Annotated in this window: 108 protein-coding genes (2 of these 108 running past the window's edge); 62 read left to right on the top strand and 46 right to left on the bottom strand. The window is 52.6% G+C overall.

Going from position 1 to position 115,343, the window contains the following annotated elements:
• On the top strand, positions 1–823 hold the 3' portion of the coding sequence (gene flgL, locus IP582_RS15675; protein ID WP_110296055.1) for a flagellar hook-associated protein FlgL. Its footprint begins 128 nt before the window's first position; the window shows 823 of its 951 coding nt (coding positions 129–951); its start codon lies beyond the left edge, outside the window; it ends in the stop codon at positions 821–823.
• A gap of 76 nt (positions 824–899) precedes the next feature.
• Here flgL and IP582_RS15670 read toward each other — a convergent pair whose 3' ends face one another.
• On the bottom strand, positions 900–2,114 hold the full coding sequence (locus IP582_RS15670; RefSeq protein WP_041851735.1) for an MFS transporter: 1,215 nt from the start codon (positions 2,112–2,114) through the stop codon (positions 900–902).
• A gap of 118 nt (positions 2,115–2,232) precedes the next feature.
• Here IP582_RS15670 and IP582_RS15665 point away from each other — a divergent pair, with 118 nt between their 5' ends.
• The gene (locus tag IP582_RS15665; protein WP_193793747.1) at positions 2,233–3,171 is read left to right on the top strand and encodes a LysR family transcriptional regulator; all 939 of its coding nucleotides are present in this window, start codon (positions 2,233–2,235) and stop codon (positions 3,169–3,171) included.
• A gap of 40 nt (positions 3,172–3,211) precedes the next feature.
• On the opposite strand, the gene rne is transcribed toward IP582_RS15665, so the two are convergent.
• Positions 3,212–6,418, bottom strand: coding sequence for a ribonuclease E (gene rne, locus IP582_RS15660; RefSeq protein ID WP_193793746.1), 3,207 nt, complete (start codon positions 6,416–6,418; stop codon positions 3,212–3,214).
• Positions 6,419–6,990: 572 nt separating this feature from the next.
• On the opposite strand from rne, the gene rluC reads away from it, so the two are divergent.
• Positions 6,991–7,947, top strand: a complete 957-nt coding sequence (rluC, locus tag IP582_RS15655) for a 23S rRNA pseudouridine(955/2504/2580) synthase RluC (protein ID WP_193793745.1) — start codon at positions 6,991–6,993, stop codon at positions 7,945–7,947.
• 36 nt (positions 7,948–7,983) lie between these two features.
• Here rluC and IP582_RS15650 read toward each other — a convergent pair whose 3' ends face one another.
• Complete coding sequence (locus IP582_RS15650) at positions 7,984–9,231, bottom strand: MFS transporter (protein ID WP_228007904.1); 1,248 nt, start codon at positions 9,229–9,231, stop codon at positions 7,984–7,986.
• Between the two features lie 40 nt (positions 9,232–9,271).
• On the bottom strand, positions 9,272–9,856 hold the full coding sequence (locus IP582_RS15645; protein ID WP_041851731.1) for a nucleoside triphosphate pyrophosphatase: 585 nt from the start codon (positions 9,854–9,856) through the stop codon (positions 9,272–9,274).
• 141 nt (positions 9,857–9,997) lie between these two features.
• Here IP582_RS15645 and yceD point away from each other — a divergent pair, with 141 nt between their 5' ends.
• The 14 genes from yceD (at position 9,998) to ptsG (ending at position 22,350) form a co-directional block, all read left to right on the top strand.
• A complete protein-coding gene (gene yceD / locus IP582_RS15640) occupies positions 9,998–10,519 on the top strand; it encodes a 23S rRNA accumulation protein YceD (protein ID WP_041851730.1) in 522 nt (173 codons plus the stop codon).
• A 51-nt stretch (positions 10,520–10,570) separates the two neighbouring features.
• Positions 10,571–10,744: a 50S ribosomal protein L32 gene (gene rpmF / locus IP582_RS15635; protein WP_020457446.1), complete on the top strand. Its 174-nt coding sequence runs from the start codon at positions 10,571–10,573 to the stop codon at positions 10,742–10,744.
• Between the two features lie 64 nt (positions 10,745–10,808).
• Positions 10,809–11,843: a phosphate acyltransferase PlsX gene (gene plsX / locus IP582_RS15630; RefSeq protein ID WP_072039780.1), complete on the top strand. Its 1,035-nt coding sequence runs from the start codon at positions 10,809–10,811 to the stop codon at positions 11,841–11,843.
• A gap of 6 nt (positions 11,844–11,849) precedes the next feature.
• Entirely contained in the window at positions 11,850–12,803 is a 954-nt protein-coding gene (locus IP582_RS15625) for a beta-ketoacyl-ACP synthase III (protein WP_193793744.1), read from the top strand.
• Between the two features lie 16 nt (positions 12,804–12,819).
• Positions 12,820–13,749 carry an ACP S-malonyltransferase gene (gene fabD / locus IP582_RS15620; protein ID WP_193793743.1) on the top strand — a complete coding sequence of 310 codons (930 nt, stop codon included), beginning with the start codon at positions 12,820–12,822 and terminating at the stop codon, positions 13,747–13,749.
• A gap of 12 nt (positions 13,750–13,761) precedes the next feature.
• Positions 13,762–14,496 carry a 3-oxoacyl-ACP reductase FabG gene (fabG, locus tag IP582_RS15615; RefSeq protein ID WP_041851726.1) on the top strand — a complete coding sequence of 245 codons (735 nt, stop codon included), beginning with the start codon at positions 13,762–13,764 and terminating at the stop codon, positions 14,494–14,496.
• A 154-nt stretch (positions 14,497–14,650) separates the two neighbouring features.
• Entirely contained in the window at positions 14,651–14,887 is a 237-nt protein-coding gene (gene acpP / locus IP582_RS15610; protein WP_000103754.1) for an acyl carrier protein, read from the top strand.
• An 89-nt stretch (positions 14,888–14,976) separates the two neighbouring features.
• Entirely contained in the window at positions 14,977–16,218 is a 1,242-nt protein-coding gene (gene fabF, locus IP582_RS15605) for a beta-ketoacyl-ACP synthase II (protein WP_041851725.1), read from the top strand.
• A gap of 127 nt (positions 16,219–16,345) precedes the next feature.
• Positions 16,346–17,161, top strand: coding sequence for an aminodeoxychorismate lyase (pabC, locus tag IP582_RS15600; protein ID WP_193793742.1), 816 nt, complete (start codon positions 16,346–16,348; stop codon positions 17,159–17,161).
• On the top strand, positions 17,158–18,180 hold the full coding sequence (yceG, locus tag IP582_RS15595; RefSeq protein WP_193793741.1) for a cell division protein YceG: 1,023 nt from the start codon (positions 17,158–17,160) through the stop codon (positions 18,178–18,180). The genes pabC and yceG overlap by 4 nt, the downstream gene beginning before the upstream one ends.
• Entirely contained in the window at positions 18,170–18,811 is a 642-nt protein-coding gene (gene tmk / locus IP582_RS15590) for a dTMP kinase (RefSeq protein ID WP_193793740.1), read from the top strand. Before yceG ends, tmk begins: the two co-directional genes overlap by 11 nt.
• Positions 18,808–19,812, top strand: a complete 1,005-nt coding sequence (gene holB / locus IP582_RS15585) for a DNA polymerase III subunit delta' (RefSeq protein WP_193793739.1) — start codon at positions 18,808–18,810, stop codon at positions 19,810–19,812. The genes tmk and holB overlap by 4 nt, the downstream gene beginning before the upstream one ends.
• A 10-nt stretch (positions 19,813–19,822) precedes the next feature.
• Complete coding sequence (locus tag IP582_RS15580; protein ID WP_193793738.1) at positions 19,823–20,617, top strand: metal-dependent hydrolase; 795 nt, start codon at positions 19,823–19,825, stop codon at positions 20,615–20,617.
• A gap of 299 nt (positions 20,618–20,916) precedes the next feature.
• Positions 20,917–22,350, top strand: a complete 1,434-nt coding sequence (gene ptsG / locus IP582_RS15575; protein WP_041851719.1) for a PTS glucose transporter subunit IIBC — start codon at positions 20,917–20,919, stop codon at positions 22,348–22,350.
• Between the two features lie 180 nt (positions 22,351–22,530).
• On the opposite strand, the gene fhuE is transcribed toward ptsG, so the two are convergent.
• Complete coding sequence (gene fhuE / locus IP582_RS15570) at positions 22,531–24,711, bottom strand: ferric-rhodotorulic acid/ferric-coprogen receptor FhuE (RefSeq protein WP_193793737.1); 2,181 nt, start codon at positions 24,709–24,711, stop codon at positions 22,531–22,533.
• 335 nt (positions 24,712–25,046) lie between these two features.
• Between fhuE and hinT the strand changes: the two genes are divergently transcribed.
• The 8 genes from hinT (at position 25,047) to IP582_RS15530 (ending at position 31,181) form a co-directional block, all read left to right on the top strand.
• Positions 25,047–25,406, top strand: coding sequence for a purine nucleoside phosphoramidase (hinT, locus tag IP582_RS15565; RefSeq protein ID WP_090087896.1), 360 nt, complete (start codon positions 25,047–25,049; stop codon positions 25,404–25,406).
• 1 nt (position 25,407) lies between these two features.
• Entirely contained in the window at positions 25,408–25,782 is a 375-nt protein-coding gene (locus IP582_RS15560) for a YcfL family protein (protein ID WP_193793736.1), read from the top strand.
• Between the two features lie 10 nt (positions 25,783–25,792).
• The gene (gene lpoB, locus IP582_RS15555; protein WP_041851715.1) at positions 25,793–26,455 is read left to right on the top strand and encodes a penicillin-binding protein activator LpoB; all 663 of its coding nucleotides are present in this window, start codon (positions 25,793–25,795) and stop codon (positions 26,453–26,455) included.
• Between the two features lie 4 nt (positions 26,456–26,459).
• A complete protein-coding gene (thiK, locus tag IP582_RS15550) occupies positions 26,460–27,260 on the top strand; it encodes a thiamine kinase (RefSeq protein WP_370551773.1) in 801 nt (266 codons plus the stop codon).
• Positions 27,261–27,262: 2 nt separating this feature from the next.
• The gene (gene nagZ / locus IP582_RS15545) at positions 27,263–28,288 is read left to right on the top strand and encodes a beta-N-acetylhexosaminidase (RefSeq protein WP_193796289.1); all 1,026 of its coding nucleotides are present in this window, start codon (positions 27,263–27,265) and stop codon (positions 28,286–28,288) included.
• Positions 28,289–28,327: 39 nt separating this feature from the next.
• Entirely contained in the window at positions 28,328–28,870 is a 543-nt protein-coding gene (ycfP, locus tag IP582_RS15540) for an alpha/beta hydrolase YcfP (protein WP_041851713.1), read from the top strand.
• A gap of 271 nt (positions 28,871–29,141) precedes the next feature.
• Positions 29,142–30,446 (top strand): NAD(P)/FAD-dependent oxidoreductase, encoded by a 1,305-nt coding sequence (locus IP582_RS15535; protein WP_041851712.1) that lies wholly within the window; start codon positions 29,142–29,144, stop codon positions 30,444–30,446.
• A 195-nt stretch (positions 30,447–30,641) separates the two neighbouring features.
• Positions 30,642–31,181, top strand: coding sequence for a glycine zipper 2TM domain-containing protein (locus IP582_RS15530; RefSeq protein WP_041851711.1), 540 nt, complete (start codon positions 30,642–30,644; stop codon positions 31,179–31,181).
• 466 nt (positions 31,182–31,647) lie between these two features.
• Here the strand turns inward: IP582_RS15530 and IP582_RS15525 are convergent, their stop codons facing one another.
• Complete coding sequence (locus IP582_RS15525; protein ID WP_193793734.1) at positions 31,648–32,280, bottom strand: TetR/AcrR family transcriptional regulator; 633 nt, start codon at positions 32,278–32,280, stop codon at positions 31,648–31,650.
• 244 nt (positions 32,281–32,524) lie between these two features.
• Here IP582_RS15525 and bhsA point away from each other — a divergent pair, with 244 nt between their 5' ends.
• Positions 32,525–32,782, top strand: a complete 258-nt coding sequence (gene bhsA, locus IP582_RS15520; protein WP_041851709.1) for a multiple stress resistance protein BhsA — start codon at positions 32,525–32,527, stop codon at positions 32,780–32,782.
• A 69-nt stretch (positions 32,783–32,851) separates the two neighbouring features.
• Here bhsA and IP582_RS15515 read toward each other — a convergent pair whose 3' ends face one another.
• The 3 genes from IP582_RS15515 to IP582_RS15505 all read right to left on the bottom strand — a co-directional run bounded on the left by IP582_RS15515 (position 32,852) and on the right by IP582_RS15505 (position 38,590).
• On the bottom strand, positions 32,852–33,805 hold the full coding sequence (locus IP582_RS15515) for a L,D-transpeptidase family protein (protein WP_041851708.1): 954 nt from the start codon (positions 33,803–33,805) through the stop codon (positions 32,852–32,854).
• Between the two features lie 150 nt (positions 33,806–33,955).
• Positions 33,956–37,402 (bottom strand): transcription-repair coupling factor, encoded by a 3,447-nt coding sequence (gene mfd, locus IP582_RS15510; protein ID WP_193793733.1) that lies wholly within the window; start codon positions 37,400–37,402, stop codon positions 33,956–33,958.
• Between the two features lie 114 nt (positions 37,403–37,516).
• On the bottom strand, positions 37,517–38,590 hold the full coding sequence (locus tag IP582_RS15505) for an acyltransferase family protein (RefSeq protein ID WP_193793732.1): 1,074 nt from the start codon (positions 38,588–38,590) through the stop codon (positions 37,517–37,519).
• 289 nt (positions 38,591–38,879) lie between these two features.
• Between IP582_RS15505 and lolC the strand changes: the two genes are divergently transcribed.
• The 5 genes from lolC to cobB are packed head-to-tail and all read left to right on the top strand — an operon-like array spanning position 38,880 to position 43,788.
• Positions 38,880–40,079 carry a lipoprotein-releasing ABC transporter permease subunit LolC gene (gene lolC / locus IP582_RS15500; protein ID WP_193793731.1) on the top strand — a complete coding sequence of 400 codons (1,200 nt, stop codon included), beginning with the start codon at positions 38,880–38,882 and terminating at the stop codon, positions 40,077–40,079.
• Positions 40,072–40,773: a lipoprotein-releasing ABC transporter ATP-binding protein LolD gene (gene lolD, locus IP582_RS15495; protein WP_193793730.1), complete on the top strand. Its 702-nt coding sequence runs from the start codon at positions 40,072–40,074 to the stop codon at positions 40,771–40,773. Before lolC ends, lolD begins: the two co-directional genes overlap by 8 nt.
• Positions 40,773–42,017 (top strand): lipoprotein-releasing ABC transporter permease subunit LolE, encoded by a 1,245-nt coding sequence (lolE, locus tag IP582_RS15490; protein ID WP_193793729.1) that lies wholly within the window; start codon positions 40,773–40,775, stop codon positions 42,015–42,017. The genes lolD and lolE overlap by 1 nt, the downstream gene beginning before the upstream one ends.
• Before the next feature lie 22 nt (positions 42,018–42,039).
• On the top strand, positions 42,040–42,951 hold the full coding sequence (nagK, locus tag IP582_RS15485) for an N-acetylglucosamine kinase (RefSeq protein WP_071195431.1): 912 nt from the start codon (positions 42,040–42,042) through the stop codon (positions 42,949–42,951).
• A gap of 15 nt (positions 42,952–42,966) precedes the next feature.
• A complete protein-coding gene (cobB, locus tag IP582_RS15480) occupies positions 42,967–43,788 on the top strand; it encodes a Sir2 family NAD+-dependent deacetylase (RefSeq protein WP_193793728.1) in 822 nt (273 codons plus the stop codon).
• Positions 43,789–43,874: 86 nt separating this feature from the next.
• Here cobB and potD read toward each other — a convergent pair whose 3' ends face one another.
• Genes potD through potA form a run of 4 tightly spaced genes read right to left on the bottom strand, consistent with a single transcriptional unit; the run spans position 43,875 to position 47,718 of the window.
• Entirely contained in the window at positions 43,875–44,921 is a 1,047-nt protein-coding gene (gene potD / locus IP582_RS15475) for a spermidine/putrescine ABC transporter substrate-binding protein PotD (protein WP_110296042.1), read from the bottom strand.
• Between the two features lie 16 nt (positions 44,922–44,937).
• Positions 44,938–45,729 (bottom strand): spermidine/putrescine ABC transporter permease PotC, encoded by a 792-nt coding sequence (gene potC, locus IP582_RS15470; protein ID WP_193793727.1) that lies wholly within the window; start codon positions 45,727–45,729, stop codon positions 44,938–44,940.
• A complete protein-coding gene (gene potB / locus IP582_RS15465) occupies positions 45,726–46,583 on the bottom strand; it encodes a spermidine/putrescine ABC transporter permease PotB (RefSeq protein WP_193793726.1) in 858 nt (285 codons plus the stop codon). Before potB ends, potC begins: the two co-directional genes overlap by 4 nt.
• Entirely contained in the window at positions 46,567–47,718 is a 1,152-nt protein-coding gene (gene potA, locus IP582_RS15460; RefSeq protein ID WP_193796288.1) for a spermidine/putrescine ABC transporter ATP-binding protein PotA, read from the bottom strand. Before potA ends, potB begins: the two co-directional genes overlap by 17 nt.
• Positions 47,719–47,975: 257 nt before the next feature.
• Between potA and pepT the strand changes: the two genes are divergently transcribed.
• Positions 47,976–49,202, top strand: coding sequence for a peptidase T (gene pepT / locus IP582_RS15455; RefSeq protein ID WP_193793725.1), 1,227 nt, complete (start codon positions 47,976–47,978; stop codon positions 49,200–49,202).
• A gap of 67 nt (positions 49,203–49,269) precedes the next feature.
• On the opposite strand, the gene IP582_RS15450 is transcribed toward pepT, so the two are convergent.
• The 10 genes from IP582_RS15450 to rluE form a co-directional block, all read right to left on the bottom strand.
• Complete coding sequence (locus IP582_RS15450; protein WP_041851694.1) at positions 49,270–50,391, bottom strand: cupin domain-containing protein; 1,122 nt, start codon at positions 50,389–50,391, stop codon at positions 49,270–49,272.
• 90 nt (positions 50,392–50,481) lie between these two features.
• A complete protein-coding gene (phoQ, locus tag IP582_RS15445) occupies positions 50,482–51,945 on the bottom strand; it encodes a two-component system sensor histidine kinase PhoQ (protein WP_193793724.1) in 1,464 nt (487 codons plus the stop codon).
• Positions 51,942–52,616 carry a two-component system response regulator PhoP gene (phoP, locus tag IP582_RS15440; protein ID WP_041851692.1) on the bottom strand — a complete coding sequence of 225 codons (675 nt, stop codon included), beginning with the start codon at positions 52,614–52,616 and terminating at the stop codon, positions 51,942–51,944. Before phoP ends, phoQ begins: the two co-directional genes overlap by 4 nt.
• A gap of 137 nt (positions 52,617–52,753) precedes the next feature.
• A complete protein-coding gene (purB, locus tag IP582_RS15435; RefSeq protein ID WP_041851691.1) occupies positions 52,754–54,124 on the bottom strand; it encodes an adenylosuccinate lyase in 1,371 nt (456 codons plus the stop codon).
• Between the two features lie 19 nt (positions 54,125–54,143).
• Complete coding sequence (gene hflD / locus IP582_RS15430; protein WP_041851690.1) at positions 54,144–54,773, bottom strand: high frequency lysogenization protein HflD; 630 nt, start codon at positions 54,771–54,773, stop codon at positions 54,144–54,146.
• 35 nt (positions 54,774–54,808) lie between these two features.
• On the bottom strand, positions 54,809–55,915 hold the full coding sequence (mnmA, locus tag IP582_RS15425; RefSeq protein ID WP_193793723.1) for a tRNA 2-thiouridine(34) synthase MnmA: 1,107 nt from the start codon (positions 55,913–55,915) through the stop codon (positions 54,809–54,811).
• Between the two features lie 224 nt (positions 55,916–56,139).
• Positions 56,140–58,092 (bottom strand): methyl-accepting chemotaxis protein, encoded by a 1,953-nt coding sequence (locus tag IP582_RS15420; RefSeq protein WP_193793722.1) that lies wholly within the window; start codon positions 58,090–58,092, stop codon positions 56,140–56,142.
• 333 nt (positions 58,093–58,425) lie between these two features.
• Positions 58,426–58,875: an NUDIX hydrolase gene (locus IP582_RS15415; protein ID WP_041851688.1), complete on the bottom strand. Its 450-nt coding sequence runs from the start codon at positions 58,873–58,875 to the stop codon at positions 58,426–58,428.
• 23 nt (positions 58,876–58,898) lie between these two features.
• On the bottom strand, positions 58,899–59,825 hold the full coding sequence (locus IP582_RS15410; RefSeq protein WP_193793721.1) for a hypothetical protein: 927 nt from the start codon (positions 59,823–59,825) through the stop codon (positions 58,899–58,901).
• A 71-nt stretch (positions 59,826–59,896) separates the two neighbouring features.
• Complete coding sequence (gene rluE, locus IP582_RS15405; protein ID WP_071195420.1) at positions 59,897–60,547, bottom strand: 23S rRNA pseudouridine(2457) synthase RluE; 651 nt, start codon at positions 60,545–60,547, stop codon at positions 59,897–59,899.
• 116 nt (positions 60,548–60,663) lie between these two features.
• On the opposite strand from rluE, the gene icd reads away from it, so the two are divergent.
• The 3 genes from icd (at position 60,664) to IP582_RS15390 (ending at position 64,113) form a co-directional block, all read left to right on the top strand.
• The gene (gene icd / locus IP582_RS15400; protein ID WP_041851685.1) at positions 60,664–61,914 is read left to right on the top strand and encodes an NADP-dependent isocitrate dehydrogenase; all 1,251 of its coding nucleotides are present in this window, start codon (positions 60,664–60,666) and stop codon (positions 61,912–61,914) included.
• A 930-nt stretch (positions 61,915–62,844) separates the two neighbouring features.
• A complete protein-coding gene (locus IP582_RS15395) occupies positions 62,845–63,096 on the top strand; it encodes a hypothetical protein (RefSeq protein WP_193793720.1) in 252 nt (83 codons plus the stop codon).
• A 756-nt stretch (positions 63,097–63,852) separates the two neighbouring features.
• Entirely contained in the window at positions 63,853–64,113 is a 261-nt protein-coding gene (locus IP582_RS15390; RefSeq protein ID WP_193793719.1) for a hypothetical protein, read from the top strand.
• A gap of 497 nt (positions 64,114–64,610) precedes the next feature.
• Here the strand turns inward: IP582_RS15390 and IP582_RS15385 are convergent, their stop codons facing one another.
• The 3 genes from IP582_RS15385 to IP582_RS15375 form a co-directional block, all read right to left on the bottom strand.
• The gene (locus IP582_RS15385; protein ID WP_193793718.1) at positions 64,611–66,434 is read right to left on the bottom strand and encodes an EAL domain-containing protein; all 1,824 of its coding nucleotides are present in this window, start codon (positions 66,432–66,434) and stop codon (positions 64,611–64,613) included.
• A 103-nt stretch (positions 66,435–66,537) separates the two neighbouring features.
• Positions 66,538–66,591, bottom strand: a complete 54-nt coding sequence (locus IP582_RS25570) for a hypothetical protein (RefSeq protein WP_071845982.1) — start codon at positions 66,589–66,591, stop codon at positions 66,538–66,540.
• A 121-nt stretch (positions 66,592–66,712) separates the two neighbouring features.
• Positions 66,713–67,741: a sensor domain-containing diguanylate cyclase gene (locus IP582_RS15375; protein ID WP_193793717.1), complete on the bottom strand. Its 1,029-nt coding sequence runs from the start codon at positions 67,739–67,741 to the stop codon at positions 66,713–66,715.
• A gap of 319 nt (positions 67,742–68,060) precedes the next feature.
• Here IP582_RS15375 and IP582_RS15370 point away from each other — a divergent pair, with 319 nt between their 5' ends.
• Both IP582_RS15370 and IP582_RS15365 read left to right on the top strand, forming a co-directional pair.
• Positions 68,061–68,303, top strand: coding sequence for a DUF333 domain-containing protein (locus IP582_RS15370; protein ID WP_193793716.1), 243 nt, complete (start codon positions 68,061–68,063; stop codon positions 68,301–68,303).
• 75 nt (positions 68,304–68,378) lie between these two features.
• Positions 68,379–68,684 carry a hypothetical protein gene (locus IP582_RS15365; protein WP_193793715.1) on the top strand — a complete coding sequence of 102 codons (306 nt, stop codon included), beginning with the start codon at positions 68,379–68,381 and terminating at the stop codon, positions 68,682–68,684.
• Position 68,685: 1 nt separating this feature from the next.
• Here the strand turns inward: IP582_RS15365 and IP582_RS15360 are convergent, their stop codons facing one another.
• Both IP582_RS15360 and IP582_RS15355 read right to left on the bottom strand, forming a co-directional pair.
• Positions 68,686–69,030, bottom strand: a complete 345-nt coding sequence (locus IP582_RS15360) for a DUF488 domain-containing protein (protein ID WP_193793714.1) — start codon at positions 69,028–69,030, stop codon at positions 68,686–68,688.
• Positions 69,017–69,526: a DUF523 domain-containing protein gene (locus IP582_RS15355; protein ID WP_193793713.1), complete on the bottom strand. Its 510-nt coding sequence runs from the start codon at positions 69,524–69,526 to the stop codon at positions 69,017–69,019. The genes IP582_RS15360 and IP582_RS15355 overlap by 14 nt, the downstream gene beginning before the upstream one ends.
• A 162-nt stretch (positions 69,527–69,688) precedes the next feature.
• Between IP582_RS15355 and IP582_RS15350 the strand changes: the two genes are divergently transcribed.
• Positions 69,689–70,396, top strand: a complete 708-nt coding sequence (locus tag IP582_RS15350; protein ID WP_041851676.1) for a CTP synthase — start codon at positions 69,689–69,691, stop codon at positions 70,394–70,396.
• Positions 70,397–70,469: 73 nt separating this feature from the next.
• Here IP582_RS15350 and IP582_RS15345 read toward each other — a convergent pair whose 3' ends face one another.
• Positions 70,470–71,654, bottom strand: coding sequence for a CynX/NimT family MFS transporter (locus IP582_RS15345; RefSeq protein ID WP_193793712.1), 1,185 nt, complete (start codon positions 71,652–71,654; stop codon positions 70,470–70,472).
• Between the two features lie 99 nt (positions 71,655–71,753).
• Between IP582_RS15345 and IP582_RS15340 the strand changes: the two genes are divergently transcribed.
• The 5 genes from IP582_RS15340 to IP582_RS15320 all read left to right on the top strand — a co-directional run bounded on the left by IP582_RS15340 (position 71,754) and on the right by IP582_RS15320 (position 75,829).
• Entirely contained in the window at positions 71,754–72,542 is a 789-nt protein-coding gene (locus IP582_RS15340) for a helix-turn-helix domain-containing protein (protein ID WP_071195476.1), read from the top strand.
• Between the two features lie 205 nt (positions 72,543–72,747).
• The gene (locus IP582_RS15335; RefSeq protein WP_041851674.1) at positions 72,748–73,569 is read left to right on the top strand and encodes an ABC transporter substrate-binding protein; all 822 of its coding nucleotides are present in this window, start codon (positions 72,748–72,750) and stop codon (positions 73,567–73,569) included.
• A 1-nt stretch (position 73,570) separates the two neighbouring features.
• On the top strand, positions 73,571–74,392 hold the full coding sequence (locus tag IP582_RS15330) for an amino acid ABC transporter ATP-binding protein (protein WP_193793711.1): 822 nt from the start codon (positions 73,571–73,573) through the stop codon (positions 74,390–74,392).
• Positions 74,392–75,147 carry an amino acid ABC transporter permease gene (locus tag IP582_RS15325; protein WP_193793710.1) on the top strand — a complete coding sequence of 252 codons (756 nt, stop codon included), beginning with the start codon at positions 74,392–74,394 and terminating at the stop codon, positions 75,145–75,147. Before IP582_RS15330 ends, IP582_RS15325 begins: the two co-directional genes overlap by 1 nt.
• Positions 75,137–75,829 (top strand): amino acid ABC transporter permease, encoded by a 693-nt coding sequence (locus IP582_RS15320; protein ID WP_041851671.1) that lies wholly within the window; start codon positions 75,137–75,139, stop codon positions 75,827–75,829. Before IP582_RS15325 ends, IP582_RS15320 begins: the two co-directional genes overlap by 11 nt.
• Here IP582_RS15320 and IP582_RS15315 read toward each other — a convergent pair.
• The 3 genes from IP582_RS15315 to IP582_RS15305 form a co-directional block, all read right to left on the bottom strand.
• On the bottom strand, positions 75,812–76,258 hold the full coding sequence (locus IP582_RS15315) for a DUF441 domain-containing protein (protein ID WP_041851670.1): 447 nt from the start codon (positions 76,256–76,258) through the stop codon (positions 75,812–75,814). The two genes, IP582_RS15320 and IP582_RS15315, sit on opposite strands and share 18 nt — an antisense overlap.
• Positions 76,259–76,373: 115 nt before the next feature.
• A complete protein-coding gene (locus tag IP582_RS15310; protein WP_193793709.1) occupies positions 76,374–78,413 on the bottom strand; it encodes a glycoside hydrolase family 31 protein in 2,040 nt (679 codons plus the stop codon).
• A gap of 16 nt (positions 78,414–78,429) precedes the next feature.
• Positions 78,430–79,764, bottom strand: a complete 1,335-nt coding sequence (locus IP582_RS15305; RefSeq protein WP_193793708.1) for a glycoside-pentoside-hexuronide (GPH):cation symporter — start codon at positions 79,762–79,764, stop codon at positions 78,430–78,432.
• A gap of 312 nt (positions 79,765–80,076) precedes the next feature.
• On the opposite strand from IP582_RS15305, the gene yoaI reads away from it, so the two are divergent.
• Positions 80,077–80,187, top strand: coding sequence for a small membrane protein YoaI (gene yoaI / locus IP582_RS25510; RefSeq protein WP_304489328.1), 111 nt, complete (start codon positions 80,077–80,079; stop codon positions 80,185–80,187).
• Between the two features lie 28 nt (positions 80,188–80,215).
• Here the strand turns inward: yoaI and IP582_RS15300 are convergent, their stop codons facing one another.
• From IP582_RS15300 to yeaG, 3 genes are all read right to left on the bottom strand, one after another.
• Positions 80,216–80,716, bottom strand: a complete 501-nt coding sequence (locus IP582_RS15300; protein ID WP_041851667.1) for a YbaK/prolyl-tRNA synthetase associated domain-containing protein — start codon at positions 80,714–80,716, stop codon at positions 80,216–80,218.
• 299 nt (positions 80,717–81,015) lie between these two features.
• The gene (locus IP582_RS15295; protein WP_041851666.1) at positions 81,016–82,296 is read right to left on the bottom strand and encodes a YeaH/YhbH family protein; all 1,281 of its coding nucleotides are present in this window, start codon (positions 82,294–82,296) and stop codon (positions 81,016–81,018) included.
• A 200-nt stretch (positions 82,297–82,496) separates the two neighbouring features.
• On the bottom strand, positions 82,497–84,431 hold the full coding sequence (yeaG, locus tag IP582_RS15290) for a protein kinase YeaG (RefSeq protein WP_041851665.1): 1,935 nt from the start codon (positions 84,429–84,431) through the stop codon (positions 82,497–82,499).
• A gap of 433 nt (positions 84,432–84,864) precedes the next feature.
• On the opposite strand from yeaG, the gene IP582_RS15285 reads away from it, so the two are divergent.
• Both IP582_RS15285 and IP582_RS15280 read left to right on the top strand, forming a co-directional pair.
• Positions 84,865–85,611 (top strand): MipA/OmpV family protein, encoded by a 747-nt coding sequence (locus tag IP582_RS15285; RefSeq protein ID WP_193793707.1) that lies wholly within the window; start codon positions 84,865–84,867, stop codon positions 85,609–85,611.
• A gap of 91 nt (positions 85,612–85,702) precedes the next feature.
• A complete protein-coding gene (locus tag IP582_RS15280) occupies positions 85,703–86,560 on the top strand; it encodes an aldo/keto reductase (RefSeq protein ID WP_193793706.1) in 858 nt (285 codons plus the stop codon).
• 90 nt (positions 86,561–86,650) lie between these two features.
• Here the strand turns inward: IP582_RS15280 and IP582_RS15275 are convergent, their stop codons facing one another.
• Together IP582_RS15275 and gapA are read right to left on the bottom strand one after the other, a co-directional pair.
• The gene (locus IP582_RS15275) at positions 86,651–87,535 is read right to left on the bottom strand and encodes a D-hexose-6-phosphate mutarotase (RefSeq protein WP_193793705.1); all 885 of its coding nucleotides are present in this window, start codon (positions 87,533–87,535) and stop codon (positions 86,651–86,653) included.
• A 198-nt stretch (positions 87,536–87,733) separates the two neighbouring features.
• Positions 87,734–88,729 (bottom strand): glyceraldehyde-3-phosphate dehydrogenase, encoded by a 996-nt coding sequence (gapA, locus tag IP582_RS15270; protein WP_193793704.1) that lies wholly within the window; start codon positions 88,727–88,729, stop codon positions 87,734–87,736.
• A gap of 342 nt (positions 88,730–89,071) precedes the next feature.
• Between gapA and msrB the strand changes: the two genes are divergently transcribed.
• The 10 genes from msrB to IP582_RS15220 all read left to right on the top strand — a co-directional run bounded on the left by msrB (position 89,072) and on the right by IP582_RS15220 (position 99,002).
• A complete protein-coding gene (gene msrB, locus IP582_RS15265) occupies positions 89,072–89,485 on the top strand; it encodes a peptide-methionine (R)-S-oxide reductase MsrB (RefSeq protein WP_041851660.1) in 414 nt (137 codons plus the stop codon).
• A 40-nt stretch (positions 89,486–89,525) separates the two neighbouring features.
• Positions 89,526–89,804, top strand: a complete 279-nt coding sequence (locus IP582_RS15260) for a YeaC family protein (RefSeq protein WP_193793703.1) — start codon at positions 89,526–89,528, stop codon at positions 89,802–89,804.
• A 308-nt stretch (positions 89,805–90,112) separates the two neighbouring features.
• Positions 90,113–91,186 (top strand): zinc-binding dehydrogenase, encoded by a 1,074-nt coding sequence (locus tag IP582_RS15255; protein WP_193793702.1) that lies wholly within the window; start codon positions 90,113–90,115, stop codon positions 91,184–91,186.
• A 140-nt stretch (positions 91,187–91,326) separates the two neighbouring features.
• Positions 91,327–92,709 (top strand): MFS transporter, encoded by a 1,383-nt coding sequence (locus IP582_RS15250; RefSeq protein ID WP_071195405.1) that lies wholly within the window; start codon positions 91,327–91,329, stop codon positions 92,707–92,709.
• 22 nt (positions 92,710–92,731) lie between these two features.
• Complete coding sequence (locus IP582_RS15245) at positions 92,732–93,775, top strand: NAD(P)-dependent alcohol dehydrogenase (protein WP_193793701.1); 1,044 nt, start codon at positions 92,732–92,734, stop codon at positions 93,773–93,775.
• 21 nt (positions 93,776–93,796) lie between these two features.
• Positions 93,797–94,633 carry a ketose-bisphosphate aldolase gene (locus tag IP582_RS15240; RefSeq protein ID WP_071195403.1) on the top strand — a complete coding sequence of 279 codons (837 nt, stop codon included), beginning with the start codon at positions 93,797–93,799 and terminating at the stop codon, positions 94,631–94,633.
• A gap of 4 nt (positions 94,634–94,637) precedes the next feature.
• Positions 94,638–95,585, top strand: coding sequence for a carbohydrate kinase family protein (locus tag IP582_RS15235; protein ID WP_193793700.1), 948 nt, complete (start codon positions 94,638–94,640; stop codon positions 95,583–95,585).
• Between the two features lie 7 nt (positions 95,586–95,592).
• Complete coding sequence (locus IP582_RS15230; RefSeq protein ID WP_193793699.1) at positions 95,593–96,576, top strand: aldo/keto reductase; 984 nt, start codon at positions 95,593–95,595, stop codon at positions 96,574–96,576.
• A 135-nt stretch (positions 96,577–96,711) separates the two neighbouring features.
• Entirely contained in the window at positions 96,712–97,470 is a 759-nt protein-coding gene (locus IP582_RS15225) for a DeoR/GlpR family DNA-binding transcription regulator (RefSeq protein WP_071195400.1), read from the top strand.
• 176 nt (positions 97,471–97,646) lie between these two features.
• Positions 97,647–99,002, top strand: a complete 1,356-nt coding sequence (locus tag IP582_RS15220; RefSeq protein ID WP_193793698.1) for an MFS transporter — start codon at positions 97,647–97,649, stop codon at positions 99,000–99,002.
• Positions 99,003–99,037: 35 nt separating this feature from the next.
• Here the strand turns inward: IP582_RS15220 and pncA are convergent, their stop codons facing one another.
• From pncA to sppA, 3 genes are all read right to left on the bottom strand, one after another.
• Complete coding sequence (gene pncA / locus IP582_RS15215; protein WP_193793697.1) at positions 99,038–99,679, bottom strand: bifunctional nicotinamidase/pyrazinamidase; 642 nt, start codon at positions 99,677–99,679, stop codon at positions 99,038–99,040.
• Positions 99,680–99,689: 10 nt separating this feature from the next.
• A complete protein-coding gene (gene ansA / locus IP582_RS15210) occupies positions 99,690–100,706 on the bottom strand; it encodes an asparaginase (protein ID WP_193793696.1) in 1,017 nt (338 codons plus the stop codon).
• Positions 100,707–100,835: 129 nt separating this feature from the next.
• Positions 100,836–102,689, bottom strand: coding sequence for a signal peptide peptidase SppA (gene sppA / locus IP582_RS15205; protein WP_193793695.1), 1,854 nt, complete (start codon positions 102,687–102,689; stop codon positions 100,836–100,838).
• A gap of 162 nt (positions 102,690–102,851) precedes the next feature.
• Between sppA and IP582_RS15200 the strand changes: the two genes are divergently transcribed.
• From IP582_RS15200 to IP582_RS15185, 4 genes are all read left to right on the top strand, one after another.
• Complete coding sequence (locus IP582_RS15200) at positions 102,852–103,403, top strand: NAD(P)H nitroreductase (protein WP_107222844.1); 552 nt, start codon at positions 102,852–102,854, stop codon at positions 103,401–103,403.
• A gap of 116 nt (positions 103,404–103,519) precedes the next feature.
• On the top strand, positions 103,520–104,563 hold the full coding sequence (gene selD, locus IP582_RS15195; protein WP_041851654.1) for a selenide, water dikinase SelD: 1,044 nt from the start codon (positions 103,520–103,522) through the stop codon (positions 104,561–104,563).
• A 4-nt stretch (positions 104,564–104,567) separates the two neighbouring features.
• The gene (locus IP582_RS15190) at positions 104,568–106,514 is read left to right on the top strand and encodes a DNA topoisomerase III (protein ID WP_193796287.1); all 1,947 of its coding nucleotides are present in this window, start codon (positions 104,568–104,570) and stop codon (positions 106,512–106,514) included.
• A gap of 193 nt (positions 106,515–106,707) precedes the next feature.
• Positions 106,708–106,878 carry a hypothetical protein gene (locus IP582_RS15185; protein WP_158276515.1) on the top strand — a complete coding sequence of 57 codons (171 nt, stop codon included), beginning with the start codon at positions 106,708–106,710 and terminating at the stop codon, positions 106,876–106,878.
• An 88-nt stretch (positions 106,879–106,966) separates the two neighbouring features.
• Here IP582_RS15185 and gdhA read toward each other — a convergent pair whose 3' ends face one another.
• On the bottom strand, positions 106,967–108,310 hold the full coding sequence (gene gdhA, locus IP582_RS15180; protein ID WP_193793694.1) for an NADP-specific glutamate dehydrogenase: 1,344 nt from the start codon (positions 108,308–108,310) through the stop codon (positions 106,967–106,969).
• 236 nt (positions 108,311–108,546) lie between these two features.
• Here gdhA and IP582_RS15175 point away from each other — a divergent pair, with 236 nt between their 5' ends.
• On the top strand, positions 108,547–108,831 hold the full coding sequence (locus tag IP582_RS15175) for a YnjH family protein (protein WP_041851651.1): 285 nt from the start codon (positions 108,547–108,549) through the stop codon (positions 108,829–108,831).
• Here the strand turns inward: IP582_RS15175 and IP582_RS15170 are convergent.
• From IP582_RS15170 to xthA, 3 genes are read right to left on the bottom strand one after another with little or no spacing between them, the layout of a single operon-like run.
• Complete coding sequence (locus IP582_RS15170) at positions 108,794–109,207, bottom strand: pyrimidine (deoxy)nucleoside triphosphate diphosphatase (protein ID WP_193793693.1); 414 nt, start codon at positions 109,205–109,207, stop codon at positions 108,794–108,796. The two genes, IP582_RS15175 and IP582_RS15170, sit on opposite strands and share 38 nt — an antisense overlap.
• Before the next feature lie 2 nt (positions 109,208–109,209).
• Positions 109,210–110,406, bottom strand: a complete 1,197-nt coding sequence (locus tag IP582_RS15165; protein WP_193793692.1) for a rhodanese-like domain-containing protein — start codon at positions 110,404–110,406, stop codon at positions 109,210–109,212.
• Positions 110,407–110,466: 60 nt separating this feature from the next.
• A complete protein-coding gene (gene xthA / locus IP582_RS15160; protein ID WP_071195391.1) occupies positions 110,467–111,276 on the bottom strand; it encodes an exodeoxyribonuclease III in 810 nt (269 codons plus the stop codon).
• Between the two features lie 1,305 nt (positions 111,277–112,581).
• Here xthA and IP582_RS15155 point away from each other — a divergent pair.
• Complete coding sequence (locus tag IP582_RS15155) at positions 112,582–113,589, top strand: fimbrial protein (protein WP_193793691.1); 1,008 nt, start codon at positions 112,582–112,584, stop codon at positions 113,587–113,589.
• 34 nt (positions 113,590–113,623) lie between these two features.
• On the opposite strand, the gene hutG is transcribed toward IP582_RS15155, so the two are convergent.
• On the bottom strand, positions 113,624–114,445 hold the full coding sequence (gene hutG / locus IP582_RS15150) for an N-formylglutamate deformylase (protein ID WP_193793690.1): 822 nt from the start codon (positions 114,443–114,445) through the stop codon (positions 113,624–113,626).
• Positions 114,442–115,343, bottom strand: partial view of an imidazolonepropionase gene (hutI, locus tag IP582_RS15145; RefSeq protein WP_193793689.1) — the 3' portion only. 361 nt of this gene lie beyond the right edge of the window; the window shows 902 of its 1,263 coding nt (coding positions 362–1,263); its start codon lies beyond the right edge, outside the window — the gene reads right to left on this strand; the stop codon is at positions 114,442–114,444. Before hutI ends, hutG begins: the two co-directional genes overlap by 4 nt.

The following is a 115,343-nucleotide window of genomic DNA, read 5'->3' as shown; positions in this document are numbered from 1 at the left end:
GATTGCCGCCTCCCAGGCTGTAGTGGTTTCTCAGGCTCAACAGCAGAACGAGCAGTATAAAACCGCGCGTACTTTCGCTACTCAGAAAGTATCGTTGGAAGAAAGCGTGCTGTCACAGGTGACCACTGCTGTAACTGCGGCACATACCTCGCTGGTTGCGGCTGCGAACGGTACACTGAGCGACGATGACCGTGCGTCTATGGCGACAGAGCTACAAGGTGTTCGCGATCAATTGCTCAACCTGGCAAACAGCACTGATGGTAATGGTCGCTATATTTTTGGTGGCTATAAAACCGACACTCCACCGTTTAACGCCGCAGGTGCTTACAATGGCGGCAGTGTTGCGATCAGTCAGCAGGTGGATGCGTCCCGTAGCATGGTGATTGCCCACACGGGCGATCAGGTCTTCAATAGCATTACCAGCAATGCGATCCCGGAACCTGGTGGTGGTACTTCGCAAACCAACGTGTTCAGTATGTTAGATGACGCGATTGCGGCGCTGAAAGTCCCGGTTTCCGGTAACGAGGCAGCTCAGGCTGTTTCTCAGGCAGCCCTGGATAAAGCCAACCGTGGCCTGACTAACTCGCTGAATAACGTATCGACCGTTCGCGCGCAGTTGGGTACACAGTTGCAGGAGCTGACCAATCTCGATGAATTGGGTGATGACCGTTCGCTTTCGCTGAAAACACAGATGAGCGATCTCGTCGATGTAGACTGGAACTCAGTAATATCGTCTTACACCATGCAGCAGACGGCATTGCAGGCATCCTATAAAACATTTAGCGACATGCAAGGCATGTCGCTGTTCCAGCTCAATAAGTAATCTTCGCTTTAGAACATGTCTGGAAACTGGAACATGTTCTGTGTGCCTGCACCGGTATCCGGTGCGGGCCTTTTTTTTAGCCGATATTTCGCGATTGTGCAGTAACACGACGGTTATCCACTAAACGGATCACCAGGGCGACTGCGCCCGTCAACGTTGCCAGCGCCACCACGCCAGGCCAGGCGGCGATAGTATAAACTTTACTGCCCAGCGCTGAACCCAGCGCCATCCCAATGAACACCACAGTAAAGAGAAGGGCATTCAGACGGCCACGCGCCTTTGGCTCCAGGCCATACACCAGATTCTGGTGCGCCACGAGACTGGATTGTAAGCCAAGATCAAAACCAACAGCCGACAGGGCTATCAGTGCCAGTTGTCCATGCGGCGGCAATGCCGGCAGTGCGAACATCAGCGCAAAGGATATTGTGACCAGCCCGGCACCCAGTTGAGTCACTTTTTCAGCACCGACTTTATCTGCCAGTCCCCCGGCTAAGGGGGCCGCCAGTGCGCCTGCTGCACCTGCAATACCAAACATGCCTGCGACGGCGCTTCCGAGCTGATAGTTATCCAGCAACATTACTGCAAGGGTTGACCAGAAAGCGCTAAACGCGATGGATAAAAAGCCCTGCGCAAACGCAGCACGGCGTAGGGCAGGGTAACGCTGCCAAAGATGTGCCATCGTTTTCATCAGCGCGGGATAACCGAGCGTTGAATGCGCGGCGAATCGCGGCAACACAAACCACATCAGAACGGCGATAAATGCAATGCTGACAGCAGCAAGCTGGAACATAATGCGCCAGCCAAACGCTGCGCCGACAACGCCGCTCACGGTACGAGAAAGCAAAATACCCAACAGTAACCCCGTCATCACTGTACCGACGGTTTTCCCTTGCTTACCTTCGGGGGCAAGAATGGCGGCGGCGGGAACAATATCCTGCGCCATGGTGGCCGCCATCCCGATCAACAGACTGATAAGTAATAACCCCGGCAAATGTGTCATCAGACTACAGGCCAGCAGCAGTAAAGCCAGCGCCACGCTTTTCGCAAGAATAAGATGACGACGATCGTAACGGTCGCCCAGTGGCAATAAAAAGAGGATGCCCAGCGCGTAGCCTGCCTGCGTCAACGTCGGAACCAGCCCCATTCCGTTAACGGTCAAATGCAGATCGCTGCCCATCAGCGGTAATAAGGGTTGTGCATAATAAATCGCGGCGACGCTAAAACCCGCCCCCAGCGCCAGCGCAAAGATAATCCACTGCGCCGGATTTAACGATTGAGAACGACGGTTCATAACTTTTCCTCAAACATATTCATAGTTGGTGTGAATGTATTTTTGTCGATTACAGCGTGACGCGGTAGCCAGCAGAGTGGTAAAACGGTTATACGTGAAACGTATGGGAGATGTTTAAATGCAGCGTGCAGAACGTATAGACCGCGTTGATCTGATGCGCACGCTGGTGCGCATTGTAGAGGCGGGGTCGCTATCGGCCGCAGCGCGCCAGCTCAATACCACGCAGGCCACGGTGAGTCGTCGCCTGCAGTCGCTGGAAACCATGCTCGGGGTCAAACTGGTTCTTCGTACCACCCATGCGATGAAGCTCACCGACGATGGCGAGCGCTGCTATCAACATGCGAGACGTGTCATTGATGCCTGGCTTGCGCTGGAAGATGAACTGAGTCAGACAGAAGACGAGCCTGTCGGGATGCTTCGTGTACGGGCGCCTCATGCCTTCGGTCAGGAACAGCTCCTGGCCCCGCTGACGCATTTTCTGGAGCGCTATCCGCAGCTTTCAGTGCAATGGATGCTTAATGATAAGACCGTCAATTTTCTCAGCGAGAATCTTGATTGCGCGATTCGGGTTGGGGCCGAAGTGGACCCGGCGACGGTTTCCGTCCTGCTTGCCGAAGTTCCGCGTTCCATTGTCGCATCGCCGACGCTGCTGGCCCGTTTTGCGGAAATCCGTACGCCTCAGGATCTGGCGACGCTGCCGTGGATTGCGTTAAGCACTTTTTACCAGCATAACGTTGCCGTCACAAACGTGCTTAGCGGGGTAACAGAGCAAATAACCATTGCGCCAAGGCTCTATACCGACAGTTTATATGTGGCACGTAATACCGCGCTGTCGGGGCTGGGTGTGGCCATTGTCTCAAGCTGGACGGTGGAGCAGGATATTGGCAACGGCAGACTGGTGGCTTTACTGCCTGAGTGGCAGATCCCACCGTTGCCTGTGCATCTGGTGTATCCCTGGGCGCGTTATTATCCGGCACGTTTGCGGATGTTTCTCCAGTTGATGCGCGAAGTGATGCCGGGCCTGAGCGGAATGCGGCAGCCTGCGCTGAAAGCATAAAAAAGCCGACCCGGTGGTCGGCTTTTTATCAGCAGAGTGCTTATTCCGCCGCGTTTGGTCGTGTAGCTGGCGCTGTTGCGGTATGCGTGGCGCTATGACCGCCTGCAGAACCTTTGCCATCAAAGTTAAACTGCGGACGCACCCAGTCACTGTGACGCGGCGCTTCCGGCACATAGGCAGGTGCAGGTGCTTTGGTCATCGGCGCAGTGGCATGATGGACCTCGCTGGCTGCCACAGGGGCTACGCGCTCAATCGCTGCAGCAACCGGTGCCACAGGTTCAACAACCGGTGCTACCGGAGTAGCTTCTGGCTGTTTTTCCTCGACAGCGACAGGCGCTTGCGGTTGCTCTGCAACAGGTGCTGTGTCTTCAACAACCGGTGTCACGACGGCAGGTTCAGCGGCTTGCGCCACCTCTTCGGCGACCGGACGGTCTTCCTCTGCGATCAGTTCCGGCTGTGCTTCAACCGGGGCTTCGATCACTTCCGGATGCGTGGTTTCGACCACAACAGGCTCTGGCTCGATAACCGATGCCTGCGGTGCGACTTCAACCACTTCCTCAGTCGGTGCCTGTACATCAGCTACGACGGACTGCTGTTCTTGCTGAGCGGTGGCCACAACTTGTTCGACTTCGGCAATGGCAGGTGCGACATCGTTAGCGATGGCACTGTTTTGCTGCTCAACAACCGGTGCTTCTTGCACCTCGTCCTGAGGACGCGTAACCGGATAGCGAACCCACACTTTACCTGACGCCATTTCCGGAGAAGCACAAGCAATCTCCAGCGGCATTGCGGACTGTGCCGGGTAACGCTCATCACGGTAGCGACGGCGACGCTGACCACTGACGCGCAGATGACGCGGCGAACGGCGAGAACGACGCGGCATACCTGCGGTATCACGGTTTTCTGCGGTTTCTTCTTGCTCAGCGATGTTCTCTACAACAGCCGGCAGGTCCACTTTCGCCAGCTCTGTACGTTGTACAGGGGCTTCTGTGGTACCCGGCTCTACGGCAACAGTCTCTTCACTTGTGCTTGCCGGAGCATCACCGAAACGGACTTTCTGGTTCAACTGACGCTGTTTACGGCGCGGCATCACCTGAACGCGCTCTTCCTGTTCGACTTCCTGCTCAGGTTGTTCTTCACGATTCAGCGCTTTCACATCCTGCTGCGCCTGGCGTTTTTCGTCGTTATTACGACGACGATTGCGCTCGCGGCGGGAAGGCTGCTGCTCATCACGCTGTTTCGCTTTTTCCGTCTCTTCCGCAGCTACGGGTACTGGCTGACGAGCTTCACGCGCTTCGGCATTCTGCTGCGGTTTCTCACGGCGATTACGGCGATTGTCATCGCGGTTCTCGCGCGCTTCATTACCTTCTGCACGCGGCTCACGACGTTCATTGCGGTCGCGACGGTTACCCTGGCGCGATTTGCGGCGATCTTGCTGGCGCTCCTGCTTCTCTTCTTTTTTCTCTTCCTGAACTTCGACTGGTGCGGCAGTTTCACTCCCGGCAAACAGGTTTTTCAGGGCGGAGACAAGACGGCTAAGAAGACCCGGGGCGGCAGGTACGGCTACCGAAGGCTCGCTGCTTGCAGCCAGTTGCGGCTTCGCTACAGGGGCTTCAGGTGCCGTTGGCGCAGGCGGAATTTCCGGCATGACGAAAGTCGCCAGTGCAGGCTGCTCAGGGCGTTTACGCTCAGCAGATTCTTCATCTGACGGCATAGCCATCTCTTCTTCATGCAGCTTCGGCAGCATGTAGCTGAGGGTAGTTGTCTCTTCGCCTTTACGCACGCGCAGTACGGAATAGTGCGGCGTTTCCATCTGGTCGTTCGGTACGATTACGCAACGCACGCCACCCTGACGGGTTTCAATAGCGCTGACTGCGGCGCGTTTTTCGTTCAACAGATAGGAGGCGATCGGCACTGGAACGATGGCATGCACTTCCTGGGTATTCTCTTTCAGCGCTTCTTCTTCGATAAGACGCAGAATAGAAAGTGACAGGGATTCGTTGTCACGGATAGTCCCGGTTCCGCTACAACGCGGGCACACATGGTGGCTGGACTCGCCGAGTGACGGGCTCAGGCGCTGACGGGACATCTCCAGCAGGCCGAAGCGAGAAATATGGCTGATTTGAATACGCGCACGGTCCTGACGAACGGCTTCGCGTAGACGGTTTTCCACCGCGCGCTGATGGCGTACCGGCGTCATATCGATAAAGTCGATAACGATCAGACCGCCGAGGTCGCGCAGACGCAACTGACGTGCAATTTCGTCGGCCGCTTCCAGGTTAGTGTTAAAGGCGGTCTCTTCGATATCACCGCCACGGGTGGCACGTGCGGAGTTGATATCGATGGCGGTCAACGCTTCGGTGCTATCGATAACGATAGAGCCGCCGGACGGCAGACGGACTTCACGCTGGAAGGCGGATTCAATCTGCGATTCGATTTGGTAGTGGCTAAACAGCGGAATTTCACCGGTGTAGAGCTTAATTTTGCTGCTGAAATCCGGACGACCCAGCGCGGAGATATGCTGGCGAGCCAGCTCAAGCACTTTCGGGTTATCGATAAGGATTTCGCCGATGTCCTGACGCAGATAATCACGGAAAGCACGAACGATAACGTTACTTTCCTGGTGAATCAGGAACGGAGCAGGGCGGTTTTCAGCGGCCTTCTGAATAGCTTCCCAGTGTTTCAGGCGGAAGCTCAGATCCCACTGCAGGGCATCGGCAGACTTACCCACACCGGCGGTACGGACGATCAGACCCATGCCATCGGGCAATTCGAGGCTGGCCAGCGCTTCTTTCAGTTCGGTACGGTCGTCGCCCTCAATACGGCGAGAAATGCCACCCGCGCGCGGGTTGTTTGGCATCAGTACCAGATAGCTGCCTGCCAGGCTAATAAAGGTAGTCAGCGCAGCGCCTTTGTTGCCGCGTTCTTCTTTATCAATCTGGACGATAACTTCCTGACCTTCGCGCAACACATCTTTGATGTTCGGACGGCCATGAGAGTTGTAATTGGCAGGGAAATATTCGCGGGCAATTTCTTTGAGGGGAAGGAAACCGTGACGTTCAGCGCCGTAATCAACAAAGGCAGCTTCCAGGCTCGGTTCAATTCGGGTGATTTTACCTTTGTAGATGTTCGCTTTTTTCTGCTCGTGTCCAGGACTTTCAATATCCAGATCGTACAGACGCTGCCCATCAACAAGGGCGACACGCAACTCTTCTTGCTGAGTTGCGTTGATTAACATTCTTTTCATCGTAACTTACTCATTATTCTTACATTGACGACTAAGCTGCGGGCATGATGACGCCTTTCCGGGGGAGAACCGATGGCCTCGTGTCTGTTCACGTCGCCAACCTCACGGTTGTCGTTCGCTTAAGAGGCGCAGTGTGTCGGTTGCCTGTATTTCCTGTGGAAAACACAGCGCAATTATCAGGGGAACAGCCTGGGAAAAACTCTCCAGAGAAGATTCCATCTACCGGTAAGGACTGCAACCCGCAGCCCGCTAACTGCCTGAAAGTCCAATACGTCTTACGCCATTGCTGCGTGTATGGTCGGACAGGCAAAACTGGTCATTCCGCACAATTGCTTGTTATAACAAGATCCAACGCGGAAAACTGCAACATTATTCCTTGCGAACCCCGTTATAGCAAGCTGACTTTTACCTTTTATCACCCGGTTACTCACAGTTTTTTCACTTTTGCCTGGCGATTGGTTTAATAACCGCCAAAACGTCTGTGTCGAACGAAGCAGACCAGGATCAAAAGTAAATATAAGCATATAAAAATGAGTGGCGCTATTCATCGACGCTATTTAGAATCGCCTCCCATGAAAACTGAGACTCCTTCCGTAAAAATTGTTGCTATCGCCGATGACGAAGCGGGGCAACGCATCGATAACTTTTTACGCACCCAACTGAAAGGTGTGCCAAAAAGTATGATTTACCGCATCTTGCGTAAAGGCGAAGTCCGCGTGAATAAAAAACGCGTGAAGCCGGAATATAAGCTGGAAGCGGGCGATGAAGTGCGTATTCCACCTGTCCGCGTTGCGGAACGGGAAGAGGAAGCGGTTTCGCCGCACCTGCAAAAAGTTGCCGCGCTGAGCGACGTCATTCTTTATGAAGATGAACATATCCTGGTGCTGAATAAACCCTCTGGCACTGCGGTTCACGGCGGTAGTGGGCTAAGTTTCGGCGTCATTGAAGGGCTGCGCGCATTACGTCCGCAAGCGCGTTTTCTGGAACTGGTGCACCGTCTGGATCGAGACACCTCCGGTGTGCTGCTGGTCGCCAAAAAACGTTCCGCGCTGCGTTCCCTGCATGAGCAGTTGCGTGATAAAGGCATGCAGAAAGATTATCTGGCGCTGGTGCGCGGCCAGTGGCAGTCCCACGTCAAAGTGGTGCAGGCGCCGCTGTTGAAAAATATTCTCCAAAGCGGTGAGCGTATTGTACGCGTGAACCAGGAAGGAAAGCCGTCAGAAACCCGCTTTAAAGTCGAAGAGCGTTATGAAGCCGCGACACTGGTCCGTTGTAGCCCGGTGACGGGTCGTACGCATCAAATTCGCGTCCATACCCAATATGCGGGTCATCCTATTGCCTTTGACGATCGATATGGTGATCGTGAGTTTGATAAACAACTGGCAGGCACCGGGTTAACACGGCTGTTTCTGCATGCCGCGGCGTTGAAGTTTACCCACCCCAATACCGGCGAAACTATTCGTATAGAAGCACCGCTGGACGATCAGCTCAAGCGTTGTCTGCAAGTGCTACGCAACAACAAAGCATAAGTAAGGGCGGTCATGGTGACCGCCTTTCTTTTTATGTTATGCGCGAGTCGGTTTAAGCGGCACCGCAGTGTTCTTTTCCTTAATAGGCAGATTGACCAGCGCGGCCAGTAGGGCCAGGGCGATATCTGCATACCATACCCAGTCGAGATTCCCTGCATATTGCATGGCCAGTCCACCCAGCCATGCGCCAAAGAAAGCGCCGACCTGATGTGAAAACAAGGTAAAGCCAAACAGTGTCGCCAGATAACGGGTTCCAAACAACTTACCAACAATACCTGCCGTTGGCGGCACGGTAGCAAGCCAGGTTAATCCTATCGCACAGGCGAAGAGATAGAATGCCAGCGTCGTTTTTGGTGACAGCAAAAAAGCGATAATCAGTATTGCACGGGACGCGTATAGCACGGCGAGGATATATTTCATCGGGAATCGCTTGCCGAGAAACCCCGCGAAAATACTGCCTGCGATATTACAAAGTCCGATCAGCGAAAGGCTAATGGCAGAGACAGAGGCATCGTGTCCACACAGGCTAACTTCACTCGGCAAATGCGTAGTGAGAAACGCCACGTGGAAGCCACAGGTCAAAAAACCGGCATGCAGAAGCAAATAGCTAGGATGACGAAAGGCCGCGCGAATTTGCTGTTTAAGCCCCGGATCGTCTGATACTGCAGGTTGAGTCAGCGTGGGGGAAGGTTTTTCGCTTTTCCGACACAGAAACCACGATGGAATTATTGTCGACAGCGCGGCGAGGGCCAGGAAAACCAGTCCTGTGGCGACACCACGCAGACTGACAATAAACTGTATTAGCGGGGCGAAGATAAATTGCCCCATCGAGCCACCGGCGTTAATCATACCGCTGGCAACGGAGCCTTTATCAGATGGCAATCTTCCCGCGACGATGCCGATTAATACAGAGAAGCTACCCGCGGCGGCGCCAGCCGGGCTTAATAGTCCCTGTGCGAGCGTCAGCGGTAAAAAAGAGGACGCCCACAGTGTGCCAAGCTGCCCCAACGCTATAAGGACAGCACCGATGACCAACACGTTGAAAGCACCGCGCTTATCCGCCCACGCCCCAAACAGTGGCTGAAATGCGCCCCACATCAGTTGGCCTATTGCCAGTGCCATACTGACTTCGGCAATGCTCATTGTGGTGGAGTGCACAATAGGGTGCACAAACAGCCCCACCGTCTGCCGTACACCCATGGTTATCATTAAAATCAGACTGGCCAGGGCAACCAGCGACCACAGCCCCGCTGACGGTTCTTGAGATACGCGACGTTTCACCACCGGGGCTTCCTTACATAACCTCTGTACATGAGTAGATTTATTAGCGCGATAGCGGGTTACAGCCTTCCCGGCGCAGCATCTGGCACAGCGCAATCAGCGGCAGGCCAACCAGCGTATTCGGATCGCGCCCTTCCAGGCGGTCAAAAAGCGCAATCCCAAGACCTTCACTCTTAAAGCTTCCCGCACAGTGCAGGGGGTTTTCTTTACGCACGTAGTCTTCTATTTCCTGGGCACTCAGGTGGCGAAAATGCACATCGAAAGGTTCGCACTCGGTTTGTAAATGACCCGTTGCGGAATTAAACAGCGCCAGCCCGGTATAAAATGTCACAATATTTCCGCTGGCCCGGGTTAATTGCTGACGTGCATTTTCTTCGGTCAGCGGCTTGCCGGTAATTTCACCTTCCAGCATGCACACTTGATCAGATCCAATAATCAAATGATGGGGAAAGCGTTGGGCCAGCGATTGCGCTTTCTCTTGCGCAAGTCGCAGCACGAGGTGGCGGGGGGACTCGCCGGGTTGTGGGGTTTCGTCGGTCAGTGGCGCGGCACATTCGAACGCCAGCCCGAGCTTCTCTAATAACGCACGACGCCAGGGCGATGTCGATGCAAGAACAATATCTGACATATTTTTTTCACCAAATATGGCTTAACCATGACAGGCATTTTAAACTGTAGGCCGCAATGTGTGCGAATTATTGGCAAAAGGCAACCTCAGGCTGCCTTTTTCTTTGACTCTATGACGTTACAAAGTTAATATGCGCGCCCTATGCAAAAGGTAAAATTACCCCTGACTCTCGATCCGGTTCGCACGGCTCAGAAACGCCTTGATTATGAGGGCATCTATCTGCCCAATCAGGTTGAGCGTGTCGCCGAATCTGTAGTCAGTGTGGACAGTGATGTGGAATGCTCCATTTCGTTCGCCATCGACAACCAACGCCTCGCGGTTATAACCGGCGATGCGAAAGTGACGGTGTCCCTCGAATGCCAGCGTTGCGGCAAGCCGTTTACCCATCAGGTTCACACAACATATTGTTTTAGTCCTGTCCGTTCAGACGAACAGGCTGAAGCACTGCCGGAAGCGTATGAACCGATTGAGGTTAACGACTTCGGTGAAATCGATCTGCTGGCGATGGTTGAAGATGAAATCATCCTCTCCTTGCCTGTAGTTCCGGTGCATGATTCTGAACACTGTGAAGTGTCCGAGGCGGACATGGTCTTTGGTGAACTGCCTGATGAAGCGCAAAAGCCAAACCCATTTGCCGTATTAGCCAGCTTAAAGCGTAAGTAATAGGTTTTCCCCGCTCAAACGGGGGTAAATCGTAATTAAGGAGTAAGGTCCATGGCCGTACAACAGAATAAACCAACCCGTTCCAAACGTGGCATGCGTCGTTCTCATGACGCGCTGACCGCAGTCACCAGCTTGTCTGTAGACAAAACCTCTGGTGAAACCCACCTGCGTCACCACGTTACCGCCGACGGTTTCTACCGCGGTCGCAAGGTAATCACTAAGTAATCACGCGCAAGCGTGATCAAACTTAGTGAGGATTTCCCCGTGAAAGCGGGGATTTACCGATACCTTGACTCGTCTAACCCTGGCGTTAGATGTCATGGGGGGCGATTTTGGCCCTTCCGTGACAGTGCCTGCAGCTTTGCAGGCACTGAACTCTAATTCGCATCTTAATCTTCTTTTAGTCGGCGATCCCGACGCTATCACACCATTGCTCGCCAAAGCTGATTTCGAGCAACGCTCGCGTTTGCTTGTTATTCCCGCACAGTCAGTTATTGCCAGCGATGCGCGCCCCTCGCAAGCTGTCCGCAACAGTCGCGGCAGTTCAATGCGGATGGCGCTGGAGCTTGTAAAAGAAGGTCGTGCCGAGGCCTGCGTCAGTGCCGGTAATACCGGCGCGCTGATGGGGCTGGCTAAAATGTTGCTCAAACCCATTGAGGGCATTGAGCGTCCCGCGCTGGTGACTGTTTTACCGCACCAGCAGAAAGGGAAAACGGTGGTGCTCGATTTAGGCGCCAACGTCGACTGCGATGGCAAGATGCTGGCGCAGTTTGCAGTAATGGGTGCGGTGATGGCAGAAGAAGTTTTGGAGATCGCTAACCCCCGCGTGGCGCTTCTGAACATTGGTGAAGAAGAGACCAAAGGCCATGACAACATTCGCGATGCTGCAGCGATTTTAAAAGCGGTTCCGACGATTAACTATATTGGTTATCTGGAAGCGAACGAATTACTCACCGGTAAAACGGATGTACTGGTTTGTGACGGTTTTACGGGAAACGTCACATTAAAAACGATGGAAGGTGTTGTCAGAGTGTTTCTTTCGCTGCTGAAATCTCAGGGTGAAGGGAAAAAACGGTCGTGGTGGCTGATTTTATTAAAGCGTTGGTTACAAAAAAGCCTGAGCAGGCGATTCAGTCACCTCAACCCCGACCAGTATAATGGCGCCTGTCTGTTAGGATTGCGCGGCACGGTGATTAAGAGTCATGGTGCTGCCAATCAGCGAGCATTTACCGTCGCGATTGAACAGGCAGTGCAGGCGGTGCAGCGGCAAGTTCCCCGGCGAATTGCCGCTCGCCTGGAATCTGTGTTACCGGAAAAAGACTGAGCGTACATGTATACGAAGATTATTGGTACCGGCAGCTATCTGCCTGAACAAGTGCGAACTAACGCCGACCTGGAAAAAATGGTGGATACGTCTGACGAGTGGATTGTCACCCGCACAGGTATTCGTGAACGCCGTATTGCTGCGCCAGATGAAACCGTCTCCACCATGGGGTTTGAAGCTGCAAAGCGCGCCCTGGAAATGGCAGGTATCAGCACGGATGAGATTGGTCTGATTATTGTCGCTACCACCTCCGCAACGCATGCATTCCCTAGCGCCGCATGTCAGGTGCAGAACATGTTAGGCGTGAAAGGCTGCCCGGCATTTGATGTTGCTGCTGCCTGCGCGGGTTTCACCTATGCGCTTAGCATCGCCGATCAATATGTAAAATCGGGCGCGGTGAAAAATGCGCTGGTGATCGGTTCTGACGTTCTGGCGCGTACCTGCGACCCGGAAGATCGTGGCACCATTATTATTTTTGGCGATGGCGCGGGCGCAGTTGTGCTCGGCGCATCCGAAGAGCCGGGTATCATCTCTACGCATCTGCATGCTGACGGTAGTTACGGCGAACTGTTAACGCTGCCGAATGCCGATCGTGTGCATCCAGAGAGTCCTATTTTCCTGACAATGGCAGGAAACGAAGTCTTTAAAGTGGCGGTGACTGAGCTTTCTCGCATCGTCGACGAAACCCTCGAAGCGAATAATTTGCAGCGCAGCGAGCTGAACTGGCTGGTGCCGCATCAGGCAAATCTGCGCATTATCAGCGCGACAGCCAAAAAACTGGGCATGTCGCTCGATAACGTGGTGGTGACACTCGATCGTCACGGTAATACTTCTGCGGCGTCTGTCCCTTGTGCGCTGGATGAAGCGGTTCGCGACGGGCGCATTCAGCGCGGCCAATTGATTCTGCTGGAAGCCTTTGGTGGTGGTTTCACCTGGGGCTCTGCGCTGGTTCGTTTCTAGTACTAAGGATAAAAACATGACGCAATTTGCATTTGTGTTCCCGGGACAGGGCTCTCAAACCGTGGGTATGTTAGCTGACATGGCAGCAACTCACCCGGTTGTTGAAGAGACATTCCGTGAAGCCTCTGCGGCACTTGGCTACGATCTGTGGGCCCTTGTTCAACAAGGGCCGGCGGAAGAGTTGAATAAAACCTGGCAGACGCAGCCTGCATTGTTGACGGCTTCCGTTGCCTTATGGCGTGTGTGGCAGCAACAGGGCGGTAAAACCCCTGCGTTGATGGCCGGCCACAGCCTGGGCGAGTACTCTGCACTGGTCTGTGCAGGTGTTATCACGTTTGCAGACGCGGTGCGTCTGGTCGAACTGCGCGGTAAATTCATGCAGGAAGCCGTGCCGGAAGGTACTGGTGCTATGGCGGCAATTATCGGTCTGGATGATGCGTCTATTGCCAAAGCATGTGAAGAGTCCGCGCAAGGGCAGGTTGTTTCTCCGGTAAACTATAATTCTCCGGGCCAGGTTGTTATCGCCGGCCACAAAGATGCGGTTGATCGTGCGGGTGCTGCCTGTAAAGCTGCTGGCGCGAAGCGCGCGCTGCCGCTGCCGGTCAGTGTGCCATCCCACTGTGCGCTGATGAAACCTGCTGCAGAGAAACTGGCGACGGAATTAGAAAAAATCACGTTCAGCGCCCCGCAGGTTCCGGTTGTAAACAATGTTGATGTGAAATGCGAAACGTCGCCGGAAGCAATTCGTCACGCGCTGGTGCGTCAGCTTTACAGCCCGGTGCAATGGACCAAAAGCGTTGAATTTATGGCATCACAGGGCGTTGAGCACCTGTATGAAGTTGGCCCAGGTAAAGTGCTTACCGGTCTGACAAAACGTATTGTTGATACCCTGACAGCGTCTGCGCTTAATGAGCCAGCCGCGCTGTCAGAGGCACTTGCGCAATAAAAGAGGAAAACCATGAGTTTTGAAGGAAAAGTCGCGCTTGTTACCGGCGCGAGCCGTGGCATTGGCCGCGCAATCGCGGAAGCCCTTGTTGCTCGTGGCGCGAAGGTTATCGGTACTGCAACCAGCGAAAATGGCGCTCAGGCTATTAGTGATTATTTAGGTGCCAACGGTAAAGGTCTGATGTTGAATGTGACCGATCCTGCATCTATTGAATCTGTGCTGGAAAACATTCGTGCCGGGTTTGGCGAAGTTGATATCCTGGTCAATAATGCCGGTATCACTCGCGATAACCTGTTAATGCGCATGAAAGATGACGAGTGGAACGATATTATCGAAACTAACCTGTCATCGGTTTTCCGTCTGTCAAAAGCGGTGATGCGCGCTATGATGAAAAAGCGTCATGGTCGTATCATCACTATCGGTTCTGTGGTTGGTACCATGGGAAATGCTGGTCAGGCAAACTACGCTGCGGCGAAGGCGGGTCTGATTGGTTTCAGTAAATCGCTGGCGCGAGAAGTCGCATCACGCGGGATTACTGTGAACGTTGTTGCTCCGGGCTTTATTGAAACGGACATGACGCGTGCGCTGACCGAAGATCAGCGTGCGGGTATTCTGGCGCAAGTTCCAGCGGGTCGCCTTGGCGGTGCTCAGGAAATCGCCAGCGCGGTTGCATTTTTAGCCTCTGACGAAGCGGGTTACATCACTGGTGAGACCCTGCACGTCAACGGCGGAATGTATATGGTTTAACCACGATTAAAATTATTTGCGTTATTAGGGCGAAAGGCCTCAAAATAGCGTAAAATCGTGGTACGAACTGCCGGGATTTAGTTGCAAATTTTTCAACATTTTATACACTACGAAAACCATCGCGAAAGCGAGTTTTGATAGGAAATTTAAGAGTATGAGCACTATCGAAGAACGCGTTAAGAAAATTATCGGCGAGCAGCTGGGCGTTAAGCAGGAAGAAGTTACCAACAATGCTTCCTTCGTTGAAGACCTGGGCGCTGATTCTCTTGACACCGTTGAGCTGGTAATGGCTCTGGAAGAAGAGTTTGATACTGAGATTCCGGACGAAGAAGCTGAGAAAATCACCACCGTTCAGGCTGCCATTGATTACATCAACGGTCACCAGGCGTAAGTGAACATCTCCAGGCGGTCATTCGACCGCCTGAGTTTTATCTTTTATCCCCCTAATCTTAATCTTTTTTCCCTCCCTGGAGGACAACCGTGTCTAAGCGTCGTGTAGTTGTGACCGGACTGGGCATGTTGTCTCCTGTCGGCAATACCGTAGAGTCTACCTGGAAAGCTCTCCTTGCCGGTCAGAGTGGCATCAGCCTGATCGACCATTTCGATACTAGCGCCTACGCAACGAAATTTGCTGGCTTAGTAAAGGACTTTAACTGTGAAGACATCATCTCGCGTAAAGAACAGCGCAAGATGGATGACTTTATTCAATATGGAATTGTCGCTGGCGTTCAGGCCATGCAGGATTCTGGCCTTGAAGTGACGGAAGAGAACGCAACCCGCATCGGTGCCGCTATTGGTTCCGGTATTGGTGGTCTCGGCCTGATTGAGGAAAACCACAGTTCTTTAGTGAATGGTGGCCCGCGTAAAATCAGCCCGTTCTTCGTCCCGTCGACGATTGTTAATATGGTGGCCGGTCACCTGACCATCATGTTTGGCCTCCGCGGCCCAAGTATTTCGATTGCCACAGCCTGTACATCTGGTGTGCATAATATCGGCCATGCTGCACGCATGATCGCCTATGGCGATGCGGATGCGATGCTTGCCGGTGGCGCAGAAAAAGCGAGTACCCCGCTGGGCGTGGGTGGCTTTGGTGCGGCACGTGCGCTTTCTACACGCAACGATAATCCTCAGGCTGCGAGCCGTCCGTGGGATCAGGACCGTGATGGTTTTGTTCTTGGCGATGGCGCAGGCATTATCATGCTTGAAGAGTATGAGCACGCGAAAAAACGTGGTGCGAAAATTTATGCGGAAATCGTTGGTTTCGGCATGAGTAGCGATGCTTACCACATGACTTCTCCGCCGGAAAACGGTGCGGGTGCTGCTGATGCGATGGTCAACGCCATTCGTGATGCGGGCCTTGAACCTGGCCAAATCGGTTATGTAAACGCCCATGGCACATCGACCCCGGCGGGTGACAAAGCTGAAGCGCAGGCGGTTAAATCCGTGTTTGGTGATGCAGCAAGCCGCATTATGGTTAGCTCTACCAAATCTATGACGGGCCACCTGCTGGGTGCTGCGGGCGCGGTAGAGTCTATCTTCTCTATCCTTGCACTGCGCGACCAGGCTGTTCCGCCGACCATCAACCTGGATAACCCGTCTGAGGGTTGCGATCTGGATTTCGTTCCGCACGAAGCCCGTCAGGTAAATGGTCTGGAGTACACGCTGTGTAACTCTTTTGGCTTTGGTGGTACTAACGGCTCCCTGATCTTCAAAAAGGTCTGAGTGTAGCGCTGTTTATTACCCCAGCCTGTAAAAAGGTCCGCACTGCGGGCCTTTTTTATTCAGTTTTCTCCGCTTGTCCTGCGCAGAGTGTCCTGCCACACTAATCAGCCACGCATAAGGAGCCTCTATGTTGTTGATTAATGGTTGCGAGCAGACATTTCTTGCCGCAAATGACAGAGCGACTCAGTTTGGCGACGGCTGTTTCACGACGGCGCGTATCGACAACGGCACTATCAGTCTGTTGGCTGAACATCTGCATCGTCTGAAACTCGCCTGTGACAGGCTCTTTATCCCTTTTAACCAGTGGGAAACACTGGAAGACGAAATGCGTCGTCTCGCCTCGGGAAGGACAAGTGGAGTCCTGAAAGCAATTATCAGCCGGGGCGGTGGTGGACGTGGTTATAGCGGAGCCGGGTGCCAGAGTCCGACGCGTATTCTCAGCGTTTCTGCGTATCCGACGCATTACGCTCGCTGGCGAGAAGAGGGGGTTACGCTGTCACTTAGCCCGGTACGTCTGGGGCGCAACCCGCATCTTGCCGGTATTAAACATCTCAATCGGCTGGAGCAAGTCCTGATCCGCCGTTATCTTGAGCAATCTCATGGTGACGAGGCGCTGGTTCTTGACAGTGAAGGGTGGATTACGGAATGCTGTGCCGCGAATATTTTCTGGCGCAAAGGCCACGATGTATTTACCCCAAACCTGAGTCAGGCTGGCGTTGATGGCATCATGCGACAATTTTGTCTGCGCCAACTGGCATCTTCCGACTATCGCGTTGTCGAAATCAATGCGTCGCCAGATGCACTTAACACTGCTGATGAAGTCATCATCTGTAATGCATTAATGCCCATGATCCCCGTGCGCGCGTGGGAGGGCATAAGCTGGACTTCCCGGGAGTTGTACCAATTTTTAGCCCCTCTTTGTGAGCATCCGATATCGTCATGAAAAAAATGTTGCGCGTTGTATTTCTCCTTCTGCTGGTCCTGGTGATTGCGGCAGGCGCGGGTATATGGAAAGTTCGCCAGTTGGCCGACAGTAAGCTCCTCATTAAAGAGGAGACTATTTTTACACTGGAAGCAGGAACCGGGCGCGTTGCGTTGGGTGAACAGCTTTATAGCGAGAAGGTGATTAACCGCCCGCGCGTTTTCCAGTGGTTGCTGCGCGTGGAGCCTGATCTTTCGCACTTTAAAGCCGGTACCTATCGGTTTACCCCTACTATGACGGTGCGTGACATGCTCCAGTTGCTGGAAAGCGGCAAAGAGGCGCAGTTCCCACTCCGTCTGGTTGAAGGGATGCGGTTAAGTGATTATCTGCAGCAACTGCGTGACGCACCCTATATCAAGCACACCCTGAAAGATGATGAATACGCGACGGTTGCGAAGGCGCTGGATTTCGAGCATGCGGACTGGGTGGAAGGGTGGTTCTGGCCGGATACCTGGATGTATACCGCAAATACCACGGATATTGCACTGCTAAAGCGTGCGCACCAAAAAATGGTGCGGGCGATTGATCAGGCGTGGGAAGGGCGTATGGAGGGGTTACCCTACCAGGATAAAAACCAGATGGTGACGCTGGCGTCTATCATCGAGAAAGAGACGGCGGTGGCCAGCGAGCGCGATAAGGTCGCATCGGTCTTTATTAACCGTTTGCGAATTGGGATGCGACTACAAACGGATCCCACCGTGATTTACGGGATGGGGGAGCGGTATAATGGTAAGTTGTCACGTACCGACCTGGAAACGCCAACGCCGTACAATACCTATATCATCAGCGGCCTGCCGCCGGGCCCGATTGCCACGCCTGGCGAAGCCTCATTGAAAGCCGCGGCGCACCCGGCAAAAACGCCGTATCTCTATTTTGTCGCTGATGGCAAGGGTGGTCACACATTTAACACCAATCTCGCGAGCCACAATCGGTCAGTGCAGGACTATTTAAAAGTACTTAAGGAAAAAAATGGGCAGTAAATACATCGTCATTGAAGGGCTCGAAGGGGCAGGAAAAACCACCGCGCGTGATGTCGTGGTCGACACGCTACGTCAACTGGGCGTAGAGGAGATGGTTTTCACCCGCGAGCCGGGCGGTACGCAACTGGCAGAAAAACTGCGCAGCCTGGTACTGGATATTCGTTCTGTTGGCGATGAGACGATTACGGTTAAGGCCGAAGTATTAATGTTTTATGCTGCCCGCGTTCAATTGGTGGAGACGGTGATTAAACCGGCACTGGCCAACGGAAGTTGGGTGATTGGCGATCGTCACGACCTCTCTACACAAGCCTATCAGGGCGGTGGACGTGGCGTTGACCAGACCATGCTGGCAACATTGCGCGACGCGGTGTTGGGTGATTTCCGCCCGGACCTGACGCTTTATCTGGACGTGACGCCCGAAGTCGGACTCAAGCGCGCCCGTGCTCGCGGTGAGCTGGACCGCATTGAACAGGAATCTCTGGATTTCTTCAACCGCACACGTGCCCGCTACCTTGAGCTGGCGGCGGCAGATGACAGCATTCGCACCATCGACGCCACGCAATCGCTCGAATACGTGGTGGCGGATATCCGCCAGACCGTCACCGCCTGGGTGCAGGAGCAGGGCGCATGAGATGGTACCCGTGGCTGCGAGCGGATTATGAGCAACTGGTCGCCAGTTATCATGCCGGTCGCGGACATCATGCCTTGCTGGTCCACGCGCTACCGGGAATGGGTGACGATGCGCTGATCTATGCGCTGAGCCGTTATCTGCTTTGCCAGCATCCGGAAAATGCCAAAAGCTGCGGCCATTGCCGGGGCTGCCAGTTAATGCAGGCGGGGACGCATCCGGATTATTACCCGTTAGCACCAGAAAAGGGCAAGGCCACGCTCGGGATCGACGCGGTGCGCGAGGTCAGTGAAAAACTGTATGAACACGCCCGTCTTGGCGGCGCTAAAGTGGTCTGGATTCAGGACGCCGCGCTTTTAACAGACGCCGCGGCAAATGCCCTGCTCAAAACGCTGGAAGAGCCGCCGAAAGAGACCTGGTTTTTTATGAGCTGTCGCGAACCGGCGCGCTTACTGGCAACCTTGCGTAGCCGCTGTCGGATACATCACCTCGCACCGCCTGCTGAGAACTATGCCTGCGCCTGGCTTGCTCGCGAGCACAGCGCGTCACAAGAGACCATTGTCAGCGCATTACGCCTGTGTGGCGGCGCACCCGGTGCGGCTGAGCAACTGCTGCAGGCGGACAACCTCGCACCGCGTCAGGCGCTGTGTCAGTGCCTTGGGCAGATACTCAATAATGGCGACTGGCTTTCGCTACTGGCGACATTGAACCACGAACAGGTGGCCGAACGCCTGCACTGGCTGGCGACACTGCTGCTCGATGCCCTCAAGGTTCAGCAGGGCGCAACATTGCTGACGAATATGGATGCGATAATGCTGGTGCGCCAGCTTGCCAGCCAGTTTAATGGCGAACGCCTGCAAGCCTGCCTTCACGCGGCGGTAGAATGCCGCGAACAGTTGATGACTGTAGTGGGCGTCAACCGTGAATTGTTATTGACCGACCTTTTATTACGCATTGAGCGTTACCTGCAACCCGGCGCTACGTTGCCCGGACAGCATTTCTAAGAGAGAGATTATGTTTTTAGTCGACTCCCATTGCCATCTTGATGGCCTGGATTATCAGTCGTTACATACGGATGTTAATGACGCGCTAGAAAAAGCCGCGGCCCGCGACGTGAAATTCTTCCTCGCCGTGGCGACGACACTGCCGGGTTACCGCAGTATGCGCGACCTGGTGGGAGAGCGTAGCGATGTGGCTTTTTCCTGCGGCGTACATCCGCTCAATCAGGATGAAGACTATGCGGTGGAAGATTTACGCCGCATGGCCGCAGAAGAAGGCGTTGTGGCAATGGGTGAAACGGGTCTGGACTATTATTACACGCCGGAAACCAAAGCCCGCCAGCAAGCGTCGTTTCGTGATCATATCCGTATTGGTCGTGAACTGAATAAGCCGGTAATTGTTCACACCCGTGATGCGCGGGCAGATACGCTGGCTATCCTTCGCGAAGAAAAGGTGACGGATTGCGGAGGCGTACTACACTGTTTTACGGAAGACAGGGAAACGGCAGGTCAGTTATTAGATCTGGGCTTCTATATTTCGTTTTCCGGGATCGTCACCTTCCGTAACGCGGAGCAATTGCGTGATGCGGCGCGTTACGTTCCGCTCGATCGTTTGCTGGTGGAGACAGATTCACCTTATCTGGCACCGGTTCCTCATCGCGGTAAAGAAAACCAACCGGCGTATGTCCGGGATGTTGCTGAATACATGGCAGTTTTGAAGGGCGTTTCGGTCGATGAACTGGCGCAACAAACCACAGAAAACTTCGCCAAACTGTTCCATATCGATCCGGCCCGCCTGCAATCCCTCTGAATTTTCAGCTTATTTTAGTGCTCGTAATTAATAAGTAATGAGAGTAAAGTTCACCGCCACAAAAGAGGCGGTGAACGCTTTTTTTGACACATTCGGTAATGGGTTTTGTAAATCTATGAAAGTTTTTCCTCTGGCGCTAACTGAAACGTGATAGCCGTCAAACAAACTTATGCGGATTTATTTTACTCTGTGTAATAAATAAAGGGCACTTAGATGTCCTGTTCACAGCACGGTTCTCCCCCCGTGCCAATGCGCAAAAAGCGTAAAAAAAGCACAAATACTCAGGAGCACTCTCAATTATGTTTAAGAATGCATTTGCTAACCTGCAGAAGGTCGGTAAATCGCTGATGCTGCCGGTATCCGTACTGCCTATCGCAGGTATCCTGCTGGGCGTCGGGTCTGCTAACTTCAGCTGGCTGCCAGAAGTGGTTTCTCACGTAATGGCCGAAGCAGGCGGTTCTGTTTTTGCTAACATGCCGCTGATCTTCGCTATCGGTGTTGCTCTTGGCTTCACCAATAACGATGGCGTATCTGGTCTTGCTGCTGTGGTGGCCTACGGCATCATGGTGAAAACCATGTCCGTGGTTGCACCTCTGGTACTGCATTTACCTGCAGAAGAAATCGCGGCTAAACACCTGGCAGATACCGGTGTCCTCGGTGGTATCATCGCCGGTGCCATCGCTGCGTATATGTTTAACCGTTTCTACCGTATCAAGCTGCCTGAGTATCTGGGCTTCTTCGCCGGTAAGCGTTTTGTTCCGATTATCTCCGGTCTGGCCGCTATTATCTTCGGTGTTGTTCTGTCCTTCATTTGGCCACCGATTGGTACTGCTATTCAGGAATTCTCTCAATGGGCTGCCTACCAGAACCCGGTTGTTGCGTTCGGTATCTACGGCTTCATCGAGCGCTGCCTGGTACCGTTTGGTCTGCACCACATCTGGAACGTTCCTTTCCAGATGCAGATCGGCGAATTCACCAACGCTGCAGGCCAGGTATTCCACGGCGATATCCCGCGTTACATGGCAGGCGACCCGACTGCGGGCAAACTGTCTGGCGGCTTCCTGTTCAAAATGTATGGCCTGCCGGCTGCTGCTATCGCGATTTGGCACTCTGCTAAACCAGAGAACCGCGCGAAAGTGGGCGGTATCATGATCTCCGCAGCGTTGACCTCGTTCCTGACCGGTATCACCGAGCCGATCGAGTTCTCCTTCATGTTCGTTGCGCCGATCCTGTACGCAATCCATGCGATTCTGGCTGGTCTGGCATTCCCGATCTGTATCCTGCTGGGTATGCGTGACGGTACGTCCTTCTCTCACGGCCTGATCGACTTCATCGTCCTGTCCGGTAACGGCAGCAAACTGTGGTTGTTCCCGGTTGTAGGTCTGTGCTACGCAGCGATTTACTACACCGTGTTCCGCGTACTGATTAAAGCGCTGGATCTGAAAACCCCGGGTCGTGAAGATGCGTCCGAAGAGTCTAAAGCTGGCGCAACCAGCGAAATGGCTCCGGCACTGGTCGCTGCGTTCGGCGGTAAAGAAAACATCACTAACCTGGATGCTTGCATCACTCGTCTGCGCGTTAGCGTTGCCGATGTGGCAAAAGTTGACCAGCCTGGTCTGAAAAAACTGGGCGCGGCAGGTGTGGTGGTTGCTGGTTCTGGTGTACAGGCAATTTTCGGTACTAAATCCGATAACCTGAAAACCGAAATGGATGAGTACATCCGTAGCAACTAAGCCGTAAAGTCTGGGGAGACTGAGGCAGCCGAAAGGCTGCCTTTTTTACGTTTAAGGGTTTTACATTTAAGGCAAATGAGACAAGAAGGTCATCTGTCACGTCAGAAAGGTGAAGGGCAATGAGATATAAAAAGCCCGTCAGCGAACTAACGGGCAGGGGGTAGCATCTGAACACCGTCATCAGAAGCTATAGCTGGCGCTGAGGGAGAAATTACGCGGTGCGCCGTAGACGGTATAGCTGCCTACATAATCGTAGTACTCACGGTCAAACACATTGTTCAGGTTTGCCTGGACGGCGAAATCTTTAGTGACCTGATAGCGCCCGAACAGATTCACCAGTGCATAGCTGCCTTGTTCTGCGCGCTGGGTATCTGACACGTCGGTCCAGACTTTGTTCTGCCAGTTAACCCCTCCGCCGATTGTTAACTCAGGCAGTGCCGGCAACTGATAGCGGGTAAACAACTTCATGGTGGTTCGCGGTTGATCGGAACTGACTGCCTTGCCCTGTTTGTCTTCGGCAATAAAGCGAGTCGCACCGAAGGTTAACTGCCAGTTATCGGTCAGCGCACCGTTCAGCTCAAACTCGATACCTTTACTGACGACGCCATCCAGAGATTCATAGATAGACTCCCCGCCAGGCATGTAAGTGTACGTATTACTGGCGATACCGTCTTGCTCTATACGGAACACGGCAATAGATGTTGTCAGGCGGGTGCTAAACCAGTCTGCTTTCACACCCGCTTCATAGCTTTTACCGGTGGTTGGATCGAGATAGCGCCCGGATGCGTCACGTTTGTCCTGCGGCTGGAAGATCTCGGTATAGCTGGCGTATGCGGACCAGTCCTCATTGATGTCATAGACCAGACCTGCATACGGTGTGACATCGTCTTTGGTACTTTCAAGCCGGGTAGAAGGTGAACCTGACGGGTTGTAGCGAATATTGTATTCGGTATAACGTGCGCCCACGATCAGGTGCAGTGGATCGGCCAGCGAGACGCGCGCCGAGGTGTAGGCAGAGGACTGACGAATATCGTCCTTGCTATACAGCGCCCATGCTGTCCATGCCGGATCGGCAATATTACCACTCCAGCCGCTGTTGAATGAGCCCACATCGACAATCGTCCCAGGCGTGTCCGGCAGGGAATTGTCATAATGGTTACGCTGGCGGCTGTAGCTTGCGCCGAACATCAACTCTTGCTGGCGGCCAAACAGGTCAAAACCGCCACGCATGAAGGCATCAATGGCATCCTGTTTACGCTCACCACGGTTCCAGCCGCCGTAACCGACCATTCCCAGGCCTGTGGCTTCATCCGGATAACCGTACATATACATCGTTTTGGTATCGAAATTGGTTTCCGCATGCATACCGTTAACATGCGCTTCCCAGCCATTGCCAAAACGCTGTGTCAGATTGGCGAAGACTTTGGTGTTGTCTTTATCGGAATAGGCCCAGTTTGGCGCAACGGTTGTGCTGCGGTCATATTTCGCTTTGCTGCCATCGGCGTACCAGGTCGGCAGACCGCCCCAGGTGGGGCTGTCAGTCTGGCTTTCCTGATACTCATATCCCAGTGATAAGGTGGTGCTGTCGGTTACGTCAGCATCAACAACACCGTAGATGAATTTCTTGCGGTAGTGGTATGTGTCCACCCAACTGTCATTATCCTGGTAACCGGTAATGACGCGGCCACGCACTTTTCCCGATTCGGTCAGCGGAGCCTGCAGATCAAGGATATAACGTTGTTTATCCCAGCTACCGTAAGTGGCGGACACGTTACCTTTGAATTCAGTGCTATCCGCATGCTTACGCACCATGTTGACATAGGCCGCCGGGTTACCAGTACCGGACATCAGACCCGTCGCGCCACGTACCACTTCAATGCGGTCATAGATGGCGGTATCGGCGGCGGTGTCGCCAAAGTTCCAGACTTCACTAATGGAGGTTGGAAGATCGTCGTAGGCGTAGTTACTGACAAAGAAGCCGCGTGAATAAAACACGGTGCGATCGCTGTCCTGTACCTGCGCGGTGACGCCGGTAGTATTAGTCAATACTTGCCCGATTGAGTTCAGGTTCTGATCCTGCATACGCTGTTGACTGATAACGCTTACCGACTGCGGGATATCGCGCGGTACGAGCAGCAGTTTAGTGCCGGTGGTGGTGGTCTGAACGCTGTAGTCCTGGTCCTGGTGGGTATCGCTTTGGTCGCCGGATGCGCCTTCAACAATAACGGTTTCATCAGTGCCGGATGTGGATGCTGCAAAACCTGTGGTTGGTGTCAACGCGAAGCCAATACAAACGGCCAGTAATGATGGCGCGCTGTTAAACGGACGCTGCTCATTCCTGGCGTTAATGGTGAAAGACATTATTAACCCTTAATGGTGTGTGAACGGGATTGTCCGGATCGCGATGCATTGTCGGCGTCCGGTCTGTTTTTATTTTTCAGTTAATAAATGCACATGAAAATGCAAATGCGAAATATACGCATTCATAATTGAGATGTAAACAGATGTAATATTCGTGGCTGAGTGGTTGATTTAACGCGGTTATGGGTAAGGGTTGGTTATAACACCACCAGCCAGTGGCGAAATCTTGAAGAAAAAGAGCGTTATAGTTGAAACAGCCGGAGAATCTCGCTCATACTCTACACTGTATCTCGTGATGGGGCGGTTTCGCCCGCGCGTATAAAAAGGAAAACGTCATGGCCGAAGAAACCATTTTTAGTAAGATTATCCGTCGGGAAATTCCGTCGGACATCGTCTATCAGGATGAATTAGTTACCGCTTTCCGTGATATCTCTCCCCAGGCTCCGACGCATGTTCTGATTGTGCCGAATATCCTCATTCCTACCGCTAATGACATTACCGAAGCGCATGAACAGGCGATGGGACGGATGATGACCGTAGCGGCAAAAATTGCCCGTGCTGAGGGCATTGCGGAAGATGGTTATCGCCTCATCATGAACTGTAACCGCCACGGCGGACAGGAAGTCTGGCATATCCATATGCATTTGTTGGGTGGTCGCCCCTTAGGCCCGATGCTGGCACATAAAGGCGAGTGATATGATCAACGGACGCGTTGCACTTCTGGTGACGGCCCTGGCGTTAGTCGGCTGTGGCTCGCGTCCTGCGATCCCGGTGGCCAACGATCAAACGCTGGTGATGGAAACCAATGTTCTGGCTGCAGGTATCACCGCTGACTCCCCCACGCTGAGCACGCAGGAAATCCAGCCCTCTGCCTCGTCTCGCCTGTTCAATGAACGCGCGCAGCCGGTAACCATCAATTACCGTTTTTACTGGTACGACGCCAGAGGCCTGGAAATGCACCCGCTCGAAGAACCGCGTAGGATCACGATCCCGGCGCACTCCGCTGTCACACTTTATGGAAATGCAAATTTCCTGGGTGCGCACAAGGTCAGACTTTATCTCTATCTATAAGGGGTGAAAATTGATTAAAACATTAGGACGTTTCGCGCTGCTGGCCACAGTGGCCGTTATCCTTTCCGGGTGTATTACGCGCGGCGAGCAAGAACCCGCGCCAGTTGAACAAGCGAACCCAACGCCACAACAGCCTGTTCCGCAGCAACCGCAGCCGTCACAACCTGTACCGACGGTGCCGTCTGTTCCGTCGATCCCGGAGCAACCTGGGCCAATCGAACACCCTGATCAAACGACTCAGCCGACGCCGCGTGAACGTCACTATGACTGGAACAGCGCCGTACAGCCGATGATGGGGAAAATGTTGCAGGCGAGCGGAGCCTCGGCGGGTAACGTACTGCTCGTTGACAGTGTGAACAACCGGACAAACGGTTCGGTGAACACCAGCGAAGCAACTGAAACCCTGCGCAGCGCGCTGACCAATAATGGCAAGTTTACGCTGGTTTCGGCGCAGCAACTGTCAATTGCCAAGCAGCAACTGGGCTTGTCACCGCAGGATAGTCTCGGTACACGCAGTAAAGCTATCGGTATTGCCCGCAATGTAGGAGCCCAGTACGTGCTGTATTCCAGTGCGACAGGTAATGCCAATGCGCCGACGCTGCAAATGCAACTGATGCTGGTGCAGACTGGCGAAATTGTCTGGTCAGGTAAAGGTGCGGTTCAGCAACAATAATCTTATGCGTGACGCGCTGTTGTCACGCTATTTCCCGCATTATGCTCCCGTCGAAAGCCAGGATACTGGCCTGAGTGGCGGGAGCTGTCTTATCAGCAACGGTCGTCATCGTCTGGTTTTACGTCAACAGCATCAGGCGACATCGTCCCCCTTTCTACGCCAGTATCGCGCGCTTAAACGATTACCGCGTCACATCGCGCCGCAACCGCACTTCTTCGCTAAAGGCTGGATGGCGGTAGATTATATTCCGGGCGATGTACAAAGCAGTTTGCCGGATAGCCATAACCTGGCGGCCTTACTGTATGATCTGCATCGCTGTCCTCCCTTTGGCTGGCGTCTTAACCTGTTGCCTTTACTGGAAACGTACTGGCAGCAATGTTTGCCGTCGCGCCGTACATTGTTCTGGCTGCAGCAATTAAAAGCACGCAGGCGCCAGGGCGAACCGCTACCCTTGCGACTGGCTCCATTACATATGGATGTCCATGCGGGTAACCTGGTGCACAGCCAGGACGGGTTGCGGTTGATCGACTGGGAGTATGCCGGTGACGGTGATATCGCGATGGAGCTGGCAGGTGTCTGGACCGGGAGTGAGCATCAGCGCCGTGAACTGGTGGCTGAATACGCACGCTGTGCCATGCTCGATGAAACGCAATTATGGCGCCAGGTCGCTCGCTGGCGCCCGTGGATAGCAATGCTGATGGCGGGCTGGTTTGAATGCCGTTTGCAGCAGACGGGCGATCAACAATTTATAACGCTGGCCGATGATGCATGGCGCCAGTTAAAGATGAAAGGAAAAGAGAGGTGAGTGTGGGTCCGGTCATGTTAGATGTGCAAGGCTACGAACTGGATGCGGAAGAGCGCGAAATTCTGGCGCATCCGCTGGTGGGTGGCCTGATTCTGTTTACCCGCAATTATCACGATCCGGCGCAGTTGCGCGAACTGGTCCGCCAGATCCGCGTCGCGTCGCATCATCGTCTGGTGGTCGCGGTCGATCAGGAAGGGGGGCGGGTCCAGCGTTTTCGTGAAGGATTTACCCAACTGCCGGCAGCACAATCTTTTGCAGCACTGCTGGGAATGGAAGAGGGCGGCAGAGTGGCAGAAGAGGCGGGCTGGCTGATGGCAAGCGAGATGATTGCGATGGATATCGACATCAGTTTCGCGCCCGTGCTTGATGTGGGCCATATCAGCGCGGCGATTGGCGAACGCTCTTACCATGAAGATCCGGTAAAAGCGCACTCTATCGCAGGACGTTTCATTGATGGTATGCACAGTGCGGGCATGAAAACCACCGGTAAGCATTTTCCGGGACATGGTGCTGTGACGGCCGATTCACATAAAGAGACGCCGCGCGATCCGCGTGCTCAGGCGGAGATCCGCAGCAAAGATATGGCGGTATTCCGCACGTTGATTGAACAGGGCAAGCTGGATGCGATTATGCCTGCGCACGTTATTTATACGGATGCGGATTCGCGCCCGGCCAGCGGTTCTCCCTACTGGCTGAAAACAGTGCTGCGTGGTGAACTCAATTTTGATGGCGTGATTTTTTCAGACGATTTATCGATGGAAGGCGCGGCGATCATGGGCAGCTATGCTGAGCGTGGACAGGCATCGCTGGATGCAGGTTGCGATATGATCCTGGTCTGTAATAATCGTAAGGGCGCAGTGAGTGTGTTGGATAACCTGTCGCCGATCAAAGCAGAGCGTGTTGCGAAATTGTATCATAAAGGTTCATTTTCCCGTCAGGAATTGCTGAGTTCCGAACGCTGGAAGGCTGCCAACCGTGAACTGGAGCAACTCCACGCGCGTTGGCAGGAATACAAGTCGGCTCAGTGAACCTTTGTAGGCTGGGTACTGGAGTAGGGTGAGGATACAATGATCATCTATTTGCACGGTTTTGACTCAAACAGTCCTGGAAATCATGAGAAGGTGTTGCAGCTGCAATTTATCGATCCGGACGTCAGGTTGATCAGTTACAGCACGCGTCATCCGAAGCATGATATGCAGCATTTGTTAAAAGAGGTGGACAAAATGCTGCAGCTAAACGTGGATGAACGGCCGCTCATTTGCGGCGTGGGGCTGGGAGGATACTGGGCGGAGCGCATTGGTTTCCTGTGCGACATTCGGCAGGTTATGTTCAACCCTAATTTGTTCCCGTTTGAGAACATGGAAGGCAAGATCGACCGGCCGGAAGAGTACCTCGACATTGCCACCAAGTGTGTGTCGAACTTTCGCGAGAAAAATCGCGATCGCTGTCTGGCTATCCTTTCTCGCCGTGATGAAGCGCTGGACAGCCAGCGTTCATCGGACGTTCTGCACCATTACTATGAAATTGTCTGGGACGAAGAACAGACGCACAAGTTTAAAAATATCTCGCCGCACCTGCAGCGAATTAAAGCTTTTAAAACACTCGGTTAATCCCCTCAGCCCGACACTCGTCGGGCTTTGTTTTGCTGCCTTTGCCCCCATGTTTTAGCGCACGTTTTAGCCCAGTTTGTTTCATAGCAACTACACTTGTTCATCTTTTAGGCATCAAAACTTGATGCATATCAATTTTGGTATGACCAATGCACCGTTCATGTTATTCTCACTGACATCATTTGGTTTTCATGATGTAACTTGTTGTTAATTAAGAGTTATATTTATAACTTTTAATTAACAATTGGTTAATAATTTTGAGGGGGTCACGTTGACTACACCATTGAAGAAAATTGTGATTGTTGGCGGTGGTGCTGGCGGGCTTGAACTGGCGACACAGTTGGGTAAAAAATTGGGCCGCGGTAAAAAAGCGAAGGTTACGCTGGTGGATCGCAACCACAGCCACCTGTGGAAACCACTGTTGCACGAAGTGGCAACAGGGTCGCTGGATGAAGGCGTTGATGCGCTGAGCTACCTGGCGCATGCGCGTAATCACCATTTCCAGTTCCAGTTGGGCTCGGTGGTTGATATCAATCGCGAAGCGAAGACCATCACTCTGGCAGAGTTGCGTGACGAGAAAGGCGAACTGCTGGTGCCTGAACGTAAGCTGGCGTACGACACGCTGGTAATGGCGTTAGGCAGTACTTCGAATGACTTCAACACCCCTGGCGTGAAAGAGCACTGCATTTTCCTCGATAACCCGCATCAGGCACGCCGTTTCCACCAGGAGATGCTGAACCTGTTCCTGAAATACTCTGCCAGCCTCGGGGCAAACGGCAAAGTGAACATCGCTATCGTCGGTGGTGGTGCAACGGGAGTAGAGCTCTCTGCCGAATTACATAACGCGGTAAAACAGTTACATAGCTATGGCTATAAAGGTCTGACCAATGAAGCGCTGAACGTGACGCTGGTGGAAGCGGGTGAGCGTATTTTGCCTGCGTTGCCGCCGCGTATTTCCGGAGCTGCGCACAATGAGCTGACCAAAATGGGCGTGCGTGTTCTGACTAAAACTATGGTTACCAGCGCCGATGAAGGCGGTCTTCATACTAAAGACGGTGAATACATCAAAGCCGACCTGATGGTTTGGGCGGCGGGTATCAAAGCGCCGGACTTTATGAAAGAGATAGGCGGCCTGGAAACGAACCGTATTAACCAGTTAGTCGTTGAGCCGACACTGCAAACTACCCGTGATGCGGACATTTATGCCATTGGCGACTGTGCTTCATGCGCGCGTCCGGAAGGGGGCTTTGTGCCACCGCGCGCTCAGGCTGCGCACCAGATGGCCAGCCTCGCGCTGCACAACATCCTGGCGCAAATGAAAGGTAAACCGACGAAGTCCTATGTCTATAAAGATCACGGATCGTTGGTTTCACTTTCCAACTTCTCGACCGTGGGGAGCCTGATGGGTAACCTGATGCGTGGGTCCATGATGATTGAAGGGCGTATTGCACGCTTTGTTTATATCTCACTGTACCGCATGCATCAGATTGCGCTGCATGGTTACTTCAAGACGGGGTTAATGATGCTGGTCGGCAGCATTAACCGTGTGATCCGTCCCCGCCTGAAATTGCATTAATTTGCCTGACTGCTCTCCTGCATAGCGTTGCAGGGGAGCAGTACATCCTTCTGTCATACAGTCAGTATATGCTCGGATAACTCCGAATCATGCTGGATTCTCCCTAATCTCTCCTTTTTTCCTCTCATTCCGATTGGCTTCGTACACTCCCAAGTTGCAAAATTGTTACGAATAGCAAACCAGGGAGGAAATCCTGTGAATAAATCAATGTTAGCGGGTATCGGTATTGGCGTGGCCGCTGCTCTGGGTGTCGCAGCGGTTGCAAGTATGAATGTCTTCAATCGCGGGCCGCAGTATGCGCAGGTGGTTTCCGCCACGCCAATCAAAGAATCCATCAAAACACCGCGTCAGGAGTGTCGTAATGTCACGATGACGCATCGTCGTCCGGTGCAGGATGAAAATCGTCTGACCGGTTCTGTACTGGGTGCTGTTGCCGGTGGGGTTATCGGTCATCAGTTCGGCGGGGGTCGTGGTCGCGATGTCGCCACGGTCGTCGGCGCGCTGGGCGGTGGCTACGCCGGGAACCAGGTCCAGGGCGAGATGCAGGCAAGGGATACATACACCACCACTGAGCAACGTTGTAAAACGGTGTATGACAAATCGGAAAAAATGCTGGGGTATGACGTCACTTACAAAATTGGCGACCAGCAAGGGAAGATCCGCATGGATAAAGACCCTGGAACCCAGATCCCACTGGATGACAACGGTCAGCTTATTTTGAATAACAAAGCCTAAAATAGCAGTACTGTACCCATTGGCTCCTCAATTGCTCAGGCTGAGGAGCCTTTTTTACAGGCCGAAGATTCAGATAAGATCGTGCTGGCGATAGAGCAGAAAGCCGGTAATGACCACAGAGATGAACGCGAATAAAACCGAACCACCACATACAACCCAGAGCCCGAATAACAATGTTATTACTATTAGCACTTTAAGTAATGGTAATAGCAAAATCATTTCCATTTTCCTTCTGAATGTGAATAGTCAGCCAAAGTACATAAATTCCGTATATACAATAAGATAGCGTAGGGTTAGAACAATCAGTTCGCTTATGTCGTCATCCTGACGTTTATGGTTCTTTTACGACTAATGGTTAGCAGCGAAATAATTCCTGTTTAATATTAGCAAAGCGGCAAAAACGACATGCTGTTTTCACCTATTAATATAATAGGTGAAAACGATAATTATTGCTAAGGAGGGCAAATCAGGATGTGATCAACTGGGGCCATAAACGCAGAGTGGTCGCGGAAATTTGCAGCAATTTCTCACAACTTGCTCCTTCACGGGCGCTGATAGACATGCCCTGCAGCACACAGCTTAAAAACTGCGCCAGTTCCTGAACGTCCGCGTGAGTGGGGATTTCCCCCCGTTGCTGACGTTGTAGCAAAAACTTGAGCAACAGTTGTTCCTGCTGCGCATGGCGTGACTTAATGGTCTGCGCAATTGCCTGCGAAGAGGCGGCCAGCGTCGCGGAGGTGTTGATCAGAAAACAGCCCGCCGGGGTTTCAGTGCTGGTAAAGCAGTGTGCCACCGCCGTGAAGTAATCTTTTAACGCCTGCCCCAGCGGTTTATCGTCGCATAACAACTGGGCTTCATGTTTTGCTGCAAAAAGCGAGATGTAGCGATCCAGCACTGCACGGAACAGGCCTTCTTTATTCGTAAATTCCGCATACAGCGTCGGTGCTTTCGCGCCCGTTGCCTCTACGAGATCTGATAATGACGTGGCTTCGTAGCCATGCTGCCAGAATAATGCCATGGCCTTATCAAGCGCCACTTCCCTGTCGAACACTTTCGGACGGCCACGGCTTTTTTTCATACAAGTGACTTCACTGGTCATAGTGCCGTTCAACCTTTGTTGGTTTGTTGAACAATCATTATAAAAATAAATGCTGTCAGACACCAGAGGCAAAATAGCACAAATTAATAAATTCTATCTATATGATAAATATGGATTTGTTAATTTAATTAACGTTCGTTATTAAAATGCATTGACGAGTGACATAGATCACACTTATGATTTGTCTATCGATCGTTAAGTAAATGCTTACGACGCTACTTTCATCTGCTACAGGAACAAAATTATGAAAAACGTTAAAACTCTGATCGCCGCTGCCGTACTGAGCTCACTCTCTTTTGCAAGCTTCGCTGCCGTTGAAGTTCAAAACGCGCCGGCAGGCCAACAGGAAGTCGCTGTTATTGGTGCTTCTGCGGGTGCTAACCTCTCTTCTGTTGAAGATCAACTGGCACAAAAAGCCGATGAGATGGGTGCAAAATCTTTCCGTATCACCTCTGTGACCGGTTCCGATACTCTGCACGGCACCGCAGTACTGTATAAATAAGTTAAGCCACTGTTTTAACCCTCATAAAAAAAGCCTCGCAATTGCGAGGCTTTTTTTGCTATCCGGAAATTAAAGGGATTGTTGTAGCACGCTGTCATGGAGAGTGACATCCACCGGCATACCAGAGCGCACTTCCATTGCGCGTTCAAACACATCGCTTGCGCTTTGTGGCGAATCTTTGAAAGTCTGCATAGTGGCATTAAGCACAATCGGCAATGTCTTCGGGTCGTCGTCGATGGATTTTGATAGCGGTTGATGCACTTCCACCAGGCGTGTGCCGTCAGGTTCAACCGAGGCTTTTATCGGCGTGTTGATAATATTCACGCGCGTACCGGGTTTGATAACGCTAAACAATGTGGCGATGTCGTTATCACGCAGACGAATACATCCGGAGCTGACGCGCATGCCAATGCCAAAATCAGCGTTGGTCCCATGAATGAGGTAGACACCACCGTACGCAGCAAGGCGAATGGCATGGTGGCCCATCGGGTTTTCCGGCCCGGCCGGAACGACTGCCGGTAAATCTATTCCCTGGGCTTTATAACGTGCGCGAATGTTGGCCGTTGGTGTCCAGGTAGGATTAGCCCGTTTATCAGAAACGGTTGTCACCATGGTAGGCGTTAAGGTATCTCCACCCAGTTGCCCTATTCCGATAGGGTAGACGGTCACTTCGTTTTTACCCGGCGGATAATAATAGAGACGTAGCTCGGCCAGATTGATGACGATACCTTCTCGCGGCACGTCGGGTAACAGTGTTTGTAACGGGATAGTCAGTACATTACCTGCGCGAGGGACATACGGATCGACGCCAGGGTTCGCCTGCAACAGGGCCAGGAAACCGACATTGTACTTTTTGGCAATCGCCTCCAGCGAACCGCCATCATTTTCTACCACGTGATACCGGTTTTCCCCGACCACCCGGCTACCGGTGGGGGGTAAAGGCCAGGTATTCGCCTTCGCGGGTAAAACGAGCGTGGCGGCGAGGAAAACCGCCCAGAGGACAAAACGGGAATTATTAATCATTACCATAATCCATGTAATTGATAAGCTTATTTGTAGACACAGGTAATGAAATTATGGTGGGAAGGAATGTCGGGAAGTCCTGGAAGAGTGCAAAATGTTTGTAAATATTTCAAAAAAACGGGCCAGTGGTGATAACTGGCCCGCGGAACACTATGCCATCGCGTTTTCTTCAAGCTGCTGCATAAAGTTGCGTACCCACTCCATGCGGGTTTTGCGTTCCGTCAGCTCCTGGAAGAACTTCAGGCGTGTCGGGCCATCGAGGCGGAAATGTTTAGGCTGCTTTTGCAGCAGGCCGATAAGCCATGCGGGATTGACATGGTTTTTTTCATTGAACTCAATCGTGCCGCCTTTTTCATTCCCTTCGAGCTTACGAATCCCCAATTTCTGGGCCTGTTGACGCAGCCGCGCAATATCAAGCAGGTTTCGCGCGGCGTCAGGCAGCAGACCAAAACGGTCGATCAGTTCCACTTTAATTTCATCGAGCTCATTTTCACTCTTCGCACTGGCAATGCGCTTGTAGAAAGAGAGACGAGTATTAACGTCGGGAATAAAATCATCCGGCAGCAGGGAAGGCATGCGCAGTTCGACTTCTGTTTGCTGGCTGGTGAGATCTTCGAGCGATGGCTCTCGCCCGGCTTTGAGCGCATCGACCGCATTTTCCAGCAGCTCCATATACAGTGAAAAGCCGATGGTCTCCATTGAACCGCTCTGATCTTCGCCCAACAGTTCGCCAGCCCCACGGATTTCCAGATCGTGGGTCGCCAACGCGAAACCCGCCCCTAAATCTTCCAGCGAGGCAATCGCTTCGAGACGCTTTTGCGCATCGGTGGTCATCGCTTTCGGATGCGGCGTCAGCAGCCAGGCATAGGCCTGATGGTGCGAACGTCCCACGCGGCCACGTAACTGGTGGAGCTGCGCCAGGCCAAAGTGATCGGCACGTTCAATAATGATTGTGTTCGCGGTAGGAATATCGATCCCGGTCTCGATTATCGTGGTACATACCAGCACATTAAAACGCTGGTGGTGGAAATCATTCATTACCCGTTCCAGTTCGCGCTCACGCATCTGCCCGTGTCCGATGGCGATGCGCGCTTCAGGAACCAGTTCTGCCAGTCTGTCGGCGGCTTTCTGGATATTCTCGACATCGTTATAAAGGTAATAGACCTGCCCACCACGCAGGACTTCACGCAGTATTGCCTCGCGCACTACCAGACTGTCGTATTCGCGAACGAAGGTTTTCACTGCCAGGCGGCGCGCAGGCGGGGTGGCAATGATCGACAGATCGCGCATACCGCTCATGGCCATATTGAGTGTACGCGGAATGGGTGTTGCGGTTAGCGTGAGGATATCTACATCAGCCCGCATCGCTTTAATACGCTCTTTATGACGCACGCCGAAGCGGTGTTCTTCATCGACGATCAGCAGCCCCAGATCTTTCCACTTCACATCGTTTTGCAGCAGCTTATGGGTGCCGATAAGAATATCAATCTTGCCCTCAGCCGCCTGCTCCAGCACTTGTGTCTGTTCTTTCGCGCTACGAAAACGTGAGAGCATTTCCACCCGCACCGGCCAGTTAGCGAAGCGGTCGCGGAAATTGTCGAAATGCTGCTGGGCGAGCAGGGTGGTTGGCACCAGCACCGCCACCTGCTTGTTGTTTTCGACGGCGAGGAAGGCGGCACGCATTGCCACTTCGGTTTTACCGAAGCCGACATCGCCACACACCAGGCGGTCCATGGCCAGTGGCTGGCACATGTCACTTAACACCGCGTTAATGGCTTGCGCCTGGTCTGGCGTGGTTTCAAACGGGAAGCTGTCGCAGAAAAGCTGATATTGTTCGCGATCGTGTTTAAATGCAAAGCCGGACTTCGCGGCGCGTTGGGCATAGATATCCAGCAATTCCGCCGCCACATCCCGGACTTTTTCTGCCGCTTTCTGCCGCGCGCGGGCCCATGCATCGCCGCCCAGTTTATGCAGCGGCGCGTTCTCCTCGGCACCCCCGGCATAGCGGCTAATCAGATGCAACGACGAGACCGGCACGTACAGTTTGGCATCCCCGGCATAGGTCAGCATAAGGTATTCGCCTTTTATGCCGCCCGCTTCAAGCGTGGTCATTCCCGCATAGCGTCCAACCCCATGTTCCAGATGCACCACCGGCTGGCCAGGGTGCAGTTCAGCAAGGTTGCGGATCAGCGTATCGGGGTTAATCGTGCGGCGTGTATCCTGGCGACGGCGGGCAACGCGCTCGCCCAGCAGATCGCTTTCGCAAATCAACGCCCGGTTACGTAGCGTGTCGATAAAGCCATGTTCTGCGGAGCCAATGATCAGATAGCGCCCTGTATCTTGCGCGTCATCCAGCCGGGTAATGCGCTTCGGCGCCACTTTGATGCGTGAGAGGAGTTCTCCCAGCGCTTCGCGACGCCCCTCGCTCTCGACCGAAAAGACGACCGGACCGGTAAAGAATTCTAGGAATTTGCGTAAATTATCCAGCGGCGACTTTTGCTGTGCCTGAACGGCCAGATCCGGCAACGTCCGGTAACCGAGGTTCACATTGGCGGTTTTGTCTGCCAGGCTTTCGGTTTTGAGCTGCACGCGCGGCCAGCGCTTGAGTTCGCTGAACAGTTCATCAACCCGCAGCCACAGTAATTCCGGCGCCAGCAAAGGGCGCATAGGGTCCACGCCACGGTTTTCGAAGCGCGCCTGGGTCTCCTGGCTAAAGCGTTCAGCGCTGTTTTCAAGATCCCCCGTGTTTACCAGTAGCGTATTGTCCGGCAAATAGCTAAACAACGACGGCAAAGGCTCACTGAAAAACAGTGGCTGCCAGTATTCAATACCGGTTGGCAAAGTGCCTTTGCTCACTTGTTGATAGATATGTTCGGCATCGCGCTTGACGTCGAACTTATCTCGCCACTGGCTGCGAAACAGTTCGATAGCGGTCTTATCCGTCGGGAATTCGTGAGCAGGCAGTAAATTGATGGCTTCGACCTCTTCCAGCGTACGCTGGCTGTCCGCATCGAACAGGCGAAGACTGTCAATTTCATCATCAAAGAAATCAAGGCGATAAGGTTGTGCGCTGCCCATCGGGAAGAGATCCAGCAGCGCCCCGCGAGTCGCGTACTCGCCGTGCTCCATAACCTGATCAACGTGGCGATACCCGGCGCTGTCCAGTTGCGCGCGCAGCGCGTCACGGGACAGACGCTGACCTTTTTTCATGACCAACGCGTGACCGTGCAAATAGCTATGCGGGCAGACGCGCTGCATCAAGGTATTCACCGCTACAATCAGCACACCACGCTGCATAGAGGGCAACTGGTAGAGCGTGGAGAGACGGGAGGAGATAATTTCCTGATGCGGCGAGAAACTGTCATACGGCAGTGTCTCCCAGTCAGCAAGATTCATCACCAGGTTGTCGGTAAACTGGGTAATTTCGTCATGCAGACGCAGGGCATTTTGCATATCCGGCGCAATCAATACCACCGGACCTTTATGGCGCTCAATGATTTCCGCGACTTCGGTGGCGCAGGCTGCGCCAGTCAGTTCGCCAAGCTGGCGCTGCTCGCCAGCTTTGGCGGGCAGAGAATAACGGTATTGTTCAGGCATAGATAGGGTCTGGGTCTCTTATGGATATGCCCCTTGTTATGGGGGCATATCACTGATACGCAATCCCTTTATTATCCGCGATTGTGCACTATTCGCCAACCTCAACACATGCGCTTATCGTGCCTGCAGAGGTGAGGGCAGCCTGGCTGGCGGGGTGAAAAGCAGATCGGCAAAGATTGCCGAAGAGATTTTCCGGATACACAAGCCAACCAGCGTACAGATAGCGAGGCTACAGAACGGATAGAGCAAGACGATGGTGAGCTCGAAAGCAGGCGACCAGCGCCCGGCATTCATCGGGGTCAACAACGCAAGACTGAGCGCTTCAATCAGAATGCGATGCGTGGTGTAGATGGCAAGCGTATTGCTGCCCACGATATTCAGCAGTGCGTTTTCGCGTGAGCCAACGCGCTCTTCCAGCGCGCGGAACAGCCGCAAAATCAGCACAATCGACAGCAAGCTCAAGGGTAAGGGCACATTTAAAAACCATAGCGCCACCGCAGCAAGTAACGCCACCGCCAGCATGATGGCGTAGCGGCGAAAAGAAAGGCGTTTAATCGCATCCATAATAGCGCCGCCAAACCATGCCCCCAGGCTGTAGTAGATCATGTTGCGCAGTACGCTATTCATACCCCACCAGGGCGAGGGCAAAAAGTTAATCGCCACGCTCAGCAGTGTCATGGCGACCAGTGCTGCAAGCGACCAGCGGCTCAACAATTTACACAGAATAAAATAGACAACCAGCGCGTAGAGATACCACAGGCTGGTACTGGCGGTGAGCATTCCCTGGATAAAGTCTGAGGGGGTATCCGCATAGGCAGCGTTGGACGCATTGCTTAAATCGCGCGTGGGTGCCAGCCAGTCATTAATATGGCTGAGCGCCAGCCACTGCAGCACACCCCAGATGACAAGCACATAAAAGATACTCCAGATACGCTTGTCGATTGCCTCCTTCCATGGCACCTCATCAATGTAGCGTCGAATCAGGTAGCCAGAGAGAAAAAAGAACACGGGCATGCGAAAGGGGGCAAGGTAAAGATTAAAGTAGATCCAGCACTTTGCGAGCGTTTCCGACCACGCGTGACCAAATGTGGTGAGGTGCGGGTAAAACGTAATAACTGAGTGATAGATGACCACCAGGCAGATACATAATCCCTTGATTTGATTAATCCATAGAGTCTTTTTTTTCATCGTCTTTCGCCGTTTCTATTACAAAATTCGGCGTTTATCCTGATGGCGTCGCCGTGGGGTGTAACGGTAAACAGTCTGTATTTCCTCCTTTTTCGGATAAATATCAGAGGGCGCGTGGAAAAAGGATCTCTCTACGGGAGGCGAAATGCGTAAAAGTCGCGCAACTAGCAATTTGATTTATCGGATTTTTTCCTGCCCTCTGAGATGTCCGCTTACCGTTTCACTCATTTACGCTCTACGCTTTCGCTTATATACTTCGGAGTCTGCTAACAGCAACCAGACGGATTTCATGTACCAGCCTGTCACTCTCTTTATCGGCCTGCGCTATATGCGTGGGCGCGCAGCCGACCGCTTCGGTCGTTTCGTTTCCTGGCTGTCGACCATTGGCATTACGCTTGGCGTAATGGCGCTGGTGACCGTGCTGTCGGTCATGAATGGCTTTGAGCGCGAACTGCAAAACAACATCCTGGGGCTGATGCCGCAGGCTGTCATCACCGCGCAAAACGGCTCTATCAATCCTGAACAATTGCCGGCCAATGGGCTCAAATTGCAGGGTGTCAATCGCATTGCGCCGCTGAGTACCGGTGATGTCGTTCTGCAAAGTGCGCGCAGCGTGGCCGTGGGTGTCATGTTGGGTATCGACCCGGCGCAAAAAGATCCGCTGACCCCGTACCTGGTCAACGTGCAGCAGTCATCGCTGGAAGCCGGGCAGTACAACGTGATCCTCGGTGAAGGGCTGGCCGGGCAATTAGGCGTCAATCGTGGTGATCAGATTCGCGTCATGGTGCCGTCCGCCAGCCAGTTCACCCCGATGGGGCGTTTACCCAGCCAGCGTCTGTTTACCGTCGTCGGGACCTTTGCCGCCAGCAGTGAAGTCGATGACTATCAGATGCTGGTCAATATTCAGGATGCGTCCCGTCTGATGCGTTACCCCGCAGGCAATATTACCGGTTGGCGTTTATGGCTGGATGCACCGTTGCAGGTTGATGTTCTGAGCCAGCAAACGCTACCGCAAGGGACCAAATGGCAAGACTGGCGCGAGCGGAAAGGCGAGTTATTCCAGGCCGTACGTATGGAGAAAAACATGATGGGGCTGCTGTTAAGCCTGATTATTGCGGTGGCGGCCTTTAATATCATTACCTCCCTTGGCCTGATGGTGATGGAAAAACAGGGCGAGGTGGCGATTCTGCAAACTCAGGGGCTGACCCCGCGTCAGATCATGGCGGTCTTTATGGTGCAGGGCGCCAGCGCGGGCATCATTGGTGCGCTGCTGGGGGCCGGGCTTGGCGCACTGCTGGCCAGCCAGTTGAATAATCTGATGCCAGTCATCGGTGCGTTTCTTGATGGCGCTGCGCTGCCGGTAGCCATCGAACCGTTACAGGTAGTTGTTATTGCGCTGGTAGCCATGGCCATCGCGTTGCTGTCTACGCTTTATCCTTCCTGGCGCGCTGCCGCCACCCAACCCGCTGAGGCTTTACGTTATGAATAAGATCCTGTTGCAATGCGACCGCCTGTGCAAACGCTATCAGGAAGGGAAAGTGCAAACCGATGTGTTGCACGATGTAAGCTTTAGCGTGGGTGAGGGTGAGCTAATGGCGATTGTCGGCAGCTCCGGTTCCGGTAAAAGTACGCTCCTGCATCTGTTAGGCGGGCTGGACACGCCCACCTCCGGCGAAGTGACCTTCGATAATCAACAACTGAGCAAACTCTCCTCTGCGGCGAAAGCGGAGCTACGCAACCGCGAGTTGGGCTTTATCTATCAGTTTCACCACCTGCTGCCCGATTTTAGCGCGCTGGAAAACGTCGCGATGCCGCTGCTGATTGGTAAGCATAAAGCGGCAGAAATTGATGTCCGGGCGCGGGAAATGCTGCGAGCGGTTGGGCTTGAGCATCGCGCCAGCCATCGCCCCTCAGAGTTGTCTGGCGGTGAACGTCAGCGCGTGGCGATTGCCCGTGCGCTGGTCAATAACCCGCGTCTGGTGCTGGCGGACGAACCGACCGGCAACCTGGATGCCCGTAATGCGGACAGTATCTTCCAGTTGTTGGGGGAACTAAATGCGTCGCAGGGCACCGCGTTCCTGGTGGTCACACATGATCTGCAACTGGCGAAACGAATGAGCCGCCAGTTGGAGATGCGCGACGGCCGCCTGAGCACAGAAATGACCCTGATGGGGGCTGAGTGATGGCGTCTCCCCTGTCATTACTGATTGGCCTGCGTTTTAGCCGTGGTCGCCGCCGCAGCGGCATGGTGTCGCTGATTTCCGTCATCTCCACCGTGGGGATTTCGCTTGGCGTTGCGGTGTTGATCGTTGGGCTCAGCGCAATGAACGGCTTCGAACGCGAGCTCAATAATCGTATTCTGGCGGTGGTGCCTCATGGCGAAATCGAGCCGGTGAATCAGCCGTGGAATAACTGGAACGACGCGCTGGCAAAAGTGGAAAAAGTGCCGGGCATTGTCGCCGCGGCACCCTATATTAATTTCACCGGGCTTGTGGAGAGCGGCACCAATTTGCGAGCGATTCAGGTGAAAGGGGTAAACCCTGAGCAGGAGTCCCGTCTGAGCGCATTACCGAATTTTGTGCAGGCCGATGCCTGGCACAATTTTAAACCCGGTGAGCAGCAGATTATCCTTGGTAAGGGTGTCGCCGATGCGCTGAACGTAAAACAGGGTGATTGGGTATCGATAATGATCCCTAATTCCGACACCGACCACAAACTGCTACAGCCAAAACGCGTCAGACTGCATGTCACCGGCGTATTGCAATTGAGCGGGCAACTCGACCATGCGTTTGCGATGATCCCCATGGAAGACGCCCAGCAGTATCTGGATATGGGCAGCAGCGTTACGGGCATTGCTATCAAGGTGAAGGACGTCTTTAATGCGAACACGCTGGTGCGTAACGCCGGTGAAGTCACCAACAGCTACGTCTATATTAAAAGCTGGATCGGTAAATACGGCTATATGTATCGCGATATTCAGATGATCCGCGCCATTATGTATCTGGCGATGGTGCTGGTGATCGGTGTCGCCTGTTTTAATATTGTCTCCACGCTGGTGATGGCGGTAAAAGATAAGAGCAGTGATATCGCCGTGCTACGTACATTAGGGGCAAAAGATGGCCTGATCCGGGCTATCTTCGTCTGGTACGGGCTGCTGGCGGGTCTGCTGGGCAGTGTGATCGGTGCGGTGATCGGCGTGGTAGCGTCACTGCAACTGACCGCGATCATCCGCGTGATTGAGAAGATGATTGGTCACCAATTTTTATCCGGCGATATCTACTTTATTGATTTCCTACCGTCGGAGCTGCACGCACTGGATGTGGTGTATGTGCTGGTCACCGCTCTGGTGCTGAGTCTGTTGGCAAGCTGGTATCCGGCGCGCCGGGCAAGCAATATCGATCCGGCGAGGGTATTGAGCGGACAATAATAAGAAACACAAAGGAGAGGCGATGTATTACGGATTTGATATCGGCGGAAGCAAGATAGCGCTGGGGGTATTTGATGATACCCGACGTTTGCAATGGGAAAAGCGCGTCGCCACACCGAAAGACAGTTACGAGACGTTTTTAACGACGATTGCTCAACTGGTAGCCGAAGCCGATGCGCGCTTCGGCGGCCAGGGCAGTGTTGGCATTGGTATTCCGGGTATGCCGGAAACCGCCGATGGTACCCTCTATGCCGCCAATGTGCCTGCCGCCAGTGGTCGTCCGCTGCGCAAAGATTTGAGCGTAAGGCTCGCGCGTGATGTCCGCCTTGATAATGACGCCAACTGTTTTGCCCTTTCCGAAGCCTGGGATGATGAATTTCGCCAATACCCGATTGTAATGGGCCTTATCCTGGGCACTGGCGTTGGCGGTGGTATTGTCGCCAACGGCCAGACGCTTAAGGGCCGCAGCTATATTACCGGCGAGTTTGGTCATATTCGCCTGCCAGTTGATGCGATGGCGCTAATGGGCTTTGATTTTCCGCTGACGCGCTGTGGCTGTGGCAAACTGGGCTGTATCGAAAATTATCTGTCCGGGCGCGGCTTTGCCTGGCTGTACCAACATTACTACCATCAGTCATTGTCCTCCCCGGAAATTATTGCGCGTTGGGAGCAGGGCGACGCGCAGGCGAAAGCCCATGTTGAACGCTATGCTGATTTGCTGGCGGTGTGCCTTGGGAATATCCTGACGATAGTGGATCCGGATTTACTGGTTATCGGTGGGGGCTTATCGAATTTCTCTGCCCTGACGTCCTTACTGGCGGCGCGTTTACCGCCACACTTGTTACCGGTAGCCCGGATACCCCGCATTGAACGTGCTCGCCACGGCGATGCTGGCGGCATGCGTGGCGCCGCTTTCCTTCATCTTACTGATTAATCCTGAGAGGATGATATGCAGTCTCGTCGGTCACATCGTCTCAGCTGTTTTCGCCGTAACAAACGCCGTTTGCGTGAGCGCTTACGCCAGCGGATCTTTTTCAGAGACCAGGTGGTGCCGGAAGTGATGGAAAAACCGAGAGTAGTGGTACTAACGGGGGCGGGTATCTCCGCAGAATCAGGCATTCGCACCTTCCGCGCCGCAGACGGTTTGTGGGAAGAACACCATGTGGAAGATGTGGCGACGCCAGAAGGTTTTGCCCGCAACCCACAACTGGTGCAGTCTTTCTATAATGCGCGTCGCCAGCAGCTCCAGTTACCGGAGATTGCGCCCAACCCGGCACATCTGGCGCTGGCGAAGCTGGAAGATATCCTCGGCGATCGCTTTTTACTGGTGACGCAGAATATAGACAACCTGCATGAACGCGCCGGAAACCACCATATCATCCATATGCACGGTGAATTGCTGAAAGTGCGCTGTTCGCAGAGCGGGCAGGTGCTGACGTGGACGCAGGACGTGACCCCGGAAGACAAATGCCATTGCTGCCAGTTTCCCGCGCCGCTACGTCCCCATGTGGTCTGGTTTGGTGAGATGCCGCTGGGGATGGATGAGATTTATCATGCGCTCGCAATGGCCGATGTGTTTATCGCTATTGGTACCTCCGGCCATGTCTATCCGGCGGCTGGTTTTGTCCATGAGGCCAAACTGCACGGCGCGCATACCGTTGAGTTAAATCTTGAACCAAGCCAGGTGGGCAGCGAGTTTGAAGAGAAGCATTATGGCCTCGCCAGTGAAGTGGTGCCGGAATTTGTTGAGAGGCTGCTAAAAGGGATTTAAATCACGCGAAAAAAAGAGCTGCGAAGGTGCGGCCCTTATTTATAACTGAGATGCAGGCGGAACGGATGCCCCGCCAGGTAAAGGTGTTAACGTCCTGCTTTCAGCTTCTGATAATACTCTTCGTAAATAGCGCTGGCACTGCCGACATCGTTTTGCCATTCGCCTTTGCTGATGGTCTCTGCATCCGGATAGAGTGATTTATCATTTGCCACTTCCGGGCTCAGCAGCTTACGGGCCGCGAGGTTTGGTGTCGGATAGCCAATGGTTTCCGCCACCTGCTTTGCAATTTCCGGTCGTAGCAGGAAGTTGATAAGCTTAAGCGCGCCCGCTTTGTTTTTGGCATTGGCAGGGATAGCAAGGCTGTCCATCCAGAAGATACCGCCTTCCTTCGGCCAAATTACCTGCAACGGCGTGCCCGCCTGACGGGCGACATACGCGGAACCGTTCCACACCATCCCGAGATTCACTTCCCCTTCCATATACGGGTTCGCCGGGTTATCGGAGTTGAACGCCGCCACGTTAGGCATCAATTTTTGCAGTTCTTTGTAGGCCGCTTCAATCTCTTTCGGATCGGTGGTATTACCGGAAAGCCCCAGTTTACGCAGCGCCACCTGGAAGACTTCGCGCGCATCATCCGTTAGCAGCAGGCTGCCTTTATACTCAGGCTTCCATAAGTCTGCCCAACGGGTCACCGTTTTAGGATCAATCGCTTCGCTGTTGATACCTATGGCTGTCGCGCCCCAGATATACGGAATGGAGTAGTCGTTATTCGGGTCAAACGGCTTGTTCAGCATCTCCGGATCGAGGTTATGGAAGTTGGTTAGCTGCGTTTTATCGATCTTTTGGATCATGCCCTCTTTACGCATTTTGTCGACAAAATAAGTGGAGGGCACCACCAGGTCGTATGCGCCATCTTTATAGGTTTTGAGTTTGGCATACATGGTTTCATTCGATTCATAGGTCGAATAGATAACCTTAATGCCCGTCTCTTTGGTGAACTGTTCCAGCAGGCCTGGCGGCACATATTCTGTCCAGTTGTAGAAATAGAGCGTCTTGCTGTCATCCGCATGAGCGGCGTTTATGCCCAGTGCCAGAGCACCCGCAGCAAGCAGGTGGCGTGACCATTTTTTCATTTAACGTCCCCTGAGGTTATGCCTGGCGCGTCAGGCTTTTGGTTTTATCACGTGCAACAAGCTGGCTTGCGAACACCATCACCAGCGACAGAACGAGCAGAATGGTTGCCAGCGCGTTCACCTCGGGTGAGACGCCGACTTTCACCATGGAATAGATTTTCAACGGCAGAATTTCATAGCCCGGTCCGGTAACGAAGGACGAGACCACCACATCATCCATCGACAGGGTAAAGCTCAGCAGCCATCCAGCCGCCACGGCAGGCATCGCCAGCGGCAGGATAATTTTGCGCAGGATCACGAGCTCGCTGGCACCCAGATCTTTTGCCGCTTCCAGCATCCGCACATCAAAACCCTTCAGGCGCGAATAAACCGTCACAACCACGAAGGGCAGGCAGAACGTTATGTGCGAGAACAACAGCGACCAGAATCCAAGCTGAACGCCCAGCAGCATAAACAGCACCAGCAATGAGATGGCCATGACGATATCCGGCGACATCATCACGACGAACAGCATGCCGCTGACAAAGGGTTTGCCGCGAAAGCGGTAGCGGTAAAGCGCCACCGCGGTCAGCGAACCGATAAGCGTAGCGAACGTGGCGGAGAAGACCGCCATCGTGAGCGAGTGCTGTGCTGCCTGCAACAGACTGTCGTTATTCAGCAGCAGACTGTACCAGTCGGTGGTAAAACCTTGCCAGTTAATCCCAAACCGTGAGCTGTTAAACGAGTTCACAATCAGAATGATAATGGGAGTATAGAGGTAGGCGTAAATGGCGGTCATAAAACCGCCGCGCAGCAGTCGACCAATCATTGCAGTTCCACCTTCTTGTCCAGCAGACGCGAAGCACGCCAGTAAACCAGTAACAGCAGACCCATCACAATGGTGAGCGTGATGCTGGTGGCCGCGCCAAAAGGCCAGTCGCGAATGTTGAGGAACTGACTTTTAATCACGTTGCCAATCAGCAGATTTTTCGCGCCCCCCATCAGGTCCGAGACGTAAAAAAGCCCCATCGCGGGCAGCAATACCAGCAGGCAGCCAGCGATAATGCCCGGCATGGTCAGCGGGATAATAATGCGCAAAAACGTCTGTAATTTACTGGCGCCCAAATCTCTCGCCGCTTCCAGCAACGGTTTATCGAGTTTTTCGATACTGGAGTAAAGCGGCATGACCATAAATGGCAGCAGGATATAGACCAGCCCGATAATGACCGCCGCCGGGGTGAACATCACGCGGATCGGTTCATCAATGACCCCCAGCCAGAGTAAAAATGTATTCAGATACCCTTTGGTGCTGAGGAATATTTTCAGGCCATAGATGCGAATCAGCGAATTGGTCCAGAACGGAACAATCAGCAAAAACAGCAATAACGGACGCACTTTTGTGGGTAGCTTTGCCAGAAACCAGGCGAAGGGATACCCCAGCATCAGGCAGGCAAGCGTGGCGATTACCGCCATATTCAGCGAGTGCAGCAGCACGTCAAAATAGAGCGGATCCAGCAGACGGGCATAACTATCCAGCGAGAAGACCATCGTCACGAAGTGGGCATCGTCACGGGTCAAAAAGCTGGTCGCAATAATCATCAGGTTGGGCAGAAAGACAAACAGCACAAGCCAACCGACGACAGTGGCAATCACCCCATTCTGGAATTTACTTGTGCTCTTCATCAGCCAGTACGACCTCCCAGCTTTCCACCCAATTAATCGCCATTTTTTGGTTCAAAGAGTGGTCAAAATCGGGGTCATCTTCGTTGAAGAACTCGCTGACCAGCACCATTTTGCCGTTCTCCAGTTCGACTACTGACTCCAGCGTCATCCCTTTATAATTACGCTCACGCACGTAACCTACCAGCCCTTCGACCTCTGCGACATCGTTGATCTCTTCGACGCGTAAATCTTCCGGGCGCAGCATCACGTTTAGCCGCTGACCTTTTTCGACCGGGAAACTGACGTAAATATTGCATTCGCGCCCTTCGACGGTGGCACGCACGCGCTGTACATCAAGACGCTCAATGACGGTGGCGCTGAAAATATTAATCTCACCAATAAAACTGGCGACAAAGAGGTTCTTTGGCTCTTCGTAAATTTCCCGCGGCGTACCGTCTTGCTCTATTTTGCCGTCACGCATCACCACGATCCGGTCTGACATCGTCAGCGCCTCTTCCTGGTCATGGGTTACAAAGACAAAAGTAATACCAAGTTTGCGCTGTAGCGCCTTTAATTCGTTTTGCATCTGCTTGCGCAGCTTGTAATCCAGCGCGGAGAGCGATTCATCCAGTAAGAGCAGGCGCGGCTTGTTCACTACGGCACGGGCAATAGCCACACGCTGTTGTTGGCCGCCGGAGAGCTGGTGCGGTTTGCGCTGGGCGAATGTTTCAAGCTGCACCATACGCAGGGCGTCAGTGACGCGCGGGGCAATCTCTGCCGCAGGTGTTTTTTGCATCCGCAGGCCAAATGCCACGTTTTCGAACACGGTCATATGGGGAAACAACGCGTAGCTTTGAAAGACGGTATTAACATGACGATGTTCCGCCGGAACATCGGTGATATCCCGATCGTCGAGTTTGATATGGCCCACATCAACGCTTTCCAGCCCGGCAATCAGGCGAAGCACAGTGGTTTTGCCGCAGCCGGACGGGCCGAGCAGGGTGAGAAATTCGCCGTGATTGATGGTCAGGTTAAAGTCAGAAATGACCGTTTTACCATCAAAACCTTTACAAAGGTCGACCAGTTGCACCAGCGGAGTGGGCGAACGCGGTTGTGTATTCAATTTTTTACTCTGTCCCTTGTCAACGCATCGGATAACGCTCCGGATGCGGGGTTTGTGATTAACCACCTTAGGGTCTGACACATTGATGAAGGGCTGGCATTCTACGGCAAAGCACTGAAATCGCCAATCATTGATCTATTTACGCGGCCAAAAGTGAATTTTGTCAGCTACGTTTAAGTGAACAAAACAAAAATGAAAATATTCTCGTTTGCGGGATAAAAGTGACCTGACGCAATATTTGTCTTTTCCGGCTTATTGATAATGTTGTCACGTTTAGCGAGGGTGGCTGTATGGATAAATTATTAGAGCGTTTTTTGCAGTATGTTGCGCTGGATACTCAGTCGAAGCCGGGTGTCCGTCAGGTACCGAGTACCGACGGGCAATGGAAGCTCTTGCGCTTACTCCAGCAGCAGCTTGAAGAGATGGGGCTGGAAAACGTCACACTGAGCGAGAAAGGTACAGTGATGGCTACGCTGCCCTCTACCGTTGACAAGCCGGTACCTGCTATCGGTTTTATCTCGCATGTTGATACCTCTCCGGATTGCAGCGGTAAAAATGTGAATCCGCAAATCCTTGAAAACTACCGTGGCGGTGATATCGCGCTGGGTATCGGTGATGAAATCCTCTCACCCGTTATGTTCCCGGTGTTGCACCAGTTGTTGGGGCAAACGCTCATCACCACCGACGGTAAAACCCTGCTGGGTGCCGATGACAAAGCCGGCGTGGCGGAAATCATGACCGCGATGGCAGTGCTGAAACAGAAAAAAATCCCGCATGGTGATATTCATGTGGCTTTCACCCCGGACGAAGAGGTCGGTAAAGGGGCGAAGCATTTTGACGTCGAGGCGTTTGGCGCGAAATGGGCATACACCGTCGACGGTGGCGGGGTGGGGGAGCTGGAGTTCGAAAACTTCAATGCCGCCTCGGTCACCATCAAAATCGTAGGGAATAACGTCCATCCGGGAACCGCGAAAGGGGTGATGGTGAACGCGCTGTCACTGGCAAGCCGCATTCATGCGCTGGTGCCAGCCGATGAGAGCCCGGAAAATACCGAAGGTTATGAAGGTTTTTACCACCTTACCAGCATCAAAGGCACCGTTGAACGTGCGGAAATGCATTACATCGTTCGCGATTTTGACCGAAAAGCATTTGAAGCGCGTAAACGCAAGATTATGGAAATTGCCAAAAAAGTCGGGAAAGGTCTGCATCCGGACTGCTACATCGAGCTTGTGATTGAAGACAGTTATTACAATATGCGCGAGAAAATTGTCGATCATCCGCATATTATCGATATTGCCTGTCAGGCCATGCGCGATTGTGATATCGAACCGCAGATGAAAGCGATTCGCGGCGGTACCGATGGCGCGCAGCTATCATTTATGGGGCTGCCCTGTCCTAACCTCTTTACCGGCGGTTATAACTACCACGGCAAACATGAGTTCGTGACGCTTGAAGGGATGGAAAAAGCGGTACAGGTAATCGTGCGTATCGCCGAACTGACAGCGAAACAGGGATAAAAGCCGTTCTCTAAAGAATGAGACAGACAGGCCGGGCAAACGTGATGTTGCCCGGCTTTTTTATGGCTTAGTCTTCGAAGAACCAGTATCCGCTGTTGACCAGCGCGGCAAGCATCGCGAGGAAGGAGGGGTCTTCGAGCGCGTCGCCAAAGGCGCTATCATTCAGAACAATGTGATTTGCCAGCGCGTCGAGTGCCGGGCGGTGCGGGGAGTTAATCCGCTCGCCGTTAACGAACACTTCGCCCGCGATACGCAATACACGCAGACCACCTAAACGCACCAGCTTGTCCCCCTGTTTCAGGGCATCGTAAATCTCATCAGGCTGGTAGGGCGGCTCCGGCGGCGTGACGTCCAGCTCATGACGCGACTGGGTAATAAACTCACCGATCCACTCATTGAAATGCTCTGGCTGATTGATCAGATCGAGCATCATCTGGCGCAGGCCGTCCAGCTCTTGCGGCAGCACATCCGCCGGGTGTTCACGTGACGGCACATCCGGGTCGGTATAACGCTGGCTGCCCAGTTCGCGCTGCAACACATAATCGGCAAAACCGCTGATTAATTCCCGTCCGCTGGGAGCTCGGTAGCCAACGGAGTAGTTCATGGAGTTTTCCAGCGAGTAGCCCTCGTGCGGGAATCCCGGTGGAATATAGAGAATATCGCCCGGCTCCATCTCTTCATCAATAATGGCTTCGAAGGGATCAACCTGTAACAGGTCCGGATGCGGGCAGTGCTGTTTCATTGGCGTCTTTTCACCAACACGCCAGCGGCGGCGGCCGGTACCCTGAATGATAAAGACATCATACTGATCGAGATGCGGGCCAACGCCACCGCCGGGCACGGAAAACGAAATCATCACATCGTCGGTGCGCCAGTCGGGCAAGGCGCGGAAAGGACGCATCAGCGCCGCGGTCGGTTCATGCCAGTTGTTCACCGCCTGCACCAGCAGCGACCAGTTGCTTTCACCCAGATGGTCATAACTTTCGAAAGGCCCGTGGCTGACCTGCCATTTGCCATCAAGATGGCTTACCAGTCGGCTGTCGACTTCATCTTCCATGGCCAGACCGGCCAGTTCGTCAGGGGAAATGGGATCGATAAATTGTGCAAAGCCGCGTTTCAGTACCACCGGGCGTTTTTGCCAGTAGCGCTCGATAAAATCCGGCCAGTTAAGGTTGATGTTATAGTCCATGTTTGTTTCCCCAAACGTTAGTTTGAGTCGGAGTATAACGGATGGTAGGCGGCCTGCGTGGGACAGGCCGTGTTATTTTGACTGAATGCGTTAATTATCGCCGCTTATCGGCTGCTGGCGGCCGAAGATGGCCTCCATTTTTGCCCCGCCGAGTAAACTTTCGCTGGTCAGGATTTGCCCGTCGTATTGCTCTACGATTTCGCGTGCGACGGATAATCCCACCCCCTGGCCCGGACGTAGCGTATCGGCACGCTGACCACGATCAAAGACCACCTCACGTTTGGATAACGGGATCCCGGGGCCATCATCTTCGATAATGATGTGCACGTTCTCATCGGTCTGCCTTGCGGATACTTCGACAAATTCGAGGCAATATTTGCAGGCGTTGTCCAGGAGGTTGCCAATCACTTCCATAAAGTCGTTTTTCTCACCGACAAAGCTTATCTCCGGGGAGATATCGAGGCTGATATTCACCCCTTTTCGTTGATACACTTTGTTTAGCGCCGAGGTCAGACTATCAAGAAGCGGGGCGACCGGGTGAAGTTCCCGGCTGAGCAGCCCGCTGCCACCACGCATGCTGGCGCGATGCAGATAGTAACCAATCTGCTGAGAAATGCGGCTTATCTGTTCCAGCATTACCGGTTCGGCGTCGCTGACGCTCAGTTTTTCACTGCGTAACGAACGCAGCGTACTTTGCAGCACTGCCAGCGGGGTTTTCAGGCTGTGTGTCAGGTCGGTGAGGGTGGTTCGATATTTGTCGTAGCGCTCGCGCTCGCTTTTGAGCAGACGGTTGAGGTTACGCACCAGGCTTGTAAGCTCGCGAGTGGTGGCCGGGTTCAGATTCTCACGGTGATGCTCTTCCAGTTCGCGCACCTCTTTCGCCAGCTCCTCTATAGGGCGCAGGCTCCACCAGGCCGCCATCCATAGCAGTGGGATCACCAGCAACAGGTTTGCCGCCAGGACATAGATGAACCAACTCCACACCATCCAGGAGCGTTTGAGTTCGATAGGAACGGTATCGATAACGACAATGGTGAGCTGCGGCATTCTCGCCGTGGCAGGATAGAGATTGACCGCCACCGAGTGGGTCATCTCCGAGGTGTTGTCATCCTCCCGAATCGCGTTGAACTGTTCCACCACCGACTCATCGTTATCGACCAGCGTGCTGGAGTCGTCCACATCCGCTTCGATTTCATGGAATCCATCGGCCTGAAGCCAGGCGGGGTCAACACGTTTTGCCAGCCACGGGATATCACGTTGCGCCCAGATAAGTTTACCGTCTTTGTCATAAATCAGCGTGATAGTCGGGCTTTGTAAATTGAGGCTGTTGGGCAGGTCGACAGTCAGGGTGTTGTTTTCCCAGCGGGCAAGGGTATAGAACAGATTACTTTCACCGCGCAGCAGGCGAAACGTGGTCTTATCGAAACTGACGCTATAGCCTATCAGGGCAACCATGCCATAGGCGAGGGAGAGCACCAGCACGACGGCGGCGGTCGCCAGAAGGAAACGAACCCGTAGCGAGAGCGGCAGAAAATGCCGCATTAAACGTCTCATTTGGGCAGTTCGAAGAGATAACCCTGGCCACGTACCGTGGTGATCACCTCTGCGGGATAGAGTGCCTGGATTTTCTTACGCAAGCGTCCCATAAGGACATCAATGGTGTGGCTTTCGCGCAGTTCGGCATCGGGATAGAGCTGGAGCATCAGCGAATCTTTGCTGACCACTTTGCCGCTGTTGCGAATCAGGGTTTCCATAATGGTGTATTCAAACGCGGTCAGTTTAACCACTTCACTGCTGATCGACATTTCGCGGCGCGAGAGGTCCACCTGAAACGGCGGCATAGAGATAACCTGGGAGGCCAGACCGCTATTACGGCGCATCAGGGCCTGAATGCGCGCCACAACTTCTTCTATATGGAAAGGTTTGGTGACGTAATCATCGGCACCTGCGCTCAGTACTTCGACTTTATCCTGCCAGCCTTCACGCGCGGTCAGGACCAAAACAGGCAGAGAGACCTCATGGCTGCGCCAGCGGCGAATCAGCGATAAGCCGTCTTCATCGGGCAGGCCGAGATCGACAATGGCGATATCAGGCACGTGTTCATTAAGAAAATAGTCCGCTTCCTTTGCATCTTCCGCGGCATCGACCTGATGTCCCAGTTCCTGAAGCTGAACTTTTAAGTGGTGACGCAACAGGGCATTGTCCTCCACAACGAGTACGCGCATCGTCTTAACTCTCCTTATATTTTCAATACGAATAGTTTAACGCTGATTCTCGGGCGGCAGGGATAAACATTTGTTAAACCGAGAGGAAGGAAGCCCTCTTTCCTGATGAAAAGAGGGCGAAAGTCGGCAGGAAAGGGTTATTTCAGTTCATCGACCATGGTGATGGCACGGCCAATGTAATTTGCCGGGGTCATCGCTTTCAGGCGAACTTTCTCGTCTTCCGGCAGCGCAAGGCTATCGATAAACTGTTTCATGCCTTCGGCATCCACACGTTTACCACGGGTCAGCTCTTTGAGCTTCTCATACGGTTTTTCGATACCGTAGCGGCGCATAACGGTCTGAATCGGCTCTGCCAGTACTTCCCAGTTATGATCCAGCTCGTCCAGCAGACGGTCACGGTTTACTTCCAGTTTGCTCACGCCTTTCAGGGTTGCCTGATAGGCAATCAGCGCATAGCCCACGCCAACGCCCAGGTTACGCAGTACGGTGGAGTCGGTCAGGTCGCGCTGCCAGCGGGATACCGGCAGTTTGCTGGCCAGGTGCTGCAACACCGCATTCGACAGGCCCAGGTTGCCTTCGGAGTTTTCGAAGTCAATCGGGTTCACCTTATGCGGCATGGTGGAAGAACCAATTTCGCCGGCGATGGTTTTCTGTTTGAAGTGGTTCAGGGCGATATAACCCCACACATCGCGATCGAAGTCGATCAGGATGGTGTTAAAGCGCGCCATGCAGTCAAACAGCTCCGCAATATAGTCATGCGGCTCGATCTGCGTGGTGTACGGGTTCCACTGGATACCCAGAGAGGTCACAAACTCTTCGCTGAACTGGTGCCAGTCCACTTCCGGATAAGCGGCGATGTGGGCGTTGTAGTTCCCCACCGCACCGTTGATTTTGCCGAGGATTTCCACCTGATTTAGCTGGCGATACTGGCGCTCCATACGGTATGCCACGTTAGCCATCTCTTTCCCCATGGTAGACGGCGTGGCCGGCTGTCCGTGAGTACGGGAAAGCAGAGGGATATCGCGATACTGCACGGCGAGGTCTTTCACCGCATCAATTACCTGACGCCAGTAAGGCAGGATGACCTCATCACGCGCGGTTTTCAGCATCAAGGCGTGGGAGAGGTTATTGATATCTTCTGAGGTGCAGGCGAAGTGGATAAATTCAGAGACAGCGTGTAATTGCGCAATATCCGCCACTTTTTCTTTCAGAAAATATTCGACCGCTTTCACGTCATGGTTAGTGGTGCGCTCGATAGTTTTGATACGCGCCGCGTCTTCTTCGTTGAAGTCGGCGACGATTTTATCGAGGAAACCGTTTGCGTCATCAGCAAAAGCAGGAACTTCCTTGATCGCTGCATGTGACGCCAGCTTTTGTAACCAGCGTACTTCGACTTGTACACGAAATTTCAGCAAACCGAATTCGCTGAAAATCCCGCGCAGCGCGCTGACTTTATCGCCGTAGCGTCCATCGACAGGGGAAACGGCGGTCAGTGAGGATAATTCCATAGTTCAGAACTCCGGGAGGTTAACAATGAGCGAGAATTTGTTTGGCCTGAGTGGTCAGGCGATTACGGGAAAACATTAATTGCAGGCGGCCACCGCCAACCTGATGCCACAGCACCGCGGCACGAATACCTGCTAGCAGTGTGGCGCGAACTTTCGCCTGGACCTGCGGGCTTTGCAGCACCGCAGGCGAACCGGTCACCTGAATGCGCGGCCCGAGCGGGCTAATCACATCCACATAAATACCGGCCATGGCGCTAAGCAGCGTCTCCGACTGGAGATCAAAATGCTCAAGCTGGCGCTGCAAACCCGCGATACGGTCACCGAGCGTATTCATGGCGTCTTTGTGGCCCGCCAGTTTGCGCTCCAGGACCATCAGGCTAAGAGTATAGCGGGTCAATTCGGCATTCAGCCCCTGACGGCTGCTGGCATTAAGTACGCCGAGTAGCGTTTCCAGCCCGGTGCGCAGGTTTGCTTCGCTGCCACCAAAAACGCTCAGGGTTGAGTCCGGGTTAAGATCGATGACGCTATTGAGAGAGACATGGAGCGCGTCGGCGTCGCAATGTCCCTGATGCGCCAGTTGCTGCACCAGACGGGCGGACTGGCAAATGCCCGCCAGCGCCAGGGTGATGTCGTAGTAATTCTTAGCCACACTCGCTCCTTGATTCGCTATCTCAGTCTCGTCGATTAAACCGGCAGCGCGATACGCTGTTCGATAATACCGCCGCCAAGGCACACTTCACCGCTATAGAAAACGGCAGACTGGCCTGGCGTTACCGCAGCAACCGGCTCGTCAAAACGAACCTCAATCCGATCGTCATCCAGAGCAGTAATGGTGCATGGAATATCGGTCTGGCGGTAACGGGTTTTCACGGTGCAGCACAGCGTACCGACCAGCGGTTCGCGATTAACCCAGTGCAATTGTTGGGCAATCAGCCCAACGGACATCAGACGTGGGTGATCGTGCCCCTGCGCGACCACCAGGATATTGTTTTCCACATCCTTATCGACCACGTACCACGGATCTTCGGTACCTTCTTTGGTTCCGCCAATCCCCAGACCTTTGCGTTGGCCCAGTGTGTGGTACATCAGCCCCTGATGCTCGCCAATCTCTTCACCGTCAACGGTGAGGATTTTGCCCGGCTGGGCTGGCAGATAGCGGCCTAAAAATTCGCGGAATTTGCGCTCGCCGATAAAGCAGATACCGGTAGAGTCTTTTTTCTTCGCAGTGACCAGCCCCAACTCTTCGGCGATTTTGCGCACTTCGGGTTTTTCCAGTTCACCGACCGGGAACAGGCTTTGCGCAATCTGCTCATGGCCAAGCGTATAGAGGAAATAACTCTGATCTTTGTTGCCATCCAGACCGCGAAGCAAACGGCTTTTACCGTCGACATCAGCCCGGCGGACATAGTGACCGGTCGCGATATAATCGGCGCCCAGGTCTTCGGCGGCAAATTCGAGGAAGGCTTTAAATTTGATCTCTTTGTTGCACAGAATATCCGGGTTAGGCGTGCGCCCGGCTTTATATTCCGCCAGGAAGTGTTCAAACACGTTATCCCAATATTCTGCGGCAAAGTTTACGGTGTGGAGTTCAATACCGAGTTTGTCGCACACGGCCTGCGCATCGGCCAGATCGGCCGCCGCGGTACAGTATTCCTCGCCGTCGTCCTCTTCCCAGTTCTTCATGAACAGGCCTTCCACCTTATAACCCTGTTGCAGTAACAGCCAGGCAGATACGGAAGAATCGACACCGCCGGACATGCCGACGATCACTTTTTTTGGGCTATCAGACATAGAATACTCACGACATTGAACTTCAAGGCGGCGTATTCTATCACGCACTCGCCGCGCAGGCACCCCTGCATATTACCAATCCGCAACAAGTCGGGCGGAAATTACCGCTAACCTGGCTTTGCGTGAGCGCTTATGGCGTGATTGTTCGTCTGGAACGAGGCACAGAACGATAAACCCCAGCGAGGCTGGGGTTTATGTTGACTCATGCATTTTGACGCGTTGTATCAGGCGGCCCGTTGCTCATCGATGCTGAACTGCTCGACACTCTGGGCAAGCTGCTGTGCCTGTTCTTCGAGGGAGCTTGCTGCCGCCGCCATCTCTTGCACCAGCGAGGCGTTCTGCTGGGTGACGCCATCCATCTCGTTAACCGCAATCGTCACCTGGCTAATGCCTTTGGCCTGCTCATCAGAGGCGACAACGATCTCATTAATGATGGTTTGGACGGAGTTCACCGCCTGAGTCATTTCCTGCATTGTCTTCCCGGCATCATTAACCAGTTGAACGCCGTTCTCAACACGCTGACTCGACTCTTCAATCAATGCGGCAATCTCTTTTACCGCGTTGGCGCTGCGCTGCGCAAGGTTACGCACTTCGGAGGCTACCACGGCAAAACCGCGCCCCTGTTCGCCAGCGCGCGCCGCTTCGACGGCGGCGTTAAGCGCCAGAATATTTGTCTGGAAGGCGATACTGTTGATCATGGTGGTGATGTCGCTGATTTTTTTCGAGCTGTCATCAATCTGCGACATGGTTTTAACCACCTGGCCGACCAGTGCTTCACCCCGGCTGGCAATCTGCGTTGCATTTGCTGTCAGGGCCGTGGCCTGGTGTGCGTTGGTGGCGTTATGTTTCACCGTTGCGCTGAACTGCTCCATGCTGGCGGCAGTTTGCTCCAGCGCTGCGGCTTGCTGCTCTGTACGCGAAGAGAGGTTAATGTTGCCGCTGACAATCTCCCCCGCCCCCTGACGTACAGAATCACTGGCATCTTTGATCTGCCCGACGATTTGACGCAGTTGTGCCTGCATGGTCTGCAGCGCAAAGAACAGGCTATGGCGATCGCCAGATTTGACGTTAATCTCGTTATCCAGTTTGCCATCTGCGACGGCCAGCGCGATGGTTGCCGCTTCCAGCGGTTCGCCGCCAATCGGTTTCAATACTTTGCGGCTAAAGACGATACCCAGTAAGGCGCTAACCAGCAGAATGCTGAGTACCATCAGAATGATGGCGTTCATCAACTGACGGTTGGCCGCTGCCATCACCTGGCTGACCGGTGCGACGACACCCAGATACCATTTGTCGGGACCGTTGCCGATAGACACCGGCTGCCAGGTCACTAAAGCATCCTCACCGAGGATAGCATCAGGCTGTTCCACCACCTGTGAAGAGAAATTATTGGTGTTGCCCGGAAAGGGTTTGCTGGTCATTTTCTTATCAGGATAAGAGATAACTTTACCTGCGGTGGACAACAGCACGGCGTAGCCGCCACCTTCCCAGGGTTTAATTTGATTGACTTTTTCCTGCAATGAGGCAAGTGAGATATCCGAGGTGATCACCGCATGCAGTTTGCCCTGACTCACAACCGGGGCGGCGACGGATGTCAACAGCGTCGGCACGCCGTTGTAAGCGTAGCTATAGGGTTCAATCAGCGTGTCTTTCTGGGATTTTTGCGGTACGAGGTAATAATCACCCTGACCTGGCGTCAGATAAGAGAGCAGGGGGTGCATCTTGAAATTGCCTGACTGATCGCGATCAACGAAGAAGGCATAACGCCCCTTCGGTGCCTGATCGGGCTTATCTGCAAAATCCGCATCTTTTCCGTCAAAGGCGTTTTCTTCAAAAATCACCGAGATGGAAAGGTAATCAGGATTATCGCGCAGAGCGGATTCCATCATTTTATCGGCGACTTGACGATCCGTTATCCCGGCTGCCGGTAAGGCAATCAGACTATGACCGAGGTTATGCGCAACATCGCGCGCATAGTTAAGGTCTTGCTGAATTTTCAGGGCTTCACTCTGTGCAATCTGGTGTAAGTATTTTTCTGCTAATGATTTTTGCTCGTTGCTGGATTGCCAGCTCAGCACGCCAATGGTTGCAACAAAGCCGAGAGTGATGGTTAACGCGCCGGTGAGCAACATTTGCGCACGGGTACTCATCTTTTTTTGAACATACTGTCTTGCCATCACCGTACCTCTGATCTCAACGTATAGCGCCATTACAATCCCGCAAATCGGGACTGCCTTCATTGATGTCTATCGGCGTATGTTTTTTGATCTTTAATTGTTAAAAATGCAGCCGCTTTGGCGTAAAAATGCACAAAAAAGGGGATGTGTAGCAGGAGTGATCGCTGAGGCGAAAGGAACGTGAAGGAATATAACGAGTGTAGCGTTACTTCTGGTGGGTTAAGTTGCGGTTAAATATTTCGCTTTGGTATTAATTCAGCCAGGTATTGTTGACGGGCGCAACAGTGAAAACACAACAACCGCGCAGGCGCGGTTGTTGCTAAAATCGGATGCTTAGTTAAAAGGCCAGTTAAATTCGCCAATCACCGATAACGGATAACGTGTACCGGTTTGCCAGCTACGAATACTTTCTGCGACCAGCGGGGAACGCAGGTTTTTCGCATTCAGGATCTCGTCAGCGCTGACCCACAGGCAGCGGTCAATATCACTGTCGTGCGGCTCGGTGGCGCAGATGTCTTCGAGATCGACGGCAAACAGGAAACGCAGGAAAGGCGTTTTGTCCGGCGCTATCCACTGATGCATACGAATAAAGGCATCGGGCGTGGCGTGAATACCTGTCTCTTCCCACAGCTCGCGTTTTGCAGCCTGCACCAGCGTTTCATTGGCTTCCAGGTGACCGGCCGGCTGATTCCACAGTGCCTTGCCGCTGATTGTCTCTTCTACGACCAAAAACTTACCCTGCGCATGGACGACGCAGGCGACGGTGACATGAGGTTTAAACATACTTTCCTCTTTGTTTATCAAAGTTATTCATCAAACCCATCGGCCATATCCGGCCAACTGATCTCGCCACTCTGCTTGTTGATACTAATATAGGCCACCGGTGGAGACGTCTCGCTATCCGCACTGCCTCGGCACTGCGCCGACTGGTGATCTTCGCGAACGATAATCTGAATCTCTTTTTGCGCGTTCCAGCTTTCATAAAACACACAGTGATAATCGGTGCGCAGGGAAACCGTGGCGATACGCGCGGCTTTATCGACAGAGAGCGGGTTAATGTCGTCGCGATAGCGATCGCCTTCGTCAATGGGCGCAAGCTGTGATTTTTTAAGCCAGCCGCGAATGATGCGGTGATCGGGACCGTACCAGTTCACCTCAAGAAAATCATCCTCGGACTGCTCCTGAGCGGAAACACTATCGCCCGGCACCAGGAAGACCGACGGGCTTCGGCACTTTTCATTGGGCATCGTGTAAAACCATGCGCGCGCCTGACCTTGAATGCGGTATCGGTTATTGGCCGGAGGGGCTTCGCGCACACGTGTACGCAAGGCGTCATTTGCCCACGTCTGGCATTCATGGCTGACCGGCAACGAGGGGGGCAGGGCGGTCAACTCATCGGCCGTCACCCAGCCGGTGACAAATGCGCCGTTGGTATCCCGGTAGCGTATATAGCGAAAGGGATGAGTGGGGGAGACCCCGCCTGATTTCCCGTATAAGACCGAACTTCGCAGGATTTCAACGGTATCACCGTTGACTAAAAAAGTGGGAAGCTGGCATTCCGAGCCGGGAGCAGAATAAAAGTGCAACCGGGCAGGACTGGTCACTTTTGCGACCTCGAAAAGATAATCTGCTTCGCCTGCGGCCCTCCCGCCGATGGTCTCGCAAGTTTCATTAGCAAAACATGATGACGAAACAGCGCAGAGCAGCAAAAAAGTCGCAACCCGTAACAACATACTTTCTCCTCATCCATGACAAATTTCAGTTAATGATTAGTTTGCGGAATTATTCGGTATAAACAACGCGTTTATTTCACTTCTCGCCACTGGCCATTGGGCAACCCATCAAGGGTATATTCACCCAGCGCATAACGGATGAGGCGAAGAGTGGGAAAACCAACGTGCGCGGTCATTCGTCGAACCTGACGATTACGGCCTTCATAAAGCGTGATTTTAAGCCAACTGGTGGGAATGGATTTCCGCTCGCGAATGGGGGGATTGCGCGGCCACAGCCACTCTGGCTCACTAACTCGTTCAATGCCGGCGGGCAGGGTAGGGCCATCATTCAGGGTGACACCGTCGCGCAACGCTGCCAGCGCCTCTTCACCCGGCTCTCCTTCAACCTGAACAAAATAGATTTTTCCGGTACGTTTCCCCGGCTGCGTCAGTTTTGCCTGCAATTCACCGTCGTTCGTTAACACCAGTAAACCTTCACTGTCGCGATCCAGGCGCCCCGCCGCGTATACATTTTGAACAGGTATATACTCTTTAAGCGTACTGCGTCCCGCCTCATCGGTGAACTGCGGCAAAACATCATAGGGTTTATTAAACAAAATCACCCGCTTTGGCTGGTTTTCGCGTCGTGGCTTAGTAGCTTGTCGTGAGCTGAATCGCTCAAGGTGGTGATTTCTAAAAGAAGTTTTCTTCATGGTATTTTCAGTGGTTATCAATTGCCGCATTATAACTGAAACATGATTGCCTTTCATGGAACCCAACTATCAGGTAGTATTGACAGGCTAATTACAATTCATTAACAAAAATCAGTAACAACCAGAAGCGCTCGAAGGAGAGGTGAATGGAAAGCAAAGTAGTTGTTCCGGCGGAAGGTAAGAAGATCACCCTGCAAAACGGCAAGCTGAACGTTCCGAATAACCCGATTATCCCGTTCATTGAAGGTGACGGTATCGGTGTCGACGTTACCCCTGCGATGCTGAAAGTGGTCGATGCCGCTGTGGAGAAAGCCTATAAAGGCGAGCGTAAAATTTCCTGGATGGAAATTTACACCGGTGAGAAGTCTACCCAAATTTACGGCCAGGACGTCTGGCTGCCCGCTGAAACTCTCGATCTGATTCGTGAATACCGCGTTGCCATCAAAGGCCCGCTGACCACGCCGGTTGGTGGCGGTATCCGCTCTCTGAACGTTGCCCTGCGTCAGGAGCTGGACCTGTATGTGTGCCTGCGCCCGGTACGTTACTACCAGGGCACGCCGAGCCCGGTTAAACACCCGGAACTGACCGACATGGTTATCTTCCGCGAAAACTCCGAAGACATTTACGCCGGTATCGAATGGAAAGCGGACTCTGCTGACGCAGAGAAAGTGATTAAATTCCTGCGTGAAGAGATGGGCGTGAAGAAAATTCGCTTCCCGGAACATTGCGGTATCGGTATCAAACCGTGTTCCGAAGAAGGCACCAAACGTCTGGTACGTGCGGCTATTGAATACGCTATCACCAACGATCGCGATTCTCTGACCCTCGTACACAAAGGCAACATCATGAAGTTCACCGAAGGCGCGTTCAAAGACTGGGGTTACCAGCTGATTCGCGAAGAGTTCGGTGGTGAGCTGATCGATGGCGGCCCGTGGCAGAAGATCAAAAACCCGAATACCGGTAAAGAGATCATCATTAAAGATGTGATCGCTGATGCGTTCCTGCAACAGATCCTGCTGCGTCCGGCTGAATACGACGTTATCGCCTGTATGAACCTGAACGGTGACTATATCTCCGACGCCCTGGCAGCCCAGGTAGGCGGTATCGGTATCGCACCGGGCGCTAACATCGGTGACGAGTGTGCGCTGTTCGAAGCTACTCACGGTACTGCGCCGAAGTATGCGGGTCAGGACAAAGTGAACCCGGGCTCCGTTATCCTCTCCGCTGAGATGATGCTGCGTCACATGCAGTGGTTCGAAGCCGCAGACCTGATCGTGAAAGGCATGGAAGGTGCTATCGCTGCCAAAACCGTGACCTACGATTTCGAACGTCTGATGGAAGGCGCTAAGCTGCTGAAATGTAGCGAGTTTGGTGACGCGATCATCGCGAACATGTAATCCGCCTGGCGGGTTAAAGAAGAACGGGAGCCGATTGGTTCCCGTTTTTTTATGTAATTCAGAAAGTTTCACCAAAACTATCCCCAAAACTCCCTATGAAAACGATGCTTAGCCGACCACAATGCAGTCTTTATCTCAGTCATCATGACGCTTTTTCCCGGTAGGTCAGGTGGATATGGCAAAATTATTGTTTAATGGTTCTATACACCAAATCACTTTAGTGGAAGGCAATGGAAACCTAAAAAATATGTTCTTCGACACATTGACTCAACGCCTGATACCAAAGATCTGGGTAAAATCCAGAATCAGGTATCGCGTTTTTGCCGTGCATAAAACGAAGAGTTTTGTAACGGGATCAAAGTAGCAGCAGAAGCAGCAGCCCAAGAATAAGTTGTGGTAAGTATTATTTATACAGGGCCATGGATTGGCACCGTTGTCAGTGCGAAGGTATTTTTTGAAGACTTCCGATAAATTCACCCAGTGCGATCTCATTTAAAGATGCAGGTGTTTTCACCAAATTATATTTCCTGCACTAGTTGATAAATTCCATGGCTCCATAGCGCAATGTATGTGATATTCAGGAGAATTCCATGATACCAACACTGGAATACGCCCGTTCTTATAGCCTTCGCTGAAAAAGTTCCACAAAAGAAATTAATGCCAGTACTGTGTCTTTTATGCCCATCCCGGCAACATTTTGATGTTTAGTGACCCATGAGGTCATGCACAGAAAACAGTCGGGCATTATGAAGCGATCCTGACGCTAATGACTGGGATTGACGCATTGGCAAGGCGCGTTGCTGACTGACGTGAAAACACTGAGCAGGCAGCAGGAAAGTCATTATTTTATTTAATGGTATACGTATCTTAGCCTAAGCGGTGATGCTAATTTAGTTACGGAAATCACCGTACTATCCATGGAGGTTTACTGTGAGTGTATATGTTTTTTATTACAACGAATCGGGTGCAAGAGTCTTTCCCAAAAGTAGCGTAAATGAGGAAGCAAAGGCGCTTCTCAAACGGAAGGGTTACAAAAAACATCATTTTGAGGTCGACGCTGACAGCGCTCAGGATGCTATTGCGATGATGAAACACAATGATGATGAATATCTTAAGGAATTAAAAGATTATTCTGACAGCCTGCTTTTTGTTGGCCTGGCTGGGATGGCATCAGTTCTTTAAAAATATGTCACAGCAGCATCAGAAAGAAGCCTGTGTAAGGTGAGGTAGAATCACAGGCTTTTACCGTCGCAACGACGTCGACAGACCTTGTCGCGCTTCACGATGCCGCCGGTCTGGATAGAGGGTCAGACGATAAATATCCTTTAAGGCCGCACCGTTATCTTTCGGCGCACCCGGATATCTGATAAGCAGGGAACCAATGACAGCAGCATTGGATGAGATAAAATACAAGCAATATGATGGACCATTGGCAGTTGCTCTTTGCGAGAGTGCGCCTGCCGGATACCTTATTTTTGATTAAAAATAAGCCTTAATGTTGATGCAATTGCGATGATACTACCGACAACCATAACAATCGCAATAAACCTTCTGTGGTGCGAAAAGAGATCCATCATCCCATTGACCAGACAGAGTGACATAAATCCTATACTTATCCAGCGAATATGATTTTTATTCAACGCGTCCACCTTTGTTGGCAGGCTAATATCTCTACCATCTTATCTCAATGCGATGTATACATTTTCAACAAATCATCAACGCCAAAAGTAATAAGGCTGGTCGTTGAGGTCTGTGACAAGACAGGAGCGCGAGCCGAAAAACCACGCTGTTAATGGACCTAAAGCTTACCCGAAAACGACGTTTCACACCTTTTAACCTCAAGCACATCTCGTGTATCACGAAAATGCGCTGCTTCACGTAAAAGCCTGCCACTTTCGGCTATTCTTTCTCTATCAAATAGTCCAAAGGAGCATTCAGATGAGTCAGCGCGGAGTCGTCCTTCATCATGAACACCGGATTGGTTATGTCATCATTCGCGATGAATTCGGCAATCACACCGTCGTAAAACTGCTAACAGGAAACGATATCGAAAGAGGTGATATCATTGTTGGTTTCCTGCATGGTGAAGGCGACCAAACCTTCCATAACGAAACCCAGGATGTCTCTCTGGATGTTCATATTCAGGGGCATGGATTATCCGAAGATGCAACAATCCAGATGATTCAAAAAGCCCACTGAGTTACGCGTTATCGTGTGATCCGGGTGCCGACATGTCAGGAAAACATTTGGCTGACGGGATAGCGACGCATTTTGCCATGCAGAGCGCTGTCGCGTCAGCCATTCTGGATATCTACAATGATCAATGTAAATAAGCCCCCGTCGATGACCTGGCCAAAACGAGAGTGCTTTTAGGAAATAATTTATCGACGAAGAGAAGTGTATTTGATAATACGAAGCCTGCTAATCATTATTTAAAATATAATTAAATGGCCGGGGATTATTTTCGACAAAAGAAAAAGGATAGTTCCGACATCAAAACTATCCTGGAATGCAGTAGAGAATGTTAAATCGTATTTCCTTCACATGCGTACTTTATAACTTTCCTAAGCGAAATTTACCAATGCATTTTTTTCTCGTTGTGGATTGAGAAAATTGATGATCGGGTTATTAATGTCGGGCTTTATTGGTTAAGGCTTAACATGCGCCCTCAGCAGGAGAGGGCGCTTAAGTATAAATTACGAACCATACTGATGCTGATCATTGTTAATTCGTCCTAACACACGATAGGGCTTACAGTCCGCAAGCCAGGCTTTAATCTCTTCTGGCGGGATCGGTCTTGAAAAATAATAACCTTGTGCCTCATCACAGCCAAACTCGGTTAGCATTTGCGCCGTCTCATGATCTTCAACCCCTTCGGCCAGCACCACATAATGAAGTTCTTTAAGCATCATGATGACATTACGGGCGATGATACGGCTGCCGGAATCAGTCGTTATCTGGCTGACCAGTGAGCGATCCAGTTTAATCACATCAATGGGAATACGACGCAGGTAACTGATATTACTGTAACCGGCACCAAAATCGTCAAGCAGGATCTGGAAGCCAAGCAATTTCAGACGATCGAGTTCTTCAAGCGCGGCTTCACTCTCCAGAACTTTTTCTGTCTCCAGGCATTCAATGCGAATATCAGCCGGATACAAGCCCGCATTGAGAACATTATTTTCCAGCCCATCCGCAAAGCCGGGACGAGAAAAATCACTCACTGTCACGTTAATCGAAACAGGGAGGGTGATACCCTGGCTACGCCAGGATTTCAGCTGCTCGATGACCGTTTTGATGACCCACTGGGTAATTTCCGACATCAGACTGGTTTTTTCTGCCAGCGAAACAATAGTTGCCGGAGAAATATTGCCAAGCTGTGGATGTCGCCAGCGCAGCAGCGCTTCCACCCCTTCTGTTTTGCCAGAGCGCAACGATACCTTCGGTTGAAAAACCAGATACAGCTGGCTGGTAGATTTAATCGCCTCACTTAAGTCATAAAGGAGTTTAAAGTCTTTATTTCTTTTATGATCAAGGATGGGATTAAATTGCAGGACCGGAATATTCTGGCGAATGGATTCGTGCAGGGCGCTGATCGCCTGACGCACAATTTCATGGGCATCATCTTCCCGTGGCGAGAATTTGACGTAGCCAGTATGGATAGTCAGCGTAATATCAATATTTTGTGCCATTTGCACCCGTGTCCCCGGCAGCGTTTCTGCGCGTTTAACGAGCGTTAAGGCTTGTTCTATCTCAACCAGTACCGCAAAACGGGCGGGGGCGAAAGAGTATAAAAGAACATTTTCTTTTAGCCGCAGACGTAGACGCAACAGCGGGATAAAACTGCGCAGCATATTATCCACGGCGTGCAATCCCAGATAGCGGATTAACTCGTAAGCACGAGGCATATCAATACAGTCAAATATCACCAGGCCATAGGTTTTGGGGTCTTTTTCCAGCGTTTTTTGCTCCATTTCACGCAGCAAAAACTGGCGGTTGGGTAGCCCCGTAAGCGTGTCGACGCGACCAATAGAATAGCGCGCTTCGAGGTAGATTGCGGAAAGCTCTGCGATACGGTTAAAACTTTCTATTTGTTGCAGTGTTGGGGTGACGACGCTGGAACTACTGACACAAAGCGTGCCAAGAACCATCCCCTCTTGCGTCATCATCGGCGCAGAAGCATAAAACAGAATATCGCCGTTTTGCACCAGTGGTTGATGGGAAAAACGGGAATCCAGCCGGGCATCAGGGCAGACAACGGTCTGCCCGCTATCGCGTGAGTACTGGCACATTGTTTTTTCTATCGGGACTTTGAAATGCTCCAGCGGTACATTTTTAACATATTTGATATATTGGTAGTCATCATCAAATACGGTAATAAAGCAGCCTTCGACATTCATCACCTCGCAAGCAAGGCAGGCATACTCTGTCAGGGCTGCGTCGCGGGTTTTATCCTCTTTACGCAATAATTCCAGCGCCGCCAGCCGTTTGCTTTCGCTTCTTTTAAGTCCCGTGAACATTGCGAGCTCCTGCTCAGATAAATGAGGCTGTTAGGTTATGCTCTGTCGACAACATCACTGGCCAGGATGACATCTACAATGACTGTTAAGTTTAGCCCACCGTCTACCACCAGCCGAGTTGAGTACCGGCGACGGCAACAACAGCCACAATGAGCATAATGATTGTTGACTTTCTCACGAACTAGCTCCTGAGCTGGCAGCCTTTGCCAGCGATGCAGATAATAATTAAATAGAAGAAAATAAGATAATTCTCAAGCAAAAAAAAACCCTAAAGTGAATTAATTGAGGCGTAAAAACGGCTGTTTGTTTTTTCCGTTTTTATCCTGATACATAGCGCGATCTGCGATGCGCAATGCACTGTCAGCATCAATACTATCGGGATTAATTTCGACCACACCGATACTGGCTCCGGGATAAAATATATTCATGGAACCCAGTCGATATTCTCCAGTGAGACATTTATGCAAATTTTGCTTAAGGGAGGATAATCTTTCGGTCTGTGTTTGATCGCGCGGCCCGCCTGGACAGGCAATTAAAAATTCATCGCCGCCAAGCCGCCCGACCACATCATCTTTATCGCAACCATCCAGAAGACGACGCCCAATCTGAATAAGGAATTGATCGCCTGATTCATGACCAAGCTCATCATTTATTCTTTTAAAGTTATCGAGATCAATAAACGCAATAATAATCTGAATATCAAGGTTCCTGGCAAGAGAAAATAGCATTGTCAGATTATCGAAGATCGCCCGACGATTAGGCAGGCCGGTCAGCGGATCGGTATAAGAGTGGGCGATGAGTGCCGCGTTAGCTTCTCGCAGTTGTTCCACCAGGTGGTCTTTTTCGATGGAACGCGCTATCAGCCCGGCGAAAAGACGTAAAACGTGTTCACCACGAACGCTCAACTTACGCGTGTCCTTACTGGCGGCGCATAGCGTGCCATAAAGCGAACCATCCGCCAGATGCACAGGCATGCTTAAGTAAGAGGTGATCCCAATTTTTTGCGCCGCTTCGCAATCTGCCCACTGCGTTGCCACGTCATCGCTAAAAAAACAGCCCTCATCCAGCGCGCGCTTGCACAGGCTGTCACCCCACGGCAGAGAAAAACCCTCTGGAAGATCAAGTTGTTTGCTGTTTCGCGCATACTGGATATGTTGAAAACCACCGTCGTCGTCAATCTTGGTAAGGTACGTCGATTCCATTTCAGTGACCATCTCCAGCATTTCAAGGAGCTGTCGTACCAGACTTTCAAGGGATTGATCTTTATGGAGTGTTTCGGAAACTCGGGCCAAAATGAAATCGGACATTACGCTCATTAACTCCTGTGCACTGCGCGTTGTATGCACTTGATGATGAAAATATAGACTCACCATATTAAAGCATGGCTTAAATAAGTTTTATATATCGGCAGCGTCAAACGGGGGGGGCAGGAGATTGCGTAAAAAAAGCCCCGTTGATGAGACGGGGCAAAAACTCATTGATTACGGAATGATGTTCTCTGGTCATGGGTGAGAACGAGGCAAATATATCTGCAAAAAGTGGTGTAAGGATGGAGAAATCATGGAGATGTCAGGCGTAACGCATTAAGCTAAATTTATGGCTTATTATTTCAATATGGATAATTTGATGCGTAATATTTTCTTCCTTTTCATTTGTGCATTAACGGCATGCTCCACGCCACCGGGTGCGCCCCGTCAACCCGTAGCAGGAAAAGCCAATCCGGCGGCGGTGCATTGTTTGCAGGTGGGCGGGCAACGTGTGCCTGTGCAAAGCCCCCAGGGGGTGCGTACAGAATGCAAATTGCCAGGCGGTGAAGTGATAGATGAATGGGAGCTGTGGCGACGCGATCACCCTCAATCTCGCTCGTGACACGCTACCTGCATCAGGGTAAACTTGGGTAAGAATAATCTTATTTTCCATGATGCATGTGTACGCGAGAGAATTATGTTTCAGTTACGACCGGGTAGCCTGGCGATGGTCATTGGCGCGCAAACGCCTGCCGGGCGCTGTAATATTGGTAAATCTGTAGAGTTATTTGGTCTTTGCCAGCCTGGCGAGATGTTTCTGAACCCGGTCAATGGTGTGATGACGCGCATGCCGCAAAGCGCGAATCGTGCTTTGTGGCTGGTGATGGGTGATGTGCGGTCTTTCGATGGGCAACAAGGCTTCGCCTTTGTTCGTGCCGAACACCTGATGCCTCTCGACCCGGACAGCCTGCCTGAACATCATCGCGAGCAGGTTATTTCCTGATTTATAGCGATTCCAGCCATTCTGCCAGCACCAGCGCATGATTTTGCCTGGTGTCTTTGGCGGCATAGAGCAAGGTGAGAACACCGCTTTGACGCTTCGCATTAAGCGTTTGCCCAGCCTCTCGCTTATCCGCAAGTTCCGCAAGGTACGCTTCCCGAAATGCGGCGAAATCCAGTACATCGGCGTGAAAGGCTTTACGTAATTCTCCCGATGGGGCCAAATCCTTACACCATTCGTCGTAGTTCAGATCGGTTTTTTTAACGCCGCGCGGCCACAGGCGATCGACCAGAACCCGATAGCCATCCTGTCCGGATGCCGGGTCATAGACGCGTTTACATTGAATCATCTGTTTGTTCCCTCTCTTCGATAAAGGCGACGAGTTCCGCGATCTGCTGGTGGGAAAACACGCGAATGCCGTTTGCCTCCAGCAGCGCGGCAGCAACACCCATTCCTGGACGTTGAACGCCGCTAAAAGTGCCGTCGTAAATCTGCTGGCTACCACAAGTGGGGCTGCCGTCGGTCAGTAGTGCTGCGCAACAGCCTTCTGACTGTGCGGTTTTTAGGGCCAGCCAGGCGGCGAGCTGATAGTGCGCGGTGACATCCTGGCCGCTATCTTCAACAATCTGTGCTGCGCCGCCCATCACATCCTGGCCGTTGCCAGCGCGTATTTCTGCGGGTGAACGTGGAACCGGGAGCCCTGCTGCCAGTTCCGGGCAATGGATCACCAGGCGTTGTTCCTCCTGTAAGTAGGCCAGCGTTTGCTGCAATGCCCCTTTTTTAGTGCCGTTATAGCGAACGTTGAACCCCATCAGGCAGGCGCTGACCAGAATTTTACTGCGCATTTTTTCTCCAGCTTCGACGCATCTGTTGCCTTAAGCACCGTTTTTATCGAAATACGGCAAAATGTGCCCTGCCATTTTTAATGTGTTGTGATGTAGACGAAAGATCGCTAATGTGAGGTTCCTTATGTTATTCGTTAATTGCTCTGACATAGGGACCCCTTCATGACCCATATTCCCGTTAAAGATACCCTGCGAATTGCCCTCGTTGGTGATTACAATCACGACGTTGTCGCGCACCAGGCCATTCCGCTGGCGATCGACGATGCCGCCGCCGTCCTTGAGATTACCGCAGATTACGACTGGCTGGCGACCTCCGAGATTAAAAGTCGCGATGACCTCGTTGGCTATGATGCAATCTGGGTCGTTCCGGCAAGTCCGTATAAAAATCCCGAAGGGGCCTTTATTGCCATTCAGTATGCGCGGGAAAACGCGATACCGTTTCTTGGCACCTGCGGCGGTTTCCAGCATGCCATTATTGAATATGCCCGCAACGTAATGGGTGTGGGTGATGCCGCGCATCAGGAAACCGACAGCGCTGGCCGGATGGTGATTGTTCCGCTGAGCTGTTCGCTGGTCGAGCAGGAGGCGGAAGTTGAATTGCGTCCGAATACGCTGATTGCCCGTGCTTATGGGCGGGAGAAAATCAGTGAAGGCTACCACTGTAACTACGGTATCTCGCCTGATTTTGCTGCCGAGCTGGAGAAAAGCGATATGCGGGTCACGGCCTGGGATGAAGATGGAGAAATTCGTGCGGTTGAGCTGAGCAACCATCCCTTCTTCGTCGCCACCCTTTTCCAGCATGAGCGTAATGCCCTTGCCGGACGCCCGGTTCCGCTGGTGCAGGCGATGCTGAAAGCCGCGAAAGATTGAGTCAATGAAAACAGGCCGCACAGGCCTGTTTTATTGTCACCCCTAAACCACCTCCTGGGGAGGTGGTGATTGATTATGTCGCCATTTCGCGATCGCGGCCGGCACAGGCCCCAAACAGCGCCATCACTACGGACAAGATCGCGCAGGCGATAAGCGGGATTTGCCAGGAACCGCTGGCATCGTGGATTTTCCCCATCAGCGGTGGGCCACAGGCTGCCAGCAGGTAGCCTACCGACTGTGCCATCCCTGACAGCGCAGCGGCCTGATGCGCGGAGCGGGCTCGCAGGCCAATAAAGGTCAGCCCAAGGATCATAGTGCCACCCGATCCAAAGCCAAACACCAGCGTCCAGACAACGGCCTGACCCGGCCAGAGCCAAAAACCGGCGGCACTCACTGCGCACAGCAGGGCAAAGAGTACGGCCAGCGCACGCTGATCACGCAAGCGGTGCAGAATGAGCGGAACCAGAATACCCGGCGCCGCCGTGGCGAGCTGGAGCAGGCCGTGCAGAGAACCCGCGCCGGACTCGCTATAGCCATGGCTGATAAGAATTGCCGGTAACCAGCCAATCACCACGTAATAAATCAGCGAGTTAATCCCTAAAAAGAGCGTTACCTGCCAGGCAAGCGCTGAACGCCAGATCCCCCGACTTTGCGCCAGCGGGCTGCCTGATAAGCTGGTGGGCTTTGCGAAACGCAACTGTGGTAGCCACAGCAGCATCGCAACGAGCGGAAAGGTCATAAGCATCAGCAACGCGCCGTGCCAGCCTGCGCCCGTCAGCGCAATCGGGACAACCAGTGCAGAACCAAGCGCCGCCGCAGCTCCCATGGTCAGCGAATACGCGCCGGTCAGTTTAGCGATCTGGCCTGCATAATCCCGTTTAATGATCCCCGGTAGCAGCACATTCCCCAGCGCGATGCCGCAACCGATAATGGCGGTGCCAATAAAAAGCAGCGCCGGTGCGGGCAGAGAACGTATGGCGATGCCTGCGCATATCAGCAGCATGGCGGCAAAAAGGCTTCGCTCCATACCCAGGCGCCGGGCAATGCCTGCCGCCAGGGGAGAAACAAGCGCAAAGGCCAGTAGCGGCAGGGTGGTGAGCATCCCGGTCTGCGCGGTGGTTAAGCCATAATCATTACGAATGGAATCAAGCAGTGGTGCGGCCCCGGTAAAGGTGACACGCAGAGTGGTGGCAATCATCAGGATCCCCGCCATAAGCAGTGCCCCTTGTTTGCCCCGTGAGGAAATCGTCGTGGTCATTGTATTCTCAGGATAAATAGCAGAACCCTACCATACCCGTTTTTCGCGCTGATATAATCAAGCTAAAATGACAATTTATCGCTAAATTCGGACAATATGATGCAGCACGGTCTTGGCCTGGATGGCTTTAATCCTGACAGTCAGCAAGAGGCGGCCCTGGCGTTTAGTATTACCGTCGAGGCCGATGAGCAGCGGATCCCGCAGCATCGTCACCGTAAAGGGCAGTTAATTCTGGCCCTGAGTGGGGCGATCACCAGTGAGGTGGAAAACGCCCGCTGGATGGTGCCGCCTCATCACGCTGTGTGGATACCGGGGCTTATTGCTCACAGTAATCTCGCGACGCCGGGGGCGAAGCTGTGCTTTTTGTTTATTGAACCTGAGCGGGTCGATATGCCAGCGCAGTGCTGCACGCTGAAAATCTCCCCATTGGTGCGCGAACTGATCCTGACGCTTTCTGCGCGCAGCCATCGCGAACGCCAGCAACCAGCCACGCAGCGTCTGGTGCAGGTTTTGTTTGATGAACTGCCCCGTCAGCCGCAAATGCAACTGCAACTTCCCGTTTCCCCGCACAGTAAAATTCGCCAGATGGTCGAAACCATGGAGCGGTCACCGGCCCGCTGGCAGACGCTGGCGCAATGGGCGCAGGAGTTTGCCATGAGCGAGCGCAACCTGGCACGGCTGGTGGTGAAGGAGACGGGATTGAGTTTTCGCCGCTGGCGGCACCAGATGTTGTTGATTCTTTCCCTGCGCTTGTTGATAAGCGGCGAGTCGGTACAAAATGTCGCCCAGGCGCTGGGTTATGATTCCACCACCGCATTTATTACGATGTTTAAAAAAGGGTTAGGGCAAACTCCCGGACGTTATCTTGCATCGCTTGGCAGTACATAATTATTTTCTGCTGCCAATTCCCTTTATGCTGTGTGGTTTATGGCTGTTTTCACGGTTGGCTGGCTTGTGGTAAGTGATTCATATGGCGAAGCCGTTTTTAATAACTTTTTTAGATAATAAATGCACTTTTTGATATTTGTCTGATGATTACGGTTATGTGACTTTAGCCCTGAAATTTTACTAATAACAGGGCGTAAGGATTAGCATGGCAACCACATCTTCTAAAAAAATCGGTGCGCTTACCGCACTGGCATTGCTTTCAACTTTCTCATTTGCCGCTCACGCAGACAAACTGGCCGATATTAAAGCCGCAGGTGTGGTCAAAGTGGCGACCTTTGACGCGAACCCGCCGTTTGGCGCCATCGACCCGCAGAGCCACGAAATTGTCGGCTACGACGTGGATTTCGCCAAAGCGCTGGCGAAAAGCCTCGGCGTGAAGCTGGAACTGGTAGCTACCAACCCGGCGAATCGTATTCCGCTGTTGCAGTCCGGTAAAGTGGATCTGATTGTCGCTGATATCACCATTACCCCGGAACGCGCACAGGTTATTGATTTCTCCACGCCGTATTTCGTGACCGGCCAGCAGTTTCTGGTCCCTGCCAGCGCGTCCGACAAACTGGATAGTTACAGCAAAGCGCGTATCGGTGCGGTAAAAGGCACCACTGGCGAGCAGGCGCTGCATCAGCGTTTCCCGCAATCCCGCGTGCTGGCCTATGACGATATCCCACTGGCGCTGACCGCGCTGCGTAACGGCAACGTACAGGCGATTACGCAGGACAGCACCATCCTGGCGGGCCTGCTGGCGGAAGCGCCGGATAAAGCCAAATTCAAAATCCTGCCAGACTTGCTTTCTAAAGAGGAGATTGGCGTGGGTGTCACCAAAGGCGAAACCGCGCTGCTCAAAGCAGTGAATGATGAACTGGTGAAACTGGAGCAGAGCGGTGAAGCCGCAAAAATCTACGACGTCTGGTTTGGTCCGCAAACCAAAGCCCCGGCTCCACGCAGTTTTAAAATAGAAGCGAAGTAATATGTTGGCAGGTCTCTTTTCTACCTCCGTGGCGCAAGCCACGGAGGCTTTTCCCGTGCAAAAAGGAACGGTGGAGTTTCGCCAGGCGAGCAAAAGCTATGGTGACCATCGCGTGTTGAACGCGATTGATTTGCAGGTTGCGGCAGGGGAAGTCATTGCCGTATGCGGGCCTTCCGGTTCTGGCAAATCGACGCTGATCCGTCTTATCAACCAACTGGAAACCCTGACCAGCGGCGAGATTCTGGTGGACGGCAAACCCACCAGTCAGCTTAAGGGGCGCGAATTGCGCAACCTGCGCCGTCAGGTCGGTTTCGTGTTCCAGCAATTTAACCTCTATGCGCATCTGAACGCGCTGGACAATATCACCCTGGCGTTAACCCGCATTCATGGCAAGTCGGCAGCAGACGCGAAAAAAATCGCTCTGGACCTGCTGGAACGTGTTGGGTTGAGCGACAAAGCCAGCCACTATCCGGCGCAGCTTTCCGGCGGCCAGCAACAGCGGGTGGCCATCGCCCGTACCCTGGCGGCAGGGCCGCATATCATCCTGTTTGATGAACCGACATCGGCGCTCGACCCGGAGATGATTGGCGAAGTTTTGCAGGTGATGAAATCGCTGGCCCACAGCGGGATCACCTTGATTGTCGTGACCCACGAGATACAATTTGCCCGCGAAATTGCTGACCGGGTGATATTTATCGACGGAGGGGAAATCCTCGAACAGGCCGCACCGGAGGCGTTTTTCACCGCGCCGCAGCATCCGCGCGCCCGGCGCTTCCTGCAAAAAGTGCTCAATCCGCTCCATGCTGACGGCAAGGAGCTGTAATGGGGATTCATCTCGACTGGGCGGGCGTCTTTACCGGCCAACCCGCGCAATGGCTCACGTCTGGCTTTCTGACCACCATCTGGGTCACGGTGGTGGGGATTATCCTTGCGACCGCCATGACGGTGTTTCTGCTGGCCCTGCGTCTGGCAGGTGGCAAGGTGGGACGAGCGGTAGTGGCGGGGTGGGTTTCGCTGTTTCGCAATACGCCGCTACTGGTGCAACTGCTGTTCTGGTATTTCGCCGCATGGAACCTGTTGCCTCTGGCATTTCGTCAGTACGTCAACGATGACCACCCCTTTAGTATTTTGCCGGGAGATGTCTGGTGGTTTACCCCGGAATTTCTCTCTTCGGCGTGGGCGCTTGGGTTATTTACGGCGGCATTTCTGGTTGAAGAGATTCAGGCCGGGCTGCATGCCGTTCCGCGTGGGCAAATTGAAGCGGCAAAATCGCAGGGCTTTAGCGATCTGGCGCTGTTTCGCTGGGTACTTCTGCCGCAGGGGCTGGAGAACGCCTGGCAGCCAGTGGTGGGGCAGTATCTGAACCTGATGAAGCTCTCATCGCTGGCGACCGGCATCGGTTTTGCGGAGCTAACCTACCAGACCCGGCAAATTGAAAGCTTTAACGCCCACGCATTGGAAGCCTTTACGGTAGGAAGTGTGCTGTATCTGGCGCTGGGGCTGGTCATGAGCCTGCTGTTTAACCTGCCGCGCGGATGGCGGGCAATGGTCCGCAAGGAGGCACACCGTGATCGATAATCTTACCGTGATTACTGATAACCTCGGTTATCTGCTGCTGGGCCGTGCCGCACAGGGCGAACCGGGCGGCGTGCTGTTATCGGTACTGATGACCCTGGGGGCGGCGGTGCTGGCATTCCCCGGCGGCGTGTTGCTCGCCTGCTGCGCGTGGCGTTTTGCAGGCTGGCCGCGCAAGCTGCTCTTTCTGTGGGCAGAGTTGATTCGTGGGATCCCGCTGATTTTTGTCATCTTCTGGCTGTGGTTTTTGCTGCCGTGGCTCACTGGCGCTGACTTGCCGGGGGCGGTTACCGTCACCCTGGCGCTGGCGTGGTTTACCTCGGCCTCGGTCATGTACTCGACGCTGGCGGCGCTTAACGCATTACCGAAGGGGCAATATGAGGCGGCGATAAGCGGTGGGTTTGGCAGCCTGGACATTCTGCGCCTGGTGCTGCTGCCACAGGCGTTACGTAATGCCATTCCGTCTTACGTGGGGTTGCTTATTGCTCTGCTGAAAGACACCTCACTGGCGTTTATCGTCAATGTGCCGGAGCTGACCACGGTGGCCGGGCAGGTGAATAACCGGGTACAGGTTTACCCGGCGGCCCTGTTTATCTTCACCGGTCTGGTCTATTACCTGCTGTGTACTTTACTGGAGCTTGGGGTTAAACGCTGGCAGAGGCGGCATTTACTGCCGACCAATTAACAGCGAAACCAGACCTGCCGCAATCAGTGGCCCTACCGGCACTCCCCGGAACAGGGCCACACCCAGTACGGTGCCCACCAGAAGCCCTGCGACCAGCGAGGGCTGCGCGCTCATCAGTGTCACCCCACGGCCCCCCAGCCAGGAGACAAAAACCCCCACAGCGATGGCTATCAGCGATTTCCAGTTCAGAAAAGAGCTAATCAGCGTTGATGGTGGCAATGATCCGCTGGCGATGGGCGCCATAACGCCAATGGTCAGAATGACAATACCGAGCGTCAAACCCTGCTTTTCGACCCACGGAAAGTAAGCATTGAGCGGCGTAATGCGAATTATGATCAACACCATAACGGCAACGGCGACGGTGGTGTTGTGGCTAAAGAAGCTCAGTGCCACAAGGCCAATAAGGATAAAGAGAGTGGTATCAAACATGGAGAGTGTTTCGTTCCTTGCCAATGAAAAAATAAGCCTGCTTACATTACCTTACGCGGATGCGCATTGTTAAGCAGGCTTTTTATAACGAAACACACGTTTTCAGGCGTTTGCCTTAAATACCGGACAAAAGAGCGGCCGCGTTGCTCCCTTCACGCATAAAGACCGGTATCGTCTCCAGCCCGGCATTGACGGTCATTCGCTGCTGGCCCTGATAGCGCTCTCCATTCAGATCCAGCCAGCCATGATGGCCTGGCAACCAGACTTCACGTTGGCGTTGCCCCGCATGCAGAACAGGCGCCACCAGAATATCCTCGCCAAACAGATACTGGTCTTCCACCTGCCAGCTTTGTGGCTCATCCGGGTAGTGCCAGAACAGCGGGCGCATCAGCGGATCGCCATACTGGTGGGCATTAGCGAACAGCGCATCCACATAAGGGCGCAGTTTTTCACGCACGGACAGCCAGTGTCGCATGATGGCATAGTTCTCTTCGCCGTAGCTCCACAGCTCATTAGGCGAACCACTGTTGCATTGCGGGATGCCGTTACGGTAGCTTTCCGGCGGCTGGATTTGCGGTTCACGGTAGCCGTGCATACGCAGTACCGGGCAAAAAACCGCCCACTGGAACCAGCGGATCAACAGTTCGTGGAAAGCCGGGTCGTTAACATTTCCGCCCTGGAAACCGCCAATATCGGTCGTCCACCAGGGGATGCCCGCCAGTCCCATATTTAACCCGGCGGCGAGCTGGTTACGAAATGCATGGAACGATGAATGCACATCACCGGACCAGGCCAGCACACCAAAACGCTGGCTACCCGCCCAGGAGCAGCGTACCAGGTTAACGATATCGCGCTCACCGCAGGCTTGCAGACCTTCATAAAAACCCTGGGCGAAATCCCTTGGATATTGGTTCCCCACCTCCAGTACAGGCCCGGCGTGGTAGCGGTAGTTGTCAAAATCGTAGGCGCGATACTCCGGTTCGGCTTCATCCAGCCAGAACAACTTAATGCCCAGATCGTAATAGTTTTTCTTCACTGTCTCCCAGACAAATTCACGCGCCTGCGGGTGGGTGGCGTCAAAGAAGGTGGTGTTGCCCATAAAATCGAGATTAACCTGCACGCCGCGCTCGCTGGTGACCAGTAAACCTTTGGCTTTCATCACCGGAAAGAGTGGGCTGCGCGCTTCCACCGTTGGCCAGACGGAAACCATCAGCTCAATGCCCATCGATTTCAGCTCATCCACCATCGCCTTCGGATCTGGCCAGTCGATGGGATCAAAACACCAGGTGCCCTGATTCGGCCAGTGGAAGAAATCGATGACCATCACCGAGAGCGGCAGATGACGACGGCGGTACTCACGGGCGACCTCCAGTACCTCCTGCTGGGTGCGATAGCGCAGTTTGCATTGCCATAAGCCGCTGGTGAATGCCGGGGCAGGCGGCGGCGTTCCGGTGGCTGTGGCGTACTGACGGGTAAGCTGCTGAACACTGTCAGCGGCGGTGATCCAGTAATCCATCTCCTGAGTGACGCGAGCAAGCCAGGTGGTCTGGTTTTTGGCGAAGTTGGCTTCACCAATCGCCGGGTTGTTCCATAAAAGACCATAGCCGAGGCTCGATTGCATAAAAGGGACGCTGGCCTGTGAATTGCGCTGCGCCAGCTCCAGCGCACAGCCTTTCAGATCCAGCCATGGCTGCTGATATTGCCCCATGCCGTAAACACGTTCATCCGGGCGCGATTCAAAACGAACGGTCAACTGATACTTGCCGCCGGGCAGCGGTTTAAATTCACGGCCATCAAGTTTCAGGGCGCTGATATATTTGTCCTGGCTTTTTTCACTGGCACCGATACCGACGGTTGAACGTTGCCGCCACATCTCCTCAAGCAACAATTCGCCACGCTGGTTGTAAAACGCCAGTTGGCCTTTCAGATTAAGCACCGCGGTGATGTTACCGTTGCGCAGCGTAAGCTGTTCCGCGCCCGCGGTTATCTGTGGCTGACAGGTCTGCGGTGGCAACAGGGCGTGCAGATTGTCGCTAAAGGCCGGGGCGCAGGTGGCACGCACGCGCAGGCTGTGCTCTCCCCAGGCTTCAACGCGCAGGATCTGACGCTCAAAGCGCCATTCAATACTGTCCGGGTGTTGGATAAGTTCGCTCATGAATAACAGGTCCTTTTTACGAGAGACTATGACGGGCAAGATTGATAGATTTCATGGTGTTATCGTCGAGTTTGTACCAGCGCAGGGTGGCAAAAGCGGCCAGCGACAGCAGCCCCGGCACCACGGTGAAGAGGGCAACAATGCAGTACATTGCAACCGATGTCTGTTCTGGCGCATTGGCGACATAGCCGCTCAGCCCTAACGTCCAGCCGACAATGGCGCCGCTGATGGCCATGCCGAGTTTGAGCACGGCGAGAAAGGTCGAGAAAATCACGCCGTCCATGCGTTTACCCTGCAACCATTCCCCGTAGTCGGCGACATCCGCCATCATGACCCACATCAGCGTGGTGGTGGCCTGGTAGAGGGTAGATACCACGAAAGTCAGTGGCACCAGCACGTATATTGATTTCGGCGCGAAGAAGAGGGCGATGCTCAGTACACCGGCGAGGACAGCACAGTAACCGAACATTTGTACTTTGCTAAAGTTGCGGGTCAGGCGTTTTGCCAGCGCGCTGCCTGCTGCTTTACCCAGAATATGTGCCCCCAGCATCCACATAAAATAGCTGGCGCTGCCCAGATAATAAGTGACGAAATACATCATCGCGCCAAGGCGAATAACCCCAAAGCCGATATTGGTAATGACCAGCACAGAGACTACGCGCCACTGGTCGTTTCGTAATAAATCGCGTAATTCGCCGAGATAATTATTGTGCGTGGCAGGCGCTTTAATGCGTTCGCGGGTATTAGCAAAGCAGATCCAGAACATGACGACGGCGGCACTGGCCATTATGGCCATTGCCCAGCGATAGCCGGATAATTTATCGTCACCGCCGAGATATTGCGCCAGCGGCATCATAAAGAATGTCGACATCGCACCGCCGAGGGTAGCTAAAAAGAAGCGATACGATTGTAGTGAAATACGATCTTCATTATTGGGAGTAATGACCGCACCCATTGAACAGTAAGGGATATTGATCGCCGTATACATCAACATCATAAAGGTATAGGTAATCGTCGCGAACACCATTTTACTGGTCAGGGTTAAAGATTCAGGCACGGCGTAGGTTAGCAGGCAACTGATGCCAAAGGGCAAAGCCAGCCACAGCATCCACGGGCGGAATTTACCCCAACGTGAATTTGTCCGGTCGGCAAGATAACCCATTGCCGGGTCAATAATGGCATCGGCGGTACGGGCCAGCAAAAACATGGTGCCAACAAACGCGGCGGGTAATCCAACAACGTCGGTGTAATAAAACGTCAGAAATATAATGACATTATCCAGCCCGACATGGCTGGCCATATCACCGAGTCCATAACTGATTTTCTCTTTACGGGTGATCGTTAAATTCATTGTATTCACCTGGGTTTGTAAGGTTATTTCAGAAGTGCGCTACAGAATAAGAGTGTTGCAAGATTGTATTTATAACAATTGCGAGATTTGTCATCGGAATTATGGAAACTGCTTTTCGTGATACCGGTAACAATTTGATGGGCATGCAATGAAAAACGTTATTTAGCACTGCATTTATAACGTATTGGTAAGCAGGCGGCAGGAATCGTTTCAGCGTCAGAATATTCATTTGAATAACCCGAAACTGTCATCGAATTGTCACCCGGTAACATTATGAATAAGGAAACCGGGCTAAAAAGAGGCAGGTTGAAAATGAATGATTTTGTGCTGACAGATGGCGTTATCATCGCGTCGTCATTTATCGCCATCATGGTGGTACTGGTGGTTTCTGTTCTTGCGCTGGAAAAAGCGGGCTGGCCGTAAGCATACAGGCAGCGAGCCCGCATGACAGCTAACCCTCGCGATGAAAATTCACCAGTTCAGGACGAGCAATGCGCAAATAATCTTTCGTGTTGAGAATTATCGACTTTTCCAGCAGTCCGGCGTTGAAGGCTATATCTTCATAACGCGTAAAAAGTAGCGGGTCGGCAACCAGTTTAAGTTCGGGATGGAAGCTGAACGGCGGGATCGCACCAAATACGCAAGCTGTTAATGTTTCGACTTCGGCGGGGCTTGCCAGCGAGGCTTTACTGCCGCCAAAAAAAGAGGCCAACCTTGCTAAATCAGCCTGCAGGTCAGCGGCAAGGATCGCCAGCACATGCATTTTCACGCCATTGCCTTTGATTTTACACACCAGCGCTTTCGCTCCCTGGCCCAGCGCTGTACCTCGAATTTCACTCACGGCTTCACATTTACCGGATGCTTCATGCTCGACGATGCGGTAGCGCGCCTGAGAATTATCAAGGGTTTCAATAAGATGTTGATGGATATTTTGGCTGGCAATCTCTGACATCATCACTCCTGGAGAAACGTAATAAAAATCAAGAGTAATGCAGTTACCCGAAGATGAAAATAAAAAAGCCGCCTCAAAATTGGCGGCTTGAAAGTACTAGCACTTTACAAACGCTTTTATGTGTACTGTTGAAAAAACGACGTTCGCAAGGAACGAAGTAAGAATCGAGTTTGTCTGGGAAGTAATATGCCATATTTGCCACGATGCAAGGGGGCAAATAGCTGCATTTTTGTACCGTAATTTGCGCGTTTGCGCCGAGGAGAAAAAGCCAGCGCGCAGAGCACTGGCTTTTACTATGTTTAGTTGGAGCTGGCGTTTTGTTTGTGGAAAAGCTCGCGGAACACCGGGTAGATGTCTTCCTGATCGCGGATATGCTGGATTGCGAAATTATCAAACATCGTCTGCAGATGTTCATATTCGCGCCACAGCGTCTGGTGCGCGCGGCGTGTTATCTCGATATAGCTGTAGTAACGCACCACGGGCAGGATTTTCTTCGCCAGAATTTCATGACATAGCGGTGAGTCATCGGCCCAGTTATCACCATCCGATGCCTGTGCCGCATAGATGTTCCACTGCGCCGGGTCATATCGTTCTTTGACCACTTCATCCATTAGTTTCAGCGCGCTGGAGACAATGGTACCGCCGGTCTCCTGCGAGTAGAAAAACTCATGCTCATCAACCTCTTTCGCCTGGGTGTGGTGACGGATATAGACTACTTCTACGTTTTTATAGGTTCTGCTCAGGAACAGATAGAGCAGGATATAAAAGCGTTTCGCCATGTCTTTTGTCGACTGATCCATTGAACCGGATACGTCCATCAGACAAAACATTACCGCCTGGCTTGAAGGCTCCGGGCGTTTTTCATAATTTTTGTAGCGTAAATCGAAGGTGTCGATAAAGGGGACACGTTCGATTTTCGCGCGCAGTTCGGCAATTTCCTTACGCAGACGCTCCTCTTCAAGCAACTGGGCCGGTTCGCTTTTGGCGACAATGTCCAGATCACTTTCGAGTTCACGTAGCTGACGACGCTTGCCTGCTGTCATCGCGGTACGTCGCGCCAGCGAGTTTTGTAGTGAACGCACGACGCTAATATTGGCGGGAACACCGTTTGCCGTGTAGCCGGCTCGGTGAGTCTTAAATTCATTGAGCTGACGCTGCTGGTTCTTTTTCAGGTTTGGCAGCGCCAAATCCTCGAACAGCAGATCGAGATATTCATCTTTTGAAATCTGGAAAACGAATTCATCCTGGCCTTCGCCGTCAGCGCTGGCTTCGCCCTGACCGCTGCCACCACCGCCACCACCTCCCTGAGGACGCTCGATGCGGTCGTTTTGCACAAAATGGTCGTTACCCGGATGGACGCGATGGCGCAGACCGCCGCGTCCCTGATGAAACATCGGTTCGCTGATGTCCTCGTTCGGGATGGAGACGGACTCACCATTCTCCACGTCGGTGACCGAGCGTTTATTGATGGCCTCGGAGATCGACTGTTTTATTTGCGCTTTATAACGGCGTAAAAATCGCTGGCGGTTAACCGTGCTCTTGTTTTTACCGTTAAGACGCCGGTCTATGAACCAGGTCATAAGTCCCTCCCGTACTGCATTTGCCAACTCTATCCATTGTACTTCGTGCCGTCGGTATTGGCTGCTTTCGCTCCACAACGTACTGACCCTGTCAGTATGTCACGAACCGCCCGCTTGCCACCTGCCTGCGTCGCGAAAAACGAGGATACGCACAGATTGTTCAGGCCCGGTCAGCGCTGCGCTGCCGGGCCATTTTGGCATTATGATGATTTACGTACACGCAGATACCATTCACACAGCAGGCGAACCTGTTTGCGGGTATATCCTTTCTCCATCATACGATCGACAAAGTCATCGTGTTTTTTCTGTTCGTCGGTTGAGGTTTTGGCGTTAAACGAAATAACAGGCAGCAACTCTTCGGTATTCGAGAACATTTTTTTCTCGATAACCGTGCGCAGTTTTTCGTAGCTGGTCCAGTTCGGGTTACGGCCGCTATTGTTAGCGCGGGCACGCAGCACGAAGTTGACAATCTCATTACGAAAATCTTTCGGGTTACTGATCCCAGCCGGTTTTTCAATTTTTTCCAGTTCCGCATTCAGCGATTCACGGTCAAACAACTGACCGGTATCCGGATCGCGGTATTCCTGATCCTGAATCCAGAAGTCTGCATACGTGACATAACGATCGAAAATATTCTGTCCGTATTCAGAATAGGATTCCAGGTAGGCCGTCTGGATCTCTTTGCCAATAAATTCGGCATATTTCGGGATCAGGTAGCCTTTGAGAAATTCCAGATAACGCTCTGCCAGCTCTTGCGGGAATTGCTCACGTTCAATCTGCTGTTCCAGTACATAAAAGAGATGTACTGGGTTAGCGGCGACCTCGGCATGATCGAAGTTAAACACACGGGAGAGGATCTTAAAGGCAAAACGCGTCGACAAACCGTTCATCCCTTCATCCACCCCGGCGTAATCGCGATACTCCTGATAGGACTTCGCTTTCGGGTCCGTATCTTTCAGGCTTTCACCGTCGTAGACACGCATTTTCGAGTAGATGCTGGAGTTTTCCGGCTCTTTCAGGCGCGACAAAATCGAGAAGCGGGCCAGCGTTTCCAGCGTACCCGGGGCGCATGGCGCATGGGTCAGCTCACTGTGGTTAAGCAGTTTTTCGTAAATTTTGATCTCTTCGGAGATCCGCAAGCAATAAGGCACTTTGACGATATAGACACGGTCAAGGAACGCCTCATTGTTTTTGTTATTACGGAAAGTGACCCACTCTGATTCGTTTGAGTGCGCAAGGATGATGCCGTTAAAGGGCAGGGCGGAAATCCCTTCGGTCCCGTTGTAGTTGCCTTCCTGGGTCGCGGTCAGCAATGGGTGCAGAACTTTAATAGGCGCTTTGAACATCTCAACGAATTCCATGATGCCCTGGTTCGCGCGGCACAGTGCGCCGGAGTAGCCATAGGCATCGGGATCGTTTTGTGCGTGGTTTTCCAGTTTACGGATGTCCACTTTACCCACCAGAGCAGAGATGTCCTGGTTGTTCTCATCGCCCGGTTCTGTTTTCGCGATGGCGATTTGTTCAAGTACAGATGGCCAGACTTTGACCACGCGGAATTTGCTGATGTCACCGCCGAAATCATGCAGGCGTTTAGCCGCCCACGGCGACATGATGGTACCGAGGTAACGGCGCGGAACGTTATATTCCTTTTCCAGAATCTGCGCGTCTTCCTGCGGATTGAACAAACACAACGGATGGTCGTTTACCGGGCTGCGTTCACCATTGGCACTCAGCACGTAAATCGGTACCCGCTGCATTAAAGATTTAAGGCGTTCGGCAAGCGAGGATTTACCGCCACCGACCGGACCGAGCAGATAAAGGATCTGTTTCTTCTCTTCCAGCCCCTGGGCGGCGTGTTTGAGATAAGATACAATTTGCTCGATTGCTTCTTCCATGCCATAGAACTCTTCAAACGCCGGGTAGCGTCCGATAACCCGGTTCGAAAAGAGACGGGAAAGCCGTGGCTCCTGGGCAGTATCCACCATCACTGGCTCACCAATGGCCATCAGTAGCCTTTCTGCCGCGTTAGCGTAGGCACTGCGGTCTTGCCGACAGATGGTAAGAAATTCCTGCAGTGTGAACTCTTCGTCCTTGGCAGCTTCATAGCGCTGGCGGTAGTGATCGAATATATTCATGGCATGCCGTCCTTTCGTTTTTTAGCACAGGTAAAGAGCCGTTCATATGAATAGTAGAGGCTCCCGGAAGCGTTAACTGAACGACGCTAAGAGTCATACAGCAACCCTCATGCCAGGTTGCATGTTATTAACAATATGCGGGTTCGTTAAATCATCTTCTTAATTTAAGCGTAGATGGCATTTGCAAAACTTGCATGCCGCCTAAAACTAATTTCAATGACATATCAATAACTCATCCATAAATGCTTTCTTTTGTGATAAGCCTTCCACTCTCAAATCACGGCGGCTTCATAAAACAGTAAGCCCCCTGTCATATACAGACCACAGGCTATAGGGTTTAGTTTTGTAATGGTTAAGTAAAAAAATTTGGGTAGACTGTTCTGGACGGTTAAACTTCACTCCGCCGATTATTGACTACAGGAATTAATGGACTGTGATGAAACTCAAACTCCTGGCACTGGGCGTGCTGATCGCTTCTTCTACTTTTACTGCCAATGCCGAAAGCAACTTCTCCCTGGGTGCGGGCGTGGGCGTTGTAGAGACTCCGTATAAACAGTACGACAATAAAACCTATCCGATCCCGGTTATCACCTATGAAAGTGATGACTTCTGGTTCCGCGGTTTAGGCGGCGGCTACTACCTGTGGAATGATCAGGCCGACCAACTCTCCATCTTTGCCGCATATTCGCCCTGGAGCTTTAAGCCGGGTGACAGTGACAATAATCAACTGCGTCAGTTGAATAAACGTAAGTCAACCGCAGTAGCGGGGCTTTCGTATATTCATAACACCGAATACGGTTTCCTGCGTACGTCACTGGCCGGTGATGTGCTGGACAACAGTAATGGTGTGACATGGGATCTGGCCTGGCTGTATCGGTATACCAATGGTGGTCTGACGCTGACGCCGGGTATCGGGGTTGAATGGAGCAGCGACAATCAAAACGAGTACTATTATGGCGTCTCGCGTGAAGAGTCACGCCGCAGCGGCCTTAATAGCTATGATCCGGACAATAGCTGGAGCCCTTATCTGGAACTTACCGCCAGCTATCGTCTGAACGACAACTGGAGCGTTTACGGCACGGGCCGTTACACCCACCTGTCTGATGAAATTAAAGACAGTCCGATGGTGGACAAATCCTGGGCCGGATTATTATCGGCAGGGGTAACGTATCGTTTCTGATTGTGCTTTTTTATAGTGCAATCTGTGCATTAAAACAGGGCCATTGGCCCTGTTTTGCTTTACGGTGGTGCATTTGGCGCAGGAGGATGATATGGCAGAGAGAAATGTGGTCTTCGCGGGCGAGGTGACACTGCCTGCTATTGGTCAGGGTACCTGGTATATGGGCGAGAATGACCGCCAGCGCAGTAAAGAGGTGGATGCACTACGGGCGGGCATTGATGCCGGGCTTACGCTTATCGATACGGCGGAAATGTATGCAGATGGCGGTGCAGAAGAGGTGGTCGGTGATGCACTGCAGGGAGGATTACGCGACAAAGTCTATCTGGTGTCGAAAGTGTATCCGTGGAATGCCGGCGGTAAAAAAGCAATTGCGGCTTGTGAGGCGAGTCTGCGCCGTCTGAAAAGCGATTATCTCGATCTCTATCTGCTGCACTGGCGGGGAAATTTTTCGCTGGCTGAAACGGTGGAAGTGATGGAGACTCTCGTTGCGCAGGGCAAAATTCGCCGCTGGGGTGTGTCGAACCTCGATTATGCCGATATGCAGGAACTCTGGCAGGTGCAGGGTGGTAAAGCCTGCGTGACCGATCAGGTTCTCTATCATCTGGGGTCGCGCGGTATCGAATATGACCTTCTGCCCTGGTGCCAGCAACAACAGATGCCAGTGATGGCCTACTGCCCACTGGCGCAGGCCGGGCGACTACGGGACGGATTGCTCAATAACAGCGTAGTAACGGATATTGCTCGCGCCCATAACGCGACCGCAGCACAAATTCTGCTGGCCTGGGTTATTAGTCACGAGGGGGTGATGGCTATTCCAAAAGCGGGCACTGTGGCGCATGCCCAGGAAAATGCCGCTGCGTTGAACATTACGCTGAGCGCAGAAGATCTGGCGCGGTTGGATAACGCGTTTCCGGCACCGGGGCGTAAAACACCCCTGGATGTGGTGTAGCGCGTCGCGCATAAGTGTATAAGATGCGGATGCTGTTGCCCGAATAAGTCGGGGAGAGCCCGGGAACACGGCTTACCCGGGCTATCACAATCAGCGTTTAACCACGCGGATCGTCTGCGCCAGGCGAGACGGTTTTTCTTCGGTGGTTTTTTGCGGCGCGGTCGCGCAGGCTGATTCAACACAAACAAATGTTTTATAACCATCATCCGGCATGTCGGTCATGCTGGCGGAGAGCGCCGGACCCGGGTTCCATGCGACAACGTTAGTATGATGGTGATGGATCACTTCAATGGTGCGGTTCAGCGCACTGTCATGAATCACGCTGCAGGCTTCCGGATTCAGATAGACGCGATCGGTACGATCCGGGAATGTCTGTACGCCATCGGTCAGTGCATCTTCTTGCGCGTTGTTCACTTTATCAATGAAACGATCGCCCAGACCGCTGACTTTCACCGCATGGATATCGCCGACGTTGAAATAGGTATGCAATGCTGAGGTGGTTTCGAAATCACCGTGCGCTTCCAGTTCGATTTCGCAGGTTTTACCCAATTTATAGCGGGCAAACAGCGTGAAATCATGCGGCCAGTATTGGCGGGACGCTTCGCTGCTGTGCAGCTCAAATGTCAGCACAACCCCTTTATCATCTTCATTATGCGCTTTCAGTGTCCATGCCAGGTTACGGGCGAAGCCGTGAGCAGGCAGACCCTGCTGTGTAGCCGGACCAAACCATGGCCAGCAGATCGGTACGCCGCCGCGCAGCGCCACGCCGTTTTTAAACGGCGTGTTGCCGCTCAACCACAGCGCTTCGTTTTCACCCTGCGGTTTCCAGGAGAGCAGATGTGCGCCCTGCAGAGCAAAAGAGGCTTTAACTTGTGGGTGATCGATAACGATAACGTCCAATTCGTCCATCAGGCGGCGAGAGAGGGCGGAGGAAATTTGTTCAACAACCGGGAGAGCAAAAATTTTGTTTATCATGGTGCAATCCTTCGTTTAGCGAGACACAAAATCATGAAAGCTGCATCGGGACGGCAAGTCTGAGAAGAGCCGGGAGCACAGAGAATTCTATGGCCAGCATCCGAGAGCAGCGCCAGTAAGGAAGCAGCTTTCAGGATGACGCGAAACATAAAAAAAGGCGACCGAAGTCGCCTTTATAGATCAATGTCTCATCTCAACTTATTTGGAGATGTGAGCGATCAGGTCCAGAACTTTGTTGGAGTAACCGGTTTCGTTGTCGTACCAGGATACCAGTTTCACGAAGTTGTCGTTCAGTGCGATACCTGCTTTAGCATCGAACACGGAAGTGCAAACTTCGCCGTTGAAATCGGTAGATACAACGTCGTCTTCGGTGTAACCCAGAACGCCTTTCATTTCGCCTTCAGAAGCCGCTTTGATTGCTTTCTTGATTTCTTCGTAAGACGCTGCTTTTTCCAGACGAACGGTCAGGTCAACAACAGATACGTTCGGAGTCGGAACGCGGAACGCCATACCAGTCAGTTTGCCATTCAGTTCTGGCAGTACTTTACCTACAGCTTTAGCTGCACCGGTAGAGGACGGGATGATGTTCTGGGATGCGCCACGACCGCCGCGCCAGTCTTTATGAGACGGGCCATCAACGGTTTTCTGAGTTGCAGTGGTCGCGTGAACAGTGGTCATCAGACCTTCGATGATGCCGAAGTTGTCGTTGATAACTTTTGCCAGCGGCGCCAGGCAGTTGGTGGTGCAGGATGCGTTAGAAACGATGTCCTGGCCTTCGTATTTGTCAAAGTTAGCGCCTTTAACAAACATCGGGGTGTTGTCTTTGGAAGGACCAGTCAGAACAACTTTTTTCGCGCCAGCAGTGATGTGTTTACGCGCGGTTTCGTCGGTCAGGAAGATACCGGTAGCTTCTGCTACAACGTCAACACCGATTTCGTTCCATTTCAGGTTAGCCGGATCTTTTTCAGCAGTAACACGGATGGTTTTGCCGTTAACAACCAGATGGCCGTCTTTGACTTCTACGGTACCGTTGAAACGGCCGTGAGTAGAGTCATATTTCAGCATGTAAGCCATGTATTCTGCGTCTAACAGATCGTTGATACCAACGATTTCGATGTCAGAACGTTCCTGAGCAGCACGGAAAACAATGCGACCGATACGGCCAAAACCGTTGATACCTACTTTGATAGTCATATATTCCACCAGCTATTTGTTAGTGAATAAAAGGTTGGCTGTAAAATTACAAAAACCTTACGCAGCGTCAAGCGGAATCGTGTCAATCATTGCGACAAATCAATCCTCCGCATAACCTTTGTTCGACTGACTCGTCTCACTCTTCCTATGAGCATGCTCCCCATATGGGGACGCCGCCCCGAATTTTAAAGGTCATACAGGATAAAAATGTGAGAGTGATCACAATTACCCGCCCGGGGATTCGCAGCAAGTAAGTTTAGATCAAAAGTTATCACTTCATTGTTAATGTTTTGTTAGAATTGAAGTGAAGTTGTACGAATTCTTACCGCGAGATGTGAGCTTATGACGACGAAATCCTCTCAGGATGACCTGAAAAAAAATCTGACGGAGATGCAGTTCTACGTGACACAGGATCACGGTACCGAGCCGCCTTTCACCGGCCGTCTTTTACACAACAAACGTGAAGGCGTGTATCACTGTCTGGTTTGCGACGCTCCCCTGTTTCATTCGCAGACCAAGTATGATTCAGGCTGCGGCTGGCCGAGCTTTTTTGAGCCAGTAAGTGAAGAGTCCATTCGCTATATAAACGATTACTCGCACGGTATGCAGCGTGTTGAAATTCGTTGCGGTAATTGTGACGCGCATCTGGGACATGTTTTCCCGGATGGTCCACAACCGACCGGTGAACGTTATTGCGTGAATTCTGCCTCGTTGAGTTTTACCGATGATGAAAACGGCGATCGGACTCTGGGGTGAGGAATCGATTCAGCTATTATTCCAGTGGAGTTAATTTAGCATGGATTTCGAACAAGTCATTAACAGTATGACACCGGACATCTATCAACGTCTGGTAACGGCTGTCGAATTGGGTAAGTGGCCGGATGGTGTTGCACTGACACCGGAACAAAAAGAGAACAGCCTGCAACTGGTTATGTTATGGCAGGCCCGCCATAACACCGACGCGCAGCATATGACCATCGACACCCAGGGACAGATGGTGATGAAGAGCAAGCAGCAACTGAAAGAAGACTTTGGCATTGCGCCTAAGCCAATTGCGACGCTGAAAATGCAATAACTTCCCCGATGAGCGGCGAGGCCACAGCGCTTCGCCCAGTTTTCTCTCCTTCCCGTTTTACCCTCCTTTTCATGCTTTACTTCCTCTTGATGTCCTGATTGCAAAAATCTGTTTTTCCCACAAAGTAACCTCTTTTTATTAAGTTTTTGATTTTAAATGATTTTGTCGATTGTGCGTGTTCTCATTTGTGATCTTCGTTGTGAAATACAGAATAAAATCTGTGTTTAGCAGATATTGAGTTGACTTCAAAAATGGATGGCGCGAATAATAGCCTCACTGAAACAAATGAAATCACTGAGGAGCAAGCGATGAAAGCATTAGCGCGTTTCGGCAAGGCATTTGGCGGTTACAAGATGATTGACGTACCTGAACCTGAGTGCGGTCCGGATGATGTTGTGATTGAAATCAAGGCCGCAGCTATTTGCGGTGCGGATATGAAGCATTACAAAGTCGACAGCGGCTCTGATGTTTTTAACTCAGTCCGCGGACATGAATTTGCCGGACGCATTTGTAAAACCGGGGCGAATGTGAAGGACTGGAAAGTCGGCCAGCGCGTGGTGTCCGATAACAGCGGTCACGTCTGTGGCGTGTGCCCGGCCTGTGAACAAGGTGATTTTCTGTGTTGTACAGAAAAAGTAAACCTTGGCCTTGATAACAACACCTGGGGCGGCGGTTTTTCGAAATATTGTCTGGTGCCCGGTGAGATCCTGAAAATCCATCGTCGTGCACTGTGGGAGATCCCGGAAGGCATCGACTACGAAGAAGCGGCAGTTCTCGATCCTATCTGTAATGCCTACAAATCTATCGCCCAGCAATCCAATTTCTTACCAGGCCAGGACGTGGTGGTCATCGGTACCGGGCCATTGGGCCTCTTTTCTGTCCAGATGGCGCGCATTATGGGGGCGGTCAACATTGTGGTCGTCGGGCTGGATGAAGATGTTGAAGTCCGTTTCCCGGTTGCCAGAGAGCTCGGCGCAACGGCGGTGGTCAATGGTTCGAAAGAAGACGTTGTTGCCCGTTGCCAGGAGATCTGCGGCAAAGATAACCTCGGGCTGGTGATTGAGTGCTCAGGAGCCAATATCGCGCTGAAACAGTCCATCGAAATGCTGCGTCCGAATGGGGAAGTGGTGCGCGTTGGTATGGGTTTCAAACCGCTCGATTTTTCGATTAACGACATCACGGCGTGGAACAAAAGCATCATCGGACACATGGCCTATGACTCCACCTCCTGGCGCAACGCCATTCGCCTGCTGGCCTCCGGCGCTATTCAGGTGAAACCGATGATCACCCACCGTATTGGACTGTCAGAGTGGGAAATAGGCTTTGACGCGATGGTCGATAAAACGGCAATCAAAGTCATCATGACCTACGACTTTGATTGATAAGGACCGCGCCTTGTTATTAGCACCGCCAATGCGATCTTGTCATTTACTTTAAATATTGAAGGAAATAATAAAACAGGACATCGCGGACGGAATACACGAATACAAAAATTAATGCTTTATTTCGTGAGGAATATCTTATGGGAAACACAATTGAAAAACCCAATTGTGGGGCAAGACTCGACCGCCTTCCGGATTGCCACTGGCATTATACTATGTTTGGAATGGTGGCTTTCGGATTATTGGTTTGCTGGAGTAACGCCGTTGGTGGATTAATCCTGGCACAGTTAAAAGATCTGGGATGGACGGATAATTCAACGACCGCAACCTTTTCTGCTATTACCACGGCGGGTATGTTTGCCGGGGCATTAATTGGCGGCATCATTGGCGATAAAATTGGTCGTAAGAAAGCCATTATCCTTTATGAAATTATTCATATTGTATCAATGATTGCCGGTGCGCTCTCTCCGGATATGACATTCCTGATTGCCTGCCGTCTGGTGATGGGATTTGGTCTGGGTGCACTGCTGGTGACGCTGTTTGCTGGATACACCGAGTATATGCCGGGGCGCAGCCGTGGAACCTGGTCGAGTCGCGTCTCCTTTATTGGCAACTGGTCATATCCACTGTGTTCATTAATAGCGATGGGGCTGACGACGCTGGTCAGCGCAGAGTGGAACTGGCGAGTACAGCTGATTATTCCGAGCGTGCTCTCGCTTATTGCCACCTGGCTTGCCTGGCGTTATTTCCCGGAGTCTCCGCGCTGGCTGGAGTCGCGTGGACGCTATGCGGCAGCCGAAGCCATCATGTCGGAGATCGAACGTAAAGTCAGTCTGCAAACCGGCAAGGCACTGAGCGTGGTGACACCTACTGAGAGTAAAAGCCTGCCTGCCGTGGTGCCTTATTCATCGCTGCTGAAAGGAGTGTTGCTTAAACGAGTGGTTCTGGGATCCTTTGTCTTAATCGCCATGAACGTGGTGCAGTACACGCTAATTAACTGGCTGCCGACCATCTTTATGTCGCAGGGGATTAACCTTAAAGATTCCATCGTGCTGAATACCATGAGCATGTTTGGCGCACCCTTTGGCATCTTTATCGCCATGATGGTGATGGATAAAATTCCACGCAAAACAATGGGTGTTGGGTTACTGCTGTTTATTGCTGCGCTGGGTTATTTCTATTCGCTGCAGACCAATATGCTGATGATTACCGTTTGCGGCTTTTTCCTGATTACTTTTGTTTATATGTATGTTTGCTATGCCTCTGCAGTCTACGTGCCCGAAATATGGCCAACCGAAGCGAAATTACGCGGCTCGGGCCTGGCGAATGCGGTCGGTCGCATCAGCGGTATTGCTGCACCTTATGCCGTGGCTGTTCTGCTCAGTAATTATGGCGTCACCGGTGTCTTTATTCTGCTGAGTGTCGTGGCCATTATCGTTGCGGCAGCTATTGCGACCATTGGTATCGAAACAAAAGGAGCATCTGTCGAAAGTATTGGGATGGATGCCGTTACCACCAAATAATGCGTCTTCGAAAGGAATGTGTATGCAAAACTCTAAGGCAATTTTAAAAACACCTGGCACAATGACAATTCTGCCAGCGAATATGCCGGTGCCAAAGAATGATGAAGTATTAATTAAAGTGGAATATGTCGGTATTTGTGGTTCAGATGTTCACGGTTTTGAGTCTGGCCCTTTTATTCCACCGAAAGATCCGAATCAGGAAATTGGCCTTGGCCATGAGTGCGCGGGAACCGTAGTGGCCATTGGCCGTAATGTTAAAAAATTCAAACCGGGCGATAAAGTGAATATTGAGCCCGGAGTACCCTGCGGAAAATGTCGCTACTGCCTGGAAGGCAAATATAATATTTGTCCTGATGTCGACTTTATGGCGACCCAGCCAAATTATCGCGGTGCACTGACATATTACCTCTGTCACCCTGAAAGCTTTACCTACAAGCTGCCGGAAAATATGGACACCATGGAAGGTGCGCTGGTCGAGCCTGCCGCGGTGGGCATTCATGCCGCGATGCTGGCTGACGTGAAGCCCGGCAAAAAGATTGTCATTCTCGGCGCGGGCTGTATCGGCTTAATGACCTTGCAGGCTTGCCGCTATCTGGGCGCCACGCAAATTGTGGTGGTTGACGTGCTGGAAAAACGACTGGCGATGGCGGAAAAACTAGGCGCCAGCGCGGTGATTAACGGCGCGAAAGAGGACACGGTGGTCTGCTGTGCCGAACGTATTGGTGAGATGGGCGCGGATATCGTTTTTGAAACTGCCGGGTCTGCGATCACCGTAAAACAGGCACCTTATCTGGTGATGCGTGGTGGCAAAATTATGATTGTCGGTACCGTTCCGGGCGACTCTGCGATTAATTTCCTGAAAATTAATCGCGAGGTCAGTATTCAAACGGTATTCCGTTATGCCAACCGCTATCCATTAACTATTGAGGCCATCTCCTCCGGGAAATTTGATGTGAAATCGATGGTCACCCATATTTACGATTATGACGATGTGCAGCGCGCATTCGACGAATCCGTAAATAACAAACGCGAAATTATTAAAGGCGTTATTAAAGTCTTAGCTTAATTCATTAATGAGGTGTTATTCATGCTGGCAGATATCAGATTCTGGGAAAATCATGCGCAAGAAAATCATTATGCAATTGCGCATTTTAATGTCTGGAATGCGGAAATGTTGATGGGCGTTATTGATGCAGCGGAGGAGACAAAATCTCCAGTCATTATTTCTTTTGGTACAGGTTTTGTAGGCAATACATCGTTTGAAGATTTCTCTCATATGATGGTCTCCATGGCGAAACAAGCCACGGTTCCGGTTATTACCCACTGGGACCATGGCCGCAGCATGGAGATTATTCACAATGCCTGGCAGCACGGAATGAATTCTTTAATGCGCGATGCATCGGCATTCGACTTTGAAGAGAATATCCGTCTGACTAAAGAGGCCGTGGATTTCTTCCATCCTCTGGGTATTCCGGTTGAGGCGGAACTGGGGCATGTCGGCAACGAAACGGTCTACGAAGAGGCGCTGGCGGATTATCACTATACTGACCCGGACCAGGCCGCGGAGTTTGTTGCGCGCACCGGGTGTGACTCGCTGGCAGTAGCGATTGGCAATCAGCACGGCGTCTATACATCCGCGCCGCAGCTTAACTTTGAGGTTATCCGTCGCGTCCGTGAAGCCGTATCGGTCCCGCTGGTTTTACATGGCGCGTCCGGGATCAGCGATGCCGACATTAAAAAAGCCATCGCACTCGGCATCGCCAAAATCAATATCCATACCGAGCTGTGCCAGGCGGCGATGGTGGCGGTAAAAGAATACCAGCATGAGCCGTTCCTGCATCTGGAGCGCGAAGTGCGTAAAGCCGTTAAAGAACGTGCGCTGGAGAAAATCCGTCTGTTTGGTTCGGACGGTAAGGCGGAGTAGCAACATGGGCAAAATAGATGTGATCTGCGTGGGGGCCGCGATTGTCGACATCCCATTGCAACCGGTGAGTAAGAACATTTTCGATGTTGATTCTTATCCGCTGGAGCGCATTGCGATGACCACCGGCGGCGATGCCATCAACGAGGCGATGATCATTTCTCGCCTCGGGCATAAAACCGCCCTTAATAGCCGCATCGGTAATGATGCGGCAGGGCATTTCATCCTCGAACGCTGCCGTCAGGAGAACATCGATATTCACAGTCTGCGCATGGACGAGGGGGTGGATACCTCGATCAATGTTGGACTGGTGACCAGCGATGGTGAACGGACCTTTGTGACGAATCGCAACGGCAGTTTGTGGAAGCTGGCGCTGGAGCATGTGGATTTCAGCCGCTTTGCCGAGGCGAAATTACTGTCGCTGGCGAGCATCTTTAACAGTCCGCTGCTGAATGGCAAAGCGCTAAAAGAGATTTTCATCCGCGCCAAAGCACACCAGTTGCTTATCTGTGCCGACATGATCAAACCGCGGCTGGGCGAGACGCTGGACGATATCCGCGAGGCCTTAAGTTACGTAGATTTCCTCTTCCCCAACTATGAAGAGGCGAAGCTGCTCACCGGTGAGACGTCGCTGGACGGTATTGCCGACAGCTTTCTCGCTTGCGGCGTCAAAACGGTGGTGATCAAGACGGGCAAGAAGGGCTGTTTTATTAAGAACGGTGAGACATGCCTTGAAGTGCCCGCTGTGAAAGGGATTACCGCCATCGACACCATTGGGGCCGGGGATAACTTTGCCTCCGGCTTTATCTGCGGTCTGCTGGAAGATAAATCGCTGCGTGACTGCGCGCTGTTTGCCAATGCCACGGCAGCTATCTCGGTGCTTAGCGTCGGTGCGACTACGGGTGTGAAAAACAGACAGCTTGTCGAACAACTGCTTGATGAGTATGAAGGATAAATAAAGCATGAAAATGATACCGTTGGGAAAAACCCAGCTTTCTGTTTCGCAATTAGGACTGGGGACCTGGGCCATCGGCGGCGGCCCCGCCTGGAATGGCGACCTGGACACTCAGGTCTGTATCGATACGATCGTGGAAGCGCACCGCTGCGGCATCAATTTGATTGATACCGCGCCGGGGTACAATTTTGGCAATAGCGAACGCATTGTTGGCCAGGCATTGACTGACTTACCGCGCGGCGAGGTGGTTGTCGAAACCAAGTGCGGCATCGTGTGGGAACGTGAGGGGAGCCTGTTTAACAAAGTGGGTGACCGCCAGCTATATAAAAACCTCACGCCGGAATCTATCCGCGAAGAGGTGGAAGCAAGCCTGCAGCGCTTGCAGATTGACTGCATCGATATCTATATGACCCATTGGCAGTCCGTGCCGCCGTTTTTTACCCCCATTGCTGAAACCGTTGCAGTGCTGAACGCATTGAAGAAAGAGGGCAAGATCAAGTCTATCGGCGCGGCAAATGTGGACATCGGACATATCGAAGAATACCTGTGCCACGGTGAACTGGATATTGTGCAGGCAAAATACAGCCTCCTCGACCGGCAAATTGAGCGCGACATACTCCCGCTTTGCCAGAAGCGCGGCATCGTCCTGCAAGTCTATTCGCCGCTAGAGCAGGGGCTGCTGACCGGTAAGGTGACGCGCGACTATGTTCCGGTGGGAGCGCAGGCAAATAAAGTGTGGTTTCAGCGTGATAATATGCTACAGGTTATTGATATGCTGGAGAAATGGCAGCCACTGTGTAAAAAGTATGATTGCACCGTACCCACACTAGCGCTGGCGTGGATATTGAAACAAAGTAGTCTGATTTCTATTTTAAGCGGCGCGACCTCACCGCAGCAGGTACGGGAAAATGTGCGGGCAACGGCAATTCATCTCAGCGATGCCGATGCATTATTAATGAAAGAGATGGCTGACACTCTTATTAATAAGTAATGGGAATGACGGTGTGTCTTTGTTACTCGAAAATACATGAATAAATCTGTGATTCAAACATATTCTTTTGAAAGTAAACATGGCGTGTGACATACTGCCTGGATATCATGTTATTAAGCGAAGCAGAGGCATACCGTGGCTGCAAAGGACAGATTGCAAACCATTAAACAGATGGTAACCAACGAAAAGAAAGTGCTGGTGACTCAACTGAGTCAGCTCTTTCAGGTTACCGAAGAGACTATTCGTCGCGATTTAGAAAAACTGGAAGCCGAAGGGATCATTACCCGTACCTATGGCGGCGCGGTGCTCAACAGCGCCAGTATCACGGATAACGTTCATTTTTATAAACGCGCGAAATCCTTTTTTGAAGAGAAGCAGGTTATTGCGCTAAATGCGCTGCCGTTTATTAATAATAAGACCACGATGTCTGCAGATTCCAGCACCACAGCAATGGAACTGCTGAAATTATTAAAAGATCGCAAAGACCTGACGTTGTTGACTAACTCAACCGAAGCCTTTCGCGAACTGGCGCAGTCGGACATTAACATTGTATCAACCGGTGGGGAATTTAATAAGAATACGCTTTCTTTTCAGGGGCGCATTACCAAAGAAATTATTGGTAAATACCATGTCGATATTATGGTGATGAGCTGTAAAGGTCTGGACATCAACAGCGGTGCGCTTGATTCCAACGAAGCAGAAGCAGAAATAAAAAAAGTGATGATTAGCCAGGCGACAGAGGTCGCTTTACTGGTGGATCATTCAAAATTTGACCGTAAGGCGTTTGTTCAACTCGTCGATTTTAGTCATATTAATTATATTATTACGGATAAAAAACCAGGCGATCAGTGGATAACATTTTGTCAGAAAAACAACATTCAACTGATTTATTAAATTTCCCGGTGGCCTGAATACCACTCGGATGAGTGAGGCAATCTGCTGGTCATTATCCCTCACATGCGGTTAATGATGCCTGGTATAAAATTATTCGACGGTCTGAATGAAAGCATATTCTTTATTCTGGTTGCGACGATGCTTCATCTCCACCAGGCTTTTTTGAGGCATAGATAATGGAACAATATGACCATATTGGCATCCGCATGGATCGTTTGCCACTTTCATCTTTTCATTACCGGATATTCGGCATCATCGGACTGAGTTTATTAATTACCGGTTTTCTCAGTTATTCGGGAAATGTTGTGCTGGCAAAACTGGTCAGTAATGGTTGGTCAAATAATTATCTTAATGCGGCGTTCACTTCCGCCCTGATGCTTGGCTATTTCATTGGTTCGCTGATGGGTGGGTTTGTTGGTGATTATCTGGGGCGACGCAAAGCCTTTCGCATCAATTTGCTGATCGTTGGTTTTGCCGCCACCGCTGCCACCCTTTCCCCGGACATGTACTGGCTCATTTTCCTGCGCTGCCTGATGGGCACCGGGATGGGGGCGCTGATTATGGTGGGGTACGCTTCTTTCACCGAATTTATTCCTGCGGCTATCCGTGGCAAATGGTCCGCACGCCTGTCGTTTGTCGGTAACTGGTCACCGATGCTCTCGGCCGCTATCGGCGTGGTGGTGATCGGTTATTTGAGTTGGCGGGTCATGTTTTTGCTGGGTGGGGTATCGATGCTGGTCGCCTGGTGCCTGTCGGGGCGTTATTTTATTGAGTCACCGCGCTGGCTGGCGGGGAAGGGCAAAGGCGATGTTGCACAGAAGGTGGTATGCGAGATTGAGCTGCAGGTTAGCCGGGAGAAAAACATCGTCATGGCGGAGATGAAACCCGTCGTGCATCAATCTGCCGGGGCGGAGGAAGGCAGTTTCTGGCAGTTGTTTCACGGCGATATGCTGCGCAGAACGCTGGTGGCAATAACGGTGCTGGTGGCAATGAATATCTCGCTCTATACCATCACTGTGTGGATCCCCACGATATTCGTTAACTCGGGGATTGATGTCACCAAATCGATCTTTATGACCGCTATTATTATGATTGGTGCCCCCGTAGGGATCTTTATTGCCGCGCTGATTATCGATAAATTTCCGCGTCGCTGGTTTGGTTCTATTCTGCTGCTGATTGTGGCGGTGCTGGGCTATTACTATTCGCTGCAAAAAGAGGAGTGGGCCATTTTACCCCTCGGTCTGGTGCTTATTTTCTTCCTCTACATGTATGTCTGTTTCGCCTCGGCGGTATACGTCCCCGAATTATGGCCGACGCATTTGCGCCTGCGAGGTTCCGGTTTTGTGAATGCGGTAGGGCGTATTGTCGCCGTCTTCACCCCATACGGCGTGGCTGCATTATTGACCCACTACGGCACCTGCGCGGTCTTTTCGGTATTAGGCGTTATGCTGTTTTGTTGCTCGTTGATTCTGTTTCTGTTTGGGATTGAAACGCGGATGGTATCGCTGGAAGAGATTTCGGATCTGTCGTAAATAATGTCGTCCGGCTTGTGGACCGGACGACAGCATCAGGCCTGGGTTTCCTGCCAGTCGGCCAGCGTATAGAGCGTTGCCCCTTCGGCGGCCATCTCCATAAAGGCGTGGGCGCTGTCTTGCGCACTGATGTTCACCCCGCGACAGCCGTCGGTAATGACGTTGACGCGATAGCCCAGTTTCAGCGCATCCAGGACAGTGAATTTCACGCAATAGTCGGTGGCAAGCCCCATGATGCTTAACTCAGCAATGTCGTGCTGACGCAACCAGTCATCGAGTTCGGTTTTCTGCCGATGCCCGTTATCAAAAAAAGCGCTATAGCTGTCGATAGCCGGGTTTTGCCCCTTGTGGAACACGGCGTCGATGGCTGAGGCTTTCAACAGGGGATGCAACGCCGCGCCTTCACTGTGCTGTACGCAATGGTCCGGCCAGAAGGTTTGCGCCAGGCCATCAAGCACACCTTGTGAAAAGGGCGCAACCTGGTGCTGACTGGCGAAACTGCCGTGGTTAGCCGGATGCCAGTCCTGGGTCGCCAGTACAGGTTCGCCGCGAGCCTGGCACCAGCCAATCAGCGTGTTCGCCACATCGACAGTGCTGTCGCCTTCCGCCACAGCCAGCGCGCCGCCTGCACAAAAATCATTTTGCAGGTCGACCAAAAGCAAAGCGCGTTGTTTCATCGGCTTTTCCTTATTCGTCTGTGGTGAGCTCACCGCGCAGGTTCTGCGTCATGGCGCTGCGAATCGCCGCGGCGTCCAAATCCTGACTCAACAGATAATGCAGTTTAGTCAGCGTGGCTTCTACTGTCATATCCGCCCCGCCAATCACGCCCGCATGCGCCAGTGCGTTACCAGTGGCGTAGCCGCCCATATTGACCTTACCCGACATACACTGCGTCAGGTTGACAACCACAATGCCGCGAGCGCTGGCTTCCTGTAACTCTTTGAGAAATTCCCCGTTTTGTGGCGCATTGCCCACGCCATAAGAGCGCAAAATCAGCGCTTTCACGGGCTGGCGCAGAAAGTTTCTTACCACGTCTGCCGAGATACCCGGATAGATCGTCACCACGCCAATCGGTTGCGGGGTGATCGGATGAACAACCAGCTCGCCGTTACCGTGCGGCGCAGGCGGGGTATTAAGGCGGCGAATATGAATTCCCGCTTCCAGCAGCGGCGACAGGTTCGGTGAGGCAAAGGCGTCAAAGCCATCCGCATGTGCTTTAGTGGTGCGATTGCCGCGATAGAGGCGGTTGTTAAAGAACAGCGTCACTTCGTTAATCGGGAAGTTGGCCGCCACGTACAGCGAATTGAGCAAATTGATCTGTCCGTCGGAACGCAGCTCTGCCAGCGGGATTTGCGAGCCTGTGACGATAACCGGCTTACTCAAATTTTCCAGCATAAACGACAACGCCGAGGAGGTGTATGCCATGGTGTCGGTGCCGTGCAGGATCACAAAGCCATCATAATCGTCGTAGTGGGCTTTGATATCGTCAGCAATATGCTGCCAGTCTTCCGGCGTCATATCGGAGGAGTCCATCAACGGATCATATTCGTGGATGGTGAAATCAGGCATTTCAGGGCGATGGAATTCAGGCATCAACGCCAGTTGACGCTGCAGGTGACCGGAGACGGGAACGTAGCCGTGTTCGGAACGTTGCATACCGATGGTACCGCCAGTGTAGGCAACATAAATCGATTTTTTTTGCATGATTGAAAATGTGTTGTTACAGAGTGGGGGGATTATATACGCAGTGAATGAATGATACAGCGAAAGCGCAAAGAAAAGGCGGAGCCAGCGTGATGCCGATCTCCGCCTGAATACAAAACGTTCAGTTCGTTAGCGAATGTTGGCGCAGGTCAGGCAAAACGCGTAACGGTTTTGCGGATCGTTAAACGCCGCCAGTTTGTCTGTTTCAGCTTTGACCTGAACTGCCGCATTGGCCAGCGGCGCGGGTAAATATGCCTGCAATGCCTGTGGCAACATGGCGCGTACGGAACCTGACATGCTATCCATCACGCGATCAAAGAATGACGGTTCATCCTGATACCAGTCCACATGCCACTGTTTGAGTTTCGCCAGCTCAGCCGCTTTGTTTAGCGCATCGTCGAAATCACCCAGCCCGTCGACCAGCCCGTTGGCTTTCGCATCCTGACCAGTCCAGACATGGCCCTGTGCGATTTTATCAATCTGCTCCGGCGTGCTGTTACGCGACTGAGCGACCAGCGTGATAAAGCGTTTATAGCCGTTCTCAATGCTGATCTGCATCATCTGCTGAACTTCCGGCGGCAGCGCTTTGGTCACGCTGACATCCGCCAGCGGAGACGTTGCCACGCCGTCGGTATGCACGCCAATGCTGTCGAGGCTGTTTTCCAGCGTATTGATGACGCCGAAAATACCAATCGAGCCGGTCAGGGTGCTGACATTCGCCACGATGTAATTCGCAGGCGTTGAGATCCAATAACCACCGGATGCCGCCATACCCCCCATCGAGACCACGACCGGTTTACCTGCCGCACGGGCCGCGGCCAGTTCAGAACGGATCACTTCCGAGGCGCTGACGCTGCCGCCAGGGCTGTTAACACGCAGCACAATGGCTTTCACTTTCGGATCCAGACGCGCGTCGCGGATCTGCGACGCAGTGGTATCGCCACCCACGTTCCCCGGGGTTTCGTTACCGTCCATGATCGCGCCGTTCGCAAAGACCACGGCTACGGCGTCGCCCATATCGCTCGGTTTTTTCAGTTGATAATCGTAATAGCTGATGGCGCGGAAATTCTTGTCTTTATCATCCCAGCCAAACTGTTTGGTCAGCGCTTTTTCCGCATCGGCGCTGGAGCCCAGCTCGTCCACCAGTTTGTTATCCAGCGCGTACTTCGCCGTATCGCCATCTACTTTACGCAGACCGTCCAGCACGCCTTGTGCGCCAGGGAAAATCTGTTGCGCGGTAACCTGACGGTTTGCGGCAATGGTGTTGAGATAGTTTTGCCAAAGTTCGCCCACCCAGCGGCTATCGGCATCGCGCGCGGCCGGAGACATGTCGTCGCGGATAAACGGTTCAACGGCGGATTTATAGGTGCCGACGCGGAACACATGGGTGCTGACTTTCAGCTTGTCGAGCAGGGATTTGTAATACAGGCCGTTGGTGGCGAAGCCATGCAGATCAACCACCCCTTGCGGCGAAAGCCAAATTTTATTGGCGAAGCTCGCGAGGTAATACTGCCCCTGGCTGTAGTTATCGCCTACCGCATAAACCGGCTTACCGCTGTCGCGAAACTCGCGCAGTGCCTTACCGATATACTGCATTGAGGGTTGATCCGCTCCGGCAAAGTTTTTCAAATCGAGCACAATCCCGGTGATATTCCGGTCTGATTGCGCCTGACGAATGGTGTCGACGATGTCGAACAACGAGTTTTCCTGCAGGCGGTCGGAGCTTGCGCCAAAGAACTGGCGACCCAGCGCGCCGAGTCGGTTACTGGCGGAGGGTTTATCCACGACCACGCCGGTAATATCCATCAACAACGCACCCCGGCTGGCATGTTCTGCTTTGCTGTCGCTAAACTGCATCCACAGGCCCACGCCGACCAGTACCAATAAAATAAAGAACAAATTGAGCACCAGATTGCGGATAAAGTTCAGCAATCGCCATGTCCACTTAAAAAAAACGGCAATAAAGCGCCAAAGGGTTCGCATGTATTCTCCCTGGTTAGTAACGTTTGCCGCTGCCCTGAGCAGCAAGTGTGGTTATCCTAATTAGCCGGGCTCCTGTTGTCAGCAGGAATCGCTGCCGGTGCTGTAACAAAATCTACGCACGTGTTAATTTTAGGAACAAATTTCAATACAGGAGTTTAACTAATGGATGCACTTGAACTGCTCGTCAACCGCCGTAGTGCTTCCCGGTTGGCTGAACCGGCACCGACAGGCGAACAACTGGACAATATTATCCGTGCGGGGATGCGCGCGCCGGACCACGGTACGCTACAGCCGTGGCAATTTTTCATTATTGAAGGCGAAGGTCTGGCCCGCTTTGGCAAGACGCTGGAGCAGGGTGCTGTCAGCGCCGGGCTGGACGAAAAAGCGGTAGAAAAAGCCCGAACTTCACCGTCGCGCGCGCCAATGATTATCGCCGTGGTGGCGAAGTGTGAAGAGAATCCGAAAGTGCCGCAGTGGGAGCAACTGCTCTCGGCAGGCTGCGCCGTGATGGCGATGCAGATGGCGGCGCTGGCTCAGGGTTTCAACGGGATCTGGCGTACCGGTCCATTAACCGACAGTCCGGTTGTCCGCGAAGCACTGAACTGCCGCGCGCAGGATAAGGTTGTCGGTTTCTTATACCTTGGCACCCCGCAACTCAAAGCCTCTACGACCATTAGCACACCGGATACCGCGCCTTTCGTCCGTTATTTCTGACACTTGCCGGTAAAACTGTCTGGATTGTGAGCGAACCGCCGCAATTCGGACAGTCACGCTTATCATGCAACGTTTTGGGCGTTACCATAGCCGGATTGTCCTGACAGGAGTTGTCCATGAACGAACAAGGTATTCGTCTGACGCAATACAGCCACGGAGCGGGTTGTGGTTGTAAAATTTCCCCTAAAGTGCTCGATACTATCCTGCATAGCGAGCAAGCGAAGTTTATCGACCCGAACCTGCTTGTGGGGAACGAAACCCGCGATGACGCGGCGGTCTACGATCTCGGCAACGGCACCAGCGTTATCAGCACAACCGACTTTTTTATGCCCATTGTCGACAATCCTTTCGACTTTGGTCGTATCGCTGCCACTAACGCGATTAGCGATATTTTCGCCATGGGCGGTAAACCGATCATGGCGATCGCGATTTTAGGCTGGCCTGTCAACAAACTGGCGCCGGAGATTGCCCGTGAAGTGGTTGAGGGTGGTCGCCATGCCTGCCGCCTGGCGGGTATTGCTCTGGCGGGCGGGCACTCTATTGATGCACCAGAACCCATTTTTGGGCTGGCGGTGACGGGCGTTGTGCCAACCGATCGCATCAAGAAAAACAGTACCGCGCAGGCGGGCTGCCGTCTCTTCCTGACCAAACCGCTGGGCATTGGTGTGCTGACGACCGCCGAGAAAAAATCGCTGTTAAAACCCGAACATATTGGGCTTGCCACGGACGTGATGTGCCAGATGAACCTGGCCGGAGCCGCGTTTGCGGGCATCAGTGGCGTGAAGGCGATGACCGATGTCACCGGTTTTGGTCTGCTGGGGCACCTGAGTGAAATGTGCCAGGGTGCCGGCGTGCAGGCGCAAATCTGGTATCAGGATGTGCCGAAATTACCCGGTGTTGAAGAGTATATTGCGCTTGGCGCAGTACCGGGCGGCACCCAGCGTAATTTCGCCAGCTACGGTCATTTGATGGGCGAGATGCCGGATGCGGTGCGCGATTTGCTCTGCGACCCGCAGACTTCTGGCGGCCTGTTACTGGCAGTGAGCCCCGAAGCCGAAGGCGACGTTTACGCCACGGCGGCAGAATATGGTATTACCCTTGCGGCGGTGGGTGAGCTGGTTAGCGCACGCGCAGGGCGTCCGATGATTGAGATCCGTTAAGCCAATGCGGTTGTTTATTGCCGAAAAACCCAGTCTGGGCCGCGCCATTGCGGATGTGCTACCCAAGCCACATCGCAAAGGCGACGGCTATATTGAATGTGGCAACGGGCAGGTGGTGACCTGGTGCATCGGTCACCTGCTGGAGCAGGCACAGCCGGATGTCTACGACAGCCGGTATGCGCGCTGGAATCTGGCGGATCTGCCGATCGTGCCCGAAAAATGGCGGCTGCAACCGCGGCCTTCCGTGACCAAACAGATTAATGTGATCAAGCGGCTGCTCGCCGAAGCGACGGAAGTCGTGCACGCGGGTGACCCGGACAGAGAAGGGCAGTTGCTGGTTGATGAGGTGCTTGATTACCTCGAACTGTCGCCGCAAAAACGTCAGCAGGTCCAGCGCTGCCTGATTAACGATCTTAACCCCCAGGCGGTGGAGCGGGCGATCTCTCGTCTGCGCGCCAACAGTGAGTTTATTCCTCTGTGCGTCTCGGCACTGGCCCGTGCACGCGCCGACTGGCTTTACGGCATCAATATGACACGCGCCTATACCTTGCTTGGACGTAATGCCGGGTATCAGGGGGTACTTTCCGTTGGACGCGTACAGACGCCGGTCCTTGGGCTGGTGGTGCGCCGCGACGAAGAGATCGAGAACTTCGTGGCAAAAGATTTCTTCGAAGTGAAGGCGCACATTGTCACTCCGGCCGGAGAGCGGTTTACCGCCCTGTGGCAGCCGAGCGATGCCTGTGAGCCTTATCAGGATGAAGAAGGGCGCTTGCTGCACCGCCCGCTGGCAGAGCATGTGGTCGCCCGTATTACCGGGCAACCGGCGAACGTTACCGCGTATAACGATAAGCGGGAATCGGAGCCGGCGCCGTTGCCTTTTTCGCTTTCGGCACTGCAAATTGAAGCCGCGAAACGCTATGGCCTGAGCGCGCAGAACGTACTCGACATCTGTCAGAAGCTCTATGAAACCCACAAGCTGATTACCTATCCGCGTTCGGACTGTCGCTATTTGCCGGAAGAACATTATGCCGGGCGTCATGCGGTGATGAACGCAATTGGTGCCCATGCACCGGATCTTCTGCCCCAGCCCGCGGTGAATGGCGATTTGCGTAACCGCTGCTGGGATGACAAAAAGGTGGATGCCCACCACGCCATTATTCCCACCGCGCGCAGTACAAAGGTGAACCTGAGCGAAGGTGAAGCCAACGTCTACAATCTGATTGCGCGTCAGTACCTGATGCAGTTTTGCCCCGATGCGGTGTTCCGTAAATGCCAGATCGATCTGGATATTGCCAACGGAAAATTTATCGCCAAAGCGCGTTTCCTTGCCGACGCGGGCTGGCGCACGTTGCTGGGCGCCAAAGAGCGCGACGAAGAAAACGACGGCACGCCGCTGCCGGTCGTGGCGAAAGGCGATGAACTCCTGTGTGAAAAAGGTGAGGTCGTGGAGCGTCAGACACAACCGCCGCGCCATTTCACCGATGCGACACTGCTGTCTGCCATGACCGGTATTGCCCGTTTTGTGCAGGATAAAGATCTGAAAAAGATCCTGCGTGCGACGGACGGTCTGGGCACCGAAGCCACCCGCGCCGGGATTATCGAACTGCTGTTTAAGCGTGGTTTTCTCAGTAAGAAAGGGCGCTATATCCTCTCGACCGACGCCGGACGCGCGTTGATCCATTCTCTGCCGGAGATGGCTGCCAGGCCGGATATGACCGCGCACTGGGAGTCTGTGCTGACGCAAATCAGCGAGAAGCAGTGTCGCTATCAGGACTTTATGCAGCCGCTGGTTGGCACCTTGCATGAGTTGATTCATCAGGCGCGCAATACGCCAGTGCAGCGGTTTCGGGGAATCAGCGCTCCGGCAGGTGAGAAGAAAAAAACAGCGGGTAAACGCACAACGCGCAAGCCACGTAAAGACGACCCGACACCTCCACAGCCCGTTGCCTGAGGCACGTTTAGCGGTAAGACATCAGCAAATGCATAAGAAGAGGGGCAGTCACGGTAGAATCACCGTGATTTTGCCTAAAGATGACGTTAACTTGCACAATTCGTAAAAAGACGTGATGGTGTCGTCTTCCTGTCACAGCTAAACGGGATTATTATGCGCGCGAACACAGACCATTGAGTAGCAGGACTGGAAAATGAGCGAGCAAAAAGCAATAGAAAAAAGCGAAGTACGTATCCCCGCCACTGTGCGCAACGCGCATTCCGATCGCAATGAAAAAATGTTCAACGAGCTTACCGCGGATGAGCAAATCGCGATCATTCTTAAACGTCACAGGGAAATTGTCTCATCGCTGGTGGTTAACTGAACGCCTGATGAGATGGCCCGGCAGCTTTGCGCTTACCGGGCATGGAACATGCAAGCCGGGTCGACGCAGCGCCGCCCGGCAAAATGACTTAGATAAGCCCCTGACCGATCATCGCATCCGCCACTTTCACGAAGCCCGCAATGTTTGCGCCACGAACATAGTGAGTCTGCTTCGCTTCGCCGCCATACTCCACACAGGCCTGGTGAATATCCAGCATAATGTGGTGCAGACGCGCATCCACTTTTTCCGCTTTCCAGCCAAGACGTGCGGCGTTCTGTGCCATTTCCAGACCTGACGTTGCCACGCCCCCGGCATTCGCCGCTTTACCCGGCGCAAACAGGACGCCTGCTTCCAGGAACAGATCGGTTGCCGCAATCGTGGTGGGCATATTGGCGCCCTCTGCCACTGCTTTCACGCCGTTGGCGATAAGCGTACGTGCGGCATCGACATCCAGTTCGTTCTGGGTGGCACAGGGCAGAGCGACATCGACCGGCACTGACCAGGGTTGCTGGCCTTCGAGGTATTGCAGGCCAAATTCGCGGGCGTAATCCGCTACGCGCCCATGCTGCTGCTCTTTAATTTCAATCAGACGCGCCAGTTTTTCGGCGGTGAAACCGGCTTCATCAACCACGGTACCGTTAGAGTCAGAGGCGGTTATCACGCGGGCGCCAAAAGCCATCGCTTTTTCGATAGCATACTGCGCCACGTTACCGGATCCAGACACGGCCACGCGCAGACCTTCCAGACTCATACCATGGCGTTTGAGCATCGCTTCGGTGAAATACACCAGGCCGTAGCCGGTGGCTTCCGGGCGGATTAAGCTGCCGCCGAAGGAGAGACCTTTACCGGTGAACACGCAGGCAGTGTTGTTGGAGAGTTTTTTCATCATCCCGGCCATAAAGCCCACTTCACGCGCGCCCACACCCATATCACCCGCCGGGACATCGGTATCCGGCCCCAGGTGGCGATACAGCTCGGTCATCAGCGACTGGCAGAAACGCATCACTTCCGCGTCGCTCTTCCCTTTCGGATCGAAATCGCTACCGCCTTTGCCACCGCCCATCGGCAGGGTGGTGAGGGCATTTTTGAAGGTTTGCTCGAAGCCAAGGAATTTCAGGATCGACAAGTTGACGGACGGGTGGAAACGCATGCCGCCTTTATACGGGCCAATGGCCGAGTTGAATTGCACGCGCCACGCGCGGTTAACCTGCACCTGGTTTTTGTCGTCTACCCATACCACGCGGAACTGAATAACACGTTCCGGTTCAACCAGTCTTTCCAGCAGGGAGAGCTGACGATAGCGAGGGTTTTGTTCGAGAAAAGGCCACAGCGTGGTCATTACTTCACGTACGGCCTGAGCGAATTCAGGCTGATGCGGATCGCGCTTTTGAACGTGGGAAAGAAACGATTCAAGAGAGCATGTCTGTTCCATAGATATAAGAGCCTCTTATGTTGATAGTCAGATTTTATTGGTTGTTGTGAGCTAAAAATTCAGCGTTTTTCGACTATAACATCTGCAATATGGCGTAAAGCAAGCAAAAATAGTCCAGCGGTATCAAATTAATAATGGGTGGCTTGTCATAATAAAAACCGATGAAGAAAGAAAATGCGGTTCGGTAATAGAGATACGTTATAGTGATAAAAGGTTCTATTCAGGAAGAAAATGCTATGAAGCGTTCACTGTGGGTATGGGGTTGTGTACTGATGTTGGTTTCAGCGGGGGCCAGTGCGGAGAGACGCCTGTCGCCGGATGTGCAGGTGAATGTTCCACCGGAAGTGTTTACCTCTGGTGGTCAGCAGAGTTCGCAGCCCTGTAACCAGTGCTGCGTTTATCAGAATCAGAATTACACCGAAGGGGCGGTTATTAAAGCCGAAGGGGTGCTGCTCCAGTGCCAGCGCGATGAACGCACCGTTTCTACAAACCCGCTGGTCTGGCGGCGCGTGAAGCCATAAACGCCTCCAGCAGAGGGATATCGGCAGGCGCAAGCGGCCAGTTAAAGGCTTCTTGTGGCGCGCACCAGATGAGCGCCGCGTGGTGATGACGGGTCAGTGTGCCGGTGAAAGTCGGCACATGCCAGGCATGCAAATTGATTATGCGCCCGGAGATCTCCCGCTGGTGGCTGGCGATGTACGCCGTGGGCACGGCTTCAATGCCCAGCTCTTCGCGAAGCTCGCGTATTAATGCGTCTGACTGGCTCTCTCCGGCTTCTACCTTACCGCCAGCAAATTCCCACAGCCCTGCCTGATCGCCCTGTTCCGGGCGCTGGGCCAGCAAAATCTGGCCATCGCGCTCAATAATCGCGGCGACGACCTCTATCGTTTTAAGCATGGTTATCCATTGTTGTGATGCAAACTCCACTCATACCAGCCGCCATCATATACTCCGATGTTCGTCCAGCCCATGGCGCGCGCGCAGATAAACGCCAGTGAGGCCCGCCAGCCGGTTCCGCAGTAAAAAGCGATGTGCTGGTCTGCGGTAATATTCCACGCTTCCCACATGGCCGTGACGTAATCCGCGCAGCGTAAGGTTGCATCCGGATTAAGGAAATCCTCAATGCCATCTTTACCGCGTCCGCCACGTCCCCAGCGCGCACCGGGGATCTCGCCACAGGCATCAATATAATCATAACCACTGGTCGCGCCGGAAAACTCAGCCCAGGAGCGAACACTCACCATCGAAGCATCCTGACGGTTGAGCAGCGCCCGTGCCTGCGGCAGGGAAAGCATCAATTGAGGCTGAGCAGGGAGCGGTGCGCCAAAATCGTGGGCAGGGGTGAGGGGTAGAGCATCGCCGGATGCCACCGGAAAACCAGCGCAAAGCCAGGCTCGCCAGCCACCGTCCAGCACACGCACATCTTCCACCCCGGCGTACAGCAGAATATGGGCCACGCGCGCCGCGGCAAGCGGGGTACGGCTATAGAGAATGACCGTGGTATCGCAGCGAATGCCGTGCGCGGCCAGCACGTTACGCAGCGCCTCAGGAGCAACCACGTTCCACAGGGGCTCGCTTTCCAGCTCGCCTGTGTCGAGGTAGTCCGCGCCGGGAATATGCCCTTGCCGGAAGGTATCGCGCACGCCCCAGCCCGCTTCCATCACCGTCCAGTTACCGACGGGTTTTTCGCTGACCTGGCGATGAGCGATCAGCGCGTTAAGCCAGCATGCCGGGACGAGTTGATGAAAACCGGGCAAACGTTCGAGGGGACAAGTGCAGGAGAAGGCGTCGCTGATACGCCATGGCGCATGGAGTCCCTTCTGACGTAACCAGGCCTCTACCGCGGCGTTGTCTTCTGGCTCGCCATAGAGCGCGATGCGGGTTTCGGCGCTTAACGGGCGCAGGGCAGACCAGGCGTCAAACTGTGCGTCCGTCATCTCGTCCAGCCAGGAAGCGGCAAGATTACGCGCACCGCATATATGCCCGGATGTACCGTGCAGCGCGTCCGGCCAGCCGTTGTACAAGGCGCTATTGCGAGTATCGATAACCACGCCATTGTTCTGGCGGAATTGGGAAAGTGTGATGTTTTGAGTCATAGCGTGGCAGGTCCAAAGAGGGCGGTCATAAAGATGGCCGCCATAATGGGAAAATGACGCTTATTCGACGTTAAATGTAGCCCATACCGGAGCATGGTCGGAGGGTTTATCCATACTGCGGATATCGTAATCGATGCCGGTTTCGATGCAGCGCTCTGCCAGCGGTGAGCTTGCCAGCAGCAGGTCTATACGCAGGCCCCTGTTGTCATCAAACCCTTTGGAGCGGTAGTCAAACCACGAGAAGCGCTCGTTATTGTCCGGGTTCGCCGCACGCCAGGTATCCACCAGTCCCCAGTTTATCAGGCGATCCATCCATACACGCTCTTCCGGCAAGAAGGAGCATTTGCCGGTTCGCAGCCAGCGTTTGCGGTTCTCTTCGCCGATGCCGATATCCAGATCGGTGGGGCTGATGTTGACATCACCCATAATCAGCACCGGGTTTTCTTTCTTGAGTTCGGTTTCAATGTAGTTTTGCAGGTCCTGGTAAAACTTCTCTTTTGCCGGAAACTTGGTCGGATGGTCGCGGCTTTCCCCCTGCGGGAAGTAACCATTGATAACAGTGATATTACCCAGCGGAGACGGAATTTCCGCCATGATGATACGGCGCTGGGCTTCTTCACCGTCGTCCGGGAAACCGCGACGCACGGAAACGGGCGTCGCTTTGGTCAGCAGCGCCACGCCATAGTGCCCTTTCTGCCCATGATAAAAGACGTTGTAACCGAGTTTCGCCACCTCTTCGAGCGGGAACATGTCGTCGTGGACTTTCGTCTCCTGCAGGCCAATCACGTCGGGCTGATGCTGCTCGACAATCGCTTCCAGTTGATGGGGACGGGCACGCAGGCCGTTGATATTAAAAGAGACAAATTTCATAGTCGCCGCCAGATTGCTGTGGGAATGTGGCAGGGATGTTAGCAGATAATGACAAAGGATGCCCATGGGATTGCTGCTGTTAAGATACACCTTGTTTTTTATTAAAAAAATAAGGTGTTAACCATGCATAAAGAAGAAAATGAACTAAAAAGCTTTAACGAGATTGTGATGGGGTTATGCCTGATTTTGGATATTTAACCAATTGGCAAAAAATTTTGAATGAGTTCATGAAAATCAAATGCTGGATAAGAATTTTTGATCGCTGCGTTGACACAAATACTATTAGCCAATAGGTTTGCGTAGGTACTTCTGGCTAAGAAATGCCATTCTATATTCGGTGGGGATGTTTGTGGTAAAAGTAAGAAGTCTGATGTAACAATGAAATTCGGAGGCAAGCTATAAATTTTCAATGCATGTGTCCTAATAAAGGGCCATCAAAGAAAAGAGAAAGTATTAAAGTAAGAAGGTTTGGATATATGTAAAATTGAGGGTTAAAATTTTCTCATTGTCAGCGTTGTGATTATACAGGTGAGTATGATTGGTGGGTTTTTAATTCTTCGGATTTACCGCAATAACAACATATATTCATTTGACTGATCATGTTTTCTTTTGGTGCGCAATTAATACTGGTTAACTTTTATTATCTGTTTTTTACTGAGTTCTATTCTGTTGTTTGAACAAAATAAGATGTTGCAGATATTGTTTCTTATTCTGCATTGTTCTTTTTACTCCCGTCTGTCGACATAGGGAACATGGAACGATTATTCCATGATCCCAATGCAAAATAGTCATGCTAAACCTGGCCTGTGAGCCACAGAGGGTTGTAATGGTCATCGATGAATACCAGTAACTTTTTTATCGCTATCATAATGTTTTATGTATGGTGTTATTACCCACCTGCACAATACTATATATTCAAATCGTGAATTTTTAAAAGAAGTACATATGCACTATCCATATTAACACTGCCCGTTTAATGTTAATTTTGGCTAGGCATTCGTGAATGAATCGATCTTTTGATATTTATTTTAATTATATTTTGTTTTGAAATGTATTAAATGAATTGATTCCTGCTGTGAATTTAATAAGGTGAGCGTGTGTGTCGCGCACGGTTTTGCGTTCGAACAGGGTTGCAAACTGATTTGGAACTGTGCATTATCGCCAAAAACAATATTATTCCAGCGAGAATTGCGCATAATTGGATGTGGGTTTTATTTTTCGGTGTGATATGTTCATTAAATATATAAATATTAATGATGAATAAATAACAAAAGGGCTGAAGAACAGGTGAAAAGGAGTTTGGCTATGAAAAGGATGATGTCGGTATTATGGCGTCTGTTATTCTGTTGTCTTATAGGATTTGGCCTGATGAATTATGCTTATGCATATGTATGCTACAACGGCTCTCAATCGGTAGGTAATGGTTCAGCAACCTTCACAGTGATGGTTAACCCCGTGGCGTTAAATAAATCCCTTACGGATACGATCCTGACCAGTATGAACAGTTACGCCTCATGCTATGGGGCCCCTGGCCCGAATTCTAAAGACGCATTGCGCGTAAATTCGCTGGAAATTACGGACAGTAGATTAACGGACCTGGGGTATCGGGCATATATTATTGATGCCAGTAACCAGAAAACGGCCGCACCGGCGGCGAATGTATGCCTGTGGCCCGATGCCAGTTGCACTATTAGCTCCGAAGTGTCAATAACACGCCCAATCAACGCTCAGATAGGAATAGATAGAGCCTCCGGGAGTGGCAACTGGAACACGGCAAAAACGATTCCTGCCAACACTAAAATTATGACGATGAAAACGCAGATGCGGATAAATGGAGGATGGGACTCCAGAGCCATTATCACCTGGAATTTTTATCTGAATGCTGACATGGTTGCCCCCGCTTACACCTGCTTAATCAGCCAATACGACAGCACGGTTACATTACCTTCCGTGGCACGCAGCGATATTGTCAGCCACGGCGCAGGCCGTTATCCCAATGCCAAAAAAGCATTTAAATTTAATCTTGCCTGCGACGAGCAAACCAGAGTGTCGGTGACCTTTGACGGTGACACACTAAGCGGGACCGGAACGGACTCGGTATTAAAAAACAAACTGAGTGGTAACGACAATGTCGGTGTCCAGTTGCTTTTTAATGACAGTACGCCAGTAAAAATGGCAGAGAAACTTGAAGTGGCCGGTAGCGCACAGGCCACGGAGCTGTTGAGCTTTAACGCGTACTATTACTACAAGGGCGGTGATATCAGTGGCGGCCCCGTCAAAGCTAATACCACCTTTACGTTTGAATACCAGTAATAAAAAAGGCTGACCTGTATGTCAGCCTTTTACTTTATGCAGCGCTATACCACTTGTCACCCCATGCCACCATCCCTTCCAGCATCTGTTTTAACAGCGTCTGCAATTGAGGGGCGCGGGTCTCAGACCAGGCATAAGGTGGCGTTTCATCCATATAATTCACCTGCGCTAATTCAAGCTGCACGGCGTGGATATCGGCAGCGGGCTGCCCGTAAGCACGGGTGATGTAGCCCCCTTTGAAACGCCCGTTAAGCACGTGGCTGAACTGCGACTGTTGCTGGCAAATCCCCGTCAGCACACCACTCAATTCGGGCGAGCAACTGGCGCCATTATTGGTGCCGAGATTTAAATCGGGTAACTGCCCGTCAAACAACCGCGGGATGACCGACGCAATGGAGTGGGCATCAAACAACAGCGCATAGCCAAACTGCTGCTTAATCCGTGCGAGTTCGGCCTGGAGACGCTCATGATATGGCTGCCAGATTTGCGCCAGATAATCCTGGCGTCGGGCATCGGTCGGGGCCATTCCGGGCTTAAAGGTGTCGCGACCATCAAACAGGGTATCGGGATAGAGGCCCGTCGTTGCCGTGGTATAGAGCGGTTTGTCATCAGACGGTCGGTTCAGGTCGATAACAAAGCGGGAATAATTGCCGACCAAAATACTGGCCCCGAGGGCGCGGGCAAAGTCATACAGGCGGGGGATATGCCAGTCCGTATCGCCCAGCGGCTGTGCCGCCTCGCTGAGACCTTCGGCGACCTCCGGCGTCAGGCGTGTTCCGGCGTGGGGAATACTGATCAGCAGCGGCGATGTGCCCGCCGTGAAATCATAGGGTGCGGTGATAGCTGAAAGACTCATAGGTCATGTTTTCCTCGTACATTTCCGCGATAGACCACCGTGCAGGGCAGCTCACCGCCCAGCCAGTAGACCAGTTCAGCCGGTCGCGAGAGCGGCCAGTGGATAAAATCGGCGACTTTGCCTGGCGCCAGCGTGCCGTGAGAATCCTGTAAACCGAGCGCGCGGGCGCCGTGACAGGTGATCCCGGCAAGCGCCTCTTCCGGCGTCAGACCAAACAGCGTGCAGCCCATACTCAGCATCAGGCGCAGTGAGAGCACAGGGGAGGTGCCGGGGTTGGCATCGCTGGCCAGCGCCATCGGCACCCGGTGCTGGCGGAATAAGGCCACCGGCGGCTGCTGCTTTTCGCGCAATAAATAGAACGCGCCGGGTAACAACACGGCGACGGTCCCGCTGGCCGCCATGGCGATGGCATCTTCTTCGGTGGCATATTCCAGGTGATCGGCCGACAGGGCGCCATGGCGGGCCGCGAGTGCGCTGCCGTGCAGTGAGGAGAGTTGCTCTGCATGCAATTTCACCGGCAGGCCCAGGGCTTTTGCGGTGGTGAATACCTTCTCAACCTGGGCCGGGGAGAACGCCAGATGTTCGCAAAATGCATCGACCGCATCGGCCAGCTTTTCCCGGGCGACAATCGGTAGAAGGGTGTCACAGACAAGGCTGATATAGGCATCAGCCCGGTCTTTGTATTCGGGTGGGAGCGCATGGGCGGCAAGGCAGGTCGATACAATGTCAACCGGCAAGCGGGTCGCTAATGCCCGAATCACCCGCAGCATTTTCAATTCGCTGTCGATGGACAGCCCATAGCCCGATTTTATCTCAACGCTGGTAACGCCTTCTGCTAACAGCGGGCGCAGGCGGAATAACGCCGATTCGATCAGCTCCTCTTCTGTCGCCTGACGGG

This window comes from Citrobacter sp. BDA59-3 (genome assembly GCF_015167655.1).
Taxonomy (GTDB): Bacteria; Pseudomonadota; Gammaproteobacteria; order Enterobacterales; family Enterobacteriaceae; genus Phytobacter; species Phytobacter diazotrophicus.
Note: the sequence above shows the minus strand (reverse complement) of the source record. Positions and strands in the feature narration are given on the sequence as shown.

Excerpts from the sequence above, each read along its gene's own strand:
- IP582_RS15670 (WP_041851735.1), bottom strand. The coding sequence starts at position 2,114 with ATGAACCGTCGTTCTCAATCGTTAAATCCGGCGCAGTGGATTATCTTT.
- IP582_RS15665 (WP_193793747.1), top strand. The coding sequence starts at position 2,233 with ATGCAGCGTGCAGAACGTATAGACCGCGTTGATCTGATGCGCACGCTG.
- rne (WP_193793746.1), bottom strand. The coding sequence starts at position 6,418 with ATGAAAAGAATGTTAATCAACGCAACTCAGCAAGAAGAGTTGCGTGTC.
- rluC (WP_193793745.1), top strand. The coding sequence starts at position 6,991 with ATGAAAACTGAGACTCCTTCCGTAAAAATTGTTGCTATCGCCGATGAC.
- IP582_RS15645 (WP_041851731.1), bottom strand. The coding sequence starts at position 9,856 with ATGTCAGATATTGTTCTTGCATCGACATCGCCCTGGCGTCGTGCGTTA.
- yceD (WP_041851730.1), top strand. The coding sequence starts at position 9,998 with ATGCAAAAGGTAAAATTACCCCTGACTCTCGATCCGGTTCGCACGGCT.
- rpmF (WP_020457446.1), top strand. The coding sequence starts at position 10,571 with ATGGCCGTACAACAGAATAAACCAACCCGTTCCAAACGTGGCATGCGT.
- IP582_RS15625 (WP_193793744.1), top strand. The coding sequence starts at position 11,850 with ATGTATACGAAGATTATTGGTACCGGCAGCTATCTGCCTGAACAAGTG.
- fabD (WP_193793743.1), top strand. The coding sequence starts at position 12,820 with ATGACGCAATTTGCATTTGTGTTCCCGGGACAGGGCTCTCAAACCGTG.
- fabG (WP_041851726.1), top strand. The coding sequence starts at position 13,762 with ATGAGTTTTGAAGGAAAAGTCGCGCTTGTTACCGGCGCGAGCCGTGGC.
- acpP (WP_000103754.1), top strand. The coding sequence starts at position 14,651 with ATGAGCACTATCGAAGAACGCGTTAAGAAAATTATCGGCGAGCAGCTG.
- pabC (WP_193793742.1), top strand. The coding sequence starts at position 16,346 with ATGTTGTTGATTAATGGTTGCGAGCAGACATTTCTTGCCGCAAATGAC.
- yceG (WP_193793741.1), top strand. The coding sequence starts at position 17,158 with ATGAAAAAAATGTTGCGCGTTGTATTTCTCCTTCTGCTGGTCCTGGTG.
- tmk (WP_193793740.1), top strand. The coding sequence starts at position 18,170 with ATGGGCAGTAAATACATCGTCATTGAAGGGCTCGAAGGGGCAGGAAAA.
- holB (WP_193793739.1), top strand. The coding sequence starts at position 18,808 with ATGAGATGGTACCCGTGGCTGCGAGCGGATTATGAGCAACTGGTCGCC.
- IP582_RS15580 (WP_193793738.1), top strand. The coding sequence starts at position 19,823 with ATGTTTTTAGTCGACTCCCATTGCCATCTTGATGGCCTGGATTATCAG.
- ptsG (WP_041851719.1), top strand. The coding sequence starts at position 20,917 with ATGTTTAAGAATGCATTTGCTAACCTGCAGAAGGTCGGTAAATCGCTG.
- fhuE (WP_193793737.1), bottom strand. The coding sequence starts at position 24,711 with ATGTCTTTCACCATTAACGCCAGGAATGAGCAGCGTCCGTTTAACAGC.
- hinT (WP_090087896.1), top strand. The coding sequence starts at position 25,047 with ATGGCCGAAGAAACCATTTTTAGTAAGATTATCCGTCGGGAAATTCCG.
- IP582_RS15560 (WP_193793736.1), top strand. The coding sequence starts at position 25,408 with ATGATCAACGGACGCGTTGCACTTCTGGTGACGGCCCTGGCGTTAGTC.
- thiK (WP_370551773.1), top strand. The coding sequence starts at position 26,460 with ATGCGTGACGCGCTGTTGTCACGCTATTTCCCGCATTATGCTCCCGTC.
- ycfP (WP_041851713.1), top strand. The coding sequence starts at position 28,328 with ATGATCATCTATTTGCACGGTTTTGACTCAAACAGTCCTGGAAATCAT.
- IP582_RS15525 (WP_193793734.1), bottom strand. The coding sequence starts at position 32,280 with ATGACCAGTGAAGTCACTTGTATGAAAAAAAGCCGTGGCCGTCCGAAA.
- bhsA (WP_041851709.1), top strand. The coding sequence starts at position 32,525 with ATGAAAAACGTTAAAACTCTGATCGCCGCTGCCGTACTGAGCTCACTC.
- IP582_RS15515 (WP_041851708.1), bottom strand. The coding sequence starts at position 33,805 with ATGATTAATAATTCCCGTTTTGTCCTCTGGGCGGTTTTCCTCGCCGCC.
- mfd (WP_193793733.1), bottom strand. The coding sequence starts at position 37,402 with ATGCCTGAACAATACCGTTATTCTCTGCCCGCCAAAGCTGGCGAGCAG.
- IP582_RS15505 (WP_193793732.1), bottom strand. The coding sequence starts at position 38,590 with ATGAAAAAAAAGACTCTATGGATTAATCAAATCAAGGGATTATGTATC.
- lolC (WP_193793731.1), top strand. The coding sequence starts at position 38,880 with ATGTACCAGCCTGTCACTCTCTTTATCGGCCTGCGCTATATGCGTGGG.
- lolD (WP_193793730.1), top strand. The coding sequence starts at position 40,072 with ATGAATAAGATCCTGTTGCAATGCGACCGCCTGTGCAAACGCTATCAG.
- lolE (WP_193793729.1), top strand. The coding sequence starts at position 40,773 with ATGGCGTCTCCCCTGTCATTACTGATTGGCCTGCGTTTTAGCCGTGGT.
- nagK (WP_071195431.1), top strand. The coding sequence starts at position 42,040 with ATGTATTACGGATTTGATATCGGCGGAAGCAAGATAGCGCTGGGGGTA.
- cobB (WP_193793728.1), top strand. The coding sequence starts at position 42,967 with ATGCAGTCTCGTCGGTCACATCGTCTCAGCTGTTTTCGCCGTAACAAA.
- potD (WP_110296042.1), bottom strand. The coding sequence starts at position 44,921 with ATGAAAAAATGGTCACGCCACCTGCTTGCTGCGGGTGCTCTGGCACTG.
- potC (WP_193793727.1), bottom strand. The coding sequence starts at position 45,729 with ATGATTGGTCGACTGCTGCGCGGCGGTTTTATGACCGCCATTTACGCC.
- potB (WP_193793726.1), bottom strand. The coding sequence starts at position 46,583 with ATGAAGAGCACAAGTAAATTCCAGAATGGGGTGATTGCCACTGTCGTC.
- pepT (WP_193793725.1), top strand. The coding sequence starts at position 47,976 with ATGGATAAATTATTAGAGCGTTTTTTGCAGTATGTTGCGCTGGATACT.
- IP582_RS15450 (WP_041851694.1), bottom strand. The coding sequence starts at position 50,391 with ATGGACTATAACATCAACCTTAACTGGCCGGATTTTATCGAGCGCTAC.
- phoQ (WP_193793724.1), bottom strand. The coding sequence starts at position 51,945 with ATGAGACGTTTAATGCGGCATTTTCTGCCGCTCTCGCTACGGGTTCGT.
- phoP (WP_041851692.1), bottom strand. The coding sequence starts at position 52,616 with ATGCGCGTACTCGTTGTGGAGGACAATGCCCTGTTGCGTCACCACTTA.
- purB (WP_041851691.1), bottom strand. The coding sequence starts at position 54,124 with ATGGAATTATCCTCACTGACCGCCGTTTCCCCTGTCGATGGACGCTAC.
- mnmA (WP_193793723.1), bottom strand. The coding sequence starts at position 55,915 with ATGTCTGATAGCCCAAAAAAAGTGATCGTCGGCATGTCCGGCGGTGTC.
- IP582_RS15420 (WP_193793722.1), bottom strand. The coding sequence starts at position 58,092 with ATGGCAAGACAGTATGTTCAAAAAAAGATGAGTACCCGTGCGCAAATG.
- IP582_RS15415 (WP_041851688.1), bottom strand. The coding sequence starts at position 58,875 with ATGTTTAAACCTCATGTCACCGTCGCCTGCGTCGTCCATGCGCAGGGT.
- IP582_RS15410 (WP_193793721.1), bottom strand. The coding sequence starts at position 59,825 with ATGTTGTTACGGGTTGCGACTTTTTTGCTGCTCTGCGCTGTTTCGTCA.
- rluE (WP_071195420.1), bottom strand. The coding sequence starts at position 60,547 with ATGCGGCAATTGATAACCACTGAAAATACCATGAAGAAAACTTCTTTT.
- icd (WP_041851685.1), top strand. The coding sequence starts at position 60,664 with ATGGAAAGCAAAGTAGTTGTTCCGGCGGAAGGTAAGAAGATCACCCTG.
- IP582_RS15390 (WP_193793719.1), top strand. The coding sequence starts at position 63,853 with ATGAGTCAGCGCGGAGTCGTCCTTCATCATGAACACCGGATTGGTTAT.
- IP582_RS15385 (WP_193793718.1), bottom strand. The coding sequence starts at position 66,434 with ATGTTCACGGGACTTAAAAGAAGCGAAAGCAAACGGCTGGCGGCGCTG.
- IP582_RS15375 (WP_193793717.1), bottom strand. The coding sequence starts at position 67,741 with ATGTCCGATTTCATTTTGGCCCGAGTTTCCGAAACACTCCATAAAGAT.
- IP582_RS15370 (WP_193793716.1), top strand. The coding sequence starts at position 68,061 with ATGCGTAATATTTTCTTCCTTTTCATTTGTGCATTAACGGCATGCTCC.
- IP582_RS15365 (WP_193793715.1), top strand. The coding sequence starts at position 68,379 with ATGTTTCAGTTACGACCGGGTAGCCTGGCGATGGTCATTGGCGCGCAA.
- IP582_RS15360 (WP_193793714.1), bottom strand. The coding sequence starts at position 69,030 with ATGATTCAATGTAAACGCGTCTATGACCCGGCATCCGGACAGGATGGC.
- IP582_RS15355 (WP_193793713.1), bottom strand. The coding sequence starts at position 69,526 with ATGCGCAGTAAAATTCTGGTCAGCGCCTGCCTGATGGGGTTCAACGTT.
- IP582_RS15350 (WP_041851676.1), top strand. The coding sequence starts at position 69,689 with ATGACCCATATTCCCGTTAAAGATACCCTGCGAATTGCCCTCGTTGGT.
- IP582_RS15345 (WP_193793712.1), bottom strand. The coding sequence starts at position 71,654 with ATGACCACGACGATTTCCTCACGGGGCAAACAAGGGGCACTGCTTATG.
- IP582_RS15340 (WP_071195476.1), top strand. The coding sequence starts at position 71,754 with ATGCAGCACGGTCTTGGCCTGGATGGCTTTAATCCTGACAGTCAGCAA.
- IP582_RS15335 (WP_041851674.1), top strand. The coding sequence starts at position 72,748 with ATGGCAACCACATCTTCTAAAAAAATCGGTGCGCTTACCGCACTGGCA.
- IP582_RS15330 (WP_193793711.1), top strand. The coding sequence starts at position 73,571 with ATGTTGGCAGGTCTCTTTTCTACCTCCGTGGCGCAAGCCACGGAGGCT.
- IP582_RS15325 (WP_193793710.1), top strand. The coding sequence starts at position 74,392 with ATGGGGATTCATCTCGACTGGGCGGGCGTCTTTACCGGCCAACCCGCG.
- IP582_RS15315 (WP_041851670.1), bottom strand. The coding sequence starts at position 76,258 with ATGTTTGATACCACTCTCTTTATCCTTATTGGCCTTGTGGCACTGAGC.
- IP582_RS15310 (WP_193793709.1), bottom strand. The coding sequence starts at position 78,413 with ATGAGCGAACTTATCCAACACCCGGACAGTATTGAATGGCGCTTTGAG.
- IP582_RS15305 (WP_193793708.1), bottom strand. The coding sequence starts at position 79,764 with ATGAATTTAACGATCACCCGTAAAGAGAAAATCAGTTATGGACTCGGT.
- yoaI (WP_304489328.1), top strand. The coding sequence starts at position 80,077 with ATGAATGATTTTGTGCTGACAGATGGCGTTATCATCGCGTCGTCATTT.
- IP582_RS15300 (WP_041851667.1), bottom strand. The coding sequence starts at position 80,716 with ATGTCAGAGATTGCCAGCCAAAATATCCATCAACATCTTATTGAAACC.
- IP582_RS15295 (WP_041851666.1), bottom strand. The coding sequence starts at position 82,296 with ATGACCTGGTTCATAGACCGGCGTCTTAACGGTAAAAACAAGAGCACG.
- yeaG (WP_041851665.1), bottom strand. The coding sequence starts at position 84,431 with ATGAATATATTCGATCACTACCGCCAGCGCTATGAAGCTGCCAAGGAC.
- IP582_RS15280 (WP_193793706.1), top strand. The coding sequence starts at position 85,703 with ATGGCAGAGAGAAATGTGGTCTTCGCGGGCGAGGTGACACTGCCTGCT.
- IP582_RS15275 (WP_193793705.1), bottom strand. The coding sequence starts at position 87,535 with ATGATAAACAAAATTTTTGCTCTCCCGGTTGTTGAACAAATTTCCTCC.
- gapA (WP_193793704.1), bottom strand. The coding sequence starts at position 88,729 with ATGACTATCAAAGTAGGTATCAACGGTTTTGGCCGTATCGGTCGCATT.
- msrB (WP_041851660.1), top strand. The coding sequence starts at position 89,072 with ATGACGACGAAATCCTCTCAGGATGACCTGAAAAAAAATCTGACGGAG.
- IP582_RS15260 (WP_193793703.1), top strand. The coding sequence starts at position 89,526 with ATGGATTTCGAACAAGTCATTAACAGTATGACACCGGACATCTATCAA.
- IP582_RS15255 (WP_193793702.1), top strand. The coding sequence starts at position 90,113 with ATGAAAGCATTAGCGCGTTTCGGCAAGGCATTTGGCGGTTACAAGATG.
- IP582_RS15250 (WP_071195405.1), top strand. The coding sequence starts at position 91,327 with ATGGGAAACACAATTGAAAAACCCAATTGTGGGGCAAGACTCGACCGC.
- IP582_RS15245 (WP_193793701.1), top strand. The coding sequence starts at position 92,732 with ATGCAAAACTCTAAGGCAATTTTAAAAACACCTGGCACAATGACAATT.
- IP582_RS15240 (WP_071195403.1), top strand. The coding sequence starts at position 93,797 with ATGCTGGCAGATATCAGATTCTGGGAAAATCATGCGCAAGAAAATCAT.
- IP582_RS15235 (WP_193793700.1), top strand. The coding sequence starts at position 94,638 with ATGGGCAAAATAGATGTGATCTGCGTGGGGGCCGCGATTGTCGACATC.
- IP582_RS15230 (WP_193793699.1), top strand. The coding sequence starts at position 95,593 with ATGAAAATGATACCGTTGGGAAAAACCCAGCTTTCTGTTTCGCAATTA.
- IP582_RS15220 (WP_193793698.1), top strand. The coding sequence starts at position 97,647 with ATGGAACAATATGACCATATTGGCATCCGCATGGATCGTTTGCCACTT.
- pncA (WP_193793697.1), bottom strand. The coding sequence starts at position 99,679 with ATGAAACAACGCGCTTTGCTTTTGGTCGACCTGCAAAATGATTTTTGT.
- ansA (WP_193793696.1), bottom strand. The coding sequence starts at position 100,706 with ATGCAAAAAAAATCGATTTATGTTGCCTACACTGGCGGTACCATCGGT.
- sppA (WP_193793695.1), bottom strand. The coding sequence starts at position 102,689 with ATGCGAACCCTTTGGCGCTTTATTGCCGTTTTTTTTAAGTGGACATGG.
- IP582_RS15200 (WP_107222844.1), top strand. The coding sequence starts at position 102,852 with ATGGATGCACTTGAACTGCTCGTCAACCGCCGTAGTGCTTCCCGGTTG.
- selD (WP_041851654.1), top strand. The coding sequence starts at position 103,520 with ATGAACGAACAAGGTATTCGTCTGACGCAATACAGCCACGGAGCGGGT.
- IP582_RS15190 (WP_193796287.1), top strand. The coding sequence starts at position 104,568 with ATGCGGTTGTTTATTGCCGAAAAACCCAGTCTGGGCCGCGCCATTGCG.
- IP582_RS15185 (WP_158276515.1), top strand. The coding sequence starts at position 106,708 with ATGAGCGAGCAAAAAGCAATAGAAAAAAGCGAAGTACGTATCCCCGCC.
- gdhA (WP_193793694.1), bottom strand. The coding sequence starts at position 108,310 with ATGGAACAGACATGCTCTCTTGAATCGTTTCTTTCCCACGTTCAAAAG.
- IP582_RS15175 (WP_041851651.1), top strand. The coding sequence starts at position 108,547 with ATGAAGCGTTCACTGTGGGTATGGGGTTGTGTACTGATGTTGGTTTCA.
- IP582_RS15170 (WP_193793693.1), bottom strand. The coding sequence starts at position 109,207 with ATGCTTAAAACGATAGAGGTCGTCGCCGCGATTATTGAGCGCGATGGC.
- IP582_RS15165 (WP_193793692.1), bottom strand. The coding sequence starts at position 110,406 with ATGACTCAAAACATCACACTTTCCCAATTCCGCCAGAACAATGGCGTG.
- xthA (WP_071195391.1), bottom strand. The coding sequence starts at position 111,276 with ATGAAATTTGTCTCTTTTAATATCAACGGCCTGCGTGCCCGTCCCCAT.
- IP582_RS15155 (WP_193793691.1), top strand. The coding sequence starts at position 112,582 with ATGAAAAGGATGATGTCGGTATTATGGCGTCTGTTATTCTGTTGTCTT.
- hutG (WP_193793690.1), bottom strand. The coding sequence starts at position 114,445 with ATGAGTCTTTCAGCTATCACCGCACCCTATGATTTCACGGCGGGCACA.